Genomic DNA, 114,044 nt, shown 5'->3' on the forward strand with positions numbered 1-114,044 from the left:
GGGCGTACGACGCTCGGTCGTCATCTCGAGGTCGTCGTCGATCCCGTAGTCGTCGTCGTGCCCGGCGACGACGGGCGGGTCGTTCGCGATCGCGGGCATCGTCAGGTCGCTCGGCCGGCGGGGAGCCCGCTCGGCCGCGGTGGTCTCGGTCGTGACGGCGGCGGCGACGCGCTGCTGCGCCTGGCGCTGCGCACTGGCCGCGGCGGCCGCTCGGCTGCGGACGCCCGCGGTGCTCGCGGTGCTCCGTGCGGCGGAGTCGCGCGGCGTGCGTGCGGACTTCGCCCCGGTTCCGCGGGCGGCGCTCGCGGCCGTGGAGGCCGCGTTCGAGGCGCCCGTCCGCTTCGAGTCGACGCTCGCGGCGACCTCGCCCTCCGCGGCGGCGGCAGCGGCCGCCTTGTTCGCCTTGCGGGTCGCGGCGGCCTTCTTGGCCGCGGCCGAGCGCGCCGCCGAACGTTCGGCGGGGGTCATCGTCTTCGCGGCGGACTTGCCGCCGGTCTTCGCAGCGGCCGTGCCCGCTTTCGCGCTCGCGCCGCGTGCGCTCGCCGTGCGAGCGCTCGACGCATCACCGCCGGTCGCACCCGGTTCGGTTTCGCTCTTTCGAGGCGCCCCCGCACCGGTGTCTTCGCCAGCTTCGTCGTCGTGATCAGAGCGCGAAACAGAAGTCACCCAGCCAACCTACCAACGACGGCCCGCCGAGCGCGCCTTGGAGCTCGATCAGTCTGACTGTGGATTCCCTGTGCGTCATATCACGATCCCACTACGACACCACCTCTCGAATGGCGGGCCGAGAGGGCCCCCGGATACTCTGGGATGCGGCATAACGGCGTGTCCACATGTGAACTTCCGGATGAACTCCGGGCGAACTCCGCGCTGCGGGGGCGTCCGGTGGGGGCATCCGACCCACCGAAGGAGATGCAGTAGTGACCACCCAGATCGTGATTCTCGCGGCCGGCATGGGAAGCCGGCTCGGCCGATCCCTCCCCAAGCCGCTGACCGAGCTCAGCGACGGGCGTACCATCATGCGCCAGCAGTTCGACAACGTCGAGCACGCGTTCGGCAAGAACGTCGACGTGACGATCGTCGTCGGCTACAAGCTCGAGCACATCATCGAGGCGTTCCCGCAGGCGTCGTTCGTCTACAACGAGGAGTACGACCAGACGAACACGTCGAAGTCGCTCATGCGCGCCCTCGCGGCCTCGCAGCAGGGCGGCGTGCTGTGGATGAACGGCGACGTCGTCTTCGACCCCGCCATCCTCGACCGGGCGCTCCCGCTCATCGCACGCGACCAGTCGTTCGTCACCGTCAACACGGCGAAGGTCTCCGACGAAGAGGTGAAGTACACGACGAGCGCCGAGGGCTACATCAAGGCGCTCTCGAAGACCGTCCGCGGCGGGCTCGGCGAGGCCGTCGGCATCAACTACATCTCGAGCCGCGACAAGGCGACGTTCCTCGCCCACCTGCAGCGCGTCGGCGACCAGGACTACTTCGAGCGCGGCCTCGAGCTCGCGATCGAGCAGAACGGCCTCCTCGTCGAGCCGATGGACGTCTCCGACCTCTACGCGGTCGAGATCGACTTCGCCGAAGACCTGGAGCGCGCGAACCACTTCGTGTGACCTGCTCCACACACAGCGCAAGACACGAAGGGCGGATGCCGGAGGCATCCGCCCTTCGTCATGCCCGGCCGCGACCGCGGCGGGCGTGCGCTCAGCGCAGGCTGCGCGCGACGCCCGCCCGCGACAGCGAGGCGGCGATGACGCGGCCGAGCCAGGTGAACAGGACGGGGCTCAGCGCGAACATCGCGAGGTAGATCGCCCAGAACCAGGGGGCGTAGTGCTCGGGGCCGAGGGCGATGAACGTGCCCGCCGCGAGCACGAGGCCGGAGCCGCCGGCGGCCGCGTAGTACAGCCACGGCGACCAGTTCTTGTACCGGGTGAGGAAGAACGGCAGTTCGAGGAGCGCGCCGACGAGGAGGCCGGTGCCGAGGAAGCGGAGGATCCAGTGGGGGGCGAACGCCGCGCCGACGAGGCCCGCGATGAATCCGGTGAGGATGCCGACGCCCGGACGCTTCAACAGGGCCAGCGCGACCGCGCTCGGCAGGAAGTGCGTGCCGATCGTGATGCCGTAGAGCATGGGCGCGATGCCGGCGACGAGACCGGCGAAATAGCCGGAACCCGCCGCGACGAGACCGCCGCCGACGCCGATCGCGGCGCAGCTGAGGATGACACGGGTACTGGTGCGGTGCACGGCGCGCTCGGCTCCTTCGGGGTCGGGCTCGGCACGTCGCCACCCGTCTGCATCAAATCTACCCCGCCCGGGCATCTACGATGAGAGACGTGATGAGCACTGCATCGCTGTCGTACCGCGACGCGCATCCGCTGCAGCGGACGCCCTTCGCGCGGTACCGCCATGCGCTCTGGCTGCTCACCACCCGCGATCTCAAGGTCCGCTACTCGACCTCGGCGCTCGGCTACGTCTGGTCGGTGCTCGACCCGCTCGTCATGGCGGGCATCTACTGGTTCGTCTTCACGCAGGTCTTCAACAAGGGCGTCGGCCAGGACCCGTACATCGTGTTCCTGCTCACCGCGCTGCTGCCGTGGATGTGGTTCAACGGCGCCGTCTCCGACTCGACCCGCGCCTTCCTGAAGGACGCGAAGCTCGTGCGCTCGACGATGATCCCGCGCACGATCTGGGTGAACCGCATCGTGCTCTCGAAGGGCATCGAGTACCTCTTCGCCCTGCCCGTGCTCGCGCTCTTCGCGCTCCTGTTCCAGGCGCCGCTCAGCTGGCAGGTCGTGTTCTTCCCGCTCGCGGTGCTGCTGCAGGCGGTGCTCACGGCCGGCATCTGTCTCATCGTCGCGCCGCTCGTCGTGTTCTTCCGCGACCTCGAGCGGGCGGTGAAGCTCGTGCTCCGCTTCCTGTTCTACGCGACGCCCATCATCTACGCGACGACCGACCTCCCCGAGAACATGCAGTTCTGGGCGGCGTTCAACCCGCTGTCGGGCATCTTCTCGCTGTACCGGGCCGCGTTCTTCCCCGAGCAGCTGATCTGGTTCGAGGTGGGCGTCGCCGCGGCGATGTCGCTCGCGTTCCTCGCCCTCGGGCTCTGGGTCTTCCGTCTGTCCGAGCGACAGGTGCTGAAGGAGATCTGATGACCGAGGCATCCGTTCGCGACGACGTCGTCTCCCCCGGCGCCGATCGGTTCGCCATCCGCGTCGAGGGGCTCGGCGTGCGCTTCCGCCGCAATCGCCGCGGCCGGCGCTCCTTCAAGGACCTGCTCGCCGGGCGCCGCAGGCGCACCCGGCCCGGCGAGTTCTGGGCGCTGCGCGACGTGTCGTTCGACGTGCTCCCCGGCGAGGCGATCGGCGTGGTCGGCCGCAACGGCCAGGGCAAGTCGACGCTCCTGAAGCTCGTCGCGGGCGTCATGCTGCCCGACGAGGGCTCGGTGACCGTCGCGGGCGGAGTGGCCCCCCTCATCGAGATCACGGGCGGCTTCGTCGACGACCTCACCGTGCGCGACAACGTGTACCTCACGGCGGGCCTGCACGGCATGTCGCGGGCGCAGATCGATGCGCGATTCGACGACATCATCGACTTCGCCGAGATCGGCGACTTCCTCGACACGCCCTACAAGCACCTCTCGAGCGGCATGAAGGTGCGCATCGCGTTCGCCGTGATCTCGCAGCTCGAAGAGCCGATCATGCTCGTCGACGAGGTGCTCGCCGTCGGCGACAAGGCGTTCCGCGAGAAGTGCTACGCCCGCATCGACGAACTGCTCGACGGCGGCCGCACCCTCTTCTTCGTGTCGCACAACGAGCGCGACCTGCGCCGCTTCTGCACCCGCGGCCTCTACCTCGACAAGGGCGCCCTCGCACTCGACGGCCCCATCGACGAGGTCCTCGACCGCTACAACCGCGAGTACGGCACCGGAAAGTAGCCTCGCTGCGCGAGTGAACCCCGTTTCCGCGTTCGAGGTCGTAACGAATGAGCCTCACTCGCTGAATCGGGGTTCGGTCACGGGTGGCGCTCGGGGTGGGCCGCTTAGAATCGGCGCATGTCCGAGCGCGTGCACACGATCACCTCGATGCAAGGGGATGCCCCGCGCGAGGGCACCGGGCAACCAGGCGCCGGGCAACCGGGCGCCGCGCCCCGCGTCGACGAGGGCCGCGCCCACGGCGTCGAGCGCGCGATCGACCGCGCCCTCGCGATCCAGCGTCCGGTCGTCGTGGCGCATCTGCGCAGCATCCGCCGTCGCTCGCCGGGCGCGACCCCCGAGCAGCTGGTGCGCATCCTCGAACGCCGCTATCTCGCCGCGGTCACGACGGGCGGCGCGGCCGTCGGCGCGACCGCCGTCGTGCCGGGCATCGGCACCGGCGTCACCCTCGCCCTGTCGGGAGTGGAGACCGCCGGGTTCCTCGAGGCGACGGCGCTGTTCGCGCAGTCCGTCGCCGAGGTCCACGGCATCCACGTCGAGAACCCCGAACGCGCCCGCGCACTCGTGATGACGCTCATGCTCGGCCAGGAGGGCAGCGACCTCGTGCGCCAGTTCGCCGGCCAGGCGAGCGGTTCGGGCGTCGCCCGCAACGCCTATTGGGGCGAGCTCATCACGAACAGCCTGCCGAAGGCCGTCATGGGAACGGTCGTCGACCGCCTTCGCAAGGTGTTCATCAAGCAGTTCGCCGTGCGCGGTGGCGCGGGCATCATCGGCAAGGCGATCCCGTTCGGCATCGGCGCCGCGATCGGCGGCGTCGGCAACCACGTGCTCGGGCGGCGGGTGCTCACCCAGTCGCGGCTCGCCTTCGGCGCCGCTCCCCCGGTGCTGCCCGCCGAGCTCGAACCGCGCGGCGACGAGACCATGCTCACCTCGACGGGCAAGCGGCTCGTGCGCGGGGCAGGGCTCGTCGGCGGCGCCGTCGGCCGAGCCGCGAAGCGGCCCTTCCGCCGGCTCGCCGAGGCGCGCAGCGCTGCCGGCGAGGTCGGTGACGAGATCTCAGCAGCCGTCGTCGACGAGCCGGATGCCACGGGGCCGCAGCCTCACTGAGCGGGTCTCGGTGCACCAGTCCGTGGGTTGAGGAGCGCCCGACGAAGTCGGACGCGTGTCGATACCCCGCGACTCACCAGGTTTCGAGACGCGTCGCCGCTCCGCGTCCGCGCTCCTCAACCAGCGGGAGGGGTGGTGTCGAGACGCGTCGCCGCTCCTTGAGGCGGGCTCAGCCGAGCTCGGACTCGTCGCCCCCGCGCGCCTCGGCCTTCTCGCCCTCGACGTCGTGGTCGTCGACCTCGCCGTCTTCGGCGTGCAGTGCGGCGAAGCGCTCCCACTCGGCCATGAGGTGGTCGATCGCCGCGTGAAACCGCGCCGTCGTCGCGCCGGGCGTCGTGTCGCCGAAGTAGCGCTCGACCCAGAACTTCAACCGTTCGAGGGCGGAGTCGTCGTGGGCGACCTCGTCGACCCTCGCGACCAGGGATTCGCCCGAGCCTGTGACGAGCCACTCGCACGCCTGCAGGTAGCCGGTGGTGTCGACCTCGGCGGCCGGGTTCGCCGGGCGAGTGACGAGCAGCGGCTTGCCCGCGGCGAGCCGGTCGTAGACCATGGCCGAGATGTCGACGATCGCGACGTCGGCGGCGGCGAGCTGCCACCCGAGCTTGGGCCCGTCGTCGTAGAAGTGCTTCGCCTGCGGGTCGGCGGCGTTCGCCTGCTCGATGGCGGCGATGATGCGCTTGTTCGCGGCGCCGTACGCCTCGTCGACGACGCCCGAGCGCGGGTGCGGCCGGTAGATGACGCGGTGGCGCCCGGTGGCGAGCAGCCCCTCGACGAGGTCGACGCCGTGCGACGCGATCGACCCGTAGGCGGCGGCCGCACGGTCGCCCTCCCAGGTGGGCGCGTAGAGCACGACCTCGCGTTCATCGGGCGTGTACGGCAGCGGCGTGCCGTCGAGGTAGTGGTCGGCCTGAGGCCGCCCGATCGGGATCGCCCGCTTGTCGAAGTCGTAGTCCCACAGCACCTTGTCGAGACGCGCACGCGCCGCGTCACCCGCGATCAGGGCGTAGTCGTACGCCTTGAACTGGTTCGTGGTCATGTACATCTTGTCGGACTCGCCGTGGTTGATGAACACGTGCCAGCGGCGCCCGTAGCGCATCATCTGGAAGTTCTTCGCGTTCTGGTTCACGTAGAGGATGACGTGCAGGTCCTGCTCGTGGATGACGCGTTCGAGGTCGGCGACACGGCGGACGTACGCGACCGGCAGCGGCGACTCGTCGAACAGCTTCAGCGCGGCGCCCGAGGCACGGCTGAGCAGCAGCACCGGGTGGGTCTCGGCGAGCTCTGCGAGCGGCGCGTACCACTGCCGCAGCTGGTACAGGTTGACCTTGCCGTCGGCGAAGTACACGCCGATCCGGTACTTGTGCGGCTCGAGCGGCGGCCGCTCGGCGAGCTTCACGCGCAGGGTGCGCTGCGCACGCCGCGACCACATGATGTCTTTGGCGAGCTTCACCGCGCGTCGCGCGTCTTTCCTCAATCCCACCTGACAAGGGTAGCGAGGTCTGGCCGAGCGGATGCCGCGAGGCCGCGCGGACCGCGGACCGAGAGCCGATCGTTACGGGGTGGGGTTTCGAGACGCGTGCTCCTGCGTCGCGCGCTCCTCAACCCGCTCGACGTTCGTGTCGCGCTTTCGAGACGCGTGCTCCTGCGTCGCGCGCTCCTCGACCGGCGGTCGGGCCTCAGATGACGGGCGGGCGCCCGGCCCGGGTCATCCGCCAGACGGTGCGCCAGCTCATCGGGCGACGCTCCCCGGGCGACTCGCGCCACCCGGCGCGCCAGCCGCCGAACCACGCCTTCAGCGCGGCGGGCTGGCGGGCCCAGCGCAGGATCTGGATGCCCGTCCAGGAGCCGACGTAGAACGGCACGAGCACCGCGGGCAGGTTGCGGCGGGCGAGCCACACCCGGTTGCGTGCGTTGAGCCGGAAGTAGTACGAGTGCCGGGCCGGGTCGATGACGGGGTGCGCGGCCTCGAGGGAACCCTCGTACCAAGCGACGCGCCCCGCGTCCCAGACCCGCCAGGCGAGTTCGATGCCCTCGTGCGCGTAGAAGAACGGATCGGCCCAGCCGCCCGTCTGCGCGAACACGTCGCGCGGCATGAGCACGGCGCCCTCCCAGCAGGAGAAGACGGGGCTCGAGTGGGCGGGGTCTCCCTTGCGGATGCGCGGGGTCCAGCGGCGCGGCGAGACGAGACCCGTCGGGTCGACGACGCGCGGCTGCACGAGCCCGAGTTCGGGGCGTGCCGCGAGCAGCCGGCACCCGTCGGCGAGGAAGGTCTCGCTCGGCAGGTAGGCGTCGTCGTCGAGGAAGAACAGCACCTCCCCGGTGACGTCGGGCACGCCCGCGTTGCGCCCTGCGGGGATGCCGAGGTTCTCGGGCAGGTGGCGGGTCTTCACCCCGGCAGGCAGGGCGGGTTCGGCGGTCGCCGGGTCCCAGCCGTTGCCCACCACCACGACGTCGACGTCGACGTCGCGCTGGTCGAGCACGCTGCGGATGCCTCGCGCGAGGTCGTCGGGTCGCTTGCCCATCGTGAGCACCACGACGCCGACGCGCGGATGCACGTCAGGAACGGACACGACGGCTCGCCATGATCGCGACGAAGTGGCCGATCACCGCGAGCACCGCGAGCGGCAGCAGCGCCGAAACGACGACGCGGTCGACGAGCGGCTGCCCGAAGGCGAGCCCGACGAGCGCCGCGGCGAACGCGATGAGGGTGAGCTCGACCGAGTGGTAGAGGCGGTGGAACGGCAGGAACTTCGCCGCCTTGCGCAGCTTCGCGATGAGGCCGCCGCGCGGGGCGGTCTCGCCGTGCGTGTCGGCGAGCTTCGCGAGCCCGGCGTTCGCGCGGGCCACGTGCACCATGTCGTTGAGCGCCTTGTTCAGCACGATGACGAGCGCGAGCAGGGCGCCGATCGTCGTCCAGAGGAAGTCGGCCGGGAACTCGAGCGGGTATGCGGCCGCACGGATGCCGAGCGCGATCGGGATGAGCGCCTCGGTCGTGTAGTGCCCGACCTTGTCGAGGAACACGCCCGCGGGCGAGGAGGTGCGCCGCCAGCGGGCGACCTCGCCGTCGCAGCAGTCGACGAGCATCTGCAGCTGGCCGAGCACGACGGCGAGGAGTGCGCCCCAGATGCCCGGGATGAGGAGGGCGGCGGCCGTCGACCAGCCGACGAGGATCATGAGCCCCGTCACGCCGTTCGCGGAGATCGGGGTCTTCAGCAGCAGCCAGGTCAGGTAGATCGAGAAGCGGCGCAGGTACAGCGATGCCGTCCAGTGCTCGGCGTTGCGGCGACCGCGTACCTCGGGCGGTTGCGCGACCGCGCGCAGCTCGGCGATGCTCGCCGGGCGCGTCGTCACCGGTCGGGCCTCAGACATGCGTGCTCACCTTCCCGTGTGCCGTGCGATGTTGCTCGTCAACGAGAGGTAGCCGAGCACGAAGCCGATCCCCCAGGTGACGTGGATGCAGGGCAACACTACGAGAAACCATGCCGCGGTGCTCGCGCCGCGCCCACGCGCGGCGACGACCGTGGCGACGACGACGAAGAGCAGGTAGACGAGCGGGGCGGCGAATCCGACGAGCAGCCACGGCGTCGCACCGAGCGCGGCCTGCACGATGCCGCCGAGGCCGAGCAGCAGCCCGAGCGCCACACCCACGACCATCGCGGGCGGGATGAAGTAGCGGATGCCGTTCGAAGCCGGGAAACGCCGGGCGAGTTCGCCGCGCCAGAGCCCGGTCGAGAACATCTGCCGGGCGAGCCGGTCGAGGCTCGAACGCGGCCGGTAGGTGACGGCGAGCTCGGGCGTGAACCACACCGTGCCGCCCGTCTCGCGGAGGCGCCGGTTGAGCTCCCAGTCCTGGCCGCGCTTGATGGTCTCGTCGAAGAGGCCGACGCGTTCGAGCGCATCGCGCCGGAACACGCCGAGGTAGACCGTCTCGGCGGGCCCCTCGGCACCGCCGACGTGGAAGGCCGAACCGCCGAGCCCGACCTTGGTCGTGTACGCGAGGGCGACGGCGCGTTCGAAGGGGGTCTCGCCCCGGGCGTCCATGATGCCGCCGACGTTGTCGGCACCGGTGCGCTCGAGCGTCTCGACGGCGATGCGGGCGTAGTCGATGGGGAGCATCGAGTGCGAGTCGACCCGCACGACGACGGGGTACCGTGCCGCGCGGATGCCGATGTTCAAGCCGGCGGGCGTCGACCCGACCTCGTTCTCGAGCACCCGGATGCGGTCGTCGCGCGACGCGAGGTCGGTGACGAGCTCGTTCGTGCCGTCGATCGACGGGCCCAGCGCGATGAGCACCTCGACGGGGTCCGAATAGTCTTGCGCGAGGATCGACTCGACGGCCTGGCGCACGTGCGCGACGTCGTTCAGCACGGGCATGACGTACGAGACGCCGACGAGCGACGACGGGGTCGTCTCGGGGTGGTGCTCGGGCATGTTCCTCACTCGTGCTGGGGTCGATCGAGCCTAGCAGCCGCGCGCCGGGAGACGGCATCCGCGCGGAGGCCGCACCCGTGAACGCCGAACGGGGCCGGATCTCCCGATCCGGCCCCGCTCCGTGGCACCCGTGCCGACAGGCTCAGCCCTCGTAGGTGTCGAGGGTGACCTTCACCGTCTGGGTCTTGCCGTCGCGGATCACCGTGAGCTCGGCCTCCGCGCCGCCCGCGAGCGCGCGCACCTGCGCGGTGAGGTCGGTCTGGTCGGTGATCGGGGTGCCGTTGAAGGCGGTGACGACGTCGCCGGCCGCAAGGCCCGCCTTCTCGGCCGCGCCGCCCGCCGACACCTCGGTGATGAGGGCGCCGGTGGTCGTGCTGTCTTCGGCGGACTCGGCCGAGGTGACCGTCGCGCCGAGCAGGCCGTGCGAGGCCGAACCGTCTTCGATGATCTCGTTCGCGATGCGCTTCGCGAGGTTCGAGGGCACCGCGAATCCGACGCCGATGTTGCCGGCCTCTGCGGAGTCGCCCGCGGAGAGGATCGCGACGTTCACGCCGATGAGCTCGCCCTCGGCGTTGAGCAGCGCGCCACCCGAGTTGCCGGGGTTGATCGCCGCGTCGGTCTGGATGACCGGCAGCGACACGCGGCCCGCGTTCGCGGCAGGCTGCTGAGCCTGGCCGTTGCCACCCTCTTCGGGGATGTCGAAGAAGAAGTCGAACGGGCTGTCGCCCTGGCCCTGCTGGCCGCCGTCGCCCTCGCCCGATCCCTCGTCGCTCTGGGCGTCGTCGGGGGTCGCGGGCGCCGCCGAGGAGGCGACGTCGATCGAACGGTTGAGCGCGCTCACGATGCCGTTGGTCACCGTGCCCGAGAGGCCGAGCGGGGCGCCGATCGCGATCGCCGTGTCGCCGACGTTGAGCTTGTCGGAGTCGGCGAACTCGAGCGGGGTGAGGCCCGACGCGTCGACGAGCTTGATCACGGCGAGGTCGGAGAGCGGGTCGGTGCCGACGAGCTCGGCCTCGTAGAGGTGCCCGTCGTTCGTCTTCACCTGGATCGTCGGGTCGCCCGTCGCGCCGTCGAGCGTCACGACGTGGGTGTTCGTGAGCACGTAGCCGTCGTCCGAGAGGATGATGCCCGAACCGGTGCCCGCGCCCTCGTTGCCCGCGACCGAGATGGTCACGACGCTCGGGCTCGCCTTCGCGGCGACCGCGGTCACGGCCGTCACCTGGTCGGTGTCGTTCACGACGATGTTCTGCGCGCTGTTCGGGCTCGCGGTGGAGCTCGACTGCTGGTTGCTCGTCACGAGCGCGGTGATGCCCGCACCCGACGCGCCGCCGATGAGGGCGGCCGCCACGATCGCGGCGGCGATGCCGAGCCCGGCGCGCCGCGGCTTCTGCGCCGCCGGTGCAGCGGATGCCTCGGGGCCGGAGCCGTACGGCGGCACGCCCGCGAGCGGCACGGTCGGCTGGGTCGCGGTGGCCTGCTGGCCGCCGAACGCCGGAGGCACCTGGCCCTGGGCGGGTGCGGCGACGGGCGGCACGGGGCCCGTGCTCTGCTTCTGGTACTGGGGGGCGTGGTACGGCTGCGGGGCCTGGCCGGGCTCGTACACGGTGCCGGTGGCCTGAGCGGGTGCGGCCGGGGCCGCAGGTGCGGTGGGTGCAACAGGCGCGGCGGGCGCTTCAGCTGCGGGTGCGGCCGGGGCGGCGGGCGCTGCGGCTGCGGGCGCGGCCGGCGCGACGGGCGCCGGAACCGTCGGAGCGGAGGCGGCCTGCGCCGCCGACGCGGGAACGGGGGCCGCGGGCGCGGCGGGGGCCGCAGGTGCTGCGGGTGCGCTCGCCTCGGGGATGACCTCGGTCGCGTTCGTCTCAGCGGCGGTGCTCTCGGCGGCGTTCGTCTCGGCGGCGTTCACCTCGGGAGTGTTCTCGCCCTCGCGAGCCTCACCCTGTGCGCCGTCAGTCGTGTCGGTCATGTCTGCTCCTTCCAAAGCCATGCCAGCATCCCGCGCGAAGCTGTGCACCGGGTCGGCGGTTCCTATGACCTTGCTATCACCGAGCAGGGATTCCCCCGAACGACCCGAATCGGGCTCGACGCCCTGCGCCAGCGTACCCGCGCGGGCCTTCGCGTACGGTGTGAGCATGAGCGACTTCTCCCCCGCTTCGGGCCTCCTCCCCTGGCAGCGCACGGCGTCGGGCGCGGGCCTGCTCGCCGCCGACGGACGGGTCGCCGCGACGATCTTCGCCGAGATGAGCGCGCTCGCGAACCGCACCGGGGCGATCAACCTCGGGCAGGGCTTCCCCGACGAGGACGGCCCCGCCGCGGTGCTCGAGGCGGCGCGCGACGCGATCGCCGCGGGCGTCAACCAGTACCCGCCGGGCACCGGTCATGCGGTGCTCCGCGAGGCGATCGCCGCGCACCAGGCGCACTGGTACGGGCTCGGGTTCGACCCGGCCTCCGAGGTGCTCGTCACGGCAGGGGCGACCGAGGCGCTCGCCGCGACGATCCTCGCGTTCGTCGACACGGGCGACGAGGTCGTCACCTTCGAGCCCTATTACGACGCCTACGCCGCGCTCATCGCGCGGGCGGGCGGCGTGCACCGCACGGTACCCATGCACTGGACGGCCGGCGGCGGGTCCGACGGGCGGGGCGGCGCCGTGGCATCCTGGCGGGTCGATCTCGACGAGCTGCGCCGCGCTGTGACCGACCGCACCCGGCTCATCGTCGTGAACTCGCCGCACAACCCGACCGGTGCCGTGTTCGACGACGAGGTGCTGCGCGAGATCGTGGCGCTCGCCGAGCGCCACGACGCGCTCGTCGTGACCGACGAGGTGTACGAGCATCTCGCGTTCGACGCACCGCACCGCCCGATCGCGACGCTGCCCGGCGCCCGCGATCGCACGATCTCGATCTCCTCGGGCGGCAAGACGTTCTCGGTCACCGGCTGGAAGGTCGGCTGGATCACCGCGCCCGCACCGCTCGTCACCGCGGTGCTCGCGGTCAAGCAATACCTCACGTACGTCAACGGCGCGCCGTTCCAGCCGGCGATCGCGACGGGGCTCGGCCTGCCCGACGCCTTCTTCGCCGGAGCCGCGGCGACGCTCGCGGCGAAACGCGACGTGCTCACCGCGGGCCTCGAGGCGGCCGGGTTCACGGTCGCGCGCCCGCAGGCGGGCTACTTCGTCGTCGCGGATGCCTCGGCGCTCGGCTTCTCCGACGCGGCCGAGCTGTGCCGTCGCCTGCCCGAGCTCGCGGGCGTCGTCGGGGTGCCCGTGTCGGCGTTCGTGCACGCCGACCGGCACGACGCGTACGGCAGCCTCGTGCGATTCGCGTTCTGCAAGCGCCTCGAGGTGCTCGAGGAGGCGGCGGCGCGCCTCTCCGCACTGCCGCCGGTCGAGTAGCGAAGCGTCTCGAGGCCGCCCTCCTCAGCGCGGGACGACCCCGTACCGCCTGAGCGCGAGCGCCGGGTTCGTACGGCGCACCGCGGCGATCCGCTCCCGCGAGATCCAGGCGACGGCGACGTCGGGCTGCTCGCCGAGCGCGGCGATCTCGACCCCCATCGGGTCGACGACGACACTGCGGCCCACCGCGACGGGCGGCGTCTGGTCGGCGGCGGCGAGGTAGACGGTGTTCTCGATCGCCCGGGCGAGCGCGAGCGTGCGCCAATGGTGCTCTTTCAGGGGCCCGCGCACCCACTCGGCGGGCACGAGCACGAGGTCGGCGCCCGCGTCGACGACGACCCGGGTCACCTCGGGGAACCGCAGGTCGTAACAGGTCTGCATGCCGACCGCGAGCCCGTCGACCGTGAAGATCTCGGGCTCGTCGAGCGCGCCCGCGACGACCCGGTCGGACTCGCGCTGCCCGAACGCGTCGTACAGGTGCTGCTTGCGGTAGCGGGCGATGAGGCGCCCGTCGTCGCCGAGCGCGACGAGCGTGTTCGAGAACCGCGAAGCGTCGCCCGGGATCTGCTCGAGCACCCCAGCGACGAGGTGCACGCCGAGTTCGCCCGCGAGCGCGCCGAGCGCCCGTACGAACCCGCCGTCGAGCGGCTCGGCCGCGTCGGCCATCTCCTGTCCGAGTTCGGGCGTGAAGAACATCGAGTACTCGGGGAACACGACGAGCCGCGCTCCTCGCCCCACCGCGATGCGTGCAAGGCGCTCGATCTCGTCGAGGTTCGCCGCTGCGTCCGCGACGGGTGCGAACTGTGCGATCGCGATCGCGAGTTCGTCACGGTCGGATGCCTCGTGCGCGTCGCTCATGCCTCCAGCGTAGGCCGCTCGTGCGGCGGCCGGGCGGTCTCGGTCGGGCCCGGACCGAACGTCCGGTTCAGCCCGCCGGGCGCGTCCGACGCTCGACGACCTCGCGCAGCCGTTCGAGCACCGGCACCGCCGCGGCGAGGGCGTCGCGCTCGGCCGGGTCGAGTTCGGCGAGCGCGTCGCCCACGATCGCCGCGCTCGCCTCGTCGAAGCGGGCGAGCAGGTCGAGTGCCTTCGCCGTCGCGCGAACCCGCACCCGCCGCCCGTCGCCCGCCTCGGCGAGCCGCTCGACGAGGTCGGCGGCCTCCATCGTCTTCAGGAGGTTGCTCACCGTCGGGCGGCTGAGCGCGAGCTCCTGCGCGAGCTCGCCCGGAGAGACGAGCGCGCCGTCTGGGAGTGCGCGCAGCACCTCGATCTGCGCGTCGGGGAGGTCGGGCAGGCCCTCAGCGGTGCGCGCGGCCCTGAGCAGCGTGCGCCGCAGGGGCGCGACGACGAGGTTGAGTCGCGCGAGCGACGGGTCGGTCGTCACGGCGGTCGCGGATGCCTCGGGGCGTGTCAGCGGCATCCGGTCAGTCTGCCATCTGCTCGCGCGGCCCCAGCCTCGCCGACAACGAGGAGCGCTCGTTGAGCGTCGACGGGTGGAACCCGGCCGTGCGCTTGTAGTCGTCGGCGATCTGCTGCAGCTCCTCGGCGGGGATGACGTCGTGGATGTCGGCGAACCCCTCGGGCGCGCGGTCGTAGGCGAGCTGCATGACCCGCTCGGGGCCGAGCCGACGGGTCATCTCGAGCAGGCGCGCGGTCGCGGGCCGGCGGTCGGCGTCGTAGGCGTCGAGCGCCGCGCGGATCGCCGCGGTGGTCGCGGCGGGGTCGGCCGCCGTGGTGCCGGCCGTCTTCTCGAGTTCGACGACCCGGTTCGCGAGGTGGAACGCGAGGGTGCGCGCGTCGAGGATCGCCTGGGACGCCCCGTTCGAACCATTCGGGTACATGGCGTGCGCGGCGTCGCCGAGGAGGACCGAACCGCCGAACCGCCACGCGGGCAGCGCCTCGCGGTCGACCATGGGGTACTCGAGGATCTCGTCGGCTGCGGCGATCGTCGCCGGCACGTCGAGCCAGTCGAATGTCCACGCGTCGAAGAGCTCGACGATCGGGGCGGGGTCGACGGGCCGGTTCCAGTCGGCCCGCTCTCGCGTGCCCTCCGGGGCGCGGCGTTCTGCGATGAAGTTGAGGCGGAGCATCCCCTCGCCTTCGCCTTCGCCTTCGCCTTCGCCTTCGCCTTCGCCTTCGAGCGGGTACGCGACGAACTTCTGCTCGCCGTCGCCCGCCATGATCATCGTGCGACCGTCGAGGTACGCGGGCACGGTCGCGGTGCCGCGCCACAGCACGAGGCCCGACCAGACGGGGGCGCCGTCCTCTGGGTACTCCTGCGCGCGCAGGGCCGAGTGGATGCCGTCGGCCGCGACGAGGACGTCGGCCGCGACCTCGAACTCCTCGCCGTCCGCCCGGGCGAAGCGGGCGAACTCGTGGCGCTCGCCGTGCTCGACCACCGCGAGGCGGCTGTCGAGGCGGATCGCATCGTTGCCGAGTCGACGGCGCACCTCGTCGACGAGGAGCATCTGGAACTCGCCGCGGTGCACCGAGAGCTGCGGCCAGTCGTAGCCCGCCTCGGTGCCGCGCGGCTCCGACCAGATGGGCTGGCCGTGGCGGTTGAAGTACGAGAGCCGACCGGGCTTCACCGCGATCGCCTCGACCTCGGCGGCGAGGCCGAGCTCGGTGAGCTCACGCACGGCATGCGGCAGCAGGTTGATGCCGACGCCGAGCGGGCGCAGTTCGGCGACCCGCTCGTAGACGACGATGTCGCTGAATCCGGCCCGGTGCAGGCTGAGCGCGGTGGCGAGCCCGCCGATGCCGGCGCCCGCGATGACGATCTTCACATGTCCTCCTTGTCACGTGCTGGTCACGTGCGATCGCCGAGCGATCCACAAGGATAGTTTTGCAACAAAATCAAATATGCGTCAAGGCCGCCGACGCGACGACAAGTCCGGAGAATGGCGCGTCCAGGCTCGCACTACCCCGCGCCCATGACGGTCGACGTAGGATCAAGGCGAACCCGATTACCTGGCCGATCACGCCCGCGATGCCCGACCAGTCGTCGGCGCCGCCGGTCACCTCGATCGCACCGAGGGCCCGCTCGACGACGAACACCAGCGAGATCGCGATGAACGGGATGGCAAGGCCCACCGCGATGTCGGGCAGGGTCCACCGGTTCACGGTCAGCCCGAGGCTGCGCCACACGGGGCGGTGGTTCCGGCGATACCAGATGATGACGAAGATGCCGGACAGGAGTCTGACGACGTTGAGGATCAGGCTGATCATGGGCGGCGACGCTCGGTCTCGGGGTCAGCTTTCGGAGGCCGCAGCGTCGGGTGCGGGCGTCGCGAGCGCTGGTGCCTGCGATTCAGGGCTGCGCGAGGCATCCCAACGCCGGAACACGAGGAATGCCACCGCGGTCGCGATCAGCAGCACGACGACGGCCGGAACACTCGCCTCGGTGCCGAAGTCTCCGCCGGTCAGCCAGTCGGGCGAACCTTCGGTCGGCTGCAGGTAGATCGCCGAAGTCGTGAGCGGCGGAAGGCCGCTCACGGGGATGCCGTAGAGGTTGCCCATCGCGAAGTTCCAGCCGGCGTGGAACCCGATCACGATCCACAGCGCGCCCTGGCGAAGCACGATGAACGTCGCGAACAGTGCGTAGAGCAGGATCATCGAGAACGGCAGCGGGTGCAGCAGCACCCCGTGGATCAGTGTGAAGACGACGGCCGGCAGCAGCACCGCGAGCCACCCCGGCAGCTTCAGCGCACCGTTCTGCAGCAGGAAGCCGCGAACGAGCAGCTCCTCGGAGCCGCCCTGCACGAAGAAGGTCAGCGCGAGCAGCACGAGCAGCCCGGTCGCGGCCCAGCCGGAGGTCGTTTCCGCGGGGGCCGCGACCTGCTCGTAGGCGCCGATCGCCCAGAGGAACAGCGCCGGGATCGAGAGCAGCACGATGCCGCCGACGAAGCCGAGCAGCATCGTGACCACGCCGCGGCCCGGGCGGCGGAAGCCCAGCGTGCGGACCGCACGCCGTTCGAACAACACGACCCACAGGATGATGAACAGCCCGGCCGCGGCGAACGAGATCGACTGCTGCAGCTGCGCCTCCGGCGAGCCCGTCGGCACCTTCCAGACGTTGATGAGCACGCCGAGCACCGCGGACTGCACGATGAAGATGCCGCCCAGGAACACGAGGATGTACGCCAACCACCACGGCGTCACCCGCCTACCGCTCGCGGCGTCCTGAACGAACTGCGTACTGCGAACCGACATCGGTCACTCCTCCGAACGAAAGGGCGGGAAAGGTTCCGAAATCACGCTACCGGGGACGGGGGTTTCGGCGTGGAAGTGCAGAATCTCGGCGCGTCCGAGCGACCAGGCTTCGCCACACCGTGCGTTCGAGGGCATCCCGTGCCAACTCATGACGCATAGCAGCTGAAGGACAAGGCTCAGAGAATGCCGAAGGCCCGGAATCGCGAACGATTCCGGGCCTTCATCTGTTGCGGGGGCAGGATTTGAACCTACGACCTCTGGGTTATGAGCCCAGCGAGCTACCGAGCTGCTCCACCCCGCGTCACAAGGAAGAGTCTACACGGCCGCGGGGGCCGCTCGGACCGCATGGCGCTCCAGGGGATCGAGTGCGAGCGAAACGCGGGGAATCGCGCGCACGCGTCACGGAGGGCAGGGCCGCCGCCGGGCAAGACAAAAGGCTCCTGACCTGGCGAAACGCCTGATCAGGAGCCTTTTCTTTGTTGCGGGGACAGGATTTGAACCTGCGACCTCTGGGTTATGAGCCCAGCGAGCTACCGAACTGCTCCACCCCGCGGCACAAGAGAAAACACTATCACGGGATCTCGCACTCGTCCAATCGGCCCCCACCTCCATCGACTGAACGCCGCGAACGAACCTCGCCCGCCGAACGGCCCGCCGAGTGTGCAGCGGGTGCACACCTCGCCGATTCCATTGGAGATCTCCACAGCGACCGCACGCGTTCGCCCGTGGCATCCGCGAAGCTTTGTTAGGACTCTTTCTTTTCAGGGCGGCGACTTGGTACCGTCTCGCAACCGCCGTGATCACGGCGGCCGAGGCCACGATCGACGAGGATCCCATGTCACCACTCCCCCTGCTGCGCGGGGCGGCCGCCGCCGTCGCCGCCACCGCGCTCATCGCCACCGCCGCGGCCGCACCGGCCGCGGCGCACCAGCGCCACCAGCCCGAAGGCCCGAGCGACATCAACGGCTACCGCAGCGTCGGCTACCTCATGGCCGACACCCCGGTCACCCGCGACTTCCAGATCGCCGACCTGCTGAAGAACGGCGCGATCGAAGACGTCACCCACATCAACTACGCCTTCGGCAACGTCACCGAGAACCTCGTCTGCGAGATCACCGACGTGCCCGGCGAGGGCGACGCGTACAACGACTACCTGCGGCTCGTCACCGCCCAGGACTCGGTCGACGGCAAGCGCGACAAGACGAACAAGCACCAGCGGCTCGCCGGCAACTTCAACCAGCTGAAGAAGCTCAAGGCCGTGAGCCCCGAGACGAAGATCCTCGTCTCGCTCGGCGGCTGGACCTGGTCCGACCACTTCTCGGCGGCGGCAGCCACTCCCGAGAGCCGCGAGAAGCTCGTCTCCTCCTGCCTCGACATCTACCTGAAGGGCAACCTGCCGAAGGTCGGCGGGCTCGGCGGCGAGGGGGTCGCCGCGGGCATCTTCGACGGCATCGACGTCGACTGGGAGTGGCCCGTCAACGGCGGCGAGACCTCCAACGCGAGCCCCGCCGACCGCGAGAACTTCCTCGCGCTCATGGAGGAGTTCCGCAGCCAGCTCGACGCCTACGGCGACGAGACCGACGAGGACTACCTGCTCACCGCGTTCGCCCCGGCCGGCGGATGGAACACGAACGCCGGCGGATGGACCGACCCGCGCCTCTTCGAGGTCGTCGACTTCCTGAACATCCAGGGCTACGACTACGCCGGCGGATGGACCGGCAACACCGGCCACCAGGGCAACCTGCACCCCGACGGGTCGAACAACTGGGGCCTCGCCCTCGACAACGCTGTTGGCCTCTACACGGCCGCCGGAGCCAGCCCCGAGCAGCTCAACATCGGCATCCCCGCCTACGGCCAAGGCTGGACGAACGTCACCGTCGGCGACCGCGCCGTGTGGACGCCCGACGCCTCGGTGACCTCGATCGGCACGAAGCCCTACTACGAGATCCGCTCGATCGGCGAGGGGTACTACGACCCGGCGCTCGGCGCCTCGTGGCGCTACGACGCCGTCACCGGCCAGTGGTGGAGCCTCGACGACCCGAAGTCGGTGCAGCAGAAGGCCGAATGGCTCGCCGAGCAGGGCTACGGCGGCGCCATGTGGTGGGACCTCTCGGGCGACTACCGCAACGAACTCGGCGGCACGCTCGGCCACACGCTGCGCGCCGCCGCCGAGGGTCCGCTCGACTGACCGTCACCAGAGCGAGCCTGCGGCCGCGGCCGACCTTCTCCCGGTCGGCCGCGGTCGTGCTCGTTCAGGCCCGGTTCGTCGCGACGATCTCGTACGACAACGGCAGCCACCGCTCCTCGGGCCAGCCATACATGCCCTGCCCCTGCGAAGTCGTCGCCGGGTAGACCTGCCACGGCACCGAGTAGTGCTCGTCGAACCGGTCGACCACGAGCCCGGCCGCGCGCATCGCACCGAGCACCTCGCTCAGCGGGTGCAGCCACTCCCAGGTGCGACCGTGCTCGAGCCGCGCCTCGGGGTCGGCGTAGTCGCTCGGGTCGTCGATCACGTCGGGCTTGCCGCTGCCGTAGGCGTACTGCACGGTGGGCAGCCCGCCGGGGCCGTCGGCCCCGTCGAGCACCATTGCAGCCGGATGCCCCTCGGCGAAGTAGACCCGGCCGCCCGGCTTGAGGAACCAGGCGACGATCCGCGCCCACTCGGCGATGTCGGGCAGCCAGTTGATGGTGCCCCACGTCACGAACACGAGGTCGAACGACTCGGGCTCGGGCAGCATGTGGCGGGCGTCGTACACATTCGACTCGATGAACCGGGCACGGCCCGTCACGCCCAGCTCGGCCGCCATGCGGCGTGCCTCGGCGACCGCCGACGGCGAGAAGTCGATGCCGACGACGCTCGCCCCGAGGTTCACGAGCGAGAGCGAGTCGGAGCCGAAGTGGCACTGCAGGTGCAGCACCCGCACGCCGTCGAGCCCCTCGGGGAAGAGCTCGGCGATGCCGGCAGCGGAGATCGGGTCGAGCACGCTGCCGCCCTCGCGGAGCGGTGACTGGTCGTAGAAGTCGCTCGCGACGTGCACGCCGACGCGTTCGTCCCAGTTGGCCCGGTTGTCGTCGAGCCACTCGCCGTCGCGCAGGTCGAGTCCCACGATCAGTTGCCGGAACCCTCGGTCGAGCCGTCGCCGCTCTGCTCCGCGTTCGACAGCGCGATCATCTTCGAGATCGTGTCGGCGAGCTTCGCGTCGGCGGCGCCGTATGCCACCCAGTCGCCCGCGGCGAGTGCGGCCTGCTTGTCCTTCAGGGCCTGTGCGGCCTGGTTGAGGAGCGCCTGCATCTCGTCGCTCGGGGTCTCGGGCGAGGTCGGCGTGCCGCCCTCCTCGGGCGTCGGCGTCGCGCCGGGCTCCACCTCGTTGTCTCCGGCCGTCGCACCCGAGTCGCCGCCGAACAGCACGTCGAGCGCCTGGTCGAGGGTGTCCTGGAAGGCGATCTGGTCACCGAAGGCAACGAGCACCTTCTGGAGCAGCGGGTAGCTCGTGTCACCCGTCGACTTCACGTAGACCGGCTGCACGTACAGCAGGCCTCCGCCGACCGGCACGGTCAGCAGGTTGCCGTTGATCACGTCGGACTGGCCCTGCTTCAGCAGGTTGAGCGACTGCGACACGCTCGGGTCGGAGTCGAACTTCGCCTGCACCTGACCGGGGCCGGGCACGTTGTCGTCTTCGGGCAGGGTCAGCAGCCGGAGCTTGCCGTAGCCGTCGGAACGTTCACCGTCGGACGCACCCGCATCGGAGTCGACCGCGAGGTACCCGCGCAGCACGTTGCGGCTCTCGTCGCCGCGCGCCTCGGGGATGAAGGTCGAGTACAGCGAGTAGGCGGGCGCCTCCTGGCCGGGCATCTGCATGGTCAGGTAGTACGGCGGCTGCAGCAGTGCCGTGTTCGCGCCGGCCGTCGGCTCCTTCGGCGTCGTCCACGCGTCTTCGCGCGAGTAGAACGGGCTCGCCTCGGTGACGTGGTAGCGGCCGAGCACGGAGCGCTGCACCTTGAACAGGTCGGACGGGTAGCGGACGTGCGACATCAGCTCGCCCGACATCTCGCTCATCGGCTGGATCGTGGTCGGGAAGACCTTCTGCCAGGTCTGGAGGATCGGGTCCTCCTCGTCCCACGCGTAGAGCGTGACCGAACCGTCGTAGGCGTCGACCGTGGCCTTCACCGAGTTGCGGATGTAGTTGATCTCGTCGAACGCGAGCGCCGGGGTGACGCCCTCGTTGTCGGCGATCGCCTCGCTCATGCTGACCTTGTTCGAGTACGGGTACTGGTCGGAGAGCGTGTAGCCGTCGACGATCCACACGAGCTTGCCGTCGACGATCGACGGGTACGTCTCGGAGTCGAGCGTCAGGTACGGGGCGACCTTCTGCACGCGCTGGATCGGGTCGCGGTCGTAGAGGATCTGCGAGTCCTCGGTGACCTGGTCGGAGAGGAAGATCTGCTCGGACTGGAACTTCAGCGCGTAGATGAGCTTCGTGAAGACGTTGTCGAGCTTCGGCCCGCCGTCGCCAGAGAAGGTCGTCTGAGTCTGCTCGTCGTTGTCGCTGCCCGCCGGGTAGTCGAGCTCGATCGGCTCGCTGTCTTTCGGGGCGCCGACGATCGAGTACTGCGGCGAGCTCTCGCCGAAGTAGACGCGCGGCTCGAAGTCGCCGAGCGAGCCCGCCTGCGGGATGCCCGACTCGAGGAACACCGGCTGCCCGTCGACCGAGCGCTGGTTGCCGGCTGCGGCGACGAGGCCGTAGCCGTGCGTGTAGACGAGGTGCGAGTTGTACCAGGTCTCGGCGTCGCCGAGGCCCGAGAGCTTGACGTCGCGCACCGCGACCACCGTGTCCTGCGTCTGGCCGTCGATCTCGTAGCGGTCGACGTCGAGCTGCTTCGGGAACTGGTAGTACTGGCGGAACTGCTCGAGCTGCTGGAAGGCCGGTGCGATGACGAGCGGGTCCATCAGACGGATGTTCGCCGTCGTCTCGGCGTCGGAGCGGAGCGCGCCGGGCTCGGCGTCGGTCTTCGCCGCGAACGGGATCTCCTCGACGTCGGCGACGTTGTACGCGTCACGGGTGAGATCGATGTTGCGCTGGATGAACGGCGCCTCGAGCGACTTCGCGTTCGGGTCGACCTGGAAGCGCTGCACCACCCACGGGTAGAGCGAGCCCACGAGCAGCGCGGTGACGACGAGGAGCGCCGTGCCGATGAGCGGCAGCCGCCAGCGGCCCATGATCGCCGTCACGAAGAAGAGGATCGCGACGACGACCGCGATGCCCGCGAGGATGCCGCGGCCCGGGATGGTGGCATTGACGTCGGTGTAGGCGGCACCCGTGATGAGGTCGCCCGTCTCGGTGACGGTCGCGTACTGGTCGAGCCAGATGCTGACGCCCTGGAGCAGCAGGTAGAGCCCCGCGGTCACGGCGATCTGGATGCGGGCCGACTTCGAGATGACGACCTCGCGACCGCTCACGCGGATGGCGCCGTAGAGGTAGTTCGTCGCGATGACGAGCAGCACCGACAGCAGCACGACCGCCGAGGCGAAGCCGACGACGCTGCGGTAGAAGGGCAGCTCGAAGACGTAGAAGCCGATGTCGAAGCCGAACTGCGGGTCGGTCTGACCGAACGGCGTGCGGTTGAGCCACGCGAGGGTGACCTCCCAGCGGCTCGACGCCGAGACGCCGGCGAAGATGCCGAGCACCGCGGGGATGCCGTACATCGCGAGGCGGCGCAGCGGCTCGAACACCTCCTGGTAGCGGTCGAGCTGCGAGTTGAGCTTCGCGTAGACGGGGCGCGTGCGGTACGCGATCTGGATCGACCCCCAGATCGGCAGCGCCATCGCGAAGAAGCCGATGAGGAACAGCGAGATGCGCGCGATCCACTCGGTGGTCAGCACGTCGAGGTAGCCGAGCTGCTGGAACCACAGCACGTCGGCGTAGACGCCCGCGAACATGAAGAACGCGATCACGAGAACGGCCACCACCCCGATCGTGATCGCGATCGGCGCGCGACGGCGCTGGATCCTCGGTTCTTGCGGCTGTGCTGACACTCTCGGCCTCTTGCTTCGGTCGGGATGGGATCGAGACTCCATCCTAGAGTCGCGATGCTTGGAATCTGCTGCTGGTCAGGAGGCGTCGCATGACGGGTAGGAGCCCGTCAGTTCGCCGTCACCCAGGTCTTCGACGATCGTGCGGGCCTGGTCGAGCGTCGAGACCGCGAACACGGTCAGTCCGTCTGGGACGTTGCCCACGACCTCGTCGCAGTTCGACTCGGGTGCCAGGAACCACTCGGCGTCGGCGTCGTGCGCCCCCCACAGCTTCTGCCGGATGCCGCCGATCGCCCCGACGGCACCCGCCGAGTCGATCGTGCCGGTGCCGGCGACGATCTCGCCGCCGGTCATCGCACCGGGCGTCAGCTCGTCGACGATGCCGAGCGCGAACATCATGCCGGCGCTCGGGCCGCCCACGTTGTCGAGTTGCAGCTCGACGTCGATCGGGAACTCGTAGTGCATGCGCACCCCGACCCCGAGCACGGCGACGCCGTTGCGGTCGACCGGGGTGACCTCGACGGTCTCGCGCACGCCGTCGCGTTCGATCTCGATCGACGCCGGGGCATCCGTGCCGTGTTCGCGGACCGCGGACTGCAGCTCGCCGATCGAGTTCACCGGGGTGCCGTCGAGGGAGACGACCACGTCGTCCTCCTCGAGCACGCCGTCGGCGGGCGACCCCTCGAGCAGCCCGACGATCGTCACCTCGCGCGGGAAGTCGTAGCCGAGCTCGACGAGGGCCGCGGCGATCGCATCCTGCTGCGAGTCGACCATGGCCGCCTCGTTCTGGGCGTCGCGGTCCTCATTGCTGACGCCGGGCGGGAAGACGGCCTCGACCGGGATGACGGTGCGGGTCTTGTCGCCCCAGGCCCAGAGCACCTCGAGCCAGTTCGGGGTGTTGCCCGGGCGCCCGACGACCGAGACCGTCAGGAGGTTCAGCTCGCCTTCGGTCGGGTAGGTCGTCTCGTCGGGGATCGAGATGAGCGCGACCTCGTCGCCGTCGGCGTTCTCGGCGGTGCCGAGGGTGTCGTACACGGGGCCCGGCTTCTCGATGACGTACGGCGACGGGAGCAGGCCGAACACGATCGCGATGACCGTCGCGACGGTGACGGCGGCCCAGCCGATGCGTTCGCGCCGCGATCGCCGACCGTGCTCGGAGGGCGCCGACGGCTCGTCGGAGAAGAGGGCCATCGGGCAGTCCTTTCGCACCGTTCGCGGCGTCGGCCGGTCGTACGCGGCGACGGGCCGGTGAAGCGGGCTGGCCGAGCCGCGCTGTTCGCGAAGGGCGGACACCCGGAAAGCCAGCCTAGGCCATTTCCCAGTCGCAGCGCCGGAAGCCCGCGTTACGGTGGAACCGACGAGAGCTGGAGGTGGCGAACGTGGCCGATCAAGATGGTGGTTCCGGCGACCGGAACCCCGAGGACGAGTTCCGCGACATGCTGCGCGAACTGCTGTCGGGTGCCGGCGGCATCGACCCGTCGAGCCTCGCGGGCGCGGCCGGCCTGCCGAACGACCCGGCGAGCGTCGCCGCGCTGTTCAGCCAGCTGCAGCAGGCGATGAACCGCAGCGGCGACGGCATCGACTGGAGCATCGCCGCCCGCCAGGGCGAGGAGCGCGCGTCGCAGGGCCAGACCCAGATCTCCGACGCCGACCGGGCCAGGTTCGACCAGGCGTTCCAGGTCGCGTCGCTCTGGCTCGACGAGGCCGTCGACTTCTCCGCTCCCCCGCAGACGCCCGAGCTCCTGACGCGCCGCGCGTGGGCCGCGGCGACGATGCCCCTCTGGACCCAGCTCGCCGAGCCCGTCGCGCTCTCCATCTCCGAGGCCCTCACCCGCGTCATGCGGGAGCAGGCGCCCGAGGAGATGCAGCCGATGATCGAGAACGCGAGCCGGATGCTCCGCGGCATCGGCGGCACGCTGTTCGCCATGCAGCTCGGCCAGGTCGTCGGGCAGCTCTCCACCGAGGTCGTCTCGGGCGGCGACATCGGCATTCCCCTGCTCGACGACTCGCGTGCGGCGATCCTGCCCCAGAACGCGGCCGCGTTCGGCGACGGGCTCGACATCCCGGCCGACCAGGTCGAGCTGTACCTCGCGGTCCGCGAGCTCGCCCATGCGCGGCTGTTCCGGCACGCGCGCTGGCTCCGGCTGCACCTCATCACGGCGATCACGGCGTTCGCGCACGGCATCGACATCGACACCGACCGACTCGAGGAGCTCGCCGAGGGCTTCGACCCCGCGAACACCGAGGAGCTGCGGCAGGCGGTCGTCGGCGGCACGCTGATCCGCCCGAAGAGCGAGGCGCAGCAGTCGGCGCTCGACCGGCTCGAGACGATGCTCGCGCTCGTCGAGGGCTGGGTCGATCAGGTCACCGCGGATGCCACGGGCCGCCTGCCGCGCACCGAGGCCATCGCCGAGTCGATCCGCCGCCGTCGCGCCTCGGGCGGGCCGGCCGAGTCGGCGTTCGCCACCCTCGTCGGCCTCGAGCTGCGGCCGCGCCGCCTGCGCGAGGCGGCCGCGATGTGGCGTGCGGTGACCGAGGCCGTCGGCGTCGAGGCGCGCGACGCCCTGTGGGCGCACCCCGATCTCCTGCCCACCGCCGCCGACCTCGACGACCCGAGCGCGCTCGTCGCCCGACTGACCGGCAGCGACGCGGCCGAGAACGAGGCCGACGACGAGTTCGACCAGGCGCTCGAGCAGCTGCTGCGCGGCGAGACCCCTGCGGGCCCCGGCGAAGACGGCGAGGAGCCGCCCGCGAGCTGACGCGCGGCTTCTGCTTCACCGCGGAGCCCGACCGGGCGCCTGTGGATGGATTCCGTCGGTCGACCCGCCGGTGCGCCATGCTCTCGGCATGTCACCGCGCATCGATCCGGCACTCCCCCTCGTGTGGCGTTCGCCGCACGAGCTCCAGCTTGGCGGCGAGGTGCCGCGCGTCGTGCTCGCCGACCCCGGCGCGCTCGAGACCGGGCTCCTCGCGGCGCTCCGGCACGGGGCGAGTCGCGCGACGCTGCACACGATCGGTGCGGGGTTCGACGGCACACCGGCCGAGGTCGACCGGCTGCTCGCGCGGCTCGCACCCGCGTTCGAGCACGACGACGAGAGTGCCGTCGAGACGGCAGGCACCGCAACAGGCGCCGATGCCGGCGCGCCCGACGAACCCGCCCCGCGGGTGCTGCTCGACGTCGACGCCGCCTTCGGCGTGCTGCTCGAGCGCCGCCTCACCGAGCTCGGGTACGAGGTCGTCGCCGGCGGCGCCGCCGATCCCGCCGCCGGTGCCGCGCCCGGCACGGCCCCGCCCGCGCTCGTCGTGATCGCCGCGCACTGGGTCGTCGCCCCCGGCCGTCACCTGCCCTGGCTGCGCGCCGACGTGCCGCACCTCGCGGTCGTCGACGACGAGGCCGGCTGGCGCATCGGCCCGCTCGTCGTCCCGGGCCACGGCTCGTGCCTGCGCTGCCTCGAGCTCGAACGGCGCGACCGCGACCCGGCGTGGCCCGTCATCGCCGCGCAACTCGCGGGGCGCCCCGCGCCGCCCGCACCCCGTGGCATCCGCACCCTCGTCGACGCAGCCGCGATCGCGGCGGGCGCCGTCGATGACCACCTGCGATCGGGTGCGACCGCCCTCGCCGGGCGCAGCGTCAGACTCGCTGCGGGCGATCCGCAGGCAACGGAGCACCCGGCGCACCCCGAGTGCGGGTGTCGAGCTCCTGCAGGAACCGCGACGGCTCCCGCTCGCCGCGCTGACCGTCGCCGAGCCGCGCCCAGCTCAGTTCGAGCCGTCGCCGTGCCCGCGTGAGGCCGACGTAGAGGAGGCGACGCTCCTCCTCGATCGCGTCGAACCCCTTCGCGTAGCTGATCGGCAGCATGCCCTCGCTCACGCCGACGACGAACACCTCGTCCCATTCGAGGCCCTTCGCCGAGTGCAGGGTCGCGAGGGTCACCACGGCGAGTGCGGGTTCGTGCTGCGCCTCGGCGCGCGCCCGGAGGTCGTCGGCGAACTGACGGAAGGTGGTGCCCTCGGGCGCGTCGTCGACGAGGCGGGCGATCGCGTTGAGGGACTCCCACCGGGTGCGCACGGCACCGGGGCCCTCGGGCGCCTGCACGCTCCAGCCGATCGAGCGCAGCACGTCGCTCACCGACTTGAACAGCGGTTCGCCCGTGATCGTGAGCGCGGCGGCGCGCAGCGCGTGCACCGCTTCGCGCACCTCGGGCTGGTCGAAGAAGCGAGCTGCGCCGCGCACCCGCGAGCCGACGCCGACCTCGTCGAGCGCGCGCTCGAGGATCGCGGACTGCGAGTTCACGCGCATGAGCACCGCGATCGACTCGGGCGGAACCCCCGCGTCGATCCGGTCGCGGATCCGGGTCGCCACCCCGCGCGCCTCGGCGAGGTCGGAGGCGTACTCGGTGACGATCGGCTCGGGCGCCCGCTCGTCGCGGTCGACGGCGGCGAGCCGCAGCGCCCCTTCGCGGCCGCGCATCAGCTGGTTCGCCGTGGCCACGATGCGGCCCGTCGAACGGTAGTTGCGCTCGAGGCGCACGACCGTCGACTCGGTGTACCGGCGCTCGAAGCCGAGCAGGTATCGCGAGCTCGCGCCCGCGAAGGAGTAGATGGTCTGGCTCGCGTCGCCGACGACGCAGAGCTCGCTTCGGTCGCCGAGCCAGAGCTCGAGCAGCTGCTGCTGGGCGGGCGAGACGTCTTGGTACTCGTCGACGATGAAGTGGCGGTAGCTCTCGCGCACCTGCATGGCGACGGATGGCTCGGACTCGATCATTCCGGCGGTGGCGAGCAGCACGTCCTCGAAGTCGAGCATGCGGCGCTCGTCCTTCACCTGCTCGTAGGACTCGACGAGTTCGAGGAACTGCTCGGCGGTGAGCCGCCCGGGAGCTCCGCGCATCGCGAGCCGCGACGCGTACGACTCGGGCCCGAGCACGCTGACCTTGCGCCACTCGATCTCGGCGGCGACGTCGCGCAGCGTCGCCACGTCGACCTTGAGCTTCACCCGTTCGGCGGCCTGCCCGAGGAGTCGCCCCTTGTAGTCGAGCACCCGCGGCGCGGGTCCGCCCGCGACGAGCGGCCAGAAGTGGTTGAGCTGCGCGAGCGCCGCCGCGTGGAAGGTGCGTGCGCGCACCGCCCCCGCGCCGAGCGCGCCGAGGCGTGCGCGCAGTTCGGCGGCGGCGCGCGAGGTGAAGGTGAGCGCCATCACCCGCGCAGGGTCGTACGCCCCCGAGGCGACCCCGTAGGCGATGCGGTGCGTGATCGCCCGGGTCTTGCCGGTGCCGGCGCCCGCGAGCACGCACACCGGACCGTGCAGGGCTTCGGCGACGACGCGCTGCTCGGCGTCGAGTGCGTCGAGGAGCGGATCGCCGGTTCGGGGGCCGTCGTCGAGGGCACCGTCGGCCGGCACGCCTCCGCTCGCCGTCGTCACGAGCTCGACCATTCGGCCATCCGCCCTGCGGCGTCGACCGGCCCGCCGTACCAGCGTTCGATGATCCATCGGGCGATCGAGGTCTCGCCGGGCAGGGTCACTCCGCCCCAAGATTCAGCGAGCTCGTCGCGCGTGAACCAGCGCAGTTCGAGGATCTCCTCGCCGTCGGGCCGCGCGAGCTCGGGATCGACGCCGGGGGCGAGCCGTGCCGAGAACCCCAGCATGAGGCTCGCCGGGAACGGCCACGGCTGCGAACCGAGGTACTCGACCCGGTCGACCGCGAGGCCCGCCTCCTCGGCGATCTCTCGCACGACGGCGTCTTCGAGCGACTCGCCAGGCTCGACGAAGCCCGCGAGCAGCGAGAAGCGGCGCTGCTCCCACAGCGCGTTCGAGCCGAGCAGGAGGCGGTCGTCGTCATCGGTGACGAGCACGATCACAGCCGGGTCGGTGCGCGGGAACAGCATCGCGCCGTCGCGGTCGCACCGGCGCGTCCAGCCGGCCTGCACCGGCGTCGTGGTGGAGCCGCAGCGGGGGCAGAACGCGTGCGTCGCGTGCCAGTTGGCGAGCGCGAGCGCCTCGACGAAGAGACCGGTGTCGAGCTCGCCGAGCTGCGTCGCGGCCGCGCGCAGCGTCGCCCACCGCGCCGCCTCGGGTTCGACGGCCGCCGCCGTCTCGTCGTCGACCGCCCTGAACTCGTAGGCGAGCGCGCGGTCGCCGCCGCGGCCGAGGTAGGCGCGCAGCATCCCGCCGGGCGCAGCCGAGGGCTCGAACAGTTCGAGCGCAGGTGCCGAACCGTCGACCTGCTCGGCGAGGAGCGCACGGTCGCCGTGCACGAGCAGGACCCGCGAGGCCGGGTCGGCGTCGAACACGTCGAAGAGCGCCGGATCGGCGCGCCGCTCGGCGTCGCGATCGATCACGGCCCGCGCGAACGGCGGAGTCGGGCCTTCGTCGGTCACTTCGCCCCTCTCGCTGCTGGCTGCGGAGTCGGCGGGAAGGTGTGGCGGTCGCCCGCTGCCGCGACAAGCCTGCTTAAGCTGAATGCCATGGCCAGACCCCCTCTCACTCTAGCCGCGTTGGCCACGGCGGCGGTGCCCGGACTCGAGGTCCGCGCCGCCCGGGCGCACACGCGGCGCAGCCACGGGGCCTTCGACGCCGTCGAGTTCCGCACCACCGACGACCGCCACCTCATCATCCGGGTTCCCCGCTCGCAGGCCGCCGAGTCCGAGCAGTCCGCAGACCTCGTCGCGCTGCGCGCCCTCACGCCGGGCGTGCGCAGTCGGCTGCCCTTCGCGGTGCCGTCGTTCGTCGGCCAGGCGCCCATCGACGGCACCCGCGCCGTCGTCACCGACTTCGTCCCGGGCGTCGTCTCGACCGCCGACGAGCTCACCGCGCACGACCGGCTCGCCGAGTCGGTGGGCCTCGCGATCGCCGCGATCCACTCGCTGCCCGCCGGTTTCGTCGGCGACGCCGGCCTCCCCCGGCAGGATGCCACGGAGACCCGTGAGTCGGTCGTCACCCTCATCGGCCGTGCCGCCGACACCGGGCACCTGCCTGCGGCGCTGCTGCGCCGCTGGGAGGAGGCGACCGACGACGACACGCTCTGGCGGTTCCGCCCGACGGTCGTGCACGGCACGCTGACGGCCGACTCGATCCTGGGCGACGGTGAGACGGTGACCGGCGTGCTCGGCTGGTCCGGTCTCGCCGAGGGCGACCCCGCCCGCGACCTGCACTGGCTGCTCACCTCGCGGGGCGCCGCCGCCGAACGAGCGCTCGGCGCCTACATCGCGGCCCGCGAGGGCGGCGCCGACGCGCACCTGCCGCAGCGGGCGCTGCTCTACGGCGAGCTCGAGCTCGCCCGGTGGCTGCTGCACGGGGTCGACGAGCGCGACGACACGATCATCGCCGACGCCGTCGGCCTCCTCGACGGGCTCGTCGAGAGCGTCCACGACCACTCGAGCGAACCGCTCTCGCCCGAGACCGGGCCGATCCTCGCGGTCGGCGACGTCGAACGCCTGCTCGACGAGACGCCGCGGGGCCGCGTCCCGGTCGAGCGCAGCGGCACGATGCTCACCGACAGCTACGACTTCTCGGAGCTCGACCGGCTCGCGCCCGGCGCCGCCGGCTCGCCGGGTTCGGCCGGTGCTCCGCCCATGGATGCCACGGCGCCGATCCCGCTCGACCTCAGCGACTGGGGCGACGCGGCGCCCCAGTCGGGTGACGACGACTCGCGTCAGACGCGCGACGCGGGTTCGCCCGACTCGGGCGACGCGACCGACGACCAGGCCCGCCGCAACGCCGCCTCGTCGTAGATCTCGTCGGGTCTGATCACCCGGTCGTCCTCGACGAAGTAGAAGACGGCGTCGACGACCGCCGGGTCGACCCCCGCCCAGCTCGCGTAGGCGAGCCGGTAGAGGGCGAGCTGCGTCTGCTTGAGCTCGAGGTCGCGCGCGTCGCGCGGGGCCTTGCCTGTCTTCCAGTCGACGACCTGCACCCGGATGCCACGGGCGCCGAGCTCGGACCCGGGGTCGACGTCGTAGACCGCGTCGAGCTTGCAGACGAAGACGTTGCCGCCGATCGGAAGGTGCAGTTCGAGTTCGACCGCCTTCGGCCGGCGGTCGCCCCACTCGGAGGCGGCGAAGGTGGCCTGCAGCTCACGGAGGCGCTCGGAGTCGGCGCCGGGGCCGGTGCCGTCACCGGGCCCTCCGGCATCGAGCTCGATCAGTTCGTCGCCGTCGAACTCGCTTCGGCCGAACTCGTCGAGCGCGTCGAGCTCGTCGAACCCGTCGAACCCGTCGAACCCGTCGAACAGCGGCGGGGTCGCGGTGCCCGCGGCACCCGAGCCGCTCACGCGATCGCGGATCTCGTCGAGGGTGTCGCGCCCCGGATCGACGGCCGGAGCCCCGCCGCCTGCCGCGGCGCCGAGCGAGCGCTGCTCGACCCACTCGTGGAACAGCGTGCCGATGCGCGTCGCCCGGAACGGCCGTTGCGGCATCGGACGCCGGAGTGCGGCGGCGACCGCGAGCGGGTCGTCGACGTAGTCCTTGAAGCGCGAGGCGGGAACGCGCACCGGGATCTCGGGCGCTTCGGCGGGTTCGTGCCTGCGGCGGCGCTCTTCGAGGAGCAGACGGAGCTCGTCGGCGAGACGCGGCCCGATGCCGGCCCCGCTCGGCCGCTCACCGGCCTCTCGCACCGCCTCGGCGGCGGCCTCGACGGCCGCCCGCCGGTGCCCGAGCGGGTCGAGCGGCCAGCTCACGCGTTCGGCGGTACCGGTGCGGGGGTTCTCGTCGTCGGCGGGAGCGCCAGGCAACGCGTCGACGGGCACGATGCCCGCGACCACCAGTTCACGGAGGAACGGGCTCGGCTGCCGCGGCGCCTTCTGCGTCGACCACCACGAGCCGCTGAGCAGCAGCTCGGTGCGCGCCCGGGTCAGCGCTACGTAGGCGAGGCGGCGCTCCTCCTCGGCGTGCCGCTCGCGGTTCTCCTCCGCGAACGCCGACACGGCGGTGTCGAACTCGGACTGGCTCTGCACACCGCGCCACTGCAGTTCGGGCAGTTCGTCGGCGTCACCCTTGAACTCGTACGGCAGCTCGCCGAAGGCGAGCCATCCCTTCGTCGACCGCGGCTTGGAGGGCACCTCGGCGTCGACCATGCGCGGAATCGCCACCACGTCCCATTCGAGGCCCTTCGAGCCGTGGATCGACAGGACCTGCACGGCCCCCGGTTCGGGTTCGTCTTGACGCGGTGAGAGCCGGTCGCGCTGCTCGGCCTCGGTGAGCCAGCCGAGGAACGCGCCGAGCGTCGGCTGCTCGCTCATCTCGACGAAGCCGATGAGCAGTTCGTCGAACGCTTCGAGGCTGGGGGCGCCGAGCGTTTGGGCGGCGTTCGCGGCGACCTCGAGGTCGAGCATGAGCTCCTGCTGCACGAGGCTCACGAAGTCGATGAGCCCCAGGCCGGCCCGCCGCCGGAGCGCCTGCAACTGGGCGCCCGCGCGGCGCATGCGTGCAAGGCCCGTCTCGCTGAACCGGCTGAGCGCGGAATGCTCGTCGGGAGCGGTGAGGAGGAAGTCGAGGGCGTCGACGATCGAGGGCGACTCGTCGACCGCGATCGAGGTGCGGAGCCCGCGCCGCACCTCGTCGGCGAGCCGACGGCTCGCGAGGTCGCGATCGGCGAGCCACTTCGCGAGCGAACGCAGCGCGTCGAGGTCGGCCGGGCCGATGCGCCAGCGCGCCCCGCCCAGCACCCGCACGAGCTCGGAGCCCGCGGAGGGGTCGTGGACGACCCGGAGCACGCAGACGAGGTCGGCGATGACCGGCTGGTCGAGGAGCCCGGCCATGCCGAGCACGTGCACCGGCACGCCGCGTGCCCGGAGCGCTTCGGTGAAGACGTCGACGTTCGCGAAGGTGCGGCAGAGCAGCGCCCCGCTCGCCCCCTCGGCGCCGCGACCGAGCCGCTTCGCGAACCAGTCGGCCACCGCCACCGCTTCGCCGTCGATCGTCTCGCTCCAGCTCACGTCGAGTCGGCCCGGCCCGGCGAACGGCGAGGCGCCGAGCGGCGCCTTCGGGATCCCGGCGTCGAGCGGGGCGATGAGCGTGTTCGCGGCGTCGAGCACGATGCGCGGATTGCGCCAGCTCGTGGACAGGTCGTAGACCGCAGCCTCACCGGCCGCGGCGAAGTCGCGCCCGAAACGCGCGAGATTCGCGGAGCTCGCCCCGCGCCAGCCGTAGATCGACTGGTCGGGGTCGCCGACCGCCATCACCGCGTGCCCGCCGAAGAGGGCCGAGAGCAGTCGGGTCTGGACGACGCTCGTGTCTTGATACTCGTCGAGCAGCACCGTGCGGTAGCGCTCACGATGGGCGGCGACGACTTCTGGGTGGCGCTCGCAGATGGCGAGTGCCAGCGCGACCTGGTCGGAGAACTCGACGAATCCGCGCTGCTGCTTGACGGTCGCGTACGCATCGGCGAGCTCGAGGAGCGGCGGCAGCGCCCCGACCACGCCGAGCGCGTCGACGAAGGAGGCGAAATCGGTGCGCTTGCGCGGCGCCTCGATCGGCAGCCCTTCCATCTGCAGGAAGTCGCGCACCATGGCGCGCACGTCGCGGCTGTCGGCGACGTTCTCGGCGAGTGCGCGGCTCAGGCCGAGCACCGCCCCCGTGACCTTCTCGAGCGAGGCGTCGAGCTCGACGAGCCGCGGATCGGCCGAGGCCGCGACGACCTGGCGGGCGAGTTGCCACGCGGCCGCCTCGCCGAGCACCGAGGCGTCGGGTTCGCGGCCGATGAGCATCGCATGCTCGCGGTAGATCGAGCTCGCGAAGGCGTTGTACGTGCCGACCGCCGCCGACTCGATCGGGTCGAGCGCCACGGCGGCGATGCCCTCGTCGACGAGTTGCCCCACCCGCTCGCGCACGCGCTCGGCGAGCTCGCCGGCGGCCTTTCGGGTGAAGGTGAGCCCGAGCACCTCGGGCACCTCGACGTGCCCGTTCGCGAGCAGCCACACCACGCGGTTCGCCATGGTCTCGGTCTTGCCGCTGCCGGCGCCCGCGACCACGATGCTCTGCCCGTGCGGGTCGGCCTCGATCACTGCCCGCTGCTCGGGGGTCGGGGCGTGCAGGCCGAGACGGGTGGCGATCTCGAGGGCGCTCAGACCGACCGCTCCAGCGCCAGTGCTCTGCGCGGCGCTCATGCCGACACCGCCGGAACGAGGTGCACGCGGTACTGCCAGGCGCCGAAGCGCGACCCGAACCCGAGTTCGGCCGGCCCGTCGAACACTCCCCCGGCCATCGTCTGCGCGACCTGCTCGAGCCGCTCCCTGAAGGCCGCCTCGGCGTCGTCGTCGAACGGTTGCTGCGCCCGCTCGGTGTAGCCGTTGCCCGAAGTCGGCTTCGCGAGGTAGACGAGCTTCGCGCCGCCGAGCGTGCCGCGGTTCGGCACGGCGCCGGCCCGCGCGGCGAGCTGGTAGGCGGCCAGCTGCGGATGCGCGGCGGTCTGCGCCGCCGTCGGCGGGGTTCGCCCCGTCTTGAGGTCGACGATCACCGTGGTGCCGTCGGGCGAGGCCTCGACGCGGTCGATCGTGCCCGTGATGCGCACGCGGCCGAGCTCGAGGGTGAATCGCCCCTCGGCCTCGAGCAGCACCTTGCCGTCGTCGGCGAAGCCGGCGAGGTAGTCGGAGGCGCCCTCGGCCATGCGACGGGCGCCGCGGCGTTCGCGCTCGGCGACCCAGCCCGCCTCGAAGCGCACCTCCCGGAGTCGCTCCTCGACGCCCGCCCACAGCGTCTCGATGCTCGTGTCGCCGTCTTCCCGCGCTCCCGCCTCCTCCACGACGGCGTGGACGATCGTGCCGATCGAGGCGGCGATGCCCGAGGGCGGGGATGCCACGTGGTCGATGAACCAGCCGAGCGGCGACTCTTCGACGCGGTCGATCTGCGAGGGCGAGACGGCGACGACGGCCTCGGGGTCGCCTGCGAGGTCGACCAGCGGCGCGGTGGTCGACGGTGCGGCGAGGCCGTACCAGTCGTCGGGCTGCGCGCCGGGAACCCCGGCCTCTGCGAGGAGAGCGAGCGCGGCCGGTGCCTCGCCCATGGGTGAGGCGACCGTCTCGCGGCGGAGCGCGCCGACGAGCCCCCGCAGGTGCAACGGGCGCCCCCTCGGCGTGCGCAGCCGATCGGGCGCGTAGCCCATGAGCATCGAGGGCTGCTCGTCGTCGTTCGCGGTGCAGCTGAGCACGAGCTGCCGTTCGGCGCGCGAGGCGGCGAGCGCGAAGAGCCGCAGCTCGTCGCTGCGCACCGAGACGCGCGCCTCGGAGACGGACTCGACCTGCGGCAACGGGGTTCCGGCGCGCACGGCGGATGCGGTGCGCGCGAGGAGGCCCGCGTGCAGCAGGGTGCCGCGGGGCCGCAGGTTCGGCCAGACCCCGTCTTGCAGGCCCGCCACGACGACGATCTCGAACGATCGGCCGATGAGCGCGGGCGGGGTCGTCACGAGGACCGTCTCGGCGCTGCGCTGCGGTGCAAGCGAGTCTTCGGGCAGTTCGCTCGCGAGCACCTCGTCGACGAAGCGCACGGCCGGCGCGTCGGGTTCGCGTTCGACGAAGCGCTGCGCGGCCGCGAACAGCGCCACCGCGGCGTCGAGCGAGCGGTTGGCCTCGTCGGCGAGCACGCCGGTGCCGGCCGCCTGCGCGCCCCATTCGGCGGCGAGGCCGCTGCCCTCCCAGAGCGACCAGAGGATCTCCTCGACGGTGCGACCGCGTACCGCCTCGCCGCGGGCCGTGGTGATGAGCTTCGCGAGCCGCGCCGCACGCCGTGCGGGCGCCGCGTCGATCGAGTCGAAGCCGCCGGGGGCGCCGAGCGCCTCGACGAGCAGTTCGTCGCCCGTGCGGTCGCCGCCGTTGGCCAGCTCCTCGTGCCGCAGCGCGAGGCGCAGCCGCCGCAGGCCGACCCCGTCGAGCCGGCCGATCGGGCCGGTCAGCAGTGCCACCGCCAGTTCGGCGGTGAGCGGTTCGCGTTCGAGCACGAGGGAGGCGACGGTGAGCAGGGCTGCTGCGGCGGGGGCGTCGCGCAGGGCGGTCCGCGCCGCGCTGCCGGCGGTGGGCACCTCGGCGAGCGCGAGCCCTCGCTCGAAGGCGGGCACATCACCGCCCGAGCGCAGCACGACGGCCATCTGCGACCAGGGCACCCCGTCGAGGAGATGCCGCTCGCGGAGCACAGCGGCGACGGCGCGGCACTCGGCCGCGTGCGACGGCGCCTCGATCCCGACGACCGGCGCGAGGGCGGGACGGACCGTGTGAAGCCCCGAGACACCCTCGACCGGGACGGGGACGCGGGCGCCGGCCCCCGCAGGCATCGCCGAGGCATCCGCCGCCGCCTCGACCGTCGCGACGCGATGCGCGCCGCCGAGCGCCGCACCGATGTGCGCGGTCGCCGACTGCACGACCGCGCGCAGCTCGGCCGTGCCGCGATGCACCACCGGCAGGGCGTGGCGTTCGACCGCGGCGCCGTCGAGCACGTTCGAGAGTGCGCCGAGCAGCTCGGGCCGCCCGCCGCGGAACCCGTTGCTCGCGACGTCGGGGTCGCCGATCGCGATGACCTGCACGCCCCGCGCCGCGAACGCGCCGAGCAGCGCCGCGGTCGCCTCGGTCGCCTCCTGCGCGTCGTCGACGACCACGAGCCTGAGTCGCGCGAGCAGCCCGAGCGCGGCGGCCGCCTCGGGGTCGTCGACGCTCTGCCGCACGACCGCCGCCGCGAACGCCGCGAGCTCGGCCGAGTCGAACTGGTTCGGCCGCAGCTGGGCCTTCACCTCGTCGTACTCGGCGAGGAAGTCGGCGGCCGCCACCCACTCGGGGCGCTCGCAGCGCCGCCCGAGCTCGGCGAGCGCCTCGGCGTCGACGCCGTGCTCGACCGCCCGCATCATCAGGTCGCGCAGCTCGGTGCGGAAGCCGCGCAGCACCCGCACCTCGGCGGTCAGCGGGTCGGGCCACTCGGGCCCGAAGCCGTCGCGGATGCCGCCGTCGAGGAGCTCGCCCACGATGTGGTCGTGCTCGGCGCCCGTCAGCAGGGTCACCGAGGCGCCCGTGTACGCGCGCACGAGCTGGAAGGCGATGGAGTTCGCGGTGCGGGCGAGCGGACCGCGCGTGGTGAGGCCGAGCCGCACCGCGAGGGCGTCGCGGAGGGCCGTGGCCGCGGTGCGCGTCGCCGAGACGACGAGCACCTCGTCGCTCGAGTGCCCGAGCCGTTCGATGCGGTCGGCGACGAGCTCGACCGCGAGGCTCGTCTTGCCGCTGCCGGGTGCGCCGAAGACCGCCGCGTGACCGCCCCCGGAGAGCGCGCGGAGGAGGTCTGGAACGGTTCGGGTGCCCTGCATGTCGGCAACGTTAACCCGTTCCGCCGACAGTGAACGCGAACGGCTCGGCCCGCCCCGATGTGTAGGGTTTGAGACACCAGCAGAAAGGCGCACCGTGGACGTTCGCATCGGCATTCAGAACTCCCCCCGTGAACTCGGGTTCGAGACCTCGCAGTCGGCCGCAGAGGTCGAGCAGGCGGTCGCGGCGGCCCTTGCCGGGCAGTCCGCCCTGCTGAAGCTCGCCGACGACAAGGGCACCGTCTACGTCGTGCCCGCGTCGGCGCTCGCCTACGTCGAGATCGGCTCGGAGGAGTCGCGTCGCGTCGGTTTCGTCGCCTGACGATGGAGCTCCTCTTCGTCACCCTCGGCGGAGCCATCCTCGGCATCGCCGCGCACTTCGCGCTCCCGCTTCGGCAGATGCGCGGCGTCGCGCTCGTGCCGTCGATCGGCGCGGCCGTCGCCGCGATCGTCTGGGTGGGCCTCACCTGGCTCGGCTGGGCGTGGGACGGCGGCTGGATCTGGGTCGTCTCGCTGGCCGCCTCGGCACTCGCCTCGGCGGCTGCGGCGTACCTCATCGGCCCCGGTCGTCAGAAGGCGGATGCCGCGCTCTTCGAGCGCCTCTCCCGTCCGGGCGCCTCGCGCGCCTGAACCGCGTTCTCAGCCCGGGCTCGCAGCATCACCGCGAGTCCGGGCTTTCGCGCGCCGGGGCGACGAGCCCGTGGCATCCGAACTGAAGACCTCGGCTACGCCGTGAGCCCGAGCGCGTCCATGCGGCGCGTGTGCTCGGCGATCAGCTCGGTGAACACCGGCTCGACCCGGTCGTCGGCGGTGCGACCCTCGGAGTCGGAGGCGCGCAGCGCCGAGCGCGCGATGAGCAGCGTGTCGCCGACGATGCTGCGCCCCCACAGGGCGAGCCGGTCGGCGAGCCCGGGCTCGGCCTCGATCGCCGCGCGCAGCTCGGCGTCGAGCACCCCGCCGATGCCGCCCGCCTCGTGCGAGAGGATGCCGCGGACACGTGCGCCGAGCACGGCCGGCAGGCCGTCGGCGAGCCGCGCGAAGTAGTCGTCGAGCATGCCCGAGGTCACGTGCACGCCGAGCAGGAGCTCGTGCCAGTCGGCACCGGCCGTCGATTCGCCGAGCCGGTCGGTCGCGGGCGCGAACGGCACCATGACCGCTTCGGGCTCGACGCCGAGGTGGCGGAGTTCGGCGATGAGTTCGTGGTGGCGGCGCAGGGCGATGCCGGCCGCGGCGCTGAGACCCTCCTTCGAGCCCATCGCCGGCGCACCGATGACGGCCTTCGCGAGGCTCTCGAAGAACTCGAGCTGGATGTAGGCGGCCTGACCGAGGAACGGCACCGGTTCGGGCACGAGCTCGGTGAAGTCGACCTTCGTGACCTCCGTCGGGGCGACCCTCGGGCGCAGCCGCGGAAGCTCGGGACGCGTACCGCGTCTGCTGGACCAGAACACCACGCAGACAGCCTATCCGAGGCGCGCGGGCACACTCCGATAGGGTGTAAGGGCATGCGGACGCTGGATCCGCGGCCGTGCGCCCGGGGTTGAAGTCGAGGCGCACCTCACGACCTTCATTCTCGAAGCACGACCGACAGGCAGATTTGTGACCACATTCACCGACCTCGGCATCGCGTCCGACATCGTCGACGCACTCGCTGAGAAGGGCATCATCGATGCCTTCCCCATCCAGGAGCAGACCATTCCGCTGGCCCTCTCCGGCCAGGACATCATCGGCCAGGCGAAGACCGGCACCGGCAAGACCTTCGGCTTCGGCCTGCCGCTGATCCAGCGCCTCGGCGACGACCCCGAGCACGGCGTCAAGGCGCTCGTCGTGGTGCCGACCCGCGAACTCGCGGTGCAGGTGACCGAAGACCTCGAGCTCGCGACGAAGAACCGGCCGACGAAGGTCGTCTCGATCTACGGCGGCAAGGCGTACGAGGGCCAGATCGAGCAGCTCAAGGCCGGCGCGCAGATCGTCGTCGGCACCCCCGGCCGTCTCCTCGACCTCGCGAACCAGCGTCTGCTGAGCCTCGGCGAGGTGCAGGAGATCGTGCTCGACGAGGCCGACAAGATGCTCGACCTCGGCTTCCTCGCCGACATCGAGAAGATCTTCTCGAAGGTGCCCGCCGTGCGCCACACCATGCTGTTCTCGGCGACCATGCCCGGCCCGATCGTCGCCCTCGCGCGCCGATTCATGTCGAAGCCCATCCACATCCGCGCGAACGACCCCGACGAGGGCCTCACGCAGGCGAACATCAAGCACCTCGTCTACCGCGCGCACTCGCTCGACAAGGACGAGGTGATCGCCCGCATCCTGCAGGCCGAGGGTCGCGGCAAGACCGTCATCTTCACGCGCACGAAGCGCGCGGCGGCGAAGCTCGTCGAAGAGCTCAACGACCGCGGCTTCAACGCGGCCGCGGTGCACGGCGACCTCAACCAGGACCAGCGCGAGCGCGCGATGGCGGCGTTCAAGGCCGGCAAGAAGGACGTGCTCATCGCGACGGATGTCGCGGCGCGCGGCATCGACGTCGACGACGTGACGCACGTCATCAACCACACCATCCCCGACGACGACAAGACCTACCTGCACCGCGCGGGCCGCACGGGCCGTGCGGGCAAGACCGGCATCGCGGTGACGTTCGTCGACTGGGACGACCTGCACAAGTGGGCGCTCATCAACCGTGCCCTCGAGTTCGGCCAGCCCGAGCCGACCGAGACCTACTCGTCGAGCCCGCACCTGTTCACGGACCTCGACATCCCCGCCGGCACGAAGGGCCGCCTGAAGCCCGCCGCCCCCGCCGCGAGCGCGACGCGTTCGAGCACCGCGGGCCGCAGCGAGCGCGGCGAGCGTCGTGAAGGCGGCGAACGTCGCGAGGGCGACGGCGAGCGCGCCCCGCGCACCCGCAACCGTCGCCGCACCCGCAACGGGCAGTCGGCGAACGGCGAGGCCGGCGCGACGGCCGACACCGCCTCGGCGAGCACCGACGGCGCGGACGCGGCGCCCGTGAAGGAGCCGGGCACCGGCACCCACGACGGCAAGGGCCACGAGCACCACGACGGCAAGCCGGCTCCGCGCCGTCGTCGTCGCCGCGGCGGTTCGGGCCGCAGCGGTGCCGCGGGCACGGCCCCGGCCGCCCCGCAGGCGTAGCCCGCCGCGCCCAGCCCCCGCCGCACTCCGACGACTGAACCCCGTTTCCGCGACTGAGGCTCGAACCTTTCGACCTCACTTGCGCAAGCGGGGTTCAGTCGTTTCCGCACGCCGTGGAATGCCGAGCGACTCGAGGCGGCGCAGAACCGGTGTGCGCGCGCGGAAGTCGGACCAGTCCCAACGATCGAAGGCGCTCAAGCGGCGCCGCAGCGCATTCTCGCGGTCCTTCTCGCGGATCACCGTGGCCGCAGAGGCTTCTGCGGTGGCGCCGAGATACTTGCCGCGTCCGTCAGCTTCGGCACCTGCGTTCACCGAGGGCCAGTAGAAATCGAGATGCGCCGAGCACCCCAGCTCGCGCAACTCGAAACGATGCTGCAGCACCGGCGCCTCGAATCCATTCATGACGATGAGCATCCGGCTCCCCGTCTCGAGCGGGCTTCCGCTGAGTTCGGTTGCGTGCTCGAGCACCGCCGCGACCTTTCTCGATCCGCGATACGGCAGAAGCCGCTCGTGCAGCGAGAGCAACCGGTCACGCGAGGTGAGTGCGGGCGGATCGCTCGGATGCTGCGGAACGCGGAGCGCAGCATCCACGGCAGCGAGCGAATCCAGGAACGGGGCGACCCTGCACAACTGCACGAGCGTCAGCTCGACCGAGGTGAGCGTCACCCCCTCGACCTCGATGAGCTCCGTCTCGGCGAGGCGGGCGATCTCACGGACCCCTCGCCGCTTCGACCCCGTGCGCCGTGGCGAGAGCAGGTCGACCTCGTCGGGCCATTGTGACGACAGGATCGGCAGGCCGAGCAGAGCCGCCGCCGAGTGGGCGGTGAAGATCGGCTTCGCAAGCGAGTGCGCCGCGGCGCGCGCGAGTTCGGCATGTTGCTCGTTCGGGTACCGTGCGGCGGTGCCGGCACGGCGGTAGACGCCGACGCGAACCCGCTCGAGCCGACCTGCCGCGAGCTCGGCTCTCAGCTCGCTCTCGCACCCCATCGCAACCGCATCACGGGTGAGCACGAAGCCATGCGGGTCGGCGCGGAGTGAGAATGGAGATTCCATTCTCCGAGCCTGCCCGCCATCGCATTGCACCGGTCCGTCACGACGTGCAGCGCAGCAACTCCTGCGTCGCGCACGCTGTGGAGGACGAGTCCTCTCCAGTCTGAACCCCGATTCCGCGTCGGAAGTCGAGACGTTCGGGGTTCAATCGCCGATTCGGCGTTCAGTCGCGAACAGGTAACACCGGCGCCGCGCCGCGCCCTTCGGCGATGAGGCGGGCGACGACGTCGGGCGCCGTGCGGCACTCGCCCAAGCGGTTCGGCTTGCCGTCGCCGTGGTAGTCGCTCGACCCGGTGACGGCGAGCCCGAACCGCTCGGCCAGTTCGCGCAGGCGCGGCTTCGCGCTCGCCTGGTTCTCGGGGTGGTCGATCTCGAGGCCGAAGAGTCCGGCGTCGACGAGCTGCTTCAGGCGTGCGGGCGGCACGATGCGTTCGGCGCCGCGGGTGCCGGGGTGGGCGAGCACGGGCACTCCGCCGGCCTCGCGGATGAGGCGGACGCCGGTGAGGGGGTCGGGTGCGTAGTGGGGTTCGGCGTAGCCGGCGCTCGGGTGCAGGATGCCGGAGAAGGCCGCCGAACGATCGGAGACGAGCCCGCGGGCGACGAGCGCGTCGGCGATGTGGGGTCGCCCGATGGTGGCGCCTTCGGCGGTCTGGGCGAGCACGTCGGCCCAGGACAGGTCGTAGTCGCGTGAGATGCGGCGCACGATCTGCTCGGCGCGGGTGAGGCGCGATTCGCGGATGCGCGCCGTCTCGGCGAGGAGGGCCTCGTCGAGCGGGTCGATGAGGTAGCCGAGCAGGTGCACGCTCGAGAATCCCTCGCGGGTCGAGAGCTCCATGCCGGGGATGAGCGCGACGCCCGTCTCGGGCACAGTGGCGGCGGCCTCGGCCCAGCCCGCGGTCGAGTCGTGGTCGGTGAGGGCCACGCCCCAGAGCCCGGCGCGTGCGGCCTGTCGCAGGAGCTCGGCCGGCGCCTCGGTGCCGTCGGACACCGTCGAGTGGGTGTGCAGGTCGGCTTCGCCGGGAGCGACGGGGGCATGAGGCATCCCCCAATCGTATCGACGCGCCGCGCACCCGGCCGCTTCGCAGGACTCTCCCGGGGTTCCCGATGCGCCTGCCCCTAGGGTTATGGGATGCTCCCCCGCATCCTCGGCTGGATCGTCGTCGCCGCCACCGCCGCCGTCGCCCTCGTGCTCGTCTGGCCGCAGGCGTTCGGCCTGCAGAACCAGTGGATCGCGACGCACGTCGTCGCCCTCCGCGGGGTGGCCGCGGTCTGCGGAGCGATCGTCGCGGTGGTGTTCGCACTCCTCGCGATCCCTCGTCGCACGCGGCGCTTCGCGGTCGCGATGGCCGTCGTGTTCGCCCTCTTCGCGGGCGGCAACGTCGCGGTGCTCGCGGTGCGCGGCGCTGGCAGCGTGGATGCCGTGGGCGCGACGCCGCCCGATTCGGTGACCGTACTGGCGTGGAACACGCTCGGCGAGGTGCCGGAGGCCTCGACGATCGCGGGGCTCGCGCTCGAGGAGGGGGCCGATGTCGTCGTGCTCCCCGAGACGACCGACCCGCTCGGCGAGGAGGTCGCGATCGCGATGCGCGAGGGCGGTTCGCCGATGTGGGTGCACACGCTCGCGTACGACGACATCGCGAAGGCGCGGTCCACGACGCTGCTCATCAGCCCCGAGCTCGGCGACTACGAGGTCGTCTCGGCCGAGGCGCCGGGCCCGCCCGGCAACACGAACACCCTGCCGAGCGTCGTCGCCGACCCGGTCTCCGGCGACGGGCCGCGCATCGTCGCGGTGCACGCGGTCGCGCCCATCCGCTGGGAGCTGCGCAACTGGCGCAGCGACCTCGACTGGCTGGCCGAGCAGTGCACGGGCGAGAACGTCATCATGGCTGGCGACTTCAACGCGACGGTCGATCACTTCGCGGGTCGCGGCGTCGACGGCGGCGATCTGGGGCGGTGCGCGGATGCCGCGGTGCAGGCGCGGTCCGCCGCGCTGGGCACCTGGCCGGCCGATGTACCCGAGTTGCTCGGCAGCCCCATCGACCATGTGCTCGCGACGCCCGACTGGGAGGTCGAGCGGTTCGAGGTCGTCGGTTCGCTCGACGATGCGGGCAGCGATCACCGACCGGTCGTGTCGACGCTCGTTCGCGGCTCCGCCGGTTGAGGCCCTCCGCCGGTTGAGGAGCGCCGACGCGTCGCCCGGTTTCGAGACGCGTGCTCCTTCGTCGCTCGCTCCTCAACCAGCGGACCCCACTTCCGCTCCGCTGGTTGAGGAGCGCCGACGCGCAGCGGCGACGCGTCTCGAAACCCGGTGACCCAGCCTTGTCGCTCGCTCCTCGACCAGCGGACCTCCAACCGCCGGTGCGAGAATGGATGCATGGCGAACACCAGCGACACCTCCACCACCGAGACCGCGGCTCCGGCCACCACGAACGGCGACGAAGCCGGCCGCAACGCGAACCGGTCGACGACGCCGGGCTCGGAGGGTTTCAAGGACTTCATCTCCACCGGTTGGGCCGAGCGCGAGGAGGCGCTGCCCGAGGCGCGCCCGCACGCGGCGAACGCCGCAGCCCGCCGCGCGAAGGTCTCGGCCGAGTTCCCTGGGCAGCGCCTCGTGATCCCCGCGGGCGACATGAAGCAGCGTGCGAACGACACCGACTACCCGTACCGGGCGCACTCGGCGTTCGCGCACCTCACCGCTTGGGGTTCGGACTCCGAGCCGGGCGCGATCCTCGTCCTCGAGCCGACGGGCGACGCCGGCCACGAGGCGACGATCTACTTCCGCGAGCGAGCGGGCCGCGACTCCGAGGAGTTCTACGCGAACGCCGCGATCGGCGAGTTCTGGATCGGCCCCCGGCCCTCGCTCGCGCACGTCGCGGCCGACCTCGCGGTCGCCACCCGTGACATCCGCGAGTTCGACGGAGTGATCGACGCCGTCGACACGGCGACCCTCGTCATCCGCGAGGCCGACGCCGCGATCACCGAGCGCGTCGACCACGCCCGCATCCGTTTCGCCGCCGAGCGCGTGCTCAGTGAGAACGCGCAGGACGCGGCGTTCTCGTTCGAGGTGGGCGGCGACCACGCGCCCGACGGCGAGCTCGCACGCGTCGCGAGCGAGCTCCGCCTCGTGAAGGACGCGGCCGAGATCGCCGAGATGCGCGCCGCGATCGACGCGACCGAACGCGGTTTCGGCGAGGTGCTCGCCGAACTCCCCCGCATCACGGCCGAGGTGCGCGGCGAACGCGTCATCGAGGGCGTCTTCGCCACCCGCGCCCGCCTCGACGGCAACGACGTCGGCTACGGCTCGATCGCGGCGGCCGGCCCGCACGCGACGATCCTGCACTGGACCCGCAACGACGGCCCCGTCGTCCCCGGCGACCTCGTGCTCCTCGACGCCGGTGTCGAGATGGACTCGTACTACACGGCCGACATCACCCGCACCTTCCCGGTGAACGGCACCTTCTCGCCGGTGCAGCGCCAGGTGTACGAGGCCGTGCTCGAGGCGGCCGACGCGGCGTTCGCGATCGTGAAGCCGGGCATCGTGTTCCGCGAGGTGCACGCCGCGGCGATGGCGGTCATCGCCCGGAAGACGGCCGAGTGGGGCTTCCTGCCGGTGTCGGCCGAAGAGTCGCTCCAGCCCGACAACCAGTTCCACCGCCGCTACATGGTGCACGGCACGAGCCACCACCTCGGCCTCGACGTGCACGACTGCGCGCAGGCGCGTCGCGAGCTCTACATGGACGGCGTGATCGAGGCGGGCATGATCTTCACGATCGAGCCGGGCCTGTACTTCCAGCCCGACGACCTCACGGTGCCCGAGGAGTTCCGCGGCATCGGCGTCCGCATCGAGGACGACATCCTCGTCACCGCCGACGGCGCCGAGAACCTCTCGGTGCGCATCCCGCGCACGGTCGACGCCGTCGAGGCGTGGGTGCGGGGCGCGCAGCGCTGAGGCTCGGCCTCACCCGGTCGGGTTCGCCGCGCGCGCTGCGCGGCGGGCCCGCCACCACGCCCAGAATCGGGCGAGCAGCCGCTTGATGAACGCCGCGAGGCGCTTGGCCCAGGCGAACTCGGTGCCGAGGATGGCGAGTCCGAGGAAGACGACGAGCCAGCCCGGCCCCGGCAGCGGGACGAGCAGCAGGCCGCCGACGGCGATCGCCCCGCCGAGCACGGCGACGAGCACCCGGTAGACGCGGCGCAGCACGGGCTGCTGTTCGAGGCGCGCCCGGATGCCCCGGAGCAGGCGCTGGATCGGACGATCGGCCCGCTCGCCCTCGGCGATCTCGCGGGCGATCTCGACCTCGAGGCCCTGCCGTTCGTTCGCGTCTCCGGTCGTCATGGCGACACGATATATCGCGAGTCTGGGAACCTACCCGGGGCCTCCCGCGTCGACCTCGATGATGCGCGGTCAGCGATGGCTGACGCGAGCCCCGGGTACGCCGCGCGTGAGCGGCGCCGACCGGCGCGTCAGGCCCGGGATCAGCCGCGGCTGACGGCTCAGGCCCCGCCGTCGCCGGCGTCGGCCGCGCGGCGCTCGGCCTCGCGGGCCTCGCGCGCTGCGCGGCGGGCCGCGTCCTGCGCCTCGCCGTACGTCAGCCCGCGCGGCGTCTCGACGGGGGCGGATGCCTCGTCGGCACCCTCGGGCGGCGTTGCCGCCGTGGCATCCGGACCCGACCCGGTCGCAGCCGGGACGACCGGCGGCGCGGGCGGGGCGGCCGGGGCGTGGCCCGGCGCCGGGGCGAACGTCTCGCCCGTCGTGCCGAGCACGGTGCGCGCACGCGCGACGTGCGCGGGCTCGGCGATGATCGCGTAGCGGGTGGCGAGCACCTGCATGACGGAGGTGAAGTCGCGACGGCGACGGTTGAGCGAGTACGACACGACGCTGAAGATCATGCCGAAACCGGCACCGATGAGGACGGCCGCCCCGAGGATGCCGAGCGAGGCGCCGCTCGGCGCGAAGATGAAGAACAGCAGGCCGAGGAAGAGACCGAACCACGCCCCCGACAGGGCACCTGCGCCCGCCGCGCGGCTCCAGGTGAGCTTGCCCGTGATGCGCTCGACGCTCGTGAGGTCGGTGCCGACGATCGCCAGCTCCTTCACGGGGAACTCGGCCTTCGAGAGCCGGTCGACCGCGGCCTGCGCCTCGGCGTAGGTCTCGAAGCTCGCGACGGTCTCGCCCTTCGGCAGGGTCGGGATCTCGCGGCCGCCACGGCCGCCGAACTGCGTCTGGTTGCTCACCGGCCCATTCTCCCACGTCGCGGTGCAGCACGGCCGGAAGAGGCCCGCGCCGGGGCATCCCGGGTCTGAGTTGGATTCGTGAGCGCCACGAGCGTCTTCGTCGGCCCGCCACGTCGCATCCGGGGACTAAGTTGGATTCGTGAGCGCCACGAGAGTCTTCGTCGCCCGACTGGCCGGGTGCGCCGTCTTCGACCCCAACGGGGATCGGGTCGGCAAGGTGCGCGACGTCCTCGTCGTGTACCGGAAGAGCGACCCTCCGCGGGTCGTGGGGCTCATCGTCGAGATCCCCGGCAAGCGCCGCGTGTTCGTCTCGATCGGTCGCGTCACCTCGATCGGCGGCGGCCAGATCATCACGACCGGTCTCATCAACCTGCGCCGCTTCGAGCAGCGCGGCGGCGAGGTGCGCGTCATCGCCGAGATGCTCGGCCGCAAGGTGCTCTTCAACGACGGCTCCGGCACGGCCACGATCGAAGACGTCGCGATCGAGGAGCAGGAGCCCGGCGAGTGGGAGGTCGACCAGCTCTTCGTGCGTCGACCCAAGGGCGCCTCCCCGTTCTCGAAGGGGCAGTCGGCCTACGTCACGTGGCGCGAGGTGCGCGAGCAGACGTCGAAGGGCGAGGCCCAGTCGGCCGAGCAGCTCATCGCGACGTATTCCGAGCTGAAGCCCGCCGACCTCGCCTCGACCCTGCTCGACCTGCCCGCGCAGCGGCGCCAGGAGGTCGCCGAAGAGCTGCCCGACGACCGCCTCGCCGACGTGCTCGAGGAGATGCCCGAGTCCGACCAGGTGATCATCCTCGCGGGCCTCGGCGACGACCGCGCCGCCGACGTGCTCGACCACATGCAGCCCGACGACGCCGCCGACCTCATCGCACAGCTTCCCGAAGAGCGCGGCGAGCACCTCCTCGAGCTCATGGAACCCGAGGAGGCCGAGGACGTCCGTTTCCTCCTCTCCTACGGCCCCGACACGGCCGGCGGTCTCATGACGACCGAGCCGATCATCGTCTCGGCCGACGCGACCGTCGCCGAGGGGCTCGCGCTCATCCGCCGCCACGACCTGCCGCCGGCGCTCGGCGCCGCGGTCTGCGTGACGCTGCCGCCGTACGAGCCGCCGACGGGCCGGTTCCTCGGCATCGTGCACTTCCAGCGCATGCTCCGCTACCCGCCGCACGAACGCCTCGGCACCCTCATCGACCAGGGGCTCGAACCGGTGACGGCCGACACCTCGGCCGCCGAGGTCAGCCGCATCCTCGCGAGCTACGACCTGGTCTCGGTGCCGGTCGTCGACGAGAAACATCGACTCGTCGGGGTGGTGACGATTGACGACGTGCTCGACTACCTGTTGCCCGATGACTGGCGAAGTCACCCAGAAGAAGGCGAGCTGGCCAAGCGCAGTACCGCGCGGGCGCAGCTGACGACGGGAAGCATCCCGATCCCATACGGAAGGAGGGGAGCAGATGGCACGCGCTGAGTCTGAAGACCGCCGGTTCGACACACCGAAGGGCACCCGCCGCAATGCCCCCTTCCGCGGAGGGTCGGGCGACAACGACCGTTTCGGCCGCTTCACCGAGTGGGTGGCGCGCGGCATGGGCACCCCCGGGTTCCTCCTCGGGCTCACCGTGTTCGCCGTCGTGTGGATGGCGTGGAACACCTTCGCGCCCGAGCCCCTGCGCTTCGACTCGGTCGCGATCGGCTTCACCGCGCTGACGCTCGCGCTCTCGCTGCAGGCGTCGTATGCGGCGCCGCTCATCCTGCTCGCGCAGAACCGGCAGGACGACCGCGACCGCGTGCAGATCGAGCAGGACCGTCAGCGCGCGGAGCGCAACCTCGCCGACACCGAGTACCTCGCTCGGGAGGTCGTGGCGCTCCGCCTCGCCGTGAAGGACCTCGCGTCGAAGGAGTTCATCCGCGCCGAGCTGCGGTCGATCCTCGACGAGCTCGACCGCCGCGACGAGGAGGAGGCCGAGCATGCCGGCTGAGGGCGCACCCGCCGCTTCGCCGCTCGAACAGGCCGTCCTGCGCGCCCTCGAGTCGGTCATCGACCCCGAGATCCGCAAGCCCATCACCGAGCTCGACATGGTCGACCGCGTCGTCGAGGGCGAGGGCGGCCGCGTCGAGGTCGGCATTCGCCTGACGATCGTCGGATGCCCCGCGAGCGACCGCATCGAACGCGACGTGCGGCAGGCCGCCGAGACGGTGGCCGGGGCGGGCAATGCCGACGTCGAGCTCTCGGTGATGACGCCCGAGCAGCGCACCGCGCTCACCGAACGCCTGCGCGGCGGCCGTGCCCGCACGAACCCGTTCGGCCCGGGCTCGCTCACGCGCGTGATCGCGGTGACGAGCGGCAAGGGCGGCGTCGGCAAGTCGACGATCACGGCGAACCTCGCGGTGGCGCTCGCCGCACGCGGGCTCTCGGTCGGGCTCGTCGACGCCGATGTGCACGGCTTCTCGATCCCGGGCCTGCTCGGGCTCGTCGACGACGAGGGGCTCGCCGCGCGGCCGACGCAGGTGAACGACATGATCCTGCCGCCCGTCGCGCACGGCGTGAAGGTCATCTCGATCGGCATGTTCGTCGAGCCCGCGGCCCCCGGCGAACGCGCCTCCTCCACGGCGGTCGCGTGGCGCGGGCCGATGCTGCACCGCACGCTCTCGCAGTTCCTCACCGACGTGTACTTCGGCGACCTCGACGTGCTGCTCGTCGACCTGCCGCCCGGCACCGGCGACATCGCGATCTCCCTGGGGCAGCTGCTGCCGAACGCCGAGGTCGTCGTCGTGACGACCCCGCAGGCTGCTGCCGCCGACGTCGCCGAGCGGTCGGGCGTCGTCGCCCGCCAGACGGGCCAGCGCATCGTCGGAGTGGTCGAGAACATGGCGGCGCTCGTGCAGCCCGACGGCACCCTGCTCGAGCTCTTCGGTTCGGGCGGCGGCGAGCTCGTGGCATCCCGGCTCTCGACCGAGGCGGCGGCGGTGCCGCTCCTCGCGAGCGTGCCGCTCAGCATGGCGCTGCGGCAGGGCGGCGACTCGGGCGTGCCCGTCGTCGTCGCCGCGCCCGACGACCCCGCGGCGCGCGCGATCGAGCAGGTGGCCGCGCAGCTCTCGGCGATGCCGCGTTCGCTCGCCGGCCGGCGGCTCGACGTCTCGGTGAGGTGAGCCGGATGCCACGTGCTGCTGCCGCTCGGCGGCGTGCGTGGCCCGCACTGGTGGCGGCGTTCGCCATGCTCGGCGCGCTCGCGGCGTGCAGCGCGCCGGTGATCGACGACCCCGACCCGCTGCCGCTGCCTGCGGGCCTCAGCGCGGGCGTGCAGCAGGGTCGGCTCGACGTCGAGGCGCGACGGATCGTGGTGCACCTCGAGAACGCCGGCCCCGCCCCCGTGTCGATCACCTGGGTGCAGCTCGAGGTGCCGGCGCTCGGCGCCGTGCTCGAGTACGACGACCGGGTCGAGCTGTCGGCCGACGACGCGATCGACCTGCGGCTCGAGCTGCCGCCGCCCGGCTGCGCGGCGGTCGGCGACGCCGCGGCCGACGCGGACGCCGATGCCGACGAACCGCTCGTGCGCCTGCGGGGCCGCGTCGAGACCGACCCGGGCGACTTCGCCGGCGAACTGACGCCCGACGACCCCTTCGACACGCTCCCCCGAATCGTCGCCGGCGACTGCCTCGAGTCCTCGGTCGACGAGGTCGCGACGATCGCGATGCCCGAGCACCTCCGCGTCGAGGGCGAGGGGGCCGCCCAGCGCGCGTGGATCGACGTCACCGTCGACCCTGCACCGTCGGGAGCGGGCTCGCTCACGATCTCGCTCGTACGCGGCTCGACGCTGCTCGGCAACGAGGCGGGCACCGACTGGCCGCTCGACCTCGCCTTCGCCCCCGGCGATGCACCCGTGGTCGTGCCGCTCGCCGTGCGGCCGGCGCGCTGCGACCCGCACGTGCTCGCCGACGACAAGCGCGGCACCATCCTCGCGTTCGTCGTCGCCACGGGCGACGGGCGGACGGGCCTGATCGACCGTCCGTCGTCCGACGCGCTGAAGGCGGAGCTCTACGACTACGTCACCGAGCGCTGCGGGTTGCAGTAGGGCCCGTCCACGGCTGAACCCCGTTCCGGCGTCCGAATGCCGAGCGTTTCTGCCTCAGTCGCCGGAATCCGGTTCGGTGCGCGCCACGCGGCGGCGCGTCAGACCGCAACGGGCGGCTCGACGACGCGCGCGAGGAGCTCGACGAGCAGCCGCTCGGTGAGCGGCCCGGGCAGCGCCTCGACGAGCGCGAGCACCGGGGCGAGCTGATCGGGCAGGGCGCCTGCGCCGCCGAGGAGCCCGGCGGCCTCGAGGATCGCCGCGGCCGTGTCGGAGTCGAGACCCGCGGCGAGGCTCCCGAGCGCGTCGGAGCTCGAGAGCGCGCCGAGCCCGCCGTCGGCCCCGCCGCCGTCGCCGCCGAAGCCCGGCAGCGCCTCGGCGAGTCCGGCGAGCGCGACCGCACCGTCGATCTGCGGGATGCCCCGCACCGCGTCGGCCGCGACCACGAGCGCCGCGGTCAGCTCGGACACCACCCGCTCGGTGACGGGCGTCACCGTGAGGTGCGTCGTGTGCGGCAGCCGGGTGCCGTCGGGCTGGGTGAGCCCGGGCTGCAGCTGCAGCTGCCAACCGGCCGAGCGCGCGGCATCCGCCCAATGATGGGGGTCGACGCGCGACGCGACCGGGACATCCTCGTCGGTGGCGACCGCGAGCAGCGGACCGGTCGGCGAGCCGACCACCCGGAGCCCCTCGATGCCGTCGATCGTCGCGCGGAGGGCCGCGGTCGCCCGCGCCGCCTGCGCGGTGAGCTCGGCGAACCCGGGTTCGCCGAGCGCCTCGATGATCGCCCACGCCGCGGCGAGCGGACCGGCGGGCTTCGAGCCCGTCATGGTCGGGTTCACGACGGGGTAACCGGGCCATCCGGTGGTGGCGAAGTACTGGTGGCGCTGGCGGTCGCGCCCGCGGGTCAGCAGCACCGAGGCGCCCTTCGGCGCGTACCCGTACTTGTGCAGATCGGCCGACAGGCTCGTGACGCCCGGCACCGAGAGATCCCACGCGGGCAGCGCTCCGGGCCAGAACGCGAGCGCGAAACCGCCGATGCAGGCGTCGACGTGCAGTGCGATGCCGCGCGCGGCCGTGATCGCCGCGACGTCGGCGATCGGGTCGAGACTCGCGAACGGGTACGACGGGGCGCTCAGCACGACGAGGGCGACGTCGTCGCCGAGCCGCTCCTCGATCGCAGCGGGCGCGAGGGTGCCGGTCGACGGGTCGACGGGCACGAGGTCGAGCTCGAGGCCGAAGTAGTGCGCCGCCTTGTGGAACGCCGCATGCACCGTCACCGGCGCCACGAGCCGCGGAACCCGCGGCGAACCGAGACGGGCCGCGCGCCACGCGTCGCGCGCCGACTTCACGGCGAGCAGGCAGCTCTCGGTGCCGCCCGAGGTCACCGAACCGACGACGACGTCGCCGCCGTCGGCGGGCTCGGCCCCGTCGGCCGTGTCGGCCGTGTCGGCCGAGGGAGCCCCGCCGAGCACCCGGCGCGCGAACCCGACCACGCCGCGCTCCATCGCCGCGACCGAGACGAACGTCGTCGGATCGAGCCCGTTCACGGGCTGCACCCGCCGGGCCGCCTCGGCGGCGAGCTCGTCGAGCTCGGCGAGCCCCGAGTCGTAGACGTACGAGAGCACGCGCCCGCCGTGCGTCGGGGCGTCGGCGGCGCGCATCGCGTCGAGCTCATGCAGAATGTCGGATGCCTCGCGGCGGAACCCGCTCATCGGGTGCTCCCATCGGTGGTGCTGGTGGTGCTGGTGGTGCTGGCGGTGCCGGTCGTTCCGGCGTCCCCGGCCTCCGCGGGGCCCGCGTCGACGTTCACGTCGCTCCGCCGCAGGGGGTAGCGGCGCAGCACGACGACGCTCACCGCGACGAGCAGTGCGGGCACGAGGCTGAACGACAGCGCGATGCCCGCGACCGCGGCGGGGGCCTGTTCGACCGTCTCGGCGCCCGTCGACTCGAGGTAGCCGGTCGCCGCGAGCATGAGGGTGAGCAGCGTCGCGCCGAGCGCCATGCCGGCGGTCTCCCCCGCCGTCCACACGCCGCCGAAGCTGCCGGCCCGCTCGCGCCCGGTGAGGCGGGCGTCGTGCGAGATGACGTCGGGCAGCATCGCCATCGGCAGCGACTGCATGCCCGCGTAGGCGGCACCCGCGACCGCGACGGGCGCGTACACCCACGGCCCCGGCACCCAGACGAGCAGCACCATGCTGAGGGTGGCCGCCGCGAACACGACGCTTGCGATGCGGAACGCGCGCTCCTTGCCGATCCGGCGGGCGAGCACGCCCCACGCGGGTGCGACGAGCAGTGCGGGTGCGATGAGCGCGACGAACAGCAGCGTCACCGCCGCCTCGGACTCGAGCACCCAGGTCGCCACGAACTGCGCCCCGGCCAGCATGAGCCCCGTCGCGAGCCCCTGCAGCACGAACACCGCGAGCAGCACCCGGAACGGCAGGCTGCGCGCCAGCGCGCGGAAGCCCTCGCGGTACCCCTCGCCCGCGTGCGGCTCGTCGCGCGGCGTGCGGCCTGCGGCCGTGGCATCCGACCGTTTCGCCGTGCTCGCGGCGATCAGCATGCCGACCCCGATGACGAGGCCCGCGACGACCGCCATCACGAGGTAGCCGGTGACCTCGTCGTCGAACGCACGACGGATCTCGGGGCCGCCCGCGCCGAACAGCAGGATCGCGAGGGTGAGCACCACGACGCGCCACGTCAGCAGGCGCGTGCGCTCGTCGTAGTCGGGAGTGAGCTCGGCGGGCAGCGCGATGTACGGCACCTGGAAGAGGCTGAACGCCGTCGCCGTGGCGAGGAAGGCGATGAAGACCCAACTGCCGGATGCCACGGGGCCCACGCCCGGCGGCACCGCGAAGGTGAGCGCGAAACCGACGGGCAGCGCGAGCGCGCCGACCAGCATGCCGACCCGGCGCGTGCCGCGACGATGCAGTGCGCGGTCGCTGCGGGCGCCGATCCACGGGTCGATGACGACGTCCCAGACCTTCGCCGCGGTGACGACGAGGCCCGCGATGAGGGCGCTCACGCCGAGCGTGTCGGTCAGGTAGTAGACGAGGACGAGTCCGGGGAGCGTCGCGAAGCCTCCGGTGCCGAGCGATCCGATCGCATAGCGGGCCACGACGCCACGGGACAGAGGGCGCTCCGCTGCGGTCATGGAGGAAGTGTACTCACACTGCTGAACACTGGGACAACTGTCCTAGAATGTGCCAATGCGCGCCCAGACCGCCCCCGCCGGCTTCTCCGACCTCGCCCGCAGCCTCACCGACGATGTCGTCGCCTCGGGCTCAGAGACGCTCGCCGTGCCGACCCCCTCGACCGGCGACACACTGCACGAACTGCCCCGATCGAGCGCCGACGACGTGCGCGACGCGATCGCCCGTGCCCGCCTCGCCCAGCTGTCCTGGGCGCGGGCCGGCTTCGCCGCCCGCAAGCGCATCCTGCTCGCGGCCCACGACCTCATCCTCGAACGGCGCGACGAGCTGCTCGACCTCATCCAGCTCGAGAGCGGCAAGACCCGCGGCCAGGGCTTCGAGGAGATCTTCCAGGCCGTGTCGGTGACGCGCTACAACGCGATCGCCGCCCGCAAGGTGCTGCACGGCCGCGCCGTGCGCGCCGGCCTCCCGACCGTCGCGACCACGCGCGTGCGCTTCGCCCCGAAGGGCGTCGTCGGCGTCATCACGCCCTGGAACTACGCGCTGAGCCTCGCCGCGATGGACGTGGTGCCCGCCCTCGCCGCCGGCTGCGCCGTCGTGCAGAAGGCCGACGACCAGGGTGCGCTGTCGATCCTCGCGCTCCGCCGCGCCTTCATCGACGCGGGAGTGCCCGAGTCGCTCTGGGCGGTCGTCACGGGCGACGCCGCCGAGGTCGGCGAAGCCCTCACCGACGAGGCCGACTACATCTGCTTCACCGGCTCGACCGCGACCGGGCGCCGGATCGCCGAGAAGGCCGGCCGCCGCCTCGTCGGCGCCTCCCTCGAGCTCGGCGGCAAGAACGCGCTGCTCGTGCTCGACGACGCCGACCCCGCCACGGCCGCCGCGAACGCCGCCCACGCCTGCTTCTCGGCCATGGGCCAGCTCTGCGTCTCCATCGAGCGCATCTACGTCGACCGCAAGATCGCAGGCCCGTTCGAACGCGTCCTCGTCGAACGCCTCCGCACCGCGAAGCTCGGCACCGCGCTCGGGTTCGGCGCCGACTTCGGCTCGCTCGCGAGCGCCGCGCAGCTCGCCCGCGTCGAGGCGCACCTCGCCGACGCCGTCGCGAAGGGCGCGACCGTGCTCGTCGGCGGCAAGCACCGCCCCGACCTCGGGCCGTGGGTGTTCGAGCCGACGATCCTCACGGGCGTCACCCCCGAGATGAGCGTCTACGCGGAGGAGACCTTCGGCGCCATCGCCTCGCTCTACCTCGTCTCGAGCGACGACGAGGCGGTGCTCGCCGCGAACGCGAGCGAATACGGCCTCAACGCGGCCGTGTTCACCTCCTCGCCCCGCCGCGGGCAGCGCATCGCCGACGCCCTCGCGGCCGGCAGCGTCAACGTCAACGAGGGCTACCGGGGCGCGTTCTCCTCGGTCGCCGCGCCCATGGGCGGGGTCAAGCAGTCGGGCGTCGGCCGCCGCAACGGCGAGGCCGGCCTGCTGCGCTTCGTCGAGCCGATCACGATCTCGCAGACGACGGGGCTCCTGCAGCTGCCCCGCACGTCCGAGGAGTACGAGGCGAAGGCTCCGCTGCTGCTCCTGCTCGCCCGGGCGCTGAAGGCCATCGGCCGCGCCTGAGCGGTGCGCTGCGGGCGCCGCACTGCGGGCGCCCGCACGTGGCCACTGGGCGCCGCGCTCCGCGCTCAGGCGCCGCGTGGCGCGCTCAGGTGGCTTCTGAGTCGAACGGCGCGGGCTCGCCCGCTCCGAGGGCCTCGCGCTTGCGCTTGCGCTGCAGGTAGGCGGAGTTCTCGTTGACGCCGGCGCGGGCGACGACGGGGGCGGCGGCGGCCGGCGCGTCGGCGAACGGGTCGGCATCGCTCAGCGCCTCGCGGATGATGCGGCGCGGGTCGTACTGGCGAGGGTCGAGCTTCTGCCAGTCGACGTCGTCGAAGTCGGGGCCCATCTCTTCGCGCATGCGGTCTTTCGCACCGTTCGCCATGTCGCGCAGCGAGCGCACGAGTCGACCGAGCTGCGCCGCGTAGTGCGGAAGACGCTCGGGACCGAGCAGGAAGACGGCGATCACCCCGATGATGAGGAGCTTCTCGAACGTCAGACCGAACATGCCTACAGGATAGTCGGCGGCGAGGCATGCGAACGCCACGCGTGACGCCCTCTAGGCTGGGGTGCTGAGAGACCCCGGGAGCCGCCACGTGTCCGATCACGACCTGAACTGGAAGTACGTCGACGAGTCGGTCGTCGAGTCCGATGCCGTCGTCAAGGCGCGTCAGCAGTCGCTCGAGCTCGGCGTCGACCCGGTCTCCCCCGCGATGGGCGCCCAGCTCGCCGTCATCGCGGCCGCGTCGCGCGCGAGTTCGATCATCGAGGTCGGCACCGGCGTCGGCGTCTCGGGCCTCTGGATGCTGCAGGCGGCCCGCCACGCGCTGCTCACCTCGATCGACACCGAGAACGAGTACCAGCAGCACGCCCGCCAGCATTTCGCCGACGCGGGCATCGCGGCGGCCCGCGTGCGACTCATCGCGGGGCGCGCGAGCGAGGTGCTGCCGCGCATGAACGAGAGCTCGTACGACATCGTCTTCATCGACGCGGATGCACCCTCGGTGATCGAGTACGCCGAGCACGGGTTGCGGCTCGCGAAGCCCGGCGGCAGCGTGCTCGTGGCGCGAGCCCTGTGGAAGGGCCGCGTCGCCGACCCGGCCAAGCGCGACGAGGCGGCGAGCGCGTTCCGCACGCTCATCGCCGAGCTCGCCCCCTCGACGGCCGTCGCGACGGCGATCTCGCCCGCGGGCGAGGGCCTCCTGCAGATCGTCAAGCTCGGCGCCTGAGCGCACCCGCGGTCGGTCGAGCAGCGAAGCGTCTCGAGACCGACACGTCCGCTCTCGATGCACTGCGCTGCTCGACCACCGATTCCGCCGGTTAACGACTCGAGCCCCGAGATCGTTCTCGGGGCTCGCGATCGTGGTGCGTGACTCAGGCAGGGTTCACGACGCCGGCGAGGACGTCGTAGAGCTCCTTGGCCTCAGCGTCGTTCACCGAGACGACGAGTCGACCGCCGCCTTCGAGCGGCACGCGCACGATGATGAGTCGACCCTCCTTCACAGCCTCCATAGGCCCGTCTCCGGTGCGTGGCTTCATGGCCGCCATTGAGCTCCCCTTTCGTGGCTGAGATTCCATTATCGGACATTTGTCGCGGTGCTGGGAAATCACCCCGAGATTGTGGATAACCCGTCGGGGGTATTCAGCGCCTGTTCATCCGCGCGCTCCCCCGCGAAACGTCAGGTTTCCTGCCTGAATCAGGGCGGGGACCAGTCGTAGGCGTCGATGCGCCAGACGAGCGCGATCCACGCGTATTGCAGCGCAATGAAGAGCAACACGATCGACCAGCGGTACCAGCGCGCCCGCGGCACGGCGAGCGCGCCGACGATCGGGAACAGCGGCGACACGATGCGGAACGTCGACGACTGCGGGAAGAACACCGCGAGCAGGTACAGCGCGTAGCTCGCGAGCCAGAAGCGGAGGTCGACGCCGAGCCGGCGTACGGCCGGCAGGAACAGCACCGCCCCGAACGCCACCACGAGCAGCACGACCGCCCCGATGCCGAACCACGCGGGCATCCCGATCCAGTTCGCCCACCACACCCCGCCCTGGAACCAGGCGGTGAACGGCACGAGCTCCTGATGCCCGATGTAGCCGGCACGCCACGCGAGTTCGGTGGCGGTGTAGCCGTCGGGCACCCCCGTGACGGCCCAGACGATGAGCGGCCACGCGAAGCCGACGGCGGCGGTGAAGAGCCCGAGCCCGATCACCGCGAGCTGCGTCCGCAGCGGGAACGGGTCGTCGGCGCGGTGCCACCACCGCCAGCAGAAGTGGAGGGCGAGCGTGAGCGCGAATGCGAGCGCCCCGGGGCGCGTGAACGCCCACGCCGCGACGACGGGCACGAGCCATCCGTACCGTCGATCGACGAGGAGGAGCAGTGCGAGCGCGATCCAGAGGAACCCGAGCGATTCGGCGTAGCCGAACTGCATGATCGGTGAGACGGGCGCGATCGCGAAGAGCACGACGGCGAAGATCGCACGGTCGGGCTCGAGGAACCGCGACATGAGCCGGTGGAGGACGAGCGCGGCGCCGAGGCCGGCGAGCACGGCGACGGCGACGGATGCCGCGTTCCACGGCAGCCCGAGCCACGTCAACAGGCCCGTCAGCATCGGGTAGACCGGCAGGAACGCCCACGCGTTCTCGCCGATGTGGCCGTCGTCGCCGATGGGGAGCTCGTTCGGGTAGCCGGCGATCCAGATGATCTGGTACCAGCGGGCGTCCCACGTGTTCGCGAAGGAGAGGTAGTCGGGCGCGGCGTCCGTCCACGAGTTGGGGCCTTGCCGGGTGGCGACCTCGAGCACCATGAGCGTCGTCAGCACGCGCGCGGCGAGGTAGACCGCGGTCACCTTCGCCCACCAGGGTGCGAGCCGCCAGCGCACGCGCGGCGAGCGGCGGGTCGCCCGGTGCGGGTCGGGCGCGCGCACGGCGCTCGGCGAGCTCACGGGGTCAGGCGTCGGCGGCCGGGGCGCCCGTGAGCCACGCCCGCAGGGCGCGCTCGCCGTCGACGATCTGGCTGAGCGCGACGCGCTCATCGTCGGCGTGCGCCTTGAGCGGGTCGCCGGGGCCGAAGTTCACGGCGGGGATGCCGAGGGCGCTGAAGCGGGCGACGTCCGTCCACCCGTACTTGGGTTTCGCCTCGGCGCCGACGGCGGCGACGAACTGCTGCGCGAGCGGTGCGTCGAGGCCGGGCCTCGCCCCTTCTGCGCTGTCGACGATCTCGACGTCGAAGCCGTCGAAGACCTCGCGGACATGGGCGGATGCCTCGTCGACGCTGCGGCTCGGCGCGAAACGGTAGTTCACGGTGAGCACGGCCTCGTCGGGGATGACGTTGCCCGCGACACCGCCGTGCACGAGCACCGCGTTGAGGCCCTCGCGGTAGGCGAGCCCGTCGACCTCGACGGTGGCGGCCTCGTACGCGGCGAGGCGGGTGAGGGCGGGGGCGAGCTTGTGGATGGCGTTGTCGCCCACCCAGCTGCGCGCCGAGTGCGCCCGCAGCCCGCGCGTGCGCACCTCGGCGCGGAGGGTGCCGTTGCAGCCGCCCTCGACCTGCCCGTTCGAGGGTTCACCGAGGATGGCGAAGTCGCCGGTGAAGAGTTCGGGCCGATTGCGCGAGAGGCGCCCGAGGCCGTTGAGGTCGGCGGCGACCTCTTCGTTGTCGTACCACATCCAGGTGAGGTCGACGACGGGGTCGGTGAGCTCGAGTGCGAGCTTCAACTGCACCGCGACGCCGGCCTTCATGTCGACGGTGCCGCGCCCCCACAGGTACTCGATGCCGTCGATCGTCTCGAAGCGGGTCGGCACGTTGCCGTTGATCGGCACGGTGTCGATGTGGCCGGCGATGACGACGCGGCGGTCGCGCCCGAGGTTCGTGCGGGCGACGATCGTGTCGCCGTCGCGAATGATCTCGAGGTGGGATGCCCCGGCGAGCGCCCGCTCGATGAGATCGGCCAGGTGCGCCTCATCGCCCGACTCGCTCGGGATGTCGCAGATCGCCTGGGTGATGGCGACGGAGTCTGCGGTCAGGTCGAGCGGGGCGGTTGCGTCGGCGGGCATTCCCCGAGTCTATTCATCCGGGTGCCCGCCGACGCGGTCGGTGTCGTCATGCGGCTCGGCTCGCAGCGGCGAGGCGGCGCGCGTCGACGATGAGGGCGATGGCAGTGAGCGCCTGCCCGACACCGAGGTGGATGACGTAGGCGAGCCACGCGGCTTCGCCGACCTCGGCGCCGCCGAAGAGCACGACGCCGACGACGCTCATCGGCCAGCTCGCAGTGAGGAACGGCAGTGCACGCGCCGGCCCGCGCCACCGGCCGACGGTGAGGATGCCGACGGCGGCGAGCCAGAACGCGCCGAGCACGAGCGGCGAGGTGACGAGCTCGATGCGTTCGAGCAGCGCCTCGGGCAGCAACGGCCCGATCGCGAGGAACGCGGTCGACCCGAGCAGGGCGGCGAGTGCGACCGCTCCGGTCGCCCGCCAGCCGCGGCCCGTGCCGAAGGCGCCGCCGCGCAGGGCGATGCCGATGACCACCGCGAGGCTCGCCGCACTGGTGACGGCGGCGACGTCGTCACCGAGGTATCCGTCGGCGTCGATCGGCCAGGGCAGTGCGGTGAACAGCGCGGCGACGCCGAGCAGCACGAATGCCGCGACGCCGGCGAGCCGGAACTGCAGCGGGGTCACCCGCTGTTCGACGGCCGCGGCTGCGACCGGTCGGGCGGGCATCGGGGGCGCGTCGGTACGCGCGGTGGGCGGGGTCTGCACGGTCATGGTTCGGTTCCTCTCGGATGCTTCGCGGCGCGCCGGTTCCGGCGCTCTCCGAGCCTCGCGGCGCGTCGTCCCGGGCGCCCAGAGCCGGGGCGCCCCGGTTCGACCCGTCGATGTCCCGGGCGATCCGGGACATCCGACCCGAGACAGACGCGCCGTGCGCTGCCACGATGGAGCCATGCGCCCGCCCCGTGCACTGCCCGCGGCACGCGCGACTGCGGTCGCCGCGTTCGCCGTGGTGCTCGTGTGCGCGGTCGCGGCGCTCGTGCTCGACGTCGTGACGGCCCGCACCGGGCAGGAGATCCCCTCGGCGCCCGGCTGGGTCGGTGCGTGGCGCGGGCTCGTCCTGGGCGCCACGGGGGCGCTGCTGCTCGCGCGGCTGTCGTGGCATCCGGTGCCCGTCGTGCTCACCGCCGGCGGGCTGCTCGCCGCGATCGACGGGCTCGCGCTCGCATGGCTCAACCACGGCGTGCTCCTCCAGCCGGATGCGCCCCTGCTCGCCGAGGCGTTCGTGTTCACGCAGCGGCTCTCGGTCGTGTCGTTCCTCGCGCTGCCGTTCGCGCTGCTGCTCTTCCCCGACGGCCGGTTTCCGCGAGGGCCGCTGCGCATCGTCGCGATCGTCGCCGCGGCGCTCAACGCCTTCATCGTCGCGGTCGACGTGGCGATGCCGTGGCGGGTGGCGCGCGCGGTGTTCGGGAGCCCCGACCCGCGGCTGCTCGGGTGGTCGCAGGGCGAGTGGGGGCTCGACCTTCCCGCCGCGTTCTGGCGGTGGACGGGCCTGTTCTGGATGCCGCTCATCATCACGAGCGTGGTGCTCACCGCGGTCGTGCTGCTCGGGCGCATGATCGGCGCGGGGCCCGAGCTGCGGCGCCAGCTGAAGTGGATCGTGTGGGCCGGCATCGTCTACGCCGCGCTCTTCGTGATCGCCGCGACCCTGCTGCCCTACCACCTCGGGCAGGCGACGATCATCGTCGGCACCGCCGTGATCTGCGCGTCGATCATCGTCGCCGTCACCCGGCGCGGGCTCTACCGCATCGACCGGCTGCTCAGCTGGACGGTCGTGTACGGGCTCGTCGCACTGTCGGTGGTCGTCGTCGACGTGCTGCTCGTCACGCTGATCGGCGGACTCGTCGAGGAGCAGGCCCTCGCGGGCGCCGCGATGCTCATCGTGCTCTTCGCGTACCTGCCGCTGCGCGACCGCGTTCTGGGCTTCGCGAACCGGCTCGTGAACGGTCGGCGCGGCGACCCGTACGGGGTCGTGTCGTCGCTCGCGGCGCGCCTCGAGGCGGCCGCTGAGCCGGGCGACCAGCTGCAGTCGCTCGCCGCGTCGATCGCGGCCGCGTTCGCCGCGCCGTACGTCGAGGTCGCGGTCGAGACGCCCGACGGCGGCACGCTGAGCGCACGGCACGGCACACCGGGCGAGCGGATCGAGTCGATTCCGCTCGTGTACCGCGACGAGCGCATCGGGCATCTCGAGATGACGCCCGGCCGGCGGGCCCGCCTCTCCCCCGGCGACGAGCGGCTGCTCACCGACCTCGTGCGCCACGCGGCGTCCTCGGTTCGGGCGAGCACGCTGAGCGACGAACTGCAGCGGATCCGCGTCGAACTCGTGAACACCCGCGAGGACGAGCGCCGGCGCATGCGCCGCGAGCTGCACGACGGGCTCGGCCCCGAACTGGCCGGAGTGCAGTTGCGCATCGAGGCGGCCCGCAACGTCGGCGCGGCTGACCCCGCTGAAGCCGACCGGCTGCTCGCCTCGGCCGCCGAAGACCTGCAGCTCGCGGTGGGCGAGATCCGCCGGCTCGCGCACGACCTGCGGCCGCCGTCGCTCGACGACGTCGGGCTCGCGGGGGCCGTCGAGCAGCTGTGCCGCCGCTTCGGCGGCGAGTTCGAGGTCACCGCGACGTGCGAGCTGCCCCAGCGGCTGCCCGCCGCCGTCGAGGTCGCGGCCTACCGCATCGTCACCGAGGCGCTCGTGAACGTGCAGCGCCACGCGCAGGCCCGTCGCGCCTGGGTGCGCCTCGCGCACGCGCACGGCCGCCTCCTCGTCGAGGTCGCCGACGACGGCCGCGGGGTCGCGGCCGACGCGCCCGCCGGCGTCGGCCTCCTCTCGATGCGCGAGCGCGCCGTCGAGCTCGGCGGTACCCTCGACGTCACCGACCGCGACCGCGGCGGCACCGTGGTGCGCGCCGCCCTGCCCCTGCCCAGCCCCGTCGTCGAGAACGAGGTCACCGCCGATGCCTGAACCCGCCGCCTCGCCCGCCATCCGCGTGCTGCTCGTCGACGATCACCCGGTCTACCGCGACGGCCTCGCCGTGCTGCTGCGCTCGATCGACGGCCTCGACGTGGTCGGCACCGCCGCCGACGGACTCGAAGCGGTCGCCGCCGCCGACGCGGACTCCCCCGACGTGATCGTGATGGATGTTCAGATGCCGCGGATGGACGGCATCGAGGCCACGCGCCGCATCACCGCGAAGCATCCGGCCGTCGGCATCATCGTGCTCACCATGTCGGAGGCCGACGAGACCGTGTTCGACGCGATGCGCGCCGGCGCCCGCGGTTACCTGCTCAAGGGGTCGGGCCAGGACGACATCTCGCGGGCGATCCGCGCCGTCGCCGGCGGCGACGCGATCTTCGGCCCGCGCATCGCCGCACGCGTCGCCGAGTTCTTCGCCCGCCCGCCCGTCGCCGCCGACCCCGTCGCATTCCCGCAGTTGACCGGCCGCGAGCGCGAGATCCTCGAGCTCGTCGCCTCGGGCCGCTCGAACGGCGACATCGCCGAGCATCTCTTCCTCTCCCCGAAGACCGTGCGCAACAACGTGTCGAACATCTTCACGAAGCTGCAGGTCTCGGGGCGCGCCGAAGCGGTCATCGCGGCGCGCGATGCGGGGTTGGGGCGTCGGGCGGACGAGCCGGGGAGTTCGTCGACTCGCGACCGGTAGGGAGCGCCGCTCGCCTTCACCTCCGCGAAGAGGTTCGCGCTTGTGCGCACCGCATGCCGCAGGCCGCCGGCCTCCGAGCTGCGCCCGGATGCCGACGGCCTGCGTGGACCGATCACCTGCCCTTGTTCACCTTGGCCGTCGCCGTGGCCTCGCCGTCGGCCTGCACCACCGCGAGCGTCCACTTGCCGGCCGCGGTGTCGCGCGGCACGGTGGGCGCCACGCTGAACGTCCCGTCGGGGTCGACGACGACGCTGCCGAGCGAGACGACCGCGCCCTTCTTGCCGCGCAGCTCGACCGTCGGGGACGCGTACGGGGTGAAGCCCGTGCCCGAGATCGCGAGCGTGCGACCGGCCGCGACCTTGCCGTCGTCGGCGACCGCGATCGTGCCGTCGAAGGGCGGGTCGGCCACCGTCGTCGCGGTGACGGTCGTCGCCAGCGGCTCCGTCTGGAACGTGAACCGGCGGACGCCCGGCGGCACCGAGTCGGTCACCTCGGTGACCGGCGTCGAACCGTAGGCGTGGGTGACGTCGAGCGACTGCAGCGTCCATCCGCCGGCACCGCCGGTGACGTCCACGGTCACGGTCTGCCCGAATGCCGCCGCGGTCGTGTCAGCGGCCACCGTGACGCCCTCGCCCCCGACGACCGTGATCGGGTACGTCTTCGCCTCGCGTTCACCGAAGAGGTGGAACTCCTGGATGCGGGCGTTGTAGTTTCCGCTCGTCGTGTTCTGCACGGGGATCAGGAGCCGGAACACCTGACCGGTGACGGGTGCGTCGAGTGTCTGATCGTGCTCGGGGCCTTGGAAGCCGGTGATGTGGCTCACGTCCTCCCAGGTCCCGTCGCGCTTCACCTGCAGCAGGAACTCGGGCAACTTGAACGACGAGGTGGGCGACACCGAATCGGGCTGCACGAGCCAGCGGCTCACCTCGCTCGGCGCACCCAGGTCGGTCTCCACCCACATCGTGCCGAGCGGGTAGCGGTCCTTCTCGCTCATGTCCTGGCTGCTGTCGGTGACGCGCGCGCTCCACTTCGTGCCCGTGTTCATGTCGAACGCCGCCGACGCGCCTTCCGCGGCCGCCGCTTGCGCGTTCACCCGGCCGCTGGCACCCGCCATGAGGCTGCCCTTGTACTTCGCCGGCACGGCTCCGTCGCCGACCACGGCGTATGCGGCCGCGGCGTGGGCCGAGAGGTGCTCGCCCATGCTCAGAGCGACGACCTTGTAGTAGAAGACCCCGGGGCCTGGCTTGTCGGTGGACGACGTGGCGGTCGCCGTGGAGATCAGGTTCGCGTCGGAGGGCGTGAAGTCCTCCGTCGTTCCCCGATGCACGCGGTACGCGCGGATGCCCGCCGGGTGCTCGGATGCGTCCCAGTTCAGCTGGACCGTTCCCGCTGCCGGGTCGACGGCGGCCGCCAGGTTCGCGACGTCCGTCGGAGCGGTCCACGAACCGCGTGCCCAGTCGCTGGGCTCGGGCCCCATCACGAAGGCGAGCTCGCCGCCCGCCATGATCTGCTCGTAGGTGATCGAGGATTCGTTCAGCGGCTCCCCGTTGAGCGTCGCCGACTGCACGTAGATGTTCTCCGCGGAGGCGTGCTCACCGGTGATGACGAACTCCTTGCCGTTCGCGAGGTTGTAGGTGACCTCGGGCAGCTTCGGGCCGTGGAGGTAGTACGTGTTCGTGCCCGAGAAGGGGAACAGCCCCGACATCATGAACATGTAGATGCTGCTCATCGCGCCGTTGTCCTCGTCGCCCGGGTACCCGTTCGCGGGGAAGCGCTTGACGTACTGGTCGACCCACTTCGAGGCGAGGTCGGGGCGACCCACCTCGGGCGTGCTGAAGAGCCAGATCGTCTGGAAGGACGGCTCATTGCCGTAGTTGATGTAGCCCTTGCTGAACGCGTTCGAGAGGCGCGAGGTGAAGACGTCCTTGCCGCCCATCAGCTCGACCATGCCCGGGACGTCGAAGATCGCGTTGTAGGAGCCTTCCCAGATCGAGGCCTCGTAGTAGTCGGTGTTGTACCCGGACGTCGGCGTGGTCGTCGGGAAGGTGCCGTCCTGCTTGCGATTGTGGGCGAACCCCGCAAAGCCGTCGCCGGTGAGATTCGGGTCCCACACGTTCTTCCAGTTCTGCGCACGCTCGCGGAAGGCCTCGGCCTCCTCGGTCTTGCCCAGGCCGTCCGCCATCGCGGAGAGCCCGTGGTCGTTGATCGCGAAGCCGATGGTCGCCGAGGCGGGCTTGATACGGCTCGCGTACTGCAGTCCGTTCTGCGCCGTCGTCCCGCCCCAGTGGTATCCGTCGTTGACGTACTGCGGCGTGCGCAGCGCCTCGGAGTCGCCCTTCGCGACGGCGTACGCCTGCTCCCAGTCCACGCCGGGCACCTGCTTGAGGTATGCGTCGGCGATCACGTTCTCCGCCTCGTTGCCGCCCTGGCCCGACAGGAACTCCTTGCCCGAGGTGAAGGTCTCCGCGAGATAGCCGTTGGCCTCATAGCGCTTGATGAAGGAGTTGACATTGGCGCCGACGACCTCGGGGCGGGTCAGCGAGAGGAAGGGGAACACCGTCTTCCAGGAGTCCCAGAGCGTGTAGTAGTCGTCCCAGTAGCCGGTGTCGGCGACCCGGTCGCGGGGCTGCACGTTGGTGTGGAACATCGCCGTGTAGAACTTCGTCTTCTGGGCGTCGCTGACGTCGCCGCCGAGTTCCACGTCGCCGAGCACCGAGTTCCAGGCGTCGCTCGCGCCAGCCCGGGTCGCGTCGAAGTCCCACTCGGGGATCTCGGCGTCGAGCGACTGCACCGCCTTCTCGACGGAGACGAAGGAGATCGCGACCTTGACATTGACCGCTTCGTTCGGCTGGGTGTCGAACTTCAGGTACGCCCCGAGTCGGGTGTTCGTCGCCGTCTGGGTCGTGGTGCCGGCATGCGTGCCGTTCGCGTCCCAGGTGCCGACCTCGCGCGGGGCCTTGTCGTATCGCATCGCGAAGTACATGTCCCACTGGGCGGGATTCCAGTTGCCGCCGTAACGGCCGCCGCCGGTGATGAGCTTGCCGCCCTCGTCGATCGTGACCTGGCCGCCGCTCTTGAGCGCGACGCTGCCGCCGATCTTGCGGCTGACGTCGAGCACGATGGAGGAGTCGGACCCCTCGGGGTAGGTGAAACGGTAGAAGGCGGCGTTCTCTGCCGGCGTCACCTCCGTCGTGATGCCGTACTTCGTCAGCGTGGCGGTGTAGTAGTCGGCGCTGCCCGATTCGCCGGTCACCGGCGAGGCGTGCGCGGACTCGGCGGTCGCCACTCCGCCCGTCTGCGGCGAGAGCAGGAAGTTGCCGTAGGACTGGGTTCCGCCCGTTCCCTGGGCGTAGAGCTGCCCGAAACCGACGACCGGCTTCCCGCTGGTGTAGCCGCCGTTCTTCGGCGACGTCGTCTCGGGACTGGGGTAGATCGCGCCGTTCGGCATGGTCGGGCCCGCCATCGTCGCGCTGGTGGTCGGCCCGATCAGCGTGTCGACGTAGCGAACGAGACCTGCGCCGTCGGCGGGTGCCTCGGCCGACGTGGCAGCGAAGGCCGTTCCCGCAGGGACGAGCAGCATCGACACGAGGCCGGCGAGTGCGATCGACGCCGTGTATCGGCGCGATGAGGGTGTCGGATGTTTCATCCGAGTTGGACTGGTCATGTGCTTGCTCCTCAGAGTCCACGGCCTTGTGGCTGAAAAATGGGACCATCTCACGTTTCTGACATCGCTGTCATAACGTGGAGAGGCTAGCAGTGCGGGATATCGACCGCAAGCACCTCGATGAATTGCAGGAATCACGTCGACCGCTCGCGGGGCGCCGACCGGGTGACGGCCGCACCCGATATCGTGTCGTAGCTCCCACGCACGTCGAGGAGGATCAATGCAGGACGCATACGAGAACGCACCGCGGGTGACGCTCGCCCAGGTCGCCGAGCGCGCGGGGGTGAGCCTGAAGACGGCGTCACGGGCGCTCGGAGGCGAGCAGTACGTGAGCGATGAGACCCTCGCGAACGTCCTCGCCGCGGCGACCGCCCTCGGCTACCGACGGAATGCCGCGGCGAGCCTGCTGGCGAGCGGACATCTCGCCGAGTCGATCGGCCTCATCGGCGGCGACTTCACCAACCCCTTCTACTCGGCACTCGCGCAGAGCGTGGAAGACGAAATCCGCGACCAGGGCATGCACCTCTCGGTCGCGACCTCGTGGGAGTCCGCCGAGCGCGAGCGACGCATCGTCGACGACCTCGCGAGCCGTCAGACCAAGGCGCTCGTCGTCGTCTCGGCCATGTCGGAGCACGCAGAGTACGCGCGGGTGCAGGCACGCGGAGTCCCGGTGGTCTTCGTCGACCGCCCGGCGATCGGTCTCGAGGCGGATTCGGTCGTCTTCGACAACCGGATGGGCGGTCGCCTCGCCGCCCAGCACCTCCTCGACAACGGCCACACGCGGATCGCCTTCGTCGGCGACTACGTGTGGCTGCCCACCTACCGGGAGCGGCTCGAAGGCATGGCCGCCGTGCTCGACGGCGCCGCACCCTCATGGCGGGAACTCCTGCGGGTCGATGCGCACGATGTCGCGTCGTCCCGTGAACTGACCCGCGAACTGCTCTCGCTCGCCGAACCGCCGACGGCGATCGTCGCCGGCAACAACCGGATCCTCCTCGGCGTCCTCGACGAGCTGTCCGGGCGAAGCCAGGGGGACATCCCGGCCGTCATCGGTATCGACGAACCCGAATGGGCGCGCGTCATGGGCATCAGCACCGTCGCCGGCGATGTCGAGGCGGTCGGGCGTCACGCGGCACGACTGGCGCTCGCGCGGCTCTCCGACCGCGCACGCCCCGTCGAGCACGTCGTCCTCCCGATGCGCCTCGTTCCGCGACGATCGACTGCGAAGGGGGGCTCGGAGTCAGACCCCCTGGGCGCCGAGTAGTGCCGCATCGGCGGCGTACGCAGCACCGATCATCGGTGCCTCGTGAGACAGTTCCGCCCGGATGATGGGAAACCGCGGCCGCCCGAGCCCATCGGCGAGCGGCGGTTCGAGGAGGTCCCAGGAGCGCGCGATCGTTCCACCGATGACGAGCGCGTCCGCGTCGAAGCGGGCGAGCGGGCCGGCGAGCGCTCGCCCGAGGAACGAGAACGCGTCCTCGAGCACCTCGCTCGCAACAGAGTCGCCGCTGCGGGCGAGCTCGGCGATCTCCTTGACGTCGGGCACGGCCGCCGCGCGGTCCGTGCGCTGCGAATAGGCGGCCCGGATCGCCCGGCGAGACATCCGAGCCTCGATGCGCTGCCCCTCGAACTCGAGCAGATGCACCTCGCCACCCGGCGCGGCGCCGTCGGTGCGTTCGCCCGCGACCACCCACCCCGAGCCGACACCGGTGCCGAGCGTGATGCAGCAGAACCTCGACAGTCCGCGCGCCGCGCCGGCCGCGTACTCGCCGAGCGCGAACGCGTCCGCGTCGTTGACGAACGTGAACGAGCCCTGGTCGGCGTCGAGGGCCTCGGCGAGTCGCGCACGCAGGTCGACTCCGTGCAGCGCGTCGAACTTCCCGACACCGGTGTACTCGGCGATGCCCGCCTCAAAGTCGAACGGCCCGGGCACGGCGACGGCCCAGCGCCCCCCGTGCTCGGACCCGAGGGTGCGCGCGGCCTCCGCGATCCCCTCGACGATGTCCTCGGCGGATCCGCCCGAATTCAGCGGTCGGGACAGGTAGGTGCCGTCGACGATCGAGCGGGCGGTGGCGTCGATGAGGGCGACGGCGACGTGGGTCCCGCCGAGTTCGATGGTCGCTACCCGGTTGCCGGTCACGATGCTCCTTCTGTCGGGGCCCGTCGACGGTTCGATGGACTCACTGGTCTCAGCGTGCTCGAACCGGTCGGCGGGGCGACCGGTTCGGGCTCGAGGGCCCGGGGGTGCGGACGCCCGGTCCCTTCAACGATCAGGTCGCATGCATGCCGGAATCCCCGTAGGACAACGCTGTCATACGTGGAAAGTAGCAGACGCGACGAGGAGAGTCCAACCCGAAGGAGCCGAGCCCCGAACGCCGAGGTGCGCGCGCGGTCGACCGACCGCGTCACACCCGGCCGCCGCTCGGTACCCTTGGAGCATGCCCGCGAACGACACCGCCATCGCCCCTGCCCGTCTCGCCTCCGCGGCGGGTCTCACGACGATCGCCGGCGACGGCACGGTGCTCGACGCCTGGTTCCCGAAGCCGGTGCTCGGCGAGTCCGCCGAGCCGCTCGCCGCCGAGCACGCCGACCTCGCGGGCGACGACGCGCGCCGCAACGTGCGCGTCGAAGCGATCGAGCTCACGATCGACCTCGACGCCGCGCCCGCGGGCACCGCCGACGCCTACCTGCGCCTGCACGTGCTCTCGCACCTGCTCGCCGCTCCCAACACCGTGAACCTCGACGGTGTCTTCGGGCACCTGCCCGCCGTCGTGTGGACGAACGCCGGCCCCGTGCACCCCGCCGACTTCGACCGGCTGCGCCCGGCGCTGCAGCGCGCCGGCATCCATGCGACCGGGCTCGACAAGTTCCCGCGCCTGCTCGACTACGTCACGCCCGAGCGGGTGCGCATCGCGGATGCCTCGCGCGTGCGCCTCGGCGCGCACCTCGCGCCGGGCACCACGGTGATGCACGAGGGCTTCGTCAATTTCAACGCCGGCACGCTCGGCACCTCGATGGTCGAGGGCCGCATCTCGCAGGGCGTCGTCGTCGGCGACGGCAGCGACATCGGAGGCGGCGCCTCCATCATGGGCACCCTCTCGGGCGGCGGCACGCAGCGCGTCGAGATCGGCGAGCGGGCCCTCCTCGGGGCGAACTCGGGCATCGGCATCTCGATCGGCGACGACTCGGTCGTCGAGGCCGGTCTCTACGTCACCGCGGGCACGAAGGTCGTGCTGCTCGGCGGGCCCGACGGTCGTCCGCGGGCGGTCAAGGCCGTCGAGCTGTCGGGAGTGCCGAACCTGCTGTTCCGGCGCAACTCGCTGAACGGCCAGGTCGAGGCGCTGAGCCGCACGGGCGAGGGCGTCACGCTGAACGCCGCGCTGCACGCGTAGGCGGGGCGCACGCGTAACAGGCCGCACGCGTAACGGTTCGGATGCAGCTCGGCACTTCTCGTCGAGATCCCGCGATCGGCGACGCCGTGCTCGGCTAGTGTGGTGCAACCGAGGCCGCAGCGTGGCGGCCTCCCCTGCACCTCACGAAGGAGTGACGTGGGTACCGACGCCCCCAGGACCCGCCGCCATCGCGGTCTGAAGTTCCTCATCGGCCTGCTGATCACCGTGCTGGTGCTCGGCGTCGCCGGAGCGGGGTTCGGCTGGTGGACGGTGCAGCGCTCCTTCCCGACGACGAGCGGCCGGATCGACGTCCCCGGCCTCACCGCGAACGTCACCGTGTACCGCGACGACGCCGGGGTGCCGCAGCTCGTCGCCGAGACGAGCGACGACCTCTTCTTCGCGCAGGGCTACGTGCACGCGCAGGACCGCTTCTGGGAGATGGACTTCCGCCGCCACGTGACGGCTGGCCGCCTGTCCGAGATGTTCGGTGAATCGCAGATCGCCACCGACACCTTCATCCGCACGCTCGACTGGCGAGGCATCGCCGAGCAGGAGTACGCGCAGCTCGACGAGGCGTCGCGCGCCTACTACGAGGCGTACGCCGCCGGGGTGAACGCCTACCTCGGTGAGCGCAGCGGCGCCGACCTCTCGCTCGAGTACGCGGTCCTGGGCCTGCAGAACGGCGCCTACTCCCCCGAACCGTGGACCCCGGTCGACTCGATCGCGTGGCTCAAGGCGATGGCGTGGGACCTCCGTTCGAACCTCGGCGACGAGATCGACCGCGCCCTGCTCGCCTCGGCGCTCCCCTCGGAGGAGGTCGCGCGCCTCCACCCCGACTTCGCGTGGGGCGAGATGCCGACGATCATGGGCGGCCCCCTCGCCGCCCCGGCGGCTGCGGCGGTCGCGCCCGCGTCGGCCCAGGCGACGACCGAGACGGATGCCGCGGCGCCCGAGCACCTCGCAGCGCTGGCCTCGCTCGCGGAGACGATCGACGGCATCCCCGAGCTGCTCGGCCCCGAGGGCGGCGACCTCGGTTCGAACTCGTGGGTCGTCTCGGGTGCGCTGACCGAGAGCGGCAAGCCGCTCCTCGCGAACGACCCGCACCTGGGCCCGGCGATGCCGTCGATCTGGGCGCAGATGAGCCTCAAGTGCGCCGAGGTGAACGACGCCTGTCCGTTCGACGTGACCGGGTACTCCTTCTCGGGCCTGCCGGGCATCGTGATCGGCCACAACGACCGTATCGCGTGGGGCTTCACGAACCTCGGGCCCGACGTCGCCGACCTCTACCTCGAGCGCGTCGAGGGCGACAGCTACGAACTCGACGGCCAGATGATGCCGCTCATCCTCCGCGAAGAGGTCATCGAGGTCGCGGGCGGCTCCCCGGTGACGATCACCGTGCGATCGACCGGGCGCGGTCCGATCGTCACGGGCATCGGTTCCGACTTCGGTGCCGTCGCGGGGTCGTACCCGGCCGCGTCGGGTGCGCCGGAGGGCGAGTACCAGGTCTCGCTGCAGTGGACGGCGCTCACCCCCGGCACGACGGCGCAGGCCATCTTCGCCCTGGATCGCGCCCGCGACTGGGAGGGGTTCCGCCACGCGGCATCCCTCTTCGACGTGCCTTCGCAGAACCTCGTCTACGCCGACGACGCCGGCAACATCGGGTATCAGGCCCCCGGCAAGATCCCGGTGCGGAAGACCGGCGACGGCACCGTGCCGCTGCCCGGCTGGACGAGCGCGACCGGCTGGTCGGGCATGCTGCCGTTCGACCGGCTGCCGAGCGTGCAGAACCCGCCGGCCGGCTACATCGTGACGGCGAACAACCCGGCGCCCGCCGGCCCCGACGGCCCGCTGCTCACGAAGGACTGGGACTACGGCTACCGCGCCGCCGGGATCGATCGGCTCATCCGCGAGCGGCTCGACGCCGGTGAGAAGCTCACCGCCGACGACCTCCTCGAGATGCAGCTCGACACGAGCGACCTGAACGCGCAGCAGTTCCTGCCGGTCGTCGCCGAACTCGCCGCCGGCCTCGACGGCGACGCGGCGCGCGGTGCGGCGCTCCTCGACGGGTGGAACACCAAGGCCGACGCCGACAGCGCCGAAGCCGCCTACTTCGCCGTGTTCTGGCGCACCCTGCTCGACGACCTCTTCGGCGAGCTCCCCGAGGAGACCCGTCCTCAGGGCGGCGACCGCTGGTTCGACGTCGTGGGCACGCTGCTCGGCGAGCCCGACAACGCGTGGTGGGGCGAGGGCGGCCGCGACGCCGCGATCACCGGGGCGCTCGCCGAGGCGTGGGGCGAGGCATCCGGCCTCATGGGCGACGACGCGACCTCGTGGGAGTGGGGCGAACTGCACACCCTCACCCTCACCAACCAGAGCTTCGGCGAGTCGGGCATCGGCGCCATCGAGTGGCTCTTCAACCGCGGGCCGTACGAGCTCGGCGGCGGCTCGGCCGTCGTCAACGCGATCGGCTGGGACGCGAACGCCGGGTACGGCGTCGACTGGGTGCCGTCGATGCGCATGGTGATCGACCTCGACGATCTCGACGGGTCGCGCTGGATCAACCTGACCGGCGCCTCCGGCCACGCCTTCAACCCGCACTACGACGACCAGGCGCCGCTCTGGCAGCGGGGCGAGACGCGGGCGTGGCCGTTCACCCTCGGCGCCGTCACCGCGGCCGCGAAGGACACGCTCGTACTGCGGGCAGTGGGCTGAGCGGCGGCGCGCGGCCTACGCGAACGGCCCCGATTCCCTGTGGAGGGAATCGGGGCCGTTCGTCGTCGGGCTCGGACCGGGTCAGACGCCCGGGTAGTGCCGCTCGGGCTCGCCCGTGTACAGCTGCTGCGGGCGACCGATCTTCGTCTGCGGGTCGAGGTTCATCTCGCGCCAGTGGGCGATCCAGCCGGGCAGACGGCCGATCGCGAAGAGCACGGTGAACATGCGCGTCGGGAAGCCCATCGCCTTGTAGATGACGCCGGTGTAGAAGTCGACGTTCGGGTACAGGCGACGCTCCTTGAAGTAGTCGTCCTCCAGGGCGAACTGCTCGAGCTCCTTCGCGATGTCGAGCAGCGGGTCGTTGACCCCGAGGCTCTCGAGCACGGCGTCGGCCGACTGCTTCACGATCTTCGCGCGCGGGTCGTAGTTCTTGTAGACGCGGTGCCCGAAGCCCATGAGCTTCACGCCGTCTTCCTTGTTCTTCACGCGCTCGACGAAGCGGCCGACGCCCTCGCCCGAGTCCTGGATGCGGGCGAGCATCTGCAGCACGGCCTCGTTGGCACCGCCGTGCAGCGGGCCCGAGAGCGCCTGGATGCCGGCGGAGATCGAGGAGTAGAGGTTCGCACCGGTCGAACCGACGAGGCGCACGGTCGAGGTCGACGCGTTCTGCTCGTGGTCCTCGTGGAGGATGAGGAGGCGGTCGAGCGCCTTCGCGAGCGTCGGGTCGATGTGGTACGGCTCGGCCATGTTGCCGAAGTTCAACCGCAGGAAGTTCGGCACGAAGTCGAGCGAGTTGTCGGGGTAGAGGAACGCCTGGCCGACGCTCTTCTTGTGCGCGTACGCCGCGATGACGGGGAGCTTCGCGAGGAGGCGCAGCGTCGTCAGCTCGACGTGGTCGGGGTCGTGCGGGTCGGACGAGTCCTCGTAGTACGTCGACAGTGCCGCGACCGCGCTCGAGAGCACCGACATCGGGTGCGCCGTGTGCGGCAGCGCCGAGAAGAAGCGCTTGAGATCCTCGTGGAGGAGCGTGTGGCGGCGCACCTTCTCGTCGAACTCGCCGAGCTGGTCGGCGGTCGGCAGCTCGCCGTAGATGAGGAGCCACGCGACCTCGAGGAACGTCGAGTGCTCGGCGAGCTCTTCGATCGGGTAGCCGCGGTAGCGGAGGATGCCCTGCGCGCCGTCGATGTACGTGATCGCCGACCGAGTCGATGCGGTGTTGACGAATCCGTAGTCGAGGCCGGTGAGGCCCGTCTGCCTGGTCAGCGTCGAGAGGTCGAGGCTCGAAGCACCCTCGACGGCTCGCTGGACCGGGAACTCGGCGGTGCCGCCGGGGAAGCTGAGGGTTGCGGTCTCGGGGTTCTGCCCCACCGCGGGGTTCACGACGTCGCTCACGGCGCCTCCTGTGATCGTCACTTGCGCGGTCACCTGCTTTCAGGGCCGTCGGCGTTAGGGTCGGCTGCGGCCCGTCCTACAGCCTAGACGTGCTGAAGGCACACTGTCGCATCCGCCAAGAGAACCTTGTATTCATTGGTTGGTCGTCACAGCGACCGGATGCCTCGTGGTGACCGGAGGCTACGAGCCCGCGCCCGCTCGCAGCCGCTCGGCCGCGGCGGCGATGCGCTCGTCGCTCGCGGTGAGCGAGAGCCGGATGTGCTCGGGGTGATGCACCCCGTAGAAGTGCCCCGGCCCGCCGATGATGCCGAGCTCGGCGAGCCGGCCGATCGACTCCCAGGCGTCGCGGCCCTCGGTCGCCCAGAGGTAGAGCCCCGCCTCGCTGCGGTCGATGCGGAACCCCGCCGACTCGAGCGCGGGCAGGAGCACGTCGCGGCGTGCCCGGTAGCGCTCCTTCTGCTCGGCGACGTGGGCGTCGTCGCGGAGGGCGGCGATCATCGCCTGCTGCAGCGGCTGGGCGAGCATGAGCCCCGCGTGCTTGCGCACGTTCGTGAGCCGGCCGACGACGGTGCGGCATCCGGCGATGAACGCCGTGCGGTACCCGGCCATGTTCGACTGCTTCGAGAGCGAGTACGCGACGATCGTGTTGCGCCGGCTGTCGCCGACGACCCGGGGGTCGAGCAGGCTCGGCACCGGGGCATCCGCCCATTCGCCCTGCCAGCCGAGCTCGGCATAGCACTCGTCGCCGACGATGACCGCGTCGAGCTCGAGCGCGCGTTCGCGCGCCGCCCGCAGCTCGTCGATCGTGAGCACCCGCCCGTCGGGGTTGCCGGGGCTGTTGAGCCACACGAGCTTCGTCTCGGCGGGCCACTCGGCCGGGTCGTCGCTCGCCATGGCGGTCGCGCCGACGAGCACCGCACCCATCTCGTAGCTCGGGTAGGCCGCCTTCGGGTGCACGACGACGTCGCCCGCGCCGAGACCGAGCAGGAACGGCAGCAGGGCCACGAGCTCCTTCGAGCCGACCGTCGGGAGGACGTGCTCGCGGGTGAGGCCAGGCACGCCGCGGCGCCGGGCGAACCAGGCGATGATCTCGTCGCGCAGCACGTCGGTGCCGACCGTCTGCGGGTAGGCGTGGGCGTCGCTCGCCGCGGCCAGCGCCTCGCGCACGATCGCAGGCGTCTCATCGACCGGCGAACCGATCGACAGGTCGACGGCACCGCCCGGGTGCGCGGCCGCGCGCTCGCGGTACGGGACCATCAGGTCCCACGGGTAGTCGGGCAGCTCGCGCCCCGCCACGGTCAGTGCCCCTGCGGCGGGAGGGCGGCGACGATGGGGTGGTCCATCGCGATGACGCCGACCTTCGCGGCGCCACCGGGCGAACCCACGGCGTCGACGGTCGCGGTCGAGATCTCGAAGAACTCGACGTTGGCCTTGTAGTAGTCGGCCCACTCGTCGGGCAGGTCGTCCTCGTAGTAGATCGCCTCGACGGGGCACACCGGCTCGCATGCACCGCAGTCGACGCACTCGTCGGGGTGGATGTAGAGCGAACGCTCACCCTCGTAGATGCAGTCGACCGGGCATTCGTCGATGCAGGCGCGGTCTTTCACATCGACGCACGGGAGGGCGATGACATAGGTCACGGTGGTTCGTGCTCCTTCGGAGTGGCGGGGGTTTCAGTCTATGCGCCCGGGCGCGGTCTGCGCCTGCGCGCGTTACGCGTCGGCGCGTGCTTCGGCGGGCGGTTCGGCAGTCGCTGCGGCGCGCGCGCGTGCGTGCGACGGCAGTTCGGGCCACGCGACGATGAGGACCGCGATGAGCGCGGGCGCCACCGCCCAGACGGTGCCGGCGAGATCGCCCGCCACGAGCACCGAGCCGCCCGGACCGGGCAGCGTGAGCACGGCGACGATGATGACGAGGCCCGCGGCCGCGGCGGCGGTAACCGCGCGCCCGTGGGTCAGCAGGCGGATGCCGAGGAGGAGCGCGGCGACGCCGACGAGCGCCGCGACGAGCCCCCACGGGATCGCGACCTCGCCGATGCGCAGCACGTGCCGATGCCCGACGGTCGCCACCGCGCCGAAGACGACGCCGACGAGCGCCGCGAGCAGCAGCGCGCCGATGCGCCCGGCGAGACTCGTCTCGCCGGCCTCCGAGTAGGCGCCGCTCATGGCGTCGCGGTGGTGACCGTGTACGAGACCGTCTCGCCGTCGGCGGCGACGAGCACGAGGTAGGTGCCGTTCGAGTACACGAGCGCCTCGGCGCCGCTGCCCGAGAGTTCGGTGTTCTTGGTGAAGCCGGCGCTCTCGAGCTTCGCGACGGCGTCGGCGATCGGATCGGCGGCGCTCGCCGTGATCATGACCATCCAGCCGTCGGCGCCGCCGGTGCCGGCGCTGAGCGCGACCTCGCCGTCGACGAGCGGGATTTCGGCGGGGAAGTCGGAAGGCAGTTCGCCGTCGAGGCTGACCTCGCCGCCGGTGGCGTCTTCGATCGCGCCTTCGACGCCCTGGTTGACGAGGTCCTCGATGGGGTTCGCGCAGCCGGCGAACAGCGCGGTCGAGAGCGCGGCGATCGCGAGCGCGGCGGCAGCCCGGCGTGCGGTGGCATGGGTCGGAGACATGGCAGCGAGTCTACCGGGGCGCACCACGCGCCGGGCGGGTGCCGTAGCGTGGAGCCGACACCGCCCGACGGAGAGGATCGACGACGATGACCGATGCCACGAGCCCCGCGACGACCGAGCAGCCCGAGGTGCGCGTCGAGCGCGACGGGCCGTTCGCGATCGTCACGATCGACCGCCCGGCAGCCCTCAACGCCCTCTCCCCCGCCGTGCTCGCCGCCCTCGCCCAGGTCTTCGCCGACCTCGCCGACGAGGGCCCCGCCGTGCGCGGCGTGCTGCTGACCGGCGCCGGCGGGCGCGCGTTCGTCGCGGGCGCCGACCTGCGCGCCCTCGCCGACCTCAGCCCCGAGGAGGGCGAGGCGGAGGCCGAGGCCGGGCATCGCGTCGCCGCCATGATCGAGGCGCTCCCGGCGCCGGTGATCGCCTGCGTCGACGGCTTCGCGCTCGGCGGCGGCCTCGAGCTCGCGCTCGCCTGCGACCTGATCTACGCGACGGAGGCCTCGAGCTTCGGTCAGCCCGAGGTGAAGCTCGGCCTCATCCCCGGCTTCGGCGGCACGGTGCGGCTGCCCCGTGCGGTCGGCCTCGCCCGCGCGAAGGAGCTCATCTACACCGGGCGGCGCATCGGCATCGACGAGGCCGTCGCATCGGGCCTCGTCGCACGCCGCTTCGCAGATCGCGACGCCCTCTTCGCGGGTGCACGCGAGACGCTCGAACTCGTCGCGCAGAACGCGGCGCCCGCGGTCGGGCTCGCGAAGCGTGTGCTCGTGGATGCCACGGGGCAGCCCACCGCGACGGCGACCCTGCTCGAGATCGACGGCTTCGGCGATGCGTTCCGCACCGATGACATGCGCGAAGGGGTCGCGGCGTTCCTCGAGAAGCGGGAGCCGCGCTTCACGGGCGTGTAGCCCGGCGCATCGCACGGCAACGGACGAACGCCCGCCGCGATCCTCGCAGGATCACGACGGGCGTTCGTCGTCCGTGCCGATTCGGTGCCGACTCAGCCGATCCGGGCCGAGAGCCAGGCGAACCCGTCGAAGCGCACTCCGTCGGTGCCGAACATCTCGAGGTGCAGGTGCGGGCCGGTCGACTGACCGGTGGTGCCGACGAGTCCGAGCTGCTGCCCGGCGGTCACGCGCTGCCCCTCCGAGACGGCGATGGAGCCGTACTGCATGTGCGCGTACGAGCTCGTGACGACCTCGCCGCCGACGTTGTGCTGCACCTCGACGTTCACGCCGAGTCCGCCGCCGCTCTCGGTGGCGAGCACGACGACGCCGTCGGCGATCGACATCACCGGGGTGCCGTTGCCGGGGTTGAAGTCGATCCCGTCGTGGTTCGTCGAGCAGCCCGCGCACGGTGCGCTGCGGGGGCCGAAGCCCGAGCTGCGCTTCTCGGGGTTCTGCACCGGCCAGACGATGGCGCCGGTCTCGACGAGCGAGACGGCGCCGACGCTGGCGACCTGCGAGACGATGGGCGGCGGGGCCACGTGCACGTCGTAGGCCTCGGCGGCGAGCGTCGACTCGACGGCGTCGGGGCCGACCTCGACGGTCTGCGGCGTGAAGCTGATCGTGTCCTCGACGGGTGCGTACACGGAGGCCCGGTTCTCGACGTCGGTCGCGGTCACCGCGAGGGCGGGAACGCTCGTCGCGACGAGCATGCCGCCGGTGAAGGCCATCGCGATCACGGAGAACGCCTGACGGGGCTGGAAGCGGGGGCGGCTGCGCTCAGGGCGGGTCGCCGTCGTTCGGGCGGGCTTGCTGGTGGCCGCGCGGCGGCCGCGTGTGGGGGAATTAGTCATGAAGCGTTACGTATGTGGGGGTCGGGTTTCGTGGCAGAAACGGAAAACGTCTCGATGTCGAGACGATCTCAGGTAACGTACGCAGCGATTCTGGGAGAAACCTCCGATGCACATGCATGAATGCCCAGTGCACCGCCGAGACGCGAAACGCGGATGCCACGGGGGCGACCCCGTGGCATCCGCGTTCAGTGAGCCGAGCTGTCGATCAGCCCTGCTTCTTCAGACGCGAGGTGATGCGCGCACGCGCCGTCGCATCGAGCTCGACCTTGCGGATGCGCACCGCGGTCGGGGTGACCTCGACGCACTCGTCCTCGCGGGCGAACTCGAGGCACTCCTCCAGCGAGAGCTGGCGCGACGGGGTCATCGACTCGAAGGTGTCGGCCGTCGACGAACGCATGTTCGTGAGCTTCTTCTCCTTCGTGATGTTGACGTCCATGTCGTCGGCGCGCGAGTTCTCGCCGATGACCATGCCCTCGTAGACCTCTTCGGTCGGGTTCACGAAGAAGGTCATGCGCTCCTGCAGGGCGATGATCGCGAACGGCGTGACGACGCCCGAACGGTCGGCGACGATCGAACCGTTGTTGCGGGTCGTGATCGAGCCCGCCCACGCGTCGTAGCCGTGCGAGATCGCGTTCGCGATGCCGGTGCCGCGGGTCGTGGTCATGAACTCGGTGCGGAAGCCGATGAGGCCGCGGCTCGGGACGATGAACTCCATGCGGACCCAGCCGGTGCCGTGGTTCGACATGTTGTCCATGCGGCCCTTGCGGGCGGCGAGCAGCTGCGTGATCGCGCCGAGGTACTCCTCGGGGGCGTCGATCGTGAGGTGCTCGAACGGCTCGTGCGTCTTGCCGTCGACCTGCTTCGTGACCACCTGCGGCTTGCCGACGGTGAGCTCGTAGCCCTCGCGGCGCATCTGCTCGACGAGGATCGCGAGCGCGAGCTCGCCACGACCCTGCACCTCCCATGCGTCGGGGCGGCCGATGTCGACGATCTTCAGCGACACGTTGCCGACGAGCTCGCGGTCGAGGCGGTCCTTCACCATGCGGGCGGTGAGCTTGTGGCCCTTCACCTTGCCGACGAGCGGCGAGGTGTTCGTGCCGATCGTCATCGAGATGGCGGGCTCGTCGACCGCGATGACCGGAAGCGGACGGACGTCCTCGGGGTCGGCGAGGGTGTCGCCGATCATGATGTCTTCGAAGCCGGCGACGACCGCGATGTCACCGGGGCCGGCGCTCTCGGCCGGGTAGCGGTCGAGCGCCTTCGTGAGGAAGAGCTCGGTCACGCGCACGTTCTGCACCGAACCGTCGTGCTTGACCCACGCGACGGTCTGGCCCTTCTTGATGGTGCCCTGGAAGACGCGGAGGAGCGCCAGGCGACCGAGGAACGGCGAGGCGTCGAGGTTCGTGACGTGCGCCTGCAGGGGGTGCTCGTCGTCGTACGTCGGAGCCGGGATGTGCTTGAGGATCGCCTCGAAGAGCGGCTCGAGGTCGCCGTTGTCGGGCAGCTCGCCGTTCTCGGGCTTGTTGTGGCTCGCAGCGCCGTTGCGGCCCGAGGCGTACACGACGGGCACGTCGAGGATCGCGTCGAGGTCGAGGTCGGGCACGTCGTCCGCCAGGTCGGAGGCGAGACCGAGCAGGAGGTCCTGGCTCTCGGCCACGACCTCGTCGATGCGCGCATCGGGACGGTCGGTCTTGTTCACGAGCAGGATGACCGGCATGCGGGCCTCGAGCGCCTTGCGCAGCACGAAGCGGGTCTGCGGCAGCGGGCCCTCGCTCGAGTCGACGAGGAGCACGACGCCGTCGACCATCGAGAGACCGCGCTCGACCTCGCCGCCGAAGTCGGCGTGGCCCGGGGTGTCGATCACGTTGATCGTGATGGGCTCGCCGTTGGCGTGCAGGCCGTTGTACGTGATCGCCGTGTTCTTGGCGAGGATCGTGATGCCCTTCTCGCGCTCGAGCTCGTTCGAGTCCATCGCGCGCTCCTCGACGTGCGCGTGCGCGTCGAAGGAGTTGGTCTGGTTGAGCATCGCGTCGACGAGCGTCGTCTTGCCGTGGTCGACGTGCGCGACGATCGCGACGTTGCGCAGGGAGTTGCGGGTGGCGTTCGCCATGGATGGGTTCCTCGCGGTGAGGCATCCGGTCTGATCGACCACCCGGAAACGGGCTCGGCCGGGCGCCGCGGATGCGCTGGATGGGAGTCTGTGGGAGCGCGGACGACCGTGGATCGACGGTTCGCGCCCACCAATCGTACCGTGCCCGGCCGTGCGTCTGCCGAACGGGCCCCATCGGAGCGCCGAACGCGCCGTCGCGGAACACCCGATGCGCCGCCGTGGGAACGCCGAACGCCCGGCATCCGAGGGCGGATGCCGGGCGTTCGGGACTGCGGAGGCTACGCGCCGAGCTTGATGTTCGCGCCCGGGATGGCCGCGAGCAGGTCTCGGGTGTACTGCTCCTTCGGGTGGTCGAACACCTCGTCGGTGGTCGCCGCCTCGACGATGCGCCCCTTCTGCATCACGCAGACGTTGTCGGCGATGACGCGCACGACCGCGAGGTCGTGGGTGATGAAGAGGTACGTCAGGTTGAGCTCGGCCTGCAGCTCGGCGAGCAGACGCAGGATCTGCGCCTGCACGAGCACGTCGAGCGCCGAGACCGCCTCATCGAGGATGACGATCTCGGGCTTCAACGCGAGCGCACGCGCGATGGCGATGCGCTGACGCTGACCGCCCGAGAGCTCGTTCGGGTAGCGGCTCACCAGGGTGCGCGGCAGCGACACCTGGTCGAGCAGCTCGAACACGCGGTCGCGACGCGACTTGGCCGTGCCGATCTTGTGCGTCGTGAGCGGCTCGGCGATCGTGTTGCCGATGTTGCGGAGCGGGTTCAGCGAACCGTACGGGTCCTGGAAGACCGGCTGCATGCGGCTGCGGAGCGAGAACAGCTCCTTGCCCTTCACGCTCGCGAGGTCGTGGCCGCCGACGACGATCTTGCCGCTCGTCGCGTCCTCCAGCTTCAGCAGCATCTTCGCGACGGTCGACTTGCCCGAGCCCGACTCGCCGACGAGCGCCGTGGTGGTGCCCTTCGCGATCTGGAACGAGACGTCGTCGACCGCGGTGAAGTCGCCGGATCCGCGGATCTTGAACACCTTGGTCAGGTTCTCGACCACGATCGCCGGCGGCTGCGACGCAGCGGCCTCGAGCGCCTCGGCACGGGCCTCGGCGGTCGCGAGCAGGTCGATCGCCTCGCCCGCAGCCGACGACGCGTCGGCCGCGATCGACGACTCGGCCGCTGCGATGCTGCCGGTCGCCTGGATGCGACGCGAGGCGAGGCTCGGCGCCGCAGCCACGAGGCGCTGCGTGTACGGGTGCTGCGGGTTCTGCAGGATCTGGGCCGAGGGGCCCGACTCGACGACCTGGCCCTTGTACATGACGAGGAGCTGCTCGGCGCGCTCGGCCGCGAGGCCGAGGTCGTGCGTGATGAACAGCAGCGTCGTGCCGAGTTCGCGGGTGAGCGACTCGAGGTGGTCGAGGATGACCCGCTGCACCGTGACGTCGAGCGCCGACGTGGGCTCGTCGGCGATCAGGAGCTGCGGGTTCGCCGCGAGGCCCATGCCGATGAGCACGCGCTGACGCATACCGCCCGAGAACTGGTGCGGGAACTGCTTCAGGCGGCGGTCGGCGTCCTGCAGACCGGCCTCCTTCAGCACCTGGATCGCGCGCTGCTTGACCTCTTTGCGGCCCTTCGCGATGCCGTTCGCACGGATCGCCTCCTCGACCTGGAAGCCGATCGACCACACGGGGTTGAGGTTCGACATCGGGTCCTGGGGGACGAAGCCGATCTTGCGACCGCGGATCTGTTCCATCTCGCGCTGCGAGGACTTCGCGAGGTCCTGGCCGTCGAGCAGCACCTGGCCGCCGGAGATGTGACCGGTGCCGGGCAGCAGGTTGATGATCGCGTGAGCGGTCGTCGACTTGCCCGAGCCCGACTCGCCCACGATGGCGAGGCTGGAGCCGCGCTCGAGGGTGAAGCTCACCCCGCGGACCGCCTGCACGAGGCCGGTCTGGGTGCGGAATGCGACCTCGAGGTCTTTGACTTGGAGCAGGGGGGTGCTCATCGCTGTGCCCTCGCCTTCGGGTCGAGTGCGTCTCGCACGACTTCACCGAGCATGATGAACGAGAACACGGTCAGGGAAAGCGCGATCGACGGGTAGATCAGCACCTGCGGAGCGGTGCGGAGCGTCGTCTGCGCCTGGGCGATGTCGTTGCCCCACGACATGAACTGCGAGGGCAGGCCGACGCCGAGGAACGAGAGCGTCGCCTCGGCGACGATCGCACCGGCGAGCGAGATCGTCGCGATCACGATGACCGGGGCGATCGCGTTCGGCACGACGTGCGCCCACAGGATCTTGAAGCGCGAGACGCCGATCGCCGTGGCGGCGGTGACGAAGTCGGCGTTCTTGACCCTGAGGATCTCGGATCTCAGCACTCGGGCTGTGGCCGGCCACGCGAAGATACCGATCGCGAGGGAGATGACCCACACGTTGCGGTAGTCCGCGAGCACCGACATGATCACGACGGCCGCGAGGATGTAGGGGATCGAGAAGAAGATGTCGCCGAGGCGCGAGAGCACGCTGTCGACGGCACCGCCGTAGTAGCCCGCGAACGCGCCGAAGAGCACGCCGAGGGTGAACACCAGGATCGTCACGATGATGCCGACCGAGAGCGAGGTGCCCGCGCCGTACACGATGCGCGCGAACACGTCGCAGCCCTGGCGGGTGAACCCGAGCGGGTGGCCCGGCTGGGGGCCGCCGTTGCTGTTGGCGAGCTGGCAGTCGGAGTTCGGCGGCTCGTTCGTGAACAGGCCGGGGAACAGCGCGACGAACACGATGATGAGGATCATCGCGGACGAGATCCAGAACATCGGGCGACGACGCAGGTCGTGCCAGGCGTCGATCCACAGGTTCGACGGCTTGCCGTCGGTCTTGACGCTGTCGATCGCTGCGAGCGGCGTCTCCTCCAGCGGAGCGACGTAGTGCTCGATGCGGGGCTTCGATGAAGACGTGTCAGGCATAGCGGATCCTCGGGTCGAGCACGGCGTAGAGAAGGTCGATGAGGAGGTTCACGACGAGGTACATCAGCACCATGATCGTGACGAAGGACACGACCGTCGGCCCCTCGCCCTTGAGCACCGCCTGGTACAGCGTGCGACCGACGCCGGGCACGTTGAAGATGCCCTCGGTCACGGTCGCGCCGACGAGCAGCGTGCCGAAGTCGGTGCCGAGGTAGGTGACGACCGGGATCAGCGAGTTGCGCAGGATGTGCACGGGAACCACGCGCCGTCGCGTGAGGCCCTTGCTGTAGGCCGTGCGCACGAAGTCGAGGCCGCTGGTCTCGATGACCGAGGCTCGAGTCAGTCGCACGATCTGCGCGAAGCTGATCGTCGCCAGCACGATGGCGGGCAGGACGAGGTCTTCGAGCGGAGCACCCGCGCCGACCGTCGGGCTGAACCAGCCCCACTGGATGGCCATGAAGTACTGCGCGACGAAGCCGATGACGAAGACCGGCAGCGAGATGAGCACGAGGCTCACCGCGAGACCGGTCGCATCGAAGATGCCGCCCTTGCGCAGGCCGCTGATGAGACCCACGGTGATGCCGGCGACCATCTCGAAGAAGATCGCGAGCACGGCGAGTCGGAGCGTGACGGGGAACGTACGGGCGAGGACTTCACTGACCGGCTGGCCCGAGTACGTGACGCCGAAGTCGCCCTGGAAGATCCCGGCGAGGTAGTAGAAGTACTGCACGATGAACGGGTCGTTCAGGTGGTACTGCTCGCGGATCTGGTCGATCACGCCGGGGGCGGGCGGGCGGTCGCCGTAGAGCGCCGCAATCGGGTCGCCCGGCATGGCGAACACCATGAAGTAGATGAGGAAGGTGGCTCCGAGGAGCACGGGGATGATTTGGAGAAGACGCTTTCCGGTGTACCAGAGCATCAGCGCTCCTCAGGGTTTAGTGCTGAGAGCATTTTGGGCCGCAATCACAAAAGTCGAACAAACAGATATCAGCATGATGTCCGGGGCGTTGCCGCCCCGGACATCATGCTAGACGGGATTATAGGCGAGTGTTACGCCATCAGCCCTTGGTGATCTGGTGGTACAGCGGCACCGAGTCCCAGCCGAACACCACGTTGTCGACCGTGTCGGCCGAAACGCCGGTCACGTTCGAGTACCACAGCGGGATCGCGGGGAGGTCCTTCAGGAGGACTTCCTGCGCCTGCTGGAACTTGGCGGTCGCGTCCTCGACGGAGGGAGCGACAGCACCCTCCTTGAGGAGGTTGTCGAACTCTTCGCTCGAGTAGTCCTCGTAGTTCGAGCCGGCACCGGTCTGGTACAGCGGAGCGAGGAAGTTGTACATCGAGGGGTAGTCGCCCTGCCAGCCGGCGCGCGTGCCACCGGTCAGCTTGTCGTTCTTGCGGTCGTCGAGGGCCGCAGCGAACGTCGGGTAGGGCTTGCCCACGGCCTGGATGCCGAGGGTGTTGGCGATCGAGTTCACGACTGCGTCGACCCAGGCCTGGTGGCCGCCGTCGGCGTTGTACGCGAGGTCGAAGACGGTGTCGCCGTACGGGGCGATCGCGTCGGCCTCGGCCCAGAGCTTCTTGGCCTCGTCGGGGTTGTACGCGAGGACCTCAGCGCCCTCGAGCTTGTCGGTCCAGCCCGCGATGACCGGCGAGGTGTAGTCGGTCGCCGGGGTGCGGGTGCCCTGGAAGATCACGTCGGTGATCTCGTCGCGGTTGATCGCCATCGAGATGGCGGCGCGACGGAGCTTGCCCTCTTCGCCGCTCCAGTGCTCGAGGTAGTACGGCATGTTGAAGCCCTGGAAGATGGCAGCCGGCTGGTTGACCGCACGGTCGCCGAACTCGTCCTCGTAGGTCTCGAACGCCGAGTCGGGCACGGCGTCGAGCACGTCGAGGTTGCCGGCCTGAACGTCGGCGTAGGCGGTGTCCTGCGAGGCGTAGAAGACGATCGTCAGACCGCCGTTCTGGGCCTTGCGAACGCCGTCGTACTCGGGGTTGACCACGAGGTCGATCTTCTCTTCGTGGGTCCACGCGTCTTCGCTGGCGAACATGTACGGGCCGTTGCCGATCGGGTTCTGACCGAAGGCTTCCATGTCCTCGAACGCGGACTCGGGCAGCGGCGAGTACGCCGAGTAGCCGAGGCGCAGCGGCCAGTCGGCCTCGGGCGCGACCAGGTCGACCGTGAAGGTCAGGTCGTCGACGACCTTGAGGCCCGTGAGCTCCGAGTCAGCCTCGTAGCTGAAGCCCTCGATGTTGTCGAAGAAGTAGGACGAGCTCTGCGCGTTGCTGAAGAGCGCACCGTAGTTCCAGGCGTCGACGAACGAGTTCGCGGTGACGTCGGTGCCGTCGGAGAACTTCTGGCCCTCCTTGAGGGTGACGGTCCAGTGCTGCGAGTCGTCGGACTCGATCGACTCGGCGACGTCGTTCTCGATCTCACCCTCGGCCGTGTAGGACACGAGGCCGGCGAACATCGAGGTCACGATCTTGCCGCCACCGGTCTCGGTGGTGTTGGTCGGGACCAGCGGGTTCTGGGGCTCGGAGCCGTTCGTCGTGATGATCGCGGTCGCGTCACCGGCGGACTCGGTCGACTCGGTGCCGCCGCTCGTGCAGCCGGTCAGCACCAATGCGCCGGATGCAGCAAGAGCAATGGCTGCAACGCCGATTCTCTTGATCTTCAATGTTCCTCCTGTGAGATGTGCGCGGGGGCAGATCGGATTGTGACCGCATCTGTGCGCTTCGTGGTGCCAGACTACGAATCGTTCCTGAAGATGCAAAGTCGAGACGGAAACCGTTACCGATGCGCAACCTAGCGAGCGCTCGTTCGACGCATTGCGTCGCGTTCGCGCACGATATTTGCGTTTGGGCTTCGCATGCGAGTATTGCTGCATGCCCGATGCACGACGACTGCGGATCGAAGTGGCGATCGTGCTCGGCCTCTCGCTCGGCGCGTCGGCGGTGTATTCGATCGTGTCGATCATCGCCCGGATCACGGACGAGCGCCCGCTGGCCGAGCAGTCGGCGGCGATCAACCAGTCGCGCGCGAGCCGCGAATGGCTCGACTTCACCTACCAGTTCCTCGACGTGTTCTTCGGGCTGTTCGTCGTGGCGCTCGCGCTGTACCTGCTCTGGACGCCCGGCGGAAACCCTTTCCGGCGAATCGGCCTCGACCTCACGAGACCGGGTCGCGACGTGGCATCCGGTCTCGCCCTCGTCGCCGCGATCGGTGTGCCGGGGCTCGCCCTCTACGCCATCGGTCGCGCCGCGGGCGTGACCGTCGCCGTCGTCCCGTCACCCCTCGACACGCACTGGTGGACGATCCCGATCCTCGTGCTCGCGGCCCTGAAGGCGGCGCTCGTCGAGGAGGTGATCGTCGTCGGCTACCTGTTCACGCGGTTGCGCGAACTCGGCGTCGGCCCGTGGGCGACCATCGTCTCGAGCGCGCTGCTCCGCGGCACCTATCACCTGTACCAGGGCTTCGGCCCCTTCGTCGGCAACGTCGCGATGGGCGTCGTGTTCGGCTGGTGCTACCGGCGCTGGGGTCGCACGATGCCGCTCGTCGTCGCGCACTGGGTGCTCGACATGGTGTCGTTCATCGGGTATCCGCTGGCGGTCGCGTGGTGGCCGGCGCTCTTCGCTCCCCCGGCGGGCTGAGCGGGGCGGCGTGCCACATGGCGCGGATGCCACGGGCGAGCCGCGTGCGGCGCGGGCGGAACCTCCGCGGGGCGAGGTGACGGACCCCCGGCGCGGGGCCGAGCGGCACCACCTCGACGACCTCGACGACCTCGACGGGTCGCGCGGGCGGTGCAGGCGGCGAGTCGGCCTCGTCGAGGTCGCCGCCGAGGTGCAGCATCGCCCGACGGCTCGGCGTGCACACCACGCCGAGGTAGCCGCTTCGGGCGAAGTCGACGACCTCCTGCGCATGGCGGATCGCCTGCGCGGACTCGGCGACGCTGCCGCGGCGGCGCAGTCGCTGCTCGAGACCGGCCGAGTCGGCCGTGGCGATGCTCACGACGATGAAGGTCGCGATGAACGCGACGCCTGCGATGACATCGATGCCCGGCATGCCGCACCTCCCCGTGCAGTCTCCCGGGCGCTTCCGGAGATTGCTTCCCGAGAGAATCTCAGTGTACTCCCGGGGATGCCCGGCGGGCAGGCCCTGATCCGCCGACCCGCGCCGGTCACGAGCATGGAACCACCCTCGATCCGAGGGCACCTCCCAGGACGGAACGGAACCATGCACCTCGCAGCCGCCTTCGCCGCAGGCCACCTCGCCGCCCGTGCGACCGACCGCCGCTTCCGCGCGACCGAGCACGAGATCCGCGAGGCACACGAACGCGTCGTCACCCGGCGCGAAGCACGCGTCCTCGCCGCCTCGCCCGCAGCCCCGGTGCGCGCGCCGCGCGACTACACGGAGCGCGGTCGCCATGCGGCACCGCGCCCCGCGTAGTCGCGAACGTCGTCAGCCGCCGATCTTCTCCCCGGCGGGGCTCAGCACCCACCAGACGCCGTTGACGCCCTGGCCGTTCGTGTCGCCTGCGGCGCTGTCGCCGGCGAAGGTGTAGAGCGGCCAGCCGTCGAGTGTCAGCTGGGTCTTGCCGTCGACGCCCGTGATGGTGCCGACCTCACCCGTCACGCCCTCGACCTCGGGAGTGTCGGAGTCCGTCGTCACGGCGGGCCAGTTCGCGGCGCACTGCCCCTCGCAGCTGCTCGCGTCGCCGCCCTGGGTGTCGGTGTCGAACATGTAGACGGTCATGCCCTCGCCGTCGACGACGATCTCGCCGAGCTCCGAGTCCGCCGTGGTGAGGAGCGCGCCCGACGACGCTGCCCCGGTGTCGGGCGCCTCGGTCTCGGTCGAGGTCCCCCCGCCGTACCCGGTGTCGCCCGAGTCGCCCGAACCCGACGCCGAGCAGCCCGTCAATGCGACGAGCAGCCCCAGTGCGGCCAGTCCTGTGGTGATGCGCAGCTTCATGCGAAGTCCTTCTCTCATCCGATCGGCCGCGATCGCGGCTCTGCAGAGAGCACGAGAGGGAGCCCCGGATCGTTCACCGTGCGGCCGAACCGATCCCGCCCGCGGGCGGTTCAGTCGACGGTGCTGCGCATGAGCACGTCGCCGCTGCCGATCGCACGGATCTCGAGCGACGCGATCTCGTCGAGGTCGAGCGCGGCACCCGCCGAGAGGCGGGCGGCGGCGCCGGGGCTCGCGCGCCAGCTCGAGACATCCGTGCGCTCGCCGTCGCGACCGACGACCACGAGCGCGTACGGCCAGCCGTCGGCGGGGGCGTCGGATGCCTCGGCGTCGGCGTACCGGCAGTCGAGCTCGATCTTCGTGCCCCACGCGACCTGGGTGAGCGTGGCGGTCGCGGTGAGCGGGACCTCGGCGACGGCCTCGAACGCCACCGACTCCCCCGGGCTCGGAGCCGTGCCGATGCCGAGCGGCACGGCGATCGCGGCGACGACGACCAGGGCCGCCGCAGCGGACGCGATCCACCAGGTGCGGGCCCGACGGCGCCGACGGCGGTCCTCCAGCCGGACCGCGTCGAGGAGGCGCTCGCGCGGGGCGCCGAGCGGTTCGGCGTCGCCGTCGTCGAGGAGCGCGAAGGCGCGCTCCGGCGCGAGCCGCGTGAGCAGGCCCGGCATGGGGGCGAGCTCGGCGACCGACCGTCGGCACCGCTCGCAGGCCTCCAGGTGATGTTCGTACTCGGCGCGCTCGGCCGGCGACAGCGCACCGAGCACGTAGGCCGAGTCCCAGTCCGCGAAGCGCGCGTGATCCGGGTTCATCGCGTCACCCCTCTCTCCTGCAGCGCGAGCCGCAACGCCCGAAGCCCGTAATGCAGTCGGGACTTCACCGTACCCTCCGGGATGCCGAGCCGACGGGCGACCTCGGCCACGCTGCATCCGCCGTAGTACGCGTGGACGATCACCGCCCGATGCTCCTCGCTCAACGTCACGAGCGCCTCCTCGACCAGCAGGCTCTCGAACAGGGCGTCCGTGGCGTCGTCGGCGAGCCGTTCGGGCGTCTCGGCGACCCCGATCTCGTGGCGCCGCCGGGCGCTGCGCGCCTCGTCGATCACGAGGTTACGCGCCACCGTGATCATCCAGGACCTCGCGGACGCCGGCTCCTGCGCCATGATCCGCGGGCTCCGCCAGGCACGCAGCAGGGTCTCCTGCACGATGTCGTCGGCGCCGGCGGCGTCGCCGGTGAGATGCACGACGTACCTCCAGACCGACGGTCCGTGCGCCTCGTAGAGCGCGTCGAGCCGACGGTCGTCATCGAGCGGCATCCGCCACCTCCTGTCCTCTGCAGAGAGAACGAGAAGGAGCGGGGAATGGTTCATCTCGCGTCGACGGTGAACCGTGCGGCGCCGCGCGTCGTGTTCTCGGCATGGATCCCTCGAAACTCGCACCGCTCGCGGCGGATGACCTCCTCCAGGTCGCGGGCTTGCCCCTGCACCCGCTCATCGTGCACGCGGTGGTCGTGCTCACCCCGCTCACGGTACTCGCACTGCTGCTCGGCGCGTTCTGGCCGCGGGCGAGGACCCGTCTCGGCATCGTGACCGCACTGGGCGCGGCCGTCGTGCTCGCGCTCGTCCCGATCACGGTGGCGGCGGGTCGCTCGCTCGCCGAGCGTCTCGGGCCGCTTCCCGCCGTCGCGCGGCATCAGCAGTTCGGCGAGATGCTCCTGCCGTGGGCGATCGCGCTCTTCGTCGTCGCCGCGGGCCAGTGGGCGTGGTTCCGGTTCGCCGACGAACGGATGCGGCGGAGCTCCCCTGGCATCGCCCGGGCGGTGCGGATCGGCCTCGCCGCGGCCGCCGTCGCCGTGGGGGCGGGCACGATGGTGCTGCTCGTGCTCATCGGCGACTCGGGAGCCCGCGCCGTGTGGGGCGGGCTCCCGAGCTGACCTGCGACGTGGGCCGAGGGCCTACGCGAACGCCTCGACGGGCGGGCAGGCGCACACGAGGTTGCGGTCGCCGTAGGCCTGGTCGATGCGACGCACCGGCGCCCAGTACTTGTTGCGCACGAGCGAACGGACCGGGTAGACGGCCTGCTCGCGGGTGTAGGGGTGCTCCCACTCGCCCGCGATGACCGACTCTGCCGTGTGCGGGGCGTTGCGGAGCGGGTTGTCCTCTGCGGGCCACTCGCCGCGGCCGACGGCGTCGGCCTCGGCCTTGATCGCGATCATCGCCTCGACGAAGCGCTCGAGCTCCGCCAGGTCCTCCGACTCGGTCGGCTCGACCATGAGCGTGCCCGCGACCGGGAACGACATGGTGGGCGCGTGGAAGCCGTAGTCGATGAGGCGCTTGGCCACGTCGTCGACGCTCACGCCGGTCTCGGCCGTCAGCGGGCGCAGGTCGAGGATGCACTCGTGCGCGACCAGCCCGTTGTCGCCCGTGTAGAGCACCGGGAAGTGCTCGCGCAGGCGCGAGGCGACGAAGTTCGCCGCGAGCACCGCCGAGGCGGTCGACTGCTTGAGGCCCTCGGAGCCCATCATGCGCACGTACGCCCACGAGATCGGCAGGATCGACGGGCTGCCGTACGGCGCCGCCGAGACCGGGCCGCCGCCGTGCACGAAGCCGCCGGCGTGGTCGGCGCGCTGCGCCATCGGGTGGCCGGGCAGGTAGGGCGCGAGGTGCGCCTTCGCCGCGACGGGGCCCACGCCGGGGCCGCCGCCGCCGTGCGGGATGCAGAACGTCTTGTGCAGGTTCAGGTGCGAGACGTCGCCGCCGAAGTCGCCGAAGCGGGAGTAGCCGAGGAGCGCGTTGAGGTTCGCGCCGTCGACGTACACCTGGCCGCCGGCGTCGTGCACCGCCTGCGTGATCTGCTTCACCTCGTGCTCGTACACGCCGTGCGTCGACGGGTAGGTGATCATGAGGGCCGAGATGGATGCCGCGTGCTCGGCGATCTTCGCTCGCAGGTCGTCGAGGTCGACGTTGCCGAGCTCGTCGGTCGCGACGACCACGACGCGCATGCCGGCGAGCACGGCCGAGGCCGCGTTCGTGCCGTGCGCGCTCGACGGGATGAGGCACACGTCGCGCTCGCCCTCGCCGTTGGCGAGGTGGTAGCCGCGGATCGCGAGGAGGCCGGCGAGCTCGCCCTGGCTGCCCGCGTTCGGCTGCAGCGAGACGGTGTCGTAGCCGGTGACCTCGGCGAGCCACGATTCGAGCTGCTCGACGAGGCCGAGCGAGCCGACGACGTCGGCCTCGGGCGCGAACGGGTGCAGGTTCGCGAAGGCGGGCCACGTGACGGCCTGCATCTCGGTGGCCGCGTTGAGCTTCATCGTGCACGAGCCGAGCGGGATCATGCCGCGGTCGAGCGCGTAGTCGCGGTCGGCGAGCTGCTTGAGGTAGCGCATCATCTGCGTCTCGGAGTGGTGCGTGTTGAACACGGGGTGCTCGAGGTACGCGCTCGTGCGACGGAGCGCCTCGGGGATCGCGGTCTCGGTGGTCGGGCCGTCGAGCTCGCGCTCCTCCGGTCCGCCGAATGCCTGCGCGACCTTGTGCAGGTCGTCGAGCGTCGTCGTCTCGTCGACCGAGACCTGGACGGTCGCCTCGTCGGCCTCCCACAGGAGCACGCCGAGCTCGCGGCCGCGGGCCACGACGTTCTTCGCGAGGCCGGGCACGTGCACGGTCAGCGTGTCGAAGTGCGCGTCGTGCGCGACGTGCTGACCGAGGTCTTCGAGCCAGCCGGCGAGCAGCTTCGCCTTGCCGGCGGTCTGGGTGGCGATGGCGCGGATGCCACGGGGCCCGTGGTACACGGCGTACATCGACGCCATCACGGCGAGGAGCACCTGCGCGGTGCAGATGTTCGACGTCGCCTTCTCGCGACGGATGTGCTGCTCGCGCGCCTGCAGGCTGAGCCGGTACGCGGGGTGGCCTGCGGCGTCCTGCGAGACGCCCACCAGGCGGCCCGGCATCTGCCGTTCGAGGCCCTTGCGCACCGCCATGTAGCCGGCGTGCGGGCCGCCGAAGCCCATCGGCACGCCGAAGCGCTGCGAGGTGCCCACGGCGACGTCGGCACCGAGCTCGCCCGGGCTCGTGATGAGCGCGAGCGCCAGGAGGTCGGCCGCGACCACGGCGAGGGCGCCCTGCGCCTTCGACGCCGCGATGACCTCCGCCGGGTTCCAGACCCGCCCCGAGGCACCGGGGTACTGCACGAAGACACCGAAGTGCTCGCCGAAGGCGGAGACATCCGTGCCCTCGGACAGCGGGGCCTCGACGAGCTCGATGCCGACCGCCTCGGCGCGCGAGACGAGCAGCGCCTTCGTCTGCGGCAGCGCGTCGGCGTCGACGACGAAGCGGTTCGACGTCGACTTCGAGCCGCGACGCGCGAGCAGCATCGCCTCGACCACTGCGGTGCCCTCGTCGAGCATCGACGCGTTCGCGATGTCGAGGCCGGTGAGGTTCTCGACCATCGTCTGGAAGTTGATGAGCGCCTCGAGGCGGCCCTGGCTGATCTCGGGCTGGTAGGGCGTGTAGGCGGTGTACCAGCTCGGGTTCTCGAGCACGTTGCGCTGGATCACCGCGGGGGTGATCGTGCCGTAGTAGCCGAGGCCGATCATGGGCGTGCGCACGGTGTTCTGCGAGGCGAGCGCGGCGAGCTCGGCGAGCGCCTCGCGCTCGGTCGCGGCAGCGGGGATCGCGGAGTTCAGCACCTCCCCCATGCGGATCGACGACGGCACGGCCGCCGACATGAGCGCCTCGAGCGAGTCGTAGCCGAGTTCGGCGAGCATGACGGAGTGGTCGCTCGGGGTGGTGCCGATGTGGCGGCGCCCGAAGGCGTCGAGGTCGAAGGCCGAGGAGGGGGAGGTCATCGGGGGTGTTCCTTACTCGCCGGTGAGGGCGGTGTACTCGTCGCGCGTGAGCATCTTCGGCAGGTTCGAGGCCTGGACCTTGATGAGCCAGCCCTCGCCGAAGGGGTCGCTGTTCACGAGCTCGGGCGCGTCGATGACGGCCTGGTTGGCCTCGACGACCTCGCCGTTCACGGGGGCGAAGAGCTCGCCGACCGACTTGGTCGACTCGATCTCGCCGACGACGGTGCCCTCGGTGAGCGTGGTGCCCGCAGCGGGCAGGTCGACGTAGACGACGTCGCCGAGCTTCTCGGCGGCGTAGTCGGTGATGCCGATCGTCGCGACGTCGCCGTCGATCGAGATCCACTCGTGCTCTTCGGTGTAGTGCAGGGCGTTGAGGTCGGTCATGGGGTGCTCCTTGAGGTTTCGGACGACTCGGGGTTCGCGTCGCACGCCAGGTCGGCGCGCGGCGCCGGGATCAGGAGGCGCGCTTGTAGAACGGCAGCGCCACGACGGCGGCGGGGATGCGGGTGCCGCGCACGTCGACGAACAGGGAGGTGCCGGCCTCGGCGAGCGCGGGGCTCACGAAGGCCATCGCGACCGGGTGGCCGAGCGTCGGCGAGAGCGCGCCGCTCGTGACGATGCCGACGCGCGCCGCGTCGGCCGCGTCGCCGTCGTAGACCTCGTAGTCGGCGCGGGGCGCGCGACGCCCCTCTGCCGCGAGGCCGACGAGCACCGGGGCATCCGCGGCGGGGCCCTGCTCGATCGCGGCGCGACCGACGAAGTCCCCCTCCTTCGCGAGGGCGACGACGCGGCCGAGGCCGGCCTGCACGGGCAGGATGTCGCGGCCGAGCTCGTGGCCGTAGAGCGGCATGCCCGCCTCGAGTCGGAGCGTGTCGCGGCTGGCGAGCCCGCAGGGCACGACGCGCGGGCCGCCCGTCTCGACGAGGGCCTCCCAGAGGCGGGTGGCGCGCTCGGGGGCGACGTAGAGCTCGAAGCCGTCCTCGCCCGTGTAGCCCGTGCGTGCGATGAGGACCGGCTGGCCCTCGAACGTCGCGGGGAACGAGCGGTAGTACTTGAGCGCCGCGATGCGGGCGTCGAAGTCGTCCTCGTCGTTGCCGGGGCCCTCGACGCCGAAGCCCGGCGTCTCGAGCAGCACGGCGCGGGCGTCTGGGCCCTGCAGCGCGACGAGCGCGACGTCGTCGCTCTCGTCGGAGACGAACACGTCGAAGCCCTCGGCGCGGGCGCGCAGCTCGTCGGCGACGACGGCCGCGTTCGAGGCGTTCGCGACGACCATGTAGCGGTCCTCGCCGGTGCGGTACACGACGAGGTCGTCGATGATGCCGCCGTCCTCGGCGAGCAGCAGCGAGTACTTCGCCTGGCCGATCTCGATCGCCGAGAGCTTGCCGGCGAGCGCGAAGTCGAGTGCAGCGGCCGCCTGCGGGCCGATCAGCACGATCTCGCCCATGTGGGAGAGGTCGAAGATGCCCGAGGAGGTGCGCACCGCGTGGTGCTCGGCCAGGTCGGAGGAGTAGCGCACCGGCATCTGCCAGCCGGCGAAGTCGGTGAAGCTCGCGCCCGCTGCGCGGTGCACGGCGTCGAGCGGGCTCAGGCGCTCATCGGCGGGGGCGGTGGTACCGGGGTCGTTCGTCACGAGTTCTCCTTGGACTGGCTGCTGCAGGAGCAGCATGCGCGGTCGCGATTCGTGCGGCGGATGCCGCATGAGAACTCCCCCTCTGTCATGAGCCTGAGAGTTTCACGCGTCGACGCGCTTTCACCGTGGGCGGCTTCGCGCGTGATCGCGCGGAGCACTTTTCAGAGCGGCCTCGTCATCGCGGTGTTGGTGACCTGAGAGATTGGCAGGGAGGCTTGCTCCTTCGGTGCCGGCCCGCCCGTGCGAACGGTGCTGCCGGCTCTCCCGCGACGCGTCGATGGCCCGGTATGAGGTTGTACCGTGATCCTAGCAGCGCCCGGATGCGCCGGACGGCGGCGTCCGCCACCCCCACATCGAGGTATGCCGAGCGCGCTTGTCGGGCGGTACCCTCATCGCGTCGGCACGGTCGAGCCAGAGCGGGTGGAAGCTGATGTCGCAGGTATCGCAGTCGCGCACGGGACCGCATGACGTCTCGCCCTCCGGGGAGCTCGATCGCCCCGACTGGACCCCGATCCCGGCGGCGACCTGGCGCAGTCTCGGGCAGACCCTCTCGCTCGCATCGGTGGTGCTCCTCATCGCCGTCGCCCTCGCCGAGCTCGACCGGCTCATCGCGAGCGTGCCCGACGCCGACGGCCAGAGCCACTCGCTCAACCTCGCCCTGAGCCCGCTCTCCCTCCTGCAGCGGACGAGCTGGAGCGCCTGGGCGAACATGCCGTGGCACGAGCAGATCGGGCAGTGGATCATCCTCTCCGCGGTGCTCGACGCCGTCATGGTGCTCGCGTACGCGATCCTCCTGCACCGGCTCATCGCGATCGCGCCCCGCCCGGCGCAGCTCGTGCCGTCGATCGCCTTCGCCACCATCATCGCGAGCGAGGTGCTCGAGGGCGCCCTGCAGCTCGGCGCGGGCGCCGCCGTGTCGATCGGCGCTGCGGAGGTCGCGCATTCGATCGGCCGGATCATGGCCTTCGTCACCCTCGCGAAGGTGCTCGGTTTCGTCGTGTTCGCGGTGGCCGTGCTGCGGATCCCCGAGTACCGCTCCTGGATCGGCGGGCGCCTGCGCCGCCTCGGCCGGGCGATCTGGGTGCACCGGCTGGCGGCACTCGTCATCCTCGCCCTCTTCGTGCTCGCGTGCATCCCCGCGGCCGACCTGCTCGACCAGCTGCCCGATGTGGAGCGGCAGTGGGCCGACGGACCGCGCGGCGGCTGGCACGCGTTCTTCGGGATCGCGGCGCTGCTCATCACCGGGCTCCTCACCTTCGCGCTCAACCGTCGGCGGACGAAGTACATGATCCAGACGCGCGTGCACGGCTGGGTCGGACGCCCCTCCCCGAACTGGCTGCACGCTGCGGGGCCGTGGCTCATCGCGCCGGCCGCGCAACTGCTCCTCGCCCTGATCACGCTCGTCATCGGGGGCATCACGGGCGCGAAGGCGGCGATCCACCTGCCGACCTTCTTCGCCCTCCTCGGCGTCGAACTCCTCGTCGCCGGGCTCGCGGCGGCGACCTGGCCGTGGTCGCACGCCCACCCCGAGACACCGCGGGAGGCCGACGTCGAACGGGCCGCGGACAGCTGGATCGTCGGCGATTCGCTCGCGGCGATCGCACTCGTGGTCGGCGCCATCGGGGTCGTGCGCTCGTTCCTCGTGCCGGTGGTCCTCGGCGGATCCGACGCGGGCGTCCTCGGCTGGGTGCTCGTGCCGCTCTCCGTCGGCGTCGTCGTCTTCGCGCCGTGGGGGGTGCTCACCACCGCGAACCTCCGCGAGCCGGTCATCCGGTTCCTCCGTGGGGCGCGCCTCGATCCGACGACGGCGACGCATCCCGACGGCGTGCACGTCTCGAAGTCGGGCTGGGTCGAGCTGCTCGCGCTCGTGCTCGGCGCAGCGGTGCTGCTCGGCGGCCTCCTCTACCCGGCGCAGATCGCCGAGACGTTCGGCGCCGTCGCGGTCATGCTCGTCTCGCTCGGCGCCTGGGTGGCCGTGTTCGGCGCGTTCACGCTCCTCGTGCAGGCCCGCGAGCTCATCGCACCGTTCCGCTGGATGAACATGCGCGCCGCCCCGGTGCTCACCCTCGGTCTCGTCGTGCCGCTCGTGATCAACGTGGCGCTCTCCGCGATGCCGTGGGACGGCGCCTCCGACACCGCGCTGCACGAGGTGCACGTGTCGAATACCACGCCTGCGGCGAACCCGGTCGAACCCGATGCGCTCCGCGAGCACCTCGAGGCGCTCCGCGCCGACACCGAGTGCGCGGTGCCGCTCGAGGGCGGCGACGCGGAGGAGGGCGGCCCCGCCGCCCGCCCCGTGTTCCTCATCGCCTCGGAGGGCGGCGGCATCCGTGCCGCGTACTGGACGGCCTCCGTGCTCGGGGCGCTCGACGGCTGCGCCGCCCGATCGGGATTCGTCGCGAGCGGCATCAGCGGCGGCTCGGTCGGACTCGCCCTCGCGAGCTCGATCGCCGACGGCGAGCAGGGCGACGCCGAGAAGCTCGTGGCCGAGGCCCGCAGCCTGTCGGGCCCCGAGGCGGTCTCGACCGCGGCGCTCGGGCTCGTCGTGGGCGACGCGGTCGCAGGCGGCTGGGGCGTGCACGTGCCCTCCTACCTCGACCCCGCGAGCGGTGACGACCACGGCTGGCGCTGGCGCGACCGGGCCGCCCTCATCGAGTCCTGGTGGGAGGACGGCACCTCCCTCGACGCGCCGTTCACGAACGAGATCGACCCGCTGACCGGGGCGCTGCTCATGAACTCGGCCGACGTCGTGACGAAGTGCCGGCTGCTCGTGCAGCAGGCGCCGATCATCGCCGAACGCGACGACCCCGCCTCCCGCGGCGCCGGCACGATCGGACCGTGCGACGGCACGGGCGGCCTGCCCTCGATGCTGCAGTTCGACGAACTGCCGGGGCTCGCCGACGCGCAGCAGGCGTCCGACTGCCTCGCCGGCCTCGACTGGTCGACGGCGTCGATGCTCTCGGCCCGCTTCGCGGTGATCACGCCGACGGGCAGCCTGCCGGGTCGGGAGCCCTGCACCGCGGTCGACGGCGCGCAGTTCGTCGACGGCGGCTACGTCGAACCCACCTCGCTCGCGACGATCGCCGACATCGCCCCCGAGCTCATGGACCGGTTCGCCGAGGTGAACGCGCAACCCGGCTCGGACGTCACGCTCGTCCCGGTGCTCCTCTACCTCCGCAACTCGCAGGGCTACGACCTCGTCACCGACATCGCCCGCGCCGAGGCCGAACCGCTCGCCCCGATCACCGGCAATGCCGCGCGGGTGCGCCTCACCGGGCAGGACGCCTGGATCCAGCGCATCGCGCTCACCATGCCCGACGCGTGCCCCGACGAGCAGGGCGAGGGCGAAGTCGAGAACACGGGCGAAGGCGAGAACTCGAGCGGGAGCGAGGAGGCCCCGGCATCGACGTGTCTGGACGCGTTCGATCGGCTCATCGGCGACGGCGCCCCCGCCGCGGGCGGAGTGATCGTCGTGGCACCGGCCTCGGAGCCCGCGGTGGTGCCGCCGCTCGGCTGGGCGCTCTCGCAGGCGAGCCAGGCCCGCTTCAGCGCCGCGCTGCACACCGCGGCGAACTGCCCGGCCGACGGGGCGCGGGCCACCGAAGAGGAGCGGGCGGCCGCGAGCCACCACTACCCCGGGCTCGATGCCGTGCCGAAGCTCTTCAGCGACGCCGAGCAGGAGCGGCAGCGCGAGCGGATGTGCCAGCGCATCGACGCGCAGCTCGCGGGCGCCGACTGAGGCCCGGCGCGTTCACTCGGGCCGGTTGCCGTGCGCGTCGTGCTCGAACGGGGTCGTGACGCCGCGGTAGGCGAGGGTCATCATCATGCCCGCCGAGGCGTGCTCGAGATCGTGGCAGTGGTCCATCCAGATGCCGGGGTTGTCGGCGACAAGGAGGACCTCCCACACCTCCCCCGGGCGCACGTCGACGGTGTCGAGCCAGAGCGGCGCACCGCTCGCGGGCTCGCCGTCGCGCGAGAGCACGAGCACATGATGGCCGTGCACGTGCATGGGGTGGGTGTCGAAGCCGCGGTTCACGATTCGGATGCGCACGACGTCGCCCTCGTCGACCTCGATCGGCTCGATATGGGGGAAGACGCGCCCGTTCACCGTGTAGGCGTAGCCCGGTGCGCCGCCGACGAAGCGCGGCAGGCGGTCGAGCACGAGTTCGGCGGTCGCGGTGACCTCGCCGAAACGGGCCGGCACCTCCCCTGGTTCGCCCTCGGGGGCGCCGTAGGCGAGCAGGTCGAGTTCGGGCAGCCGGGTGAAGTCGAGGGCGGATGCCTCGGGGCCGGCCGTCGCGGTCGGCGTGCCCGGCACGGTCTTGCCGACGTCCGCCACCGGCACGGCGCCTGCGGCCGGTCGGAACACGAGCACCGAGTCAGCCGCCGTGTCGACGCCGAGGCGCACCTCGCCCGCCGGCATCTCGAAGACGAGGTCGGCGCGGGCCCCGGCCCCGAGGCGCACCGCCTCGCCGGTGACCTTCCGGCCGCCCGCGACGTCGCGGCCGTCGAGCGCGACCACGCGGAAGGCCGCACCGCCGATGGCGACGCGGAGCGGCGTGCGGTCGGTGTTCGCGACGCGCAGCCGCACCGCGGTGCCGGGTTCGACGTCGTGCACCTGTTCGCCGTCGTCGCCGCCGAGCAGCACGGCACCGCCGATCGAGTGCACGGGCACCGCGAGGTCGACCGCCTCGGCGATGCCGCCGCGCGGTTCGACGACGAGCATGCCGTAGAGGCCGCGGCGCACCCCCTCTGAGGAGACCTGGTGCGTGTGGTACCAGTAGGTGCCCGGGGTGTCGGCGACGAAGCGCGAGACGAACTCGCCGCCCGGCCGCACCGCGTCCTGGGTGACGCCGGCGACCCCGTCCTCGCCGTTCGGCACGTCGACGCCGTGCCAGTGCAGCGTGACGCCGTCGTCGATGTCGCGGTTGCGCAGGGTCGCCTCGACGAGCTCACCCTCGACGACGCGGATCTCGGGGCCCGGCAGACGATCGCCGAACGACCACACCGCGAGTTCGGTGCCGCTCTGAAGCGTCACGTCGCGCTGCGCGGCGACGAGTTCGACGCGGCGCACCGGGGCGTCGACCTCGTCGGGGGTGCGCAGCTCGTCGACCGAGGTCGCGGCGGATGCCTCGGCGCCCGCGTCGTCCGCGGCGTCGCCCTCGACCCCAGCGCCGAGGCCCGCGTGCGCGTGCGCGGCGGAGGCCTCGATCGAGGGCGGCGCCGTGTCGGCGAGCCACACCCAGCCGAGCGAACCGGCGAGCACGACGGCGGCGATGCCCGCGAAGCCGACGATCGCGCGGCGGCCGCGATGCGCGAGCACGGCCCAGCTCGCGCCGATCGCGAGGGCGACGAGCATGAGCAGCACCGCGGTCGGCACCGGCCGCACCGGGCCGCCGATGAGCCAGGTCGCGACGGCGGCGGCCGCGACCGCGATGGCCGCGGCGAGCAGCAGCACCCGCGCGGCGAGGTCGTCGGCGTCGGCGTCGGAGCGTCGCCGGTGCAGTCCGACGAGCCCGGCGACGCAGCCCGCCACGGCGAGCGGAACGCCGAGGACGAGCTTCTCGTCGGCGAACGCGAGGTCGCGGGCAGCGAGCGCGACGGCGGCGACCGTCGCGACGGCGACGCCGACGCATCCGCCGATCGCGAACCATCGCGAGCCGCGACCGCCGGTCGACGCCGCGGCGGCCCACAGGCACGCCGCCGCGATGATCACGACGCCGTACACGGCGAGGAGGGCGACCGTGCTCATCGCTGTGCCCTCCTCGCCGTGGTGGGTCGGCCGTTCAGGCGACGCCCGACGACTCGGATGCGGGCTGCGTCTCGACGGCGGGCTTCGACGGCGCCGAGCCTTCGCGGACGAGCCTGCGCGCGCGGAAGAAGAGGGCGACGCCGAGCACGAGGATGAGTGCGCCGTTGAGCCCGTGCAGGCTCACCCAGAGCATCGCGGGCAGCGGCACGACGGTCGTCTCGGGTCCGACGCCGAAGATCACCCCGGTGAGGATGAAGATCAGCAGCTGCAGCACGGTCAGCAGGAAGACGGTGACCGCCATCCAGATGGTGCGCTTGCCGGCCCGGGCGAGCGCCGCGAAGACGATGAGCGCGAGGGCGAGCACGCGGAGCACGATCTGCCCGTTGATCGCGTGCAGGCTCCAGGCCTCTTCGTCGCCGGTCTCCATGCCGAACGAGCCGAAGGCGGCGAAGTAGACCTGCAGCATCGAGTCGATGACGAACAGAACGGTGGTCACGAGGAACGCCTTCTTCATGGCGTGCCTCCTCTCTGGCGGATTGCCGTGGTCAGGACGTCTCATGCTGCGCGCCGTCCGATCGGCGCGGCATCAGTGGCGGCACGGAATCGAAGGTCAGCGGAACCCCCTGATCGACTCCGGGCCAACCCCGAGATTCGCCTTCTGGTCATCGTGACTGTAAGCTGACGTCATTCCCCCTTCGAGTCAGATTGACTCGAAGCATCCGCACCGTCGCAGACCCACGACCGGAAGGACCGAGATGCCGCACCAGCTCGACGCACCGACTCGGCTCGCCGTCTCGACCGTCATCTTCGCGCTGCGCCCCGACGCCGCCGGCCGCCCCGTCCTCTGGACCCCGCTCGTGCGCCGCACCCGCGAACCCCAGCTCGGCCTCTGGGCGCTCCCCGGCGGCTGGCTGCCCGTCAACGAGGAGCTCGAGGTCGCCGCCGCCCGCACCCTGCGCGCCACCACGGGCCTCGCCCCGAAGTACCTCGAGCAGCTCTACACCTTCGGCGGCGTCGACCGATCCCCCGACGCCCGCGTCATCTCGGTCGTCTACTGGGCGCTCGTGCAGAGCGACGAGGCCGCGCGCGCCGTCGCCGGGCCGAACGTCCGCTGGGTGCCCGCCGACACGCTGCCCGGGCTCGCCTTCGACCACAACGACATCGTCGAGTACGCGCTCTGGCGGCTGCGCACCAAGGTCGAGTACACCGAGATCGCCCACGCGTTCCTCGGCGAGGAGTTCACGCTCGCCGAGCTCCGCGAGATCTACGAGGCCGTGCTGCAGCGCAGCCTCGACCCCGCGAACTTCCGCCGCACGATGATCGCGTCCGGCCGCCTCCGCGAGACCGGCGGCTTCCAGGCGGGCACCGCCCACCGCCCCCCGAAGCTCTACCGCTACGACCCCACGGCCCCACGCACGGCCGATCCCCGAGAACCGTTCCAGATCGAGAGGCCCGCCTCATGACCATCACGAACCCCGACGTCCGCCACGCGGCATCCGTCGACCGCACCCTGCAGCTCATCGCCGCGGGCGCCGAGGGCGCGAGCTGCGCGCCCGAACTCGCGGCCGGCCCCTGGGAGTTCGACCAGGGCCCCGCCGGCTACGGCCCCGGCGCTTCGATGGGCGATGTGATCCCGACCGGCTCCCCCCGCCAGGGCGCCCTCCCCGAGGCGTACCGGCTCGCGAGCGACGAGGAGCTGCACGCCCGGATCCGCGCCGCGAAGGCGACCCTCGGCGACCGCGTCGTCGTGCTCGGCCACTTCTACCAGCGCGACGAAGTCGTCGAGCACGCCGACTTCGTGGGCGACTCGTTCCAGCTCGCGAACGCGGCGCTCACCCGGCCCGACGCCGAGGCGATCGTGTTCTGCGGCGTGCACTTCATGGCCGAGACCGCCGACCTCCTCTCCAAGCCCGAACAGGCCGTCATCCTGCCGAACCTCGCCGCCGGGTGCTCGATGGCCGACATGGCCGACGAGAGCTCGGTCGAGGAGTGCTGGGAGCAGCTCGAGTCGGTCTACGGCCCGCTCGACGCGGTGGATGCCACGGGGCGGGTGCCGGTCATCCCGGTGACCTACATGAACTCCTCGGCCGCCCTCAAGGGCTTCGTCGGGCGCCACGGCGGCATCGTCTGCACCTCCTCGAACGCGCGCGTCGTGCTCGAGCAGGCATTCGAACGCGGGCAGCGGGTGCTGTTCTTCCCCGACCAGCACCTCGGCCGCAACACCGCGAAGGCGATGGGCGTGCCGCTCGAGCAGATGCCGATGTGGAACCCCCGAAAGCCCCTCGGCGGGTCCTCGTCCGACGAGCTCGTCGAGGCGAAGGTCATCCTCTGGCACGGCTTCTGCTCGGTGCACAAGCGCTTCACGGTCGACCAGATCGCCGCCGCGCGCGCATCGCGCCCCGGCGTCCAGGTCATCGTGCACCCCGAGTGCCCGATGCCCGTCGTCGACGCGGCCGACGCTGCCGGCTCGACCGACTTCATCGTGAAGGCCATCCAGGCCGCGCCCGCCGGCTCGACGTTCGCGATCGGCACCGAGATCAACCTCGTGCAGCGTCTCGCGGCCGAGCACCCCGAGCACGAGATCTTCTGCCTCGACCCCGTCGTCTGCCCGTGCTCGACCATGTACCGCATCCACCCCGGCTACCTCGCCTGGGTGCTCGAGGAGCTCGTCGAGGGGCGCATCGTGAACCGCATCCAGGTGCCCTCCGACGTCGCCGAGCCCGCACGGGTCGCGCTCGAGCGGATGCTCGCGGCGAAGCCGCCGGCAGCCACCCCCGGAGCCTGACATGACCCGCGTCCTCGTCATCGGCGGCGGCATCGCGGGCCTCTGGGCCGCGGTGCGGGCCGCCGATGCGGGCTGCACCGTCGAGCTCGTCACGAAGACCGAGCTCGCCGAGACGAACACGAGGTACGCGCAGGGCGGCATCGCCGCGGCGCTGTTCCCCGACGACTCGGCCGACCGGCACTTCGCCGACACGATGACCGCGGGCGCCGGGCTCTCCGACGCCGAGGCCGTGCGGGTGCTCTGCGACGAGGGGCCCGCGCGCGTGCGCGACCTCATCCGCTTCGGCGTCGCCTTCGACCGGGGCGAGTCGGGCCTCTCGCGGGGCCTCGAGGCGGCGCACTCGCGCGCCCGCATCGTGCACGCCGGCGGCGACGCGACCGGCGCCGCGATCGAAGCCGCCCTCGTCGGCACCGTGCGGCGGCGCGCCGTCCGCATCGACGAGCGCACGATGCTCGTCGACCTCCTCGTCGAGCCGGCACCGGGGCCGAACGGCGCGGGCGTGCCGACCGTCGTCGGCGCGCTCCTGCTCGACGAGCACGGCCGGCTCGTCGAACGCCGGGCCGACGCCGTCGTGCTCGCGACGGGCGGCAGCGGCCGACTGTACACGCACACCACGAACCCCGACGTCGCCACGGGCGACGGCGTCGCCGCTGCCTGGCGCGCCGGCGCCGAGGTCGCCGACCTCGAGTTCACCCAGTTCCATCCGACGGCGCTCGCCGCCCCCGGCACGCCGCTCATCTCCGAGGCCGTGCGGGGCGAGGGCGCCGTGCTGCGCGATGCGCGTGGCATCCGATTCATGCCCGAGGTGCACCCCGACGCCGAGCTCGCCCCGCGCGACGTCGTCGCCCGGGCCGTGTGGCGGCGGATGGCCGAGCAGGGCGGCGCCCCCGTGCTGCTCGACGCGACCGCGCTCGGCGGCATGTTCCTCGCCGAGCGGTTTCCGGGGCTCGACCGGGTCGTGCGCGACGCCGGCTTCGACTGGGCGCACGAGCCCGTGCCCGTGACGCCCGCCGCGCACTACGCGATGGGCGGCATCACGACCGACCTCGAGGGCCGCACGAGCCTCGCCGGGCTCTTCGCCGTCGGCGAGTGCGCCCGCACCGGCGTGCACGGCGCCAACCGGCTCGCCTCCAACTCGCTGCTCGAGGCCGCCGTCTTCGCCGAGCGGGTCGCCCGCGCCATCGCCGGCGAGCCGGCTGCGGCCGGCGAACTGCCGCCGGCCGGTCCCGTTCCGTCCGTCGGCAGTCTGGGGCGACACGCCGAGCCGCCCCCCGCGCGCCCCGGTGTGTCACGCCGCGGCGCCGACGGAGCGCACCCGACCGTCGACCGCGCGGCGCTGCAGGAGCTCATGTGGCGGCACGTCGGGCTCGAGCGCGACGAGCGGGGGCTGCGCGAGGCATCCGCCCTGCTCGAGACCTGGCGCGCCGCGCCCCCCGTCGACCGCCGCTCGGCCGAGGATCGCAACCTGCTCGACCTCGCGCGGCTCACCGTCGCGGCCGCGCTCGCACGGCGCGCGAGCGTCGGCGCGCACTTCCGAACCGATGACCCCGCAGCACCGATCGCCGCCGCGCACTCCCCCGCGCCCGAACTGGAGGCCGCCTGATGACCGAAGCCCGTGAGATCGACCGCATCGTGACGATGGCCCTCGATGAGGACGCCCCCTGGGGCGACCTCACGAGCGAGACGCTCATTCCGAAGCACGCGACGGCGACCGCCGAACTCGTCGCCCGCGAGCCGGGCGTGCTCAGCGGGATCGAGGTGTTCGCGGCGGCGTTCCGCCTCGTCGACCCGGCCATCGTGGTCGAGCCGCTCGCCGCCGACGGCGAGCCGTTCGCCGCGGGCCAGACGCTCGCCCGCGTGTCGGGGTCGGCCCGCGGCATCCTGCGCGCCGAACGCGTGGGCCTCAACCTGCTGCAGCGCATGTCGGGCATCGCGACCCTGACGGCGCGCTACGTCGCCGAAGCCTCGGGCACCCGGGCGCGCATCGTCGACACCCGCAAGACCACGCCGGGGCTCCGCAGCCTCGAACGGCAGGCCGTCCGCGACGGCGGCGGGCGGAACCACCGGCGTTCCCTCTCCGACGCGATCATGGCGAAGGACAACCACCTCGCCGTGCTCACCGCGGGCGGCGCCGACCTCGCCTCAGCGCTCCGCGAGGCACGCGAGCGGATGCCGCACACCGCGCACCTCGAGGTCGAGGTCGACCGCGTCGAGCAGATCGACGCGGTACTCGCGGGCGGGGCCGACACGATCATGCTCGACAACTTCACGACCGACGAGCTCCGCGAGGGCGTCGCCCGCATCGCGGGTCGCGCGGTCGTCGAGGCCTCGGGCGGCGTGAACCTCGACACGGTCGCCGCGATCGCCGCGACCGGGGTCGACGTCATCTCGGTCGGCGCGCTCACCCACTCGGTGCGCTCGCTCGACCTCGGGCTCGACGTCGTCGTCGAGGCGCCGGCCGGCGCTGCCGCTCACGCTCCAGGCGCTAGCGCCGGCGCTGCCGCCTCCGCTACGGGGCATCCGTGATCTTCCTCGACCACGCGGCGACCACGCCCGTGCGCCGCGAGGCGCTCGAGGCGATGTGGCCGTACCTGACGGGCGCGTTCGGCAACCCGTCGAGCCGGCACGGACTGGGCGACGAGGCCGCACGCGCGCTCGCAGCGGCACGCCTCGCGGTCGCCGGGGTCGTCGGTGCCCGCCCCGGCGACGTGGTCTTCACGAGCGGCGGCACCGAGGCCGACAACCTCGCCGTGAAGGGCCTCGCCCTCGCCTCGCCCCGTGGGCGCCATGTGGTCGTCTCCCCCATCGAGCACGAGGCCGTGCTCGAGTCGGCGGCGTACCTCGCGCGCCATCACGGCTTCGAGGTCTCCGAGGTCGCGGTGGATGCCGCGGGGCTGGTCGCGCCCGAGGCGCTCGCCGCCGTGCTGCGCCCCGACACGACCCTCGTCTCCGTGCAGCTCGCGAACAACGAGATCGGCACCGTGCAGCCCATCGCGGAGCTCTCGGCGCTCGCGCACGCGCATGGCGCACTGATGCACAGCGACGCGGTGCAGGCCGCCGGATGGCTGCCCCTCTCGCTCGACGCGCTCGGCGTCGACGCGCTCTCGCTCGCCGGGCACAAGGTCGGCGCCCCGAAGGGCACCGGTGCGCTCGTCGTGCGCGGCCGGCTGCCGCTCGAGGCCGTGCTGCACGGCGGCGGACAGGAACGCGGACGCCGTTCGGGCACCGAGAACGTCGCGGGTGCGGTCGCGTTCGCGACGGCGCTGCGGCTCGCCGAGGCGGAGCGGGCCGCGGCCGCCGCCCGCGTGGGCGCGCTCGGCGCCCGCCTCGCCGCCCGCGTGCTCGCCGAGGTGCCCGAATCGCGACTCACGGGCGACGTGACGCGTCGGCTGCCCGGCACGGTGTCGTTCGTCTTCCCGGGCACGGCCGGCGAGGCGGTGCTGCTCGAGCTCGAGCGCGACGGCGTCGTCTGCTCGAGCGGTTCGGCCTGCGCCGCGGGCAGCGACGAGCCCTCGCACGTGCTCACGGCGATCGGCGTGCCGGGCGAGCTCGCGCAGACGGCCGTGCGGTTCACGCTCGGTTCGTCGACGACGGCGCCCGAGATCGAGGATGCCGCGACCGCCGTCGTACGCGCCGTGTCGGCGGTGCGCGGTATCGTGACGCCATGAGCGATTCCACTCCCGCATCCGCCGCCGACGACGCCGAACGCGAACGCCGTCTCGAGAACGAGCTGGCCCCCGAAGAGCAGCTGCTCGAGGGCTGGCTGCCTCGTCCGACGCCGACCGACGGCCCGGCGCCGGCCCCGTAACCTGCGACCCCGCATTCTCATGAACGCGGCCGCCGCGGCGACCGCGTTCCATGCATTCCGATCGATCTCGGCATCTGGGAATAGCGCGTCGCCTCTCGCGGGTTGACCCACCTATTCGATCTTTCTCACGTTTCGACGCCTGACTCCGGCGCGCCCGCGCCGATCTCGATTGGACTCACTGCTGTGACCGAACGCGCCGTATCCGACCTCACTCCCTCGACCGCATCCACCCCGGCGATCAGCGCCGAGGCCGCCGCCCAGGACGCGGCCGTCGTCGCCCACCAACCCGCCCACGGCGCCCGCAACTCGCGCGTCATCTGGCTGCTCCTCGCCGCGACCTTCGTCGTCTTCCTCAACGAGACGATCATGGGCGTCGCGATCCCGCACCTCGTCACCGACCTCGACATCACCCTCTCGCAGGCGCAGTGGCTCACCACCGCGTTCATGCTCACGATGGCGGTCGTCATCCCGATCACGGGCTTCCTGCTGCAGCGCATCCCGACGCGGCCGGTGTTCATCCTCGCGATGAGCCTGTTCTCGGCGGGCACGCTGCTCGCCGCGCTCGCCCCCGGCTTCGAGGTGCTGCTCGGCGCCCGCGTCGTGCAGGCGACGGGCACCGCGATCATGATGCCGCTGCTCATGACGACGCTCATGACGGTCGTCGCGCCCGCCGACCGCGGTCGGTTCATGGGTCGCGTGTCGATCGTCATGTCGGTCGCACCCGCGATCGGGCCGACCATCTCAGGCGTCATCCTGACGTTCCTGTCGTGGCGGTTCATGTTCTGGCTCGTGCTGCCGATCGCGCTGGCGATGCTCGTCATCGGCATCCGCCGGGTCGAGAACATCAGCGAGACCCGCGTGCTGCCGATCGACGCCTTCTCGGTCGTGCTCTCCGCCTTCGGCTTCGGCGGGCTCGTCTACGGCCTGAGCCTCGTCGGCGGGGTCGTCAGCGGCCGCTCGACCGGCGACGAGACCGCCATGTGGATCTCGATCGCGGTCGGCGTCGTCGGCATCGCCGCGTTCATCCTGCGCCAGCTCGTGCTGCAGCGCACCGACCGCGCGCTGCTCGACCTGCGCACCTTCACCTCGCGCAACTTCGCGATCTCGATCGGCCTCATGACCGTGATGATGGCGGCGCTGTTCGGCACGATCATCCTGCTGCCGATCTACCTGCAGAACGTGCTCGGCCTCGAGCCGCTCATGACGGGGCTCCTGCTGCTGCCCGGCGGGCTCATCATGGGTCTCTTCGGGCCGACGGTGGGCCGACTGTACGACCGGGTGGGCCCGACCCCGCTGCTCGTCCCCGGCACGATCGGCGTCTCGGTGGTGCTGTGGAGCCTCACCATGGTCACCGAGTCGACGCCGCCGTGGCTCGTGCTCATCGCGCACATCGTCATGTCGACGTCGCTCGCGTTCACCTTCACCCCGCTCTTCACCTCGGCGCTCGGCTCGGTCGAGCCGCGCTTCTACTCGCACGGTTCGGCGATCCTCGGCACGATCCAGCAGGTCGCCGGCGCGGCGGGCACTGCGCTGTTCATCACCGTGATGACCTCGCGCACGGCGACGGCCGCAGCGGGCGGCGCCCCGGCTCTCGCGGCCGAGGCGGCCGGCATCCGGGCGGCGTTCCTCGTCGGCGCGATCATCTCGATCCTCGCGATCGTGGGCGCGTTCTTCGTGCGCAAGCCGGCCGACATGGAGCACGGCGCGCCCGTCGGGCACTGACGCGGCGAGCGGAGCCTGCTCCGCTCGCCGCACCGAGAAGACGCCCTGTGCGCCAGTCGAACTGGCGCACAGAGCGTCTTTCTCGGTGCACCCGGCAGCGGGCGCTCGCGGCGTCAGCCGCAGTTCGGGCGGCAGCTCCGCTGCGACAGCGCGTCGACGAGCACGACGCCGAGGTCTTCGGGCTTGGAGGCCGAGTACGCGGCGCCCTGGGTGACCTGCGCGATCTGCTGCATGGCGGCGAGGTCGGTGTCGGGGCCGAAGCCGACCATGATGACCGGCACCGGCTTCGTCGGGTCGTCCATCTTCTTGAGCTCGGCGAGCAGCGCGTCGAGCGCGATGCCGTTCTCGTCCTCGTTCCGGCCGTCGGTGATGAGCAGCACCGAGTTGACCTTCTCGGGGTCGTAGGTCTCGCGCACCCGCTGCACGGCGGCGAGCGTGGTGTCGTAGAGCCCGGTCGCACCGCCGAGGCGGGCGGGCAGCGACTGGATGACGCCCGCGATCTGCTGCGTGTGCGCGGCATCGGCGAGCGGCGCGATGGGCGCGAGGTCCTCGTAGTCGAGTTCGCCGTTGCGGGCCGTCGAGAACACCCAGACGCCGAGCTCGACCTCGCCCGAGAACTTCTGCATGGCGCCGAGGGCTGCCTGCTGGAAGATGTCGATGCGGCGCAGGCCGTTCTCGGCGGGCTCCTCCATCGAGCCCGACACGTCGATGACGGCGAGCATGCGCGAGCGCAGCGTCAGCACGCCCCAGGCGCGCAGGATCTCGAGCTGCGTCGCCGCATCGGCGGCGGGCTGGGTGGCGGGGCCTTCGGTGCCGACGCCGGGCAGGTCGAGCGAGCCGCTGCCGTCGGCGGCGCGGAACCCGGCCTTGGCGAGCGGCTTCGCGGAATCGCGCACGGCGGCCTCGAAGGCGTCGAGGAGTTCGGCCTTGGTGGTGACGCCCTCGCCGTCGGCGGACTCGCCCGAGTCGTCGGCCGGAGCTTCGGCGGCGTCGGCGGCGTCAGCGGTCGCGAGCCTGACGAACGGGTAATCGAGCGCGAGGGTGCCGTCGGCGGGGTAGGCGGCGACGAGCGGTTCGGCGGGCGAGTCGCCGTTGTACGCGGCGACCTGCGCCTCGGTGGTGATGACGACGGAGGGGGTGTCGCCGGCGCCGAGCGCGCTGAACGCGGCGCTCGTCGAGGCGGGGATCGACTTGCCGAGCGCGATCATCGCACCGGCGAACTGCCTGGGGTCCTCCGCCGAGGAGCGCGCGCGAAGCGCGAGCAGCCCCGCGAGGCTCGCAGCGGATGCCTCGGGGTCGGGCAGGATCGTCGGCAGCGCGCCGCCCAGCACCCGCGACCAGCTCACGGGTTCGCTGGCGAGCGCGGTGGCGTCGGTGGCGGCCGCGGCGAAGACGATCGGCGTGGAGGCGATCGAGGCGCGCGCGTCGATCTCGGGGGCGGTCTGCCCGAGCGAGGTGGCGGTCGCGTTCATGCGGTCGAGCCAGACGCTCGAATCGGGCACCCACACGTCGGCGTCGACGCCGCCGGAGGCGAGCACGGCGGCCGTGTCGGCGGCGTCCTGCGCGGTGATCTCGGTGGTGACGCACTCGCCCGACTTGCGGTCGAAGGTGTCGGCGATGTCGGCGAGCGCGGGGGCGATCGAGCGGTCGGCGACGACGACGAGCTGCTGCGGTTCGCTGCAGCCGGCCTCGGCGTTGGCGAGCAGCGGGTCGAGGTGGCCGCCCACCCAGAGGAACACCCCTGAACCGACGACGCCGACGACGGCGACCGCGCCGATGATGGACAAGACGAGATTTCGGCGCGGCTTCTTCACCGGCGCCGCGACGGTATGACGTCCCACGGGCTCTCCAAGCAAGCGGGATCGGGGGCCCGCTGAATCCTTGTTCGGGTTCCCCGAACGGGGGAAGGATTTGCCTCAGTGTAAGCGACGAGTTCACGAACGCGAACTCCGCTCGACTTCTCATCAGGGATTCCGCATCCGCAGACCGCTTGACGCGGCCCCGCTGCGGGGCTATTCAGGAGAGAGGAGTCGGGACCACGGGACATCCCGACGACCCGTCATGAACGCGTTCACGAATCGTCATGAAGCGGGCATCGCACTCGCCGATCGCCTGCTCGCCGGACGCGAGCTGCACGCCCCGGGCGCACCGCCCGTCGTGCTCGGCCTGCCGCGCGGCGGGGTCCCGGTGGCGGCGCCCGTGGCGGCCGCCCTCGGGGCACCGCTCGACGTGCTCGTCGTGCGCAAGCTCGGACTCCCCCGGCGGCCCGAGCTCGCGATGGGTGCGATCGGGGAGGCGGGCGCGCGCGTGCTGAACGACGACGTGCTCGCGCAGGGGCGCATCTCACGGGCGGAGCTCGCCGCCGTCGAACAGCGTGAGCGCGCCGAGCTCGAGGCGCGGGTCGCACGGTTCCGCGGCGGTGCCCCGCCGATCGCGCTCGACGGCCGGACGGCCGTGATCGTCGACGACGGCATCGCGACGGGCGCGACGATGCGGGTCGCCTGCCGGGTGGCCCACGCACGGGGCGCGGCACGGCTCGTCGTCGCGACGCCGGTCGCTGCGCCCGACACCCTCGCCGAGATCGCGGCGCTCTCCGAGGTCGACGACGTCGTCTGCCTCGATGCGCCGCCGGGATTCATGGCGGTCGGCATGCACTACCTCGACTTCCGCCAGACCGCCGACGAGGAGGTCGCGCGGCTCCTCAGCGAGGCTCGGGCACGCGCCGAGGCTCGGGCTCGGGCACCGGGCGAACGCCGATGACGAGCGTCGCGTCCTCGTCGTCGTCGACGACGGACGCGTCGAGCCCGCCCTCGCGCATGAGCGCGGCGGCCGTCGCCGACTGCGCCTCGCTCGTCTCGATGACGAGACTGCCGCCGGGGGCGAGCCAGCGGGCCGCGGATGCCACGACGAGACGATGCACGTCGAGCCCGTCCGCGCCGCCGTCGAGGGCGATGCGTGCCTCGTGGTCGCGCGCCTCGGGCGGCATGAACGCGATCTCGGCGCTCGGCACGTAGGGCGCGTTGACGGCGAGCACGTCGATGCGCCCGGCGAGGCCCTGCGGCAGCGCGTCGTAGAGATCGCCCTCGAAGACGCGGGCGCCGCGGGGTTCGAGGTTGCGCCGGGCCGCCCGGACGGCGGCGGGATCGAGGTCGGCGGCGACGAGGTCGACCGGGGCCGCGGTGTCGAGGACGACCGCACCGATCGCCCCGACCCCGCAGCAGAGGTCGACGACCACGGCGGGCCGGCCGTGGCGGGCGGTCGCGAGCCGCGCGCGGCGGGCGGCCTCGGCGGCGAGCACCTCGGTGCGGTGCCGCGGCACGAACGCGCCCGGCTCGACGTCGAGCCGGAGCCCCGCGAACTCGGCCCAGCCGAGCAGCGCCTCGAGCGGTTCGCCCGCGACCCGGCGTGCGACGAGCGTGTCGATGCGCTCGGGGTCGTCGGTCGCGGCGAGGAGGAGCGCCGCCTCCTCCTCGGCGAAGACGCAGCCCGCGGCGCGGAGTCGGGCGACGAGCACGGGGGCATCGGTATCGGGCATCGCCCCGAGCGTATCGCTCCGAGGCGAGGCATCCGAGGCGATTGGCATCGGCGCCGGGCATGCCGTAGTCTCCTCCGCATGACCGCGTCGAACCGCAACTGGTGGCCCGCCTCCTAGGCGGCCACGCGTTTCGACGTACGACGACCGCCCGAGGGCGGTCGTCTCGCATGTGCGGGGTGTCCCTCCGAGGGCCCGACCGGAGATGACACATGCCGCTGCTTCAGACGCTGCTCGCCGCGAGCGAGCCGCCGCCCTTCGCCCTGATCCGCCGTGAGCGCGAGCCCGTGCTCGACGTGCTCGTCGGCGAGGTCGTCGACGTCGAGCATCTCGCCGACCTCCCGCTCGACGGCGCCGAGGTGCTCGCGCTCGTCCCCTTCCGCCAGGTGCGCGAGCGCGGCTTCGACGCCCTCGACGACGGGGCGCCGCTCCGCTGCCTCGTGGTCCGCGCGCGCGAGCAGCTCGCGGTCGACACCGCGATCGGCCTCCTGCCGGAGCATCCGGTCGTCATCGACGATCTCTCGGTCGATATCGCCGACGCCGACTACGCGGCGACCGTGCGCCGGGTGATCGACGAGGAGATCGGGCACGGCGAGGGTGCGAACTTCGTCATCCGCCGCGAGTTCACGGGGTCGACGACGGCGCCCGCGGCCCGCGCGGTGCTCGGATGGTTGCGCGCCCTGCTCGAGCACGAGCGCGGCGCCTACTGGACGTTCGCGGTGCACACCCCCGGCCTCTCGGCCGTGGGAGCGACGCCCGAACGCCACGTCAGCCAGGTCGGCGGGGTCGTGTCGATGAACCCGATCAGCGGCACGTTCCGCCACCTCGACGGACCGCCCGACGACGCGGCGCTCGAGGCGTTCCTCGGCGACGTGAAGGAGCGCGAGGAGCTCGTCATGGTCGTCGACGAGGAGCTCAAGATGATGGCTGCCGTCTGCCCGGGCGGCGGTCGCATCCGCGGGCCGTTCCTCAAGCGCATGTCGCGGCTCACCCACACCGAGTACCTCCTCGAGGGGCGGAGCGCCCTCGACCCGCGCGAGGTGCTGCGGCTCACGATGTTCGCCCCGACCGT

The 114,044-nt window shown here is 71.8% G+C and carries 94 protein-coding genes, 2 tRNA genes and 1 riboswitch (2 of these 97 cut by a window edge); of the genes, 39 read left to right on the plus strand and 57 right to left on the minus strand.

Features of this window, described 5'->3' with window-relative positions; genetic code table 11:
• A protein-coding gene (locus tag ACFVTX_RS02105) for an ABC transporter ATP-binding protein (protein WP_386897616.1) crosses the window boundary here: on the minus strand, positions 1-468 show its start. It extends 1,128 nt beyond the left edge of the window; only the first 468 of its 1,596 coding nucleotides appear in the window; it begins with the start codon at positions 466-468; its stop codon lies beyond the left edge, outside the window.
• Between the two features lie 452 nt (positions 469-920).
• Between ACFVTX_RS02105 and ACFVTX_RS02110 the strand changes: the two genes are divergently transcribed.
• Positions 921-1,613 carry an NTP transferase domain-containing protein gene (locus ACFVTX_RS02110; RefSeq protein ID WP_386897618.1) on the plus strand — a complete coding sequence of 231 codons (693 nt, stop codon included), beginning with the start codon at positions 921-923 and terminating at the stop codon, positions 1,611-1,613.
• A 91-nt stretch (positions 1,614-1,704) separates the two neighbouring features.
• Here ACFVTX_RS02110 and ACFVTX_RS02115 read toward each other — a convergent pair whose 3' ends face one another.
• On the minus strand, positions 1,705-2,244 hold the full coding sequence (locus tag ACFVTX_RS02115; RefSeq protein ID WP_386897619.1) for an ECF transporter S component: 540 nt from the start codon (positions 2,242-2,244) through the stop codon (positions 1,705-1,707).
• A 92-nt stretch (positions 2,245-2,336) separates the two neighbouring features.
• On the opposite strand from ACFVTX_RS02115, the gene ACFVTX_RS02120 reads away from it, so the two are divergent.
• The 3 genes from ACFVTX_RS02120 (at position 2,337) to ACFVTX_RS02130 (ending at position 5,038) form a co-directional block, all read left to right on the plus strand.
• Positions 2,337-3,149 carry an ABC transporter permease gene (locus ACFVTX_RS02120; protein ID WP_386898727.1) on the plus strand — a complete coding sequence of 271 codons (813 nt, stop codon included), beginning with the start codon at positions 2,337-2,339 and terminating at the stop codon, positions 3,147-3,149.
• Positions 3,149-3,934: an ABC transporter ATP-binding protein gene (locus ACFVTX_RS02125; RefSeq protein WP_386897620.1), complete on the plus strand. Its 786-nt coding sequence runs from the start codon at positions 3,149-3,151 to the stop codon at positions 3,932-3,934. Before ACFVTX_RS02120 ends, ACFVTX_RS02125 begins: the two co-directional genes overlap by 1 nt.
• 117 nt (positions 3,935-4,051) lie before the next feature.
• Positions 4,052-5,038: a hypothetical protein gene (locus tag ACFVTX_RS02130; protein WP_386897621.1), complete on the plus strand. Its 987-nt coding sequence runs from the start codon at positions 4,052-4,054 to the stop codon at positions 5,036-5,038.
• 169 nt (positions 5,039-5,207) lie between these two features.
• Here the strand turns inward: ACFVTX_RS02130 and ACFVTX_RS02135 are convergent, their stop codons facing one another.
• The 5 genes from ACFVTX_RS02135 to ACFVTX_RS02155 all read right to left on the minus strand — a co-directional run bounded on the left by ACFVTX_RS02135 (position 5,208) and on the right by ACFVTX_RS02155 (position 11,432).
• The gene (locus ACFVTX_RS02135) at positions 5,208-6,518 is read right to left on the minus strand and encodes a CDP-glycerol glycerophosphotransferase family protein (RefSeq protein ID WP_386897622.1); all 1,311 of its coding nucleotides are present in this window, start codon (positions 6,516-6,518) and stop codon (positions 5,208-5,210) included.
• 196 nt (positions 6,519-6,714) lie between these two features.
• A complete protein-coding gene (locus ACFVTX_RS02140) occupies positions 6,715-7,560 on the minus strand; it encodes a glycosyltransferase family 2 protein (protein WP_386898728.1) in 846 nt (281 codons plus the stop codon).
• 34 nt (positions 7,561-7,594) lie between these two features.
• Complete coding sequence (locus tag ACFVTX_RS02145; protein ID WP_386897624.1) at positions 7,595-8,407, minus strand: CDP-alcohol phosphatidyltransferase family protein; 813 nt, start codon at positions 8,405-8,407, stop codon at positions 7,595-7,597.
• 6 nt (positions 8,408-8,413) lie between these two features.
• The gene (locus ACFVTX_RS02150; protein ID WP_386897626.1) at positions 8,414-9,469 is read right to left on the minus strand and encodes a glycosyltransferase family 2 protein; all 1,056 of its coding nucleotides are present in this window, start codon (positions 9,467-9,469) and stop codon (positions 8,414-8,416) included.
• Positions 9,470-9,611: 142 nt separating this feature from the next.
• Positions 9,612-11,432 carry a trypsin-like peptidase domain-containing protein gene (locus ACFVTX_RS02155; RefSeq protein ID WP_386897627.1) on the minus strand — a complete coding sequence of 607 codons (1,821 nt, stop codon included), beginning with the start codon at positions 11,430-11,432 and terminating at the stop codon, positions 9,612-9,614.
• Positions 11,433-11,598: 166 nt separating this feature from the next.
• Between ACFVTX_RS02155 and ACFVTX_RS02160 the strand changes: the two genes are divergently transcribed.
• Positions 11,599-12,858, plus strand: a complete 1,260-nt coding sequence (locus tag ACFVTX_RS02160) for an aminotransferase class I/II-fold pyridoxal phosphate-dependent enzyme (protein WP_386897629.1) — start codon at positions 11,599-11,601, stop codon at positions 12,856-12,858.
• Between the two features lie 24 nt (positions 12,859-12,882).
• On the opposite strand, the gene ACFVTX_RS02165 is transcribed toward ACFVTX_RS02160, so the two are convergent.
• From ACFVTX_RS02165 to ACFVTX_RS02195, 7 genes are all read right to left on the minus strand, one after another.
• Positions 12,883-13,716, minus strand: coding sequence for a carbon-nitrogen hydrolase family protein (locus ACFVTX_RS02165; protein WP_386897631.1), 834 nt, complete (start codon positions 13,714-13,716; stop codon positions 12,883-12,885).
• A 67-nt stretch (positions 13,717-13,783) separates the two neighbouring features.
• On the minus strand, positions 13,784-14,278 hold the full coding sequence (locus ACFVTX_RS02170; RefSeq protein ID WP_386897633.1) for a MarR family winged helix-turn-helix transcriptional regulator: 495 nt from the start codon (positions 14,276-14,278) through the stop codon (positions 13,784-13,786).
• A 4-nt stretch (positions 14,279-14,282) separates the two neighbouring features.
• Complete coding sequence (locus tag ACFVTX_RS02175) at positions 14,283-15,644, minus strand: flavin-dependent oxidoreductase (RefSeq protein ID WP_386897634.1); 1,362 nt, start codon at positions 15,642-15,644, stop codon at positions 14,283-14,285.
• Between the two features lie 70 nt (positions 15,645-15,714).
• The gene (locus tag ACFVTX_RS02180) at positions 15,715-16,086 is read right to left on the minus strand and encodes a hypothetical protein (RefSeq protein ID WP_386897636.1); all 372 of its coding nucleotides are present in this window, start codon (positions 16,084-16,086) and stop codon (positions 15,715-15,717) included.
• 24 nt (positions 16,087-16,110) lie between these two features.
• Positions 16,111-17,070: a CPBP family intramembrane glutamic endopeptidase gene (locus ACFVTX_RS02185; protein ID WP_386897638.1), complete on the minus strand. Its 960-nt coding sequence runs from the start codon at positions 17,068-17,070 to the stop codon at positions 16,111-16,113.
• Positions 17,071-17,297: 227 nt separating this feature from the next.
• Positions 17,298-17,371 (minus strand) — tRNA-Met (locus ACFVTX_RS02190).
• Between the two features lie 178 nt (positions 17,372-17,549).
• Positions 17,550-17,623, minus strand: a tRNA-Met gene (locus ACFVTX_RS02195).
• A gap of 282 nt (positions 17,624-17,905) precedes the next feature.
• On the opposite strand from ACFVTX_RS02195, the gene ACFVTX_RS02200 reads away from it, so the two are divergent.
• Positions 17,906-19,258 carry a glycoside hydrolase family 18 protein gene (locus tag ACFVTX_RS02200; RefSeq protein ID WP_386897639.1) on the plus strand — a complete coding sequence of 451 codons (1,353 nt, stop codon included), beginning with the start codon at positions 17,906-17,908 and terminating at the stop codon, positions 19,256-19,258.
• Positions 19,259-19,322: 64 nt separating this feature from the next.
• Here ACFVTX_RS02200 and ACFVTX_RS02205 read toward each other — a convergent pair whose 3' ends face one another.
• The 3 genes from ACFVTX_RS02205 to ACFVTX_RS02215 are packed head-to-tail and all read right to left on the minus strand — an operon-like array spanning position 19,323 to position 24,292.
• Complete coding sequence (locus tag ACFVTX_RS02205; RefSeq protein ID WP_386897641.1) at positions 19,323-20,177, minus strand: class I SAM-dependent methyltransferase; 855 nt, start codon at positions 20,175-20,177, stop codon at positions 19,323-19,325.
• A gap of 2 nt (positions 20,178-20,179) precedes the next feature.
• On the minus strand, positions 20,180-23,146 hold the full coding sequence (locus ACFVTX_RS02210) for a UPF0182 family protein (protein WP_386897643.1): 2,967 nt from the start codon (positions 23,144-23,146) through the stop codon (positions 20,180-20,182).
• Positions 23,147-23,179: 33 nt separating this feature from the next.
• Positions 23,180-24,292: a PDZ domain-containing protein gene (locus ACFVTX_RS02215; protein ID WP_386897645.1), complete on the minus strand. Its 1,113-nt coding sequence runs from the start codon at positions 24,290-24,292 to the stop codon at positions 23,180-23,182.
• Positions 24,293-24,537: 245 nt separating this feature from the next.
• Between ACFVTX_RS02215 and ACFVTX_RS02220 the strand changes: the two genes are divergently transcribed.
• Positions 24,538-25,860 (plus strand): zinc-dependent metalloprotease, encoded by a 1,323-nt coding sequence (locus ACFVTX_RS02220; RefSeq protein WP_386898729.1) that lies wholly within the window; start codon positions 24,538-24,540, stop codon positions 25,858-25,860.
• Between the two features lie 872 nt (positions 25,861-26,732).
• Here the strand turns inward: ACFVTX_RS02220 and ACFVTX_RS02225 are convergent.
• Positions 26,733-28,532 (minus strand): ATP-dependent helicase, encoded by a 1,800-nt coding sequence (locus ACFVTX_RS02225; RefSeq protein ID WP_386897647.1) that lies wholly within the window; start codon positions 28,530-28,532, stop codon positions 26,733-26,735.
• Positions 28,517-29,476: an NAD(+) diphosphatase gene (gene nudC, locus ACFVTX_RS02230; protein ID WP_386897649.1), complete on the minus strand. Its 960-nt coding sequence runs from the start codon at positions 29,474-29,476 to the stop codon at positions 28,517-28,519. The genes ACFVTX_RS02225 and nudC overlap by 16 nt, the downstream gene beginning before the upstream one ends.
• Before the next feature lie 87 nt (positions 29,477-29,563).
• Between nudC and ACFVTX_RS02235 the strand changes: the two genes are divergently transcribed.
• Positions 29,564-30,829, plus strand: coding sequence for a phosphotransferase (locus tag ACFVTX_RS02235; protein WP_386897651.1), 1,266 nt, complete (start codon positions 29,564-29,566; stop codon positions 30,827-30,829).
• On the opposite strand, the gene ACFVTX_RS02240 is transcribed toward ACFVTX_RS02235, so the two are convergent.
• Complete coding sequence (locus ACFVTX_RS02240) at positions 30,751-34,200, minus strand: UvrD-helicase domain-containing protein (RefSeq protein ID WP_386897653.1); 3,450 nt, start codon at positions 34,198-34,200, stop codon at positions 30,751-30,753. The two genes, ACFVTX_RS02235 and ACFVTX_RS02240, sit on opposite strands and share 79 nt — an antisense overlap.
• On the minus strand, positions 34,197-37,373 hold the full coding sequence (locus ACFVTX_RS02245) for a PD-(D/E)XK nuclease family protein (protein ID WP_386897655.1): 3,177 nt from the start codon (positions 37,371-37,373) through the stop codon (positions 34,197-34,199). The genes ACFVTX_RS02240 and ACFVTX_RS02245 overlap by 4 nt, the downstream gene beginning before the upstream one ends.
• A 94-nt stretch (positions 37,374-37,467) precedes the next feature.
• Here ACFVTX_RS02245 and ACFVTX_RS02250 point away from each other — a divergent pair, with 94 nt between their 5' ends.
• Positions 37,468-37,692, plus strand: coding sequence for a DUF3107 domain-containing protein (locus ACFVTX_RS02250; RefSeq protein ID WP_386897657.1), 225 nt, complete (start codon positions 37,468-37,470; stop codon positions 37,690-37,692).
• Positions 37,693-37,694: 2 nt separating this feature from the next.
• Positions 37,695-38,000, plus strand: coding sequence for a hypothetical protein (locus ACFVTX_RS02255; protein ID WP_386897659.1), 306 nt, complete (start codon positions 37,695-37,697; stop codon positions 37,998-38,000).
• A 95-nt stretch (positions 38,001-38,095) separates the two neighbouring features.
• Here ACFVTX_RS02255 and ACFVTX_RS02260 read toward each other — a convergent pair whose 3' ends face one another.
• Positions 38,096-38,821, minus strand: a complete 726-nt coding sequence (locus ACFVTX_RS02260) for a ferritin-like fold-containing protein (RefSeq protein WP_386897660.1) — start codon at positions 38,819-38,821, stop codon at positions 38,096-38,098.
• Positions 38,822-38,966: 145 nt separating this feature from the next.
• Between ACFVTX_RS02260 and ACFVTX_RS02265 the strand changes: the two genes are divergently transcribed.
• Positions 38,967-40,511, plus strand: coding sequence for a DEAD/DEAH box helicase (locus ACFVTX_RS02265; protein WP_386897662.1), 1,545 nt, complete (start codon positions 38,967-38,969; stop codon positions 40,509-40,511).
• A gap of 75 nt (positions 40,512-40,586) precedes the next feature.
• On the opposite strand, the gene ACFVTX_RS02270 is transcribed toward ACFVTX_RS02265, so the two are convergent.
• Both ACFVTX_RS02270 and ACFVTX_RS02275 read right to left on the minus strand, forming a co-directional pair.
• Positions 40,587-41,594, minus strand: a complete 1,008-nt coding sequence (locus tag ACFVTX_RS02270) for a hypothetical protein (RefSeq protein WP_386897664.1) — start codon at positions 41,592-41,594, stop codon at positions 40,587-40,589.
• Between the two features lie 130 nt (positions 41,595-41,724).
• Positions 41,725-42,603: a PHP domain-containing protein gene (locus ACFVTX_RS02275; RefSeq protein ID WP_386897666.1), complete on the minus strand. Its 879-nt coding sequence runs from the start codon at positions 42,601-42,603 to the stop codon at positions 41,725-41,727.
• A gap of 87 nt (positions 42,604-42,690) precedes the next feature.
• Here ACFVTX_RS02275 and ACFVTX_RS02280 point away from each other — a divergent pair, with 87 nt between their 5' ends.
• Both ACFVTX_RS02280 and ACFVTX_RS02285 read left to right on the plus strand, forming a co-directional pair.
• Positions 42,691-43,722: an endonuclease/exonuclease/phosphatase family protein gene (locus tag ACFVTX_RS02280; protein WP_386897668.1), complete on the plus strand. Its 1,032-nt coding sequence runs from the start codon at positions 42,691-42,693 to the stop codon at positions 43,720-43,722.
• A 213-nt stretch (positions 43,723-43,935) separates the two neighbouring features.
• Positions 43,936-45,510 carry an aminopeptidase P family protein gene (locus tag ACFVTX_RS02285; protein WP_386897670.1) on the plus strand — a complete coding sequence of 525 codons (1,575 nt, stop codon included), beginning with the start codon at positions 43,936-43,938 and terminating at the stop codon, positions 45,508-45,510.
• A gap of 9 nt (positions 45,511-45,519) precedes the next feature.
• On the opposite strand, the gene ACFVTX_RS02290 is transcribed toward ACFVTX_RS02285, so the two are convergent.
• Both ACFVTX_RS02290 and ACFVTX_RS02295 read right to left on the minus strand, forming a co-directional pair.
• Positions 45,520-45,897: a TIGR02611 family protein gene (locus tag ACFVTX_RS02290; RefSeq protein ID WP_386897671.1), complete on the minus strand. Its 378-nt coding sequence runs from the start codon at positions 45,895-45,897 to the stop codon at positions 45,520-45,522.
• 158 nt (positions 45,898-46,055) lie between these two features.
• On the minus strand, positions 46,056-46,796 hold the full coding sequence (locus ACFVTX_RS02295) for a general stress protein (RefSeq protein WP_386897673.1): 741 nt from the start codon (positions 46,794-46,796) through the stop codon (positions 46,056-46,058).
• 139 nt (positions 46,797-46,935) lie between these two features.
• Here ACFVTX_RS02295 and ACFVTX_RS02300 point away from each other — a divergent pair, with 139 nt between their 5' ends.
• Genes ACFVTX_RS02300 through ACFVTX_RS02315 form a run of 4 tightly spaced genes read left to right on the plus strand, consistent with a single transcriptional unit; the run spans position 46,936 to position 50,866 of the window.
• Positions 46,936-48,264 (plus strand): magnesium transporter MgtE N-terminal domain-containing protein, encoded by a 1,329-nt coding sequence (locus tag ACFVTX_RS02300; RefSeq protein WP_386897675.1) that lies wholly within the window; start codon positions 46,936-46,938, stop codon positions 48,262-48,264.
• Positions 48,251-48,772, plus strand: coding sequence for a DUF1003 domain-containing protein (locus ACFVTX_RS02305; protein WP_386897677.1), 522 nt, complete (start codon positions 48,251-48,253; stop codon positions 48,770-48,772). The genes ACFVTX_RS02300 and ACFVTX_RS02305 overlap by 14 nt, the downstream gene beginning before the upstream one ends.
• Complete coding sequence (locus ACFVTX_RS02310; RefSeq protein WP_386897678.1) at positions 48,762-49,943, plus strand: Mrp/NBP35 family ATP-binding protein; 1,182 nt, start codon at positions 48,762-48,764, stop codon at positions 49,941-49,943. The genes ACFVTX_RS02305 and ACFVTX_RS02310 overlap by 11 nt, the downstream gene beginning before the upstream one ends.
• Before the next feature lie 5 nt (positions 49,944-49,948).
• Positions 49,949-50,866 (plus strand): hypothetical protein, encoded by a 918-nt coding sequence (locus tag ACFVTX_RS02315; protein WP_386897680.1) that lies wholly within the window; start codon positions 49,949-49,951, stop codon positions 50,864-50,866.
• Between the two features lie 98 nt (positions 50,867-50,964).
• On the opposite strand, the gene ACFVTX_RS02320 is transcribed toward ACFVTX_RS02315, so the two are convergent.
• Together ACFVTX_RS02320 and ACFVTX_RS02325 are read right to left on the minus strand one after the other, a co-directional pair.
• Positions 50,965-52,575, minus strand: coding sequence for a pyridoxal phosphate-dependent decarboxylase family protein (locus ACFVTX_RS02320; protein ID WP_386897681.1), 1,611 nt, complete (start codon positions 52,573-52,575; stop codon positions 50,965-50,967).
• On the minus strand, positions 52,572-54,014 hold the full coding sequence (locus tag ACFVTX_RS02325; protein WP_386897683.1) for an MFS transporter: 1,443 nt from the start codon (positions 54,012-54,014) through the stop codon (positions 52,572-52,574). Before ACFVTX_RS02325 ends, ACFVTX_RS02320 begins: the two co-directional genes overlap by 4 nt.
• Before the next feature lie 55 nt (positions 54,015-54,069).
• Here ACFVTX_RS02325 and ACFVTX_RS02330 point away from each other — a divergent pair, with 55 nt between their 5' ends.
• Positions 54,070-55,629: a succinic semialdehyde dehydrogenase gene (locus tag ACFVTX_RS02330; RefSeq protein WP_386897684.1), complete on the plus strand. Its 1,560-nt coding sequence runs from the start codon at positions 54,070-54,072 to the stop codon at positions 55,627-55,629.
• A gap of 85 nt (positions 55,630-55,714) precedes the next feature.
• Here the strand turns inward: ACFVTX_RS02330 and ACFVTX_RS02335 are convergent, their stop codons facing one another.
• Complete coding sequence (locus ACFVTX_RS02335) at positions 55,715-56,113, minus strand: sec-independent translocase (RefSeq protein ID WP_386897686.1); 399 nt, start codon at positions 56,111-56,113, stop codon at positions 55,715-55,717.
• An 88-nt stretch (positions 56,114-56,201) separates the two neighbouring features.
• On the opposite strand from ACFVTX_RS02335, the gene ACFVTX_RS02340 reads away from it, so the two are divergent.
• Positions 56,202-56,834, plus strand: a complete 633-nt coding sequence (locus tag ACFVTX_RS02340; RefSeq protein ID WP_386897688.1) for an O-methyltransferase — start codon at positions 56,202-56,204, stop codon at positions 56,832-56,834.
• Positions 56,835-56,979: 145 nt separating this feature from the next.
• Here ACFVTX_RS02340 and ACFVTX_RS02345 read toward each other — a convergent pair whose 3' ends face one another.
• The 4 genes from ACFVTX_RS02345 to ACFVTX_RS02360 form a co-directional block, all read right to left on the minus strand.
• The gene (locus tag ACFVTX_RS02345; protein ID WP_022890614.1) at positions 56,980-57,153 is read right to left on the minus strand and encodes a DUF3117 domain-containing protein; all 174 of its coding nucleotides are present in this window, start codon (positions 57,151-57,153) and stop codon (positions 56,980-56,982) included.
• Between the two features lie 149 nt (positions 57,154-57,302).
• The gene (locus tag ACFVTX_RS02350; RefSeq protein ID WP_386897691.1) at positions 57,303-58,547 is read right to left on the minus strand and encodes a hypothetical protein; all 1,245 of its coding nucleotides are present in this window, start codon (positions 58,545-58,547) and stop codon (positions 57,303-57,305) included.
• Positions 58,548-58,551: 4 nt separating this feature from the next.
• Positions 58,552-59,658, minus strand: a complete 1,107-nt coding sequence (dapE, locus tag ACFVTX_RS02355; protein ID WP_386897693.1) for a succinyl-diaminopimelate desuccinylase — start codon at positions 59,656-59,658, stop codon at positions 58,552-58,554.
• A 46-nt stretch (positions 59,659-59,704) separates the two neighbouring features.
• A complete protein-coding gene (locus ACFVTX_RS02360; RefSeq protein WP_386897694.1) occupies positions 59,705-60,367 on the minus strand; it encodes a hypothetical protein in 663 nt (220 codons plus the stop codon).
• Between the two features lie 175 nt (positions 60,368-60,542).
• Between ACFVTX_RS02360 and ACFVTX_RS02365 the strand changes: the two genes are divergently transcribed.
• Positions 60,543-62,609, plus strand: a complete 2,067-nt coding sequence (locus tag ACFVTX_RS02365; protein ID WP_386897695.1) for a sensor histidine kinase — start codon at positions 60,543-60,545, stop codon at positions 62,607-62,609.
• Positions 62,602-63,306, plus strand: coding sequence for a response regulator (locus ACFVTX_RS02370; protein ID WP_386897697.1), 705 nt, complete (start codon positions 62,602-62,604; stop codon positions 63,304-63,306). Before ACFVTX_RS02365 ends, ACFVTX_RS02370 begins: the two co-directional genes overlap by 8 nt.
• A gap of 112 nt (positions 63,307-63,418) precedes the next feature.
• On the opposite strand, the gene ACFVTX_RS02375 is transcribed toward ACFVTX_RS02370, so the two are convergent.
• Complete coding sequence (locus ACFVTX_RS02375) at positions 63,419-66,970, minus strand: GH92 family glycosyl hydrolase (RefSeq protein ID WP_386897698.1); 3,552 nt, start codon at positions 66,968-66,970, stop codon at positions 63,419-63,421.
• 220 nt (positions 66,971-67,190) lie between these two features.
• Here ACFVTX_RS02375 and ACFVTX_RS02380 point away from each other — a divergent pair, with 220 nt between their 5' ends.
• On the plus strand, positions 67,191-68,234 hold the full coding sequence (locus ACFVTX_RS02380) for a LacI family DNA-binding transcriptional regulator (protein ID WP_386897700.1): 1,044 nt from the start codon (positions 67,191-67,193) through the stop codon (positions 68,232-68,234).
• Here the strand turns inward: ACFVTX_RS02380 and ACFVTX_RS02385 are convergent.
• On the minus strand, positions 68,211-69,110 hold the full coding sequence (locus tag ACFVTX_RS02385) for an ROK family protein (RefSeq protein ID WP_386897702.1): 900 nt from the start codon (positions 69,108-69,110) through the stop codon (positions 68,211-68,213). The two genes, ACFVTX_RS02380 and ACFVTX_RS02385, sit on opposite strands and share 24 nt — an antisense overlap.
• Before the next feature lie 298 nt (positions 69,111-69,408).
• On the opposite strand from ACFVTX_RS02385, the gene dapD reads away from it, so the two are divergent.
• On the plus strand, positions 69,409-70,362 hold the full coding sequence (gene dapD / locus ACFVTX_RS02390) for a 2,3,4,5-tetrahydropyridine-2,6-dicarboxylate N-succinyltransferase (protein ID WP_386897703.1): 954 nt from the start codon (positions 69,409-69,411) through the stop codon (positions 70,360-70,362).
• A 156-nt stretch (positions 70,363-70,518) separates the two neighbouring features.
• Positions 70,519-73,074 carry a penicillin acylase family protein gene (locus tag ACFVTX_RS02395; protein ID WP_386897705.1) on the plus strand — a complete coding sequence of 852 codons (2,556 nt, stop codon included), beginning with the start codon at positions 70,519-70,521 and terminating at the stop codon, positions 73,072-73,074.
• An 81-nt stretch (positions 73,075-73,155) separates the two neighbouring features.
• Here ACFVTX_RS02395 and ACFVTX_RS02400 read toward each other — a convergent pair whose 3' ends face one another.
• From ACFVTX_RS02400 to ACFVTX_RS02420, 5 genes are all read right to left on the minus strand, one after another.
• Positions 73,156-74,466, minus strand: a complete 1,311-nt coding sequence (locus ACFVTX_RS02400) for a citrate synthase (protein ID WP_386897706.1) — start codon at positions 74,464-74,466, stop codon at positions 73,156-73,158.
• Positions 74,467-74,646: 180 nt separating this feature from the next.
• Positions 74,647-75,762: a succinyldiaminopimelate transaminase gene (gene dapC, locus ACFVTX_RS02405; protein ID WP_386897708.1), complete on the minus strand. Its 1,116-nt coding sequence runs from the start codon at positions 75,760-75,762 to the stop codon at positions 74,647-74,649.
• A 2-nt stretch (positions 75,763-75,764) separates the two neighbouring features.
• Positions 75,765-76,106 carry a ferredoxin gene (fdxA, locus tag ACFVTX_RS02410; protein ID WP_386897710.1) on the minus strand — a complete coding sequence of 114 codons (342 nt, stop codon included), beginning with the start codon at positions 76,104-76,106 and terminating at the stop codon, positions 75,765-75,767.
• 72 nt (positions 76,107-76,178) lie between these two features.
• Positions 76,179-76,631 carry a hypothetical protein gene (locus ACFVTX_RS02415; RefSeq protein WP_386897712.1) on the minus strand — a complete coding sequence of 151 codons (453 nt, stop codon included), beginning with the start codon at positions 76,629-76,631 and terminating at the stop codon, positions 76,179-76,181.
• On the minus strand, positions 76,628-77,080 hold the full coding sequence (locus ACFVTX_RS02420) for a hypothetical protein (protein WP_386897714.1): 453 nt from the start codon (positions 77,078-77,080) through the stop codon (positions 76,628-76,630). The genes ACFVTX_RS02415 and ACFVTX_RS02420 overlap by 4 nt, the downstream gene beginning before the upstream one ends.
• An 86-nt stretch (positions 77,081-77,166) precedes the next feature.
• Here ACFVTX_RS02420 and ACFVTX_RS02425 point away from each other — a divergent pair, with 86 nt between their 5' ends.
• Positions 77,167-77,982 carry an enoyl-CoA hydratase/isomerase family protein gene (locus ACFVTX_RS02425; protein ID WP_386897716.1) on the plus strand — a complete coding sequence of 272 codons (816 nt, stop codon included), beginning with the start codon at positions 77,167-77,169 and terminating at the stop codon, positions 77,980-77,982.
• Between the two features lie 92 nt (positions 77,983-78,074).
• Here the strand turns inward: ACFVTX_RS02425 and ACFVTX_RS02430 are convergent, their stop codons facing one another.
• The 6 genes from ACFVTX_RS02430 to ACFVTX_RS02455 all read right to left on the minus strand — a co-directional run bounded on the left by ACFVTX_RS02430 (position 78,075) and on the right by ACFVTX_RS02455 (position 86,613).
• Positions 78,075-78,872, minus strand: a complete 798-nt coding sequence (locus ACFVTX_RS02430) for a M23 family metallopeptidase (RefSeq protein ID WP_386897718.1) — start codon at positions 78,870-78,872, stop codon at positions 78,075-78,077.
• A 205-nt stretch (positions 78,873-79,077) separates the two neighbouring features.
• Positions 79,078-80,982, minus strand: a complete 1,905-nt coding sequence (gene typA / locus ACFVTX_RS02435) for a translational GTPase TypA (RefSeq protein WP_386897720.1) — start codon at positions 80,980-80,982, stop codon at positions 79,078-79,080.
• 278 nt (positions 80,983-81,260) lie between these two features.
• Positions 81,261-82,979, minus strand: a complete 1,719-nt coding sequence (locus ACFVTX_RS02440; RefSeq protein WP_386897722.1) for a dipeptide ABC transporter ATP-binding protein — start codon at positions 82,977-82,979, stop codon at positions 81,261-81,263.
• A complete protein-coding gene (locus ACFVTX_RS02445) occupies positions 82,976-83,935 on the minus strand; it encodes an ABC transporter permease (RefSeq protein ID WP_386897724.1) in 960 nt (319 codons plus the stop codon). The genes ACFVTX_RS02440 and ACFVTX_RS02445 overlap by 4 nt, the downstream gene beginning before the upstream one ends.
• Positions 83,928-84,854: an ABC transporter permease gene (locus ACFVTX_RS02450; RefSeq protein ID WP_386897726.1), complete on the minus strand. Its 927-nt coding sequence runs from the start codon at positions 84,852-84,854 to the stop codon at positions 83,928-83,930. Before ACFVTX_RS02450 ends, ACFVTX_RS02445 begins: the two co-directional genes overlap by 8 nt.
• 139 nt (positions 84,855-84,993) lie before the next feature.
• Positions 84,994-86,613, minus strand: coding sequence for an ABC transporter substrate-binding protein (locus tag ACFVTX_RS02455; protein ID WP_386897727.1), 1,620 nt, complete (start codon positions 86,611-86,613; stop codon positions 84,994-84,996).
• A 208-nt stretch (positions 86,614-86,821) separates the two neighbouring features.
• On the opposite strand from ACFVTX_RS02455, the gene ACFVTX_RS02460 reads away from it, so the two are divergent.
• Positions 86,822-87,586 (plus strand): CPBP family intramembrane glutamic endopeptidase, encoded by a 765-nt coding sequence (locus tag ACFVTX_RS02460; RefSeq protein WP_386897729.1) that lies wholly within the window; start codon positions 86,822-86,824, stop codon positions 87,584-87,586.
• On the opposite strand, the gene ACFVTX_RS02465 is transcribed toward ACFVTX_RS02460, so the two are convergent.
• A complete protein-coding gene (locus ACFVTX_RS02465) occupies positions 87,525-87,998 on the minus strand; it encodes a hypothetical protein (protein ID WP_386897730.1) in 474 nt (157 codons plus the stop codon). The two genes, ACFVTX_RS02460 and ACFVTX_RS02465, sit on opposite strands and share 62 nt — an antisense overlap.
• A gap of 171 nt (positions 87,999-88,169) precedes the next feature.
• On the opposite strand from ACFVTX_RS02465, the gene ACFVTX_RS02470 reads away from it, so the two are divergent.
• A complete protein-coding gene (locus tag ACFVTX_RS02470; RefSeq protein WP_386897732.1) occupies positions 88,170-88,382 on the plus strand; it encodes a hypothetical protein in 213 nt (70 codons plus the stop codon).
• A gap of 12 nt (positions 88,383-88,394) precedes the next feature.
• Here ACFVTX_RS02470 and ACFVTX_RS02475 read toward each other — a convergent pair whose 3' ends face one another.
• From ACFVTX_RS02475 to ACFVTX_RS02485, 3 genes are all read right to left on the minus strand, one after another.
• Positions 88,395-88,904 carry a hypothetical protein gene (locus ACFVTX_RS02475; RefSeq protein ID WP_386897734.1) on the minus strand — a complete coding sequence of 170 codons (510 nt, stop codon included), beginning with the start codon at positions 88,902-88,904 and terminating at the stop codon, positions 88,395-88,397.
• A gap of 110 nt (positions 88,905-89,014) precedes the next feature.
• Positions 89,015-89,713, minus strand: coding sequence for an anti-sigma factor family protein (locus ACFVTX_RS02480; RefSeq protein WP_386897736.1), 699 nt, complete (start codon positions 89,711-89,713; stop codon positions 89,015-89,017).
• Entirely contained in the window at positions 89,710-90,216 is a 507-nt protein-coding gene (locus ACFVTX_RS02485) for a sigma-70 family RNA polymerase sigma factor (protein ID WP_386897738.1), read from the minus strand. Before ACFVTX_RS02485 ends, ACFVTX_RS02480 begins: the two co-directional genes overlap by 4 nt.
• A 101-nt stretch (positions 90,217-90,317) precedes the next feature.
• Between ACFVTX_RS02485 and ACFVTX_RS02490 the strand changes: the two genes are divergently transcribed.
• Complete coding sequence (locus ACFVTX_RS02490; protein ID WP_386897740.1) at positions 90,318-90,833, plus strand: DUF2231 domain-containing protein; 516 nt, start codon at positions 90,318-90,320, stop codon at positions 90,831-90,833.
• Between the two features lie 21 nt (positions 90,834-90,854).
• On the opposite strand, the gene gcvP is transcribed toward ACFVTX_RS02490, so the two are convergent.
• The 3 genes from gcvP to gcvT all read right to left on the minus strand — a co-directional run bounded on the left by gcvP (position 90,855) and on the right by gcvT (position 95,409).
• Complete coding sequence (gcvP, locus tag ACFVTX_RS02495; RefSeq protein ID WP_386897741.1) at positions 90,855-93,743, minus strand: aminomethyl-transferring glycine dehydrogenase; 2,889 nt, start codon at positions 93,741-93,743, stop codon at positions 90,855-90,857.
• 12 nt (positions 93,744-93,755) lie between these two features.
• A complete protein-coding gene (gene gcvH, locus ACFVTX_RS02500; RefSeq protein WP_386897742.1) occupies positions 93,756-94,127 on the minus strand; it encodes a glycine cleavage system protein GcvH in 372 nt (123 codons plus the stop codon).
• Between the two features lie 70 nt (positions 94,128-94,197).
• The gene (gene gcvT / locus ACFVTX_RS02505) at positions 94,198-95,409 is read right to left on the minus strand and encodes a glycine cleavage system aminomethyltransferase GcvT (RefSeq protein ID WP_386897744.1); all 1,212 of its coding nucleotides are present in this window, start codon (positions 95,407-95,409) and stop codon (positions 94,198-94,200) included.
• Here gcvT and ACFVTX_RS02510 point away from each other — a divergent pair.
• Together ACFVTX_RS02510 and ACFVTX_RS02515 are read left to right on the plus strand one after the other, a co-directional pair.
• Positions 95,383-95,571 (plus strand): hypothetical protein, encoded by a 189-nt coding sequence (locus ACFVTX_RS02510; protein WP_386898745.1) that lies wholly within the window; start codon positions 95,383-95,385, stop codon positions 95,569-95,571. The genes gcvT and ACFVTX_RS02510 overlap by 27 nt on opposite strands.
• A riboswitch (glycine riboswitch) is annotated at positions 95,545-95,650 on the minus strand. Its footprint overlaps the gene before it by 27 nt.
• 153 nt (positions 95,651-95,803) lie before the next feature.
• The gene (locus ACFVTX_RS02515) at positions 95,804-99,112 is read left to right on the plus strand and encodes a hypothetical protein (RefSeq protein WP_386897745.1); all 3,309 of its coding nucleotides are present in this window, start codon (positions 95,804-95,806) and stop codon (positions 99,110-99,112) included.
• A 12-nt stretch (positions 99,113-99,124) separates the two neighbouring features.
• On the opposite strand, the gene ACFVTX_RS02520 is transcribed toward ACFVTX_RS02515, so the two are convergent.
• Together ACFVTX_RS02520 and ACFVTX_RS02525 are read right to left on the minus strand one after the other, a co-directional pair.
• Positions 99,125-101,125: a multicopper oxidase family protein gene (locus tag ACFVTX_RS02520; RefSeq protein WP_386897746.1), complete on the minus strand. Its 2,001-nt coding sequence runs from the start codon at positions 101,123-101,125 to the stop codon at positions 99,125-99,127.
• A gap of 34 nt (positions 101,126-101,159) precedes the next feature.
• Positions 101,160-101,639, minus strand: a complete 480-nt coding sequence (locus tag ACFVTX_RS02525; protein WP_386897748.1) for a DUF6220 domain-containing protein — start codon at positions 101,637-101,639, stop codon at positions 101,160-101,162.
• A 241-nt stretch (positions 101,640-101,880) separates the two neighbouring features.
• Between ACFVTX_RS02525 and ACFVTX_RS02530 the strand changes: the two genes are divergently transcribed.
• From ACFVTX_RS02530 to ACFVTX_RS02560, 7 genes are all read left to right on the plus strand, one after another.
• On the plus strand, positions 101,881-102,588 hold the full coding sequence (locus ACFVTX_RS02530) for an NUDIX domain-containing protein (RefSeq protein ID WP_386897750.1): 708 nt from the start codon (positions 101,881-101,883) through the stop codon (positions 102,586-102,588).
• Positions 102,585-103,910, plus strand: a complete 1,326-nt coding sequence (gene nadA / locus ACFVTX_RS02535) for a quinolinate synthase NadA (RefSeq protein WP_386897752.1) — start codon at positions 102,585-102,587, stop codon at positions 103,908-103,910. Before ACFVTX_RS02530 ends, nadA begins: the two co-directional genes overlap by 4 nt.
• A 1-nt stretch (position 103,911) precedes the next feature.
• Positions 103,912-105,513, plus strand: coding sequence for an L-aspartate oxidase (gene nadB, locus ACFVTX_RS02540; protein WP_386897754.1), 1,602 nt, complete (start codon positions 103,912-103,914; stop codon positions 105,511-105,513).
• On the plus strand, positions 105,513-106,436 hold the full coding sequence (gene nadC / locus ACFVTX_RS02545) for a carboxylating nicotinate-nucleotide diphosphorylase (protein WP_386897756.1): 924 nt from the start codon (positions 105,513-105,515) through the stop codon (positions 106,434-106,436). Before nadB ends, nadC begins: the two co-directional genes overlap by 1 nt.
• Entirely contained in the window at positions 106,433-107,578 is a 1,146-nt protein-coding gene (locus tag ACFVTX_RS02550) for a cysteine desulfurase family protein (protein ID WP_386897758.1), read from the plus strand. The genes nadC and ACFVTX_RS02550 overlap by 4 nt, the downstream gene beginning before the upstream one ends.
• A complete protein-coding gene (locus ACFVTX_RS02555; protein WP_386897760.1) occupies positions 107,575-107,718 on the plus strand; it encodes a hypothetical protein in 144 nt (47 codons plus the stop codon). Before ACFVTX_RS02550 ends, ACFVTX_RS02555 begins: the two co-directional genes overlap by 4 nt.
• Before the next feature lie 183 nt (positions 107,719-107,901).
• Positions 107,902-109,440, plus strand: coding sequence for a DHA2 family efflux MFS transporter permease subunit (locus ACFVTX_RS02560; protein WP_386897762.1), 1,539 nt, complete (start codon positions 107,902-107,904; stop codon positions 109,438-109,440).
• A 113-nt stretch (positions 109,441-109,553) separates the two neighbouring features.
• On the opposite strand, the gene ACFVTX_RS02565 is transcribed toward ACFVTX_RS02560, so the two are convergent.
• Positions 109,554-111,227 (minus strand): VWA domain-containing protein, encoded by a 1,674-nt coding sequence (locus ACFVTX_RS02565; protein WP_386897764.1) that lies wholly within the window; start codon positions 111,225-111,227, stop codon positions 109,554-109,556.
• Positions 111,228-111,501: 274 nt separating this feature from the next.
• Between ACFVTX_RS02565 and ACFVTX_RS02570 the strand changes: the two genes are divergently transcribed.
• Positions 111,502-112,200, plus strand: a complete 699-nt coding sequence (locus tag ACFVTX_RS02570) for a phosphoribosyltransferase (protein WP_386897766.1) — start codon at positions 111,502-111,504, stop codon at positions 112,198-112,200.
• Here the strand turns inward: ACFVTX_RS02570 and ACFVTX_RS02575 are convergent.
• Positions 112,142-112,975: a putative protein N(5)-glutamine methyltransferase gene (locus tag ACFVTX_RS02575; protein ID WP_386897767.1), complete on the minus strand. Its 834-nt coding sequence runs from the start codon at positions 112,973-112,975 to the stop codon at positions 112,142-112,144. The genes ACFVTX_RS02570 and ACFVTX_RS02575 overlap by 59 nt on opposite strands.
• 209 nt (positions 112,976-113,184) lie before the next feature.
• Between ACFVTX_RS02575 and ACFVTX_RS02580 the strand changes: the two genes are divergently transcribed.
• A protein-coding gene (locus tag ACFVTX_RS02580; protein WP_386897768.1) for a chorismate-binding protein crosses the window boundary here: on the plus strand, positions 113,185-114,044 show its 5' portion. The gene runs 1,054 nt beyond the window's last position; 860 of the gene's 1,914 nt are visible here — the first part of the coding sequence; it begins with the start codon at positions 113,185-113,187; its stop codon lies beyond the right edge, outside the window.

Origin of the sequence: Agromyces sp. NPDC058136 (assembly GCF_042884375.1) — a bacterium.
Lineage (GTDB): Bacteria > Actinomycetota > Actinomycetes > Actinomycetales > Microbacteriaceae > Agromyces.

Coding starts and splice junctions, on each gene's coding strand:
- ACFVTX_RS02460 (WP_386897729.1), top strand. CDS start 86,822: ATGCCCGATGCACGACGACTGCGGATCGAAGTGGCGATCGTGCTCGGC.
- ACFVTX_RS02155 (WP_386897627.1), bottom strand. CDS start 11,432: ATGACCGACACGACTGACGGCGCACAGGGTGAGGCTCGCGAGGGCGAG.
- ACFVTX_RS02475 (WP_386897734.1), bottom strand. CDS start 88,904: ATGAAGCTGCGCATCACCACAGGACTGGCCGCACTGGGGCTGCTCGTC.
- ACFVTX_RS02290 (WP_386897671.1), bottom strand. CDS start 45,897: ATGACGACCGGAGACGCGAACGAACGGCAGGGCCTCGAGGTCGAGATC.
- ACFVTX_RS02420 (WP_386897714.1), bottom strand. CDS start 77,080: ATGTCTCCGACCCATGCCACCGCACGCCGGGCTGCCGCCGCGCTCGCG.
- ACFVTX_RS02310 (WP_386897678.1), top strand. CDS start 48,762: ATGCCGGCTGAGGGCGCACCCGCCGCTTCGCCGCTCGAACAGGCCGTC.
- gcvH (WP_386897742.1), bottom strand. CDS start 94,127: ATGACCGACCTCAACGCCCTGCACTACACCGAAGAGCACGAGTGGATC.
- ACFVTX_RS02530 (WP_386897750.1), top strand. CDS start 101,881: ATGCCGCACCAGCTCGACGCACCGACTCGGCTCGCCGTCTCGACCGTC.
- ACFVTX_RS02575 (WP_386897767.1), bottom strand. CDS start 112,975: ATGCCCGATACCGATGCCCCCGTGCTCGTCGCCCGACTCCGCGCCGCG.
- ACFVTX_RS02555 (WP_386897760.1), top strand. CDS start 107,575: ATGAGCGATTCCACTCCCGCATCCGCCGCCGACGACGCCGAACGCGAA.
- ACFVTX_RS02255 (WP_386897659.1), top strand. CDS start 37,695: ATGGAGCTCCTCTTCGTCACCCTCGGCGGAGCCATCCTCGGCATCGCC.
- ACFVTX_RS02200 (WP_386897639.1), top strand. CDS start 17,906: ATGTCACCACTCCCCCTGCTGCGCGGGGCGGCCGCCGCCGTCGCCGCC.
- ACFVTX_RS02450 (WP_386897726.1), bottom strand. CDS start 84,854: ATGCTCTGGTACACCGGAAAGCGTCTTCTCCAAATCATCCCCGTGCTC.
- ACFVTX_RS02125 (WP_386897620.1), top strand. CDS start 3,149: ATGACCGAGGCATCCGTTCGCGACGACGTCGTCTCCCCCGGCGCCGAT.
- ACFVTX_RS02365 (WP_386897695.1), top strand. CDS start 60,543: ATGCGCCCGCCCCGTGCACTGCCCGCGGCACGCGCGACTGCGGTCGCC.
- ACFVTX_RS02140 (WP_386898728.1), bottom strand. CDS start 7,560: ATGGGCAAGCGACCCGACGACCTCGCGCGAGGCATCCGCAGCGTGCTC.
- ACFVTX_RS02570 (WP_386897766.1), top strand. CDS start 111,502: ATGAACGCGTTCACGAATCGTCATGAAGCGGGCATCGCACTCGCCGAT.
- ACFVTX_RS02490 (WP_386897740.1), top strand. CDS start 90,318: ATGGATCCCTCGAAACTCGCACCGCTCGCGGCGGATGACCTCCTCCAG.
- ACFVTX_RS02240 (WP_386897653.1), bottom strand. CDS start 34,200: ATGAGCGCCGCGCAGAGCACTGGCGCTGGAGCGGTCGGTCTGAGCGCC.
- ACFVTX_RS02165 (WP_386897631.1), bottom strand. CDS start 13,716: ATGAGCGACGCGCACGAGGCATCCGACCGTGACGAACTCGCGATCGCG.
- ACFVTX_RS02185 (WP_386897638.1), bottom strand. CDS start 17,070: ATGTCGGTTCGCAGTACGCAGTTCGTTCAGGACGCCGCGAGCGGTAGG.
- ACFVTX_RS02120 (WP_386898727.1), top strand. CDS start 2,337: ATGAGCACTGCATCGCTGTCGTACCGCGACGCGCATCCGCTGCAGCGG.
- nadB (WP_386897754.1), top strand. CDS start 103,912: ATGACCCGCGTCCTCGTCATCGGCGGCGGCATCGCGGGCCTCTGGGCC.
- ACFVTX_RS02380 (WP_386897700.1), top strand. CDS start 67,191: ATGCAGGACGCATACGAGAACGCACCGCGGGTGACGCTCGCCCAGGTC.
- ACFVTX_RS02160 (WP_386897629.1), top strand. CDS start 11,599: ATGAGCGACTTCTCCCCCGCTTCGGGCCTCCTCCCCTGGCAGCGCACG.
- ACFVTX_RS02150 (WP_386897626.1), bottom strand. CDS start 9,469: ATGCCCGAGCACCACCCCGAGACGACCCCGTCGTCGCTCGTCGGCGTC.
- ACFVTX_RS02225 (WP_386897647.1), bottom strand. CDS start 28,532: ATGGTCGAGCTCGTGACGACGGCGAGCGGAGGCGTGCCGGCCGACGGT.
- ACFVTX_RS02345 (WP_022890614.1), bottom strand. CDS start 57,153: ATGGCGGCCATGAAGCCACGCACCGGAGACGGGCCTATGGAGGCTGTG.
- gcvT (WP_386897744.1), bottom strand. CDS start 95,409: ATGCTGCTCCTGCAGCAGCCAGTCCAAGGAGAACTCGTGACGAACGAC.
- ACFVTX_RS02425 (WP_386897716.1), top strand. CDS start 77,167: ATGACCGATGCCACGAGCCCCGCGACGACCGAGCAGCCCGAGGTGCGC.
- ACFVTX_RS02520 (WP_386897746.1), bottom strand. CDS start 101,125: ATGAGCACGGTCGCCCTCCTCGCCGTGTACGGCGTCGTGATCATCGCG.
- ACFVTX_RS02330 (WP_386897684.1), top strand. CDS start 54,070: ATGCGCGCCCAGACCGCCCCCGCCGGCTTCTCCGACCTCGCCCGCAGC.
- nadC (WP_386897756.1), top strand. CDS start 105,513: ATGACCGAAGCCCGTGAGATCGACCGCATCGTGACGATGGCCCTCGAT.
- ACFVTX_RS02485 (WP_386897738.1), bottom strand. CDS start 90,216: ATGCCGCTCGATGACGACCGTCGGCTCGACGCGCTCTACGAGGCGCAC.
- ACFVTX_RS02215 (WP_386897645.1), bottom strand. CDS start 24,292: ATGGCCCTCTTCTCCGACGAGCCGTCGGCGCCCTCCGAGCACGGTCGG.
- nadA (WP_386897752.1), top strand. CDS start 102,585: ATGACCATCACGAACCCCGACGTCCGCCACGCGGCATCCGTCGACCGC.
- ACFVTX_RS02220 (WP_386898729.1), top strand. CDS start 24,538: ATGCTGCGCGAACTGCTGTCGGGTGCCGGCGGCATCGACCCGTCGAGC.
- ACFVTX_RS02515 (WP_386897745.1), top strand. CDS start 95,804: ATGTCGCAGGTATCGCAGTCGCGCACGGGACCGCATGACGTCTCGCCC.
- gcvP (WP_386897741.1), bottom strand. CDS start 93,743: ATGACCTCCCCCTCCTCGGCCTTCGACCTCGACGCCTTCGGGCGCCGC.
- ACFVTX_RS02285 (WP_386897670.1), top strand. CDS start 43,936: ATGGCGAACACCAGCGACACCTCCACCACCGAGACCGCGGCTCCGGCC.
- ACFVTX_RS02325 (WP_386897683.1), bottom strand. CDS start 54,014: ATGACCGCAGCGGAGCGCCCTCTGTCCCGTGGCGTCGTGGCCCGCTAT.
- ACFVTX_RS02180 (WP_386897636.1), bottom strand. CDS start 16,086: ATGATCAGCCTGATCCTCAACGTCGTCAGACTCCTGTCCGGCATCTTC.
- dapE (WP_386897693.1), bottom strand. CDS start 59,658: ATGCCCGCCGACGCAACCGCCCCGCTCGACCTGACCGCAGACTCCGTC.
- ACFVTX_RS02415 (WP_386897712.1), bottom strand. CDS start 76,631: ATGAGCGGCGCCTACTCGGAGGCCGGCGAGACGAGTCTCGCCGGGCGC.
- ACFVTX_RS02130 (WP_386897621.1), top strand. CDS start 4,052: ATGTCCGAGCGCGTGCACACGATCACCTCGATGCAAGGGGATGCCCCG.
- ACFVTX_RS02245 (WP_386897655.1), bottom strand. CDS start 37,373: ATGCAGGGCACCCGAACCGTTCCAGACCTCCTCCGCGCGCTCTCCGGG.
- ACFVTX_RS02335 (WP_386897686.1), bottom strand. CDS start 56,113: ATGTTCGGTCTGACGTTCGAGAAGCTCCTCATCATCGGGGTGATCGCC.
- ACFVTX_RS02280 (WP_386897668.1), top strand. CDS start 42,691: ATGCTCCCCCGCATCCTCGGCTGGATCGTCGTCGCCGCCACCGCCGCC.
- ACFVTX_RS02170 (WP_386897633.1), bottom strand. CDS start 14,278: ATGCCGCTGACACGCCCCGAGGCATCCGCGACCGCCGTGACGACCGAC.
- ACFVTX_RS02305 (WP_386897677.1), top strand. CDS start 48,251: ATGGCACGCGCTGAGTCTGAAGACCGCCGGTTCGACACACCGAAGGGC.
- ACFVTX_RS02445 (WP_386897724.1), bottom strand. CDS start 83,935: ATGCCTGACACGTCTTCATCGAAGCCCCGCATCGAGCACTACGTCGCT.
- ACFVTX_RS02430 (WP_386897718.1), bottom strand. CDS start 78,872: ATGACTAATTCCCCCACACGCGGCCGCCGCGCGGCCACCAGCAAGCCC.
- ACFVTX_RS02375 (WP_386897698.1), bottom strand. CDS start 66,970: ATGACCAGTCCAACTCGGATGAAACATCCGACACCCTCATCGCGCCGA.
- ACFVTX_RS02320 (WP_386897681.1), bottom strand. CDS start 52,575: ATGAGCGGGTTCCGCCGCGAGGCATCCGACATTCTGCATGAGCTCGAC.
- ACFVTX_RS02145 (WP_386897624.1), bottom strand. CDS start 8,407: ATGTCTGAGGCCCGACCGGTGACGACGCGCCCGGCGAGCATCGCCGAG.
- ACFVTX_RS02370 (WP_386897697.1), top strand. CDS start 62,602: ATGCCTGAACCCGCCGCCTCGCCCGCCATCCGCGTGCTGCTCGTCGAC.
- dapD (WP_386897703.1), top strand. CDS start 69,409: ATGCCCGCGAACGACACCGCCATCGCCCCTGCCCGTCTCGCCTCCGCG.
- ACFVTX_RS02275 (WP_386897666.1), bottom strand. CDS start 42,603: ATGCCTCATGCCCCCGTCGCTCCCGGCGAAGCCGACCTGCACACCCAC.
- ACFVTX_RS02315 (WP_386897680.1), top strand. CDS start 49,949: ATGCCACGTGCTGCTGCCGCTCGGCGGCGTGCGTGGCCCGCACTGGTG.
- ACFVTX_RS02470 (WP_386897732.1), top strand. CDS start 88,170: ATGCACCTCGCAGCCGCCTTCGCCGCAGGCCACCTCGCCGCCCGTGCG.
- typA (WP_386897720.1), bottom strand. CDS start 80,982: ATGGCGAACGCCACCCGCAACTCCCTGCGCAACGTCGCGATCGTCGCG.
- ACFVTX_RS02465 (WP_386897730.1), bottom strand. CDS start 87,998: ATGCCGGGCATCGATGTCATCGCAGGCGTCGCGTTCATCGCGACCTTC.
- ACFVTX_RS02210 (WP_386897643.1), bottom strand. CDS start 23,146: ATGGAGTCTCGATCCCATCCCGACCGAAGCAAGAGGCCGAGAGTGTCA.
- ACFVTX_RS02525 (WP_386897748.1), bottom strand. CDS start 101,639: ATGAAGAAGGCGTTCCTCGTGACCACCGTTCTGTTCGTCATCGACTCG.
- ACFVTX_RS02480 (WP_386897736.1), bottom strand. CDS start 89,713: ATGAACCCGGATCACGCGCGCTTCGCGGACTGGGACTCGGCCTACGTG.
- ACFVTX_RS02360 (WP_386897694.1), bottom strand. CDS start 60,367: ATGACCGTGCAGACCCCGCCCACCGCGCGTACCGACGCGCCCCCGATG.
- ACFVTX_RS02235 (WP_386897651.1), top strand. CDS start 29,564: ATGGCCAGACCCCCTCTCACTCTAGCCGCGTTGGCCACGGCGGCGGTG.
- ACFVTX_RS02440 (WP_386897722.1), bottom strand. CDS start 82,979: ATGAGCACCCCCCTGCTCCAAGTCAAAGACCTCGAGGTCGCATTCCGC.